The sequence below is a fragment of the Oceanicaulis sp. genome (assembly GCA_040112665.1).
In the GTDB taxonomy this organism is placed as follows: Bacteria; Pseudomonadota; Alphaproteobacteria; order Caulobacterales; family Maricaulaceae; genus Oceanicaulis.
In genome coordinates, this window is record CP157796.1 from 1,077,923 (window position 1) to 1,188,936 (window position 111,014).

General features: G+C 68.3%; 105 protein-coding genes, 1 tRNA gene and 1 pseudogene (2 of these 107 running past the window's edge). 52 read left to right on the forward strand and 55 right to left on the reverse strand.

The features are described from left to right. Window positions 1-367, reverse strand: the 5' portion of a protein-coding gene (locus tag ABL308_05085) for a PAS domain-containing protein (GenBank protein XBQ17253.1). The gene continues 2,576 nt to the left of window position 1, outside the view; the window shows 367 of its 2,943 coding nt (coding positions 1-367); it begins with the start codon at window positions 365-367; the stop codon falls past the left edge of the window. A 174-nt stretch (window positions 368-541) separates the two neighbouring features. Between ABL308_05085 and ABL308_05090 the strand changes: the two genes are divergently transcribed. From ABL308_05090 to argE, 5 genes are all read left to right on the forward strand, one after another. After that, window positions 542-2,398 carry an ABC transporter ATP-binding protein gene (locus ABL308_05090; GenBank protein XBQ17254.1) on the forward strand — a complete coding sequence of 619 codons (1,857 nt, stop codon included), beginning with the start codon at window positions 542-544 and terminating at the stop codon, window positions 2,396-2,398. 104 nt (window positions 2,399-2,502) lie between these two features. Continuing rightward, window positions 2,503-5,430: an insulinase family protein gene (locus ABL308_05095; protein XBQ17255.1), complete on the forward strand. Its 2,928-nt coding sequence runs from the start codon at window positions 2,503-2,505 to the stop codon at window positions 5,428-5,430. A 63-nt stretch (window positions 5,431-5,493) separates the two neighbouring features. After that, the gene (locus ABL308_05100) at window positions 5,494-7,416 is read left to right on the forward strand and encodes a S9 family peptidase (GenBank protein XBQ17256.1); all 1,923 of its coding nucleotides are present in this window, start codon (window positions 5,494-5,496) and stop codon (window positions 7,414-7,416) included. A gap of 162 nt (window positions 7,417-7,578) precedes the next feature. Continuing rightward, window positions 7,579-8,463, forward strand: coding sequence for an FKBP-type peptidyl-prolyl cis-trans isomerase (locus tag ABL308_05105; GenBank protein ID XBQ17257.1), 885 nt, complete (start codon window positions 7,579-7,581; stop codon window positions 8,461-8,463). Next, window positions 8,453-9,607 carry an acetylornithine deacetylase gene (argE, locus tag ABL308_05110; protein XBQ17258.1) on the forward strand — a complete coding sequence of 385 codons (1,155 nt, stop codon included), beginning with the start codon at window positions 8,453-8,455 and terminating at the stop codon, window positions 9,605-9,607. Before ABL308_05105 ends, argE begins: the two co-directional genes overlap by 11 nt. A 76-nt stretch (window positions 9,608-9,683) precedes the next feature. Here the strand turns inward: argE and ABL308_05115 are convergent, their stop codons facing one another. The 7 genes from ABL308_05115 to ABL308_05145 all read right to left on the reverse strand — a co-directional run bounded on the left by ABL308_05115 (window position 9,684) and on the right by ABL308_05145 (window position 18,629). Next, window positions 9,684-11,723, reverse strand: a complete 2,040-nt coding sequence (locus tag ABL308_05115) for a S9 family peptidase (protein ID XBQ17259.1) — start codon at window positions 11,721-11,723, stop codon at window positions 9,684-9,686. A 2-nt stretch (window positions 11,724-11,725) separates the two neighbouring features. Continuing rightward, window positions 11,726-13,789, reverse strand: a complete 2,064-nt coding sequence (locus tag ABL308_05120; protein ID XBQ17260.1) for a S9 family peptidase — start codon at window positions 13,787-13,789, stop codon at window positions 11,726-11,728. An 83-nt stretch (window positions 13,790-13,872) separates the two neighbouring features. Continuing rightward, window positions 13,873-14,643 carry a 16S rRNA (cytidine(1402)-2'-O)-methyltransferase gene (rsmI, locus tag ABL308_05125; protein XBQ17261.1) on the reverse strand — a complete coding sequence of 257 codons (771 nt, stop codon included), beginning with the start codon at window positions 14,641-14,643 and terminating at the stop codon, window positions 13,873-13,875. A 7-nt stretch (window positions 14,644-14,650) separates the two neighbouring features. Beyond that, the gene (locus tag ABL308_05130) at window positions 14,651-15,577 is read right to left on the reverse strand and encodes a transglutaminase family protein (protein XBQ17262.1); all 927 of its coding nucleotides are present in this window, start codon (window positions 15,575-15,577) and stop codon (window positions 14,651-14,653) included. A gap of 72 nt (window positions 15,578-15,649) precedes the next feature. Beyond that, window positions 15,650-16,645, reverse strand: coding sequence for an alpha-E domain-containing protein (locus ABL308_05135; protein ID XBQ17715.1), 996 nt, complete (start codon window positions 16,643-16,645; stop codon window positions 15,650-15,652). Then, window positions 16,599-18,041 carry a circularly permuted type 2 ATP-grasp protein gene (locus ABL308_05140; GenBank protein XBQ17263.1) on the reverse strand — a complete coding sequence of 481 codons (1,443 nt, stop codon included), beginning with the start codon at window positions 18,039-18,041 and terminating at the stop codon, window positions 16,599-16,601. Before ABL308_05140 ends, ABL308_05135 begins: the two co-directional genes overlap by 47 nt. A gap of 78 nt (window positions 18,042-18,119) precedes the next feature. Then, window positions 18,120-18,629, reverse strand: coding sequence for an invasion associated locus B family protein (locus tag ABL308_05145; protein ID XBQ17264.1), 510 nt, complete (start codon window positions 18,627-18,629; stop codon window positions 18,120-18,122). A gap of 189 nt (window positions 18,630-18,818) precedes the next feature. On the opposite strand from ABL308_05145, the gene ABL308_05150 reads away from it, so the two are divergent. The 7 genes from ABL308_05150 (at window position 18,819) to ABL308_05180 (ending at window position 27,249) form a co-directional block, all read left to right on the forward strand. After that, window positions 18,819-19,400: a sigma-70 family RNA polymerase sigma factor gene (locus ABL308_05150; GenBank protein XBQ17265.1), complete on the forward strand. Its 582-nt coding sequence runs from the start codon at window positions 18,819-18,821 to the stop codon at window positions 19,398-19,400. Between the two features lie 132 nt (window positions 19,401-19,532). After that, window positions 19,533-20,216, forward strand: coding sequence for a ChrR family anti-sigma-E factor (locus tag ABL308_05155; GenBank protein XBQ17266.1), 684 nt, complete (start codon window positions 19,533-19,535; stop codon window positions 20,214-20,216). 67 nt (window positions 20,217-20,283) lie between these two features. Then, on the forward strand, window positions 20,284-21,543 hold the full coding sequence (locus tag ABL308_05160) for an FAD-dependent monooxygenase (protein ID XBQ17267.1): 1,260 nt from the start codon (window positions 20,284-20,286) through the stop codon (window positions 21,541-21,543). 68 nt (window positions 21,544-21,611) lie between these two features. Further along, the gene (locus ABL308_05165; protein XBQ17268.1) at window positions 21,612-23,381 is read left to right on the forward strand and encodes a carboxylesterase family protein; all 1,770 of its coding nucleotides are present in this window, start codon (window positions 21,612-21,614) and stop codon (window positions 23,379-23,381) included. A 63-nt stretch (window positions 23,382-23,444) separates the two neighbouring features. After that, window positions 23,445-24,977: an NAD(P)/FAD-dependent oxidoreductase gene (locus ABL308_05170; protein XBQ17269.1), complete on the forward strand. Its 1,533-nt coding sequence runs from the start codon at window positions 23,445-23,447 to the stop codon at window positions 24,975-24,977. Between the two features lie 581 nt (window positions 24,978-25,558). Next, the gene (gene ppk2, locus ABL308_05175; GenBank protein XBQ17270.1) at window positions 25,559-26,305 is read left to right on the forward strand and encodes a polyphosphate kinase 2; all 747 of its coding nucleotides are present in this window, start codon (window positions 25,559-25,561) and stop codon (window positions 26,303-26,305) included. A gap of 191 nt (window positions 26,306-26,496) precedes the next feature. Further along, the gene (locus ABL308_05180) at window positions 26,497-27,249 is read left to right on the forward strand and encodes a hypothetical protein (GenBank protein ID XBQ17271.1); all 753 of its coding nucleotides are present in this window, start codon (window positions 26,497-26,499) and stop codon (window positions 27,247-27,249) included. Between the two features lie 106 nt (window positions 27,250-27,355). Here ABL308_05180 and ABL308_05185 read toward each other — a convergent pair whose 3' ends face one another. From ABL308_05185 to gap, 3 genes are all read right to left on the reverse strand, one after another. Beyond that, window positions 27,356-28,384, reverse strand: coding sequence for a class I fructose-bisphosphate aldolase (locus ABL308_05185; protein XBQ17272.1), 1,029 nt, complete (start codon window positions 28,382-28,384; stop codon window positions 27,356-27,358). Between the two features lie 87 nt (window positions 28,385-28,471). Further along, complete coding sequence (locus ABL308_05190) at window positions 28,472-29,659, reverse strand: phosphoglycerate kinase (protein XBQ17273.1); 1,188 nt, start codon at window positions 29,657-29,659, stop codon at window positions 28,472-28,474. Between the two features lie 218 nt (window positions 29,660-29,877). After that, window positions 29,878-30,888 (reverse strand): type I glyceraldehyde-3-phosphate dehydrogenase, encoded by a 1,011-nt coding sequence (gap, locus tag ABL308_05195; GenBank protein ID XBQ17274.1) that lies wholly within the window; start codon window positions 30,886-30,888, stop codon window positions 29,878-29,880. Window positions 30,889-31,090: 202 nt separating this feature from the next. Between gap and ABL308_05200 the strand changes: the two genes are divergently transcribed. The 3 genes from ABL308_05200 (at window position 31,091) to ABL308_05210 (ending at window position 34,961) form a co-directional block, all read left to right on the forward strand. Further along, window positions 31,091-32,281 carry an NAD-dependent epimerase/dehydratase family protein gene (locus ABL308_05200; GenBank protein ID XBQ17275.1) on the forward strand — a complete coding sequence of 397 codons (1,191 nt, stop codon included), beginning with the start codon at window positions 31,091-31,093 and terminating at the stop codon, window positions 32,279-32,281. Between the two features lie 122 nt (window positions 32,282-32,403). Then, window positions 32,404-33,765: a DUF1800 domain-containing protein gene (locus ABL308_05205; protein XBQ17276.1), complete on the forward strand. Its 1,362-nt coding sequence runs from the start codon at window positions 32,404-32,406 to the stop codon at window positions 33,763-33,765. An 11-nt stretch (window positions 33,766-33,776) separates the two neighbouring features. Continuing rightward, window positions 33,777-34,961 (forward strand): DUF1501 domain-containing protein, encoded by a 1,185-nt coding sequence (locus ABL308_05210; GenBank protein ID XBQ17277.1) that lies wholly within the window; start codon window positions 33,777-33,779, stop codon window positions 34,959-34,961. Between the two features lie 3 nt (window positions 34,962-34,964). Here the strand turns inward: ABL308_05210 and ABL308_05215 are convergent, their stop codons facing one another. The 3 genes from ABL308_05215 to purE all read right to left on the reverse strand — a co-directional run bounded on the left by ABL308_05215 (window position 34,965) and on the right by purE (window position 37,713). Continuing rightward, a complete protein-coding gene (locus ABL308_05215; GenBank protein XBQ17278.1) occupies window positions 34,965-36,059 on the reverse strand; it encodes a PQQ-dependent sugar dehydrogenase in 1,095 nt (364 codons plus the stop codon). A 77-nt stretch (window positions 36,060-36,136) separates the two neighbouring features. Then, window positions 36,137-37,201, reverse strand: coding sequence for a 5-(carboxyamino)imidazole ribonucleotide synthase (locus ABL308_05220; GenBank protein ID XBQ17279.1), 1,065 nt, complete (start codon window positions 37,199-37,201; stop codon window positions 36,137-36,139). A gap of 2 nt (window positions 37,202-37,203) precedes the next feature. Beyond that, window positions 37,204-37,713 (reverse strand): 5-(carboxyamino)imidazole ribonucleotide mutase, encoded by a 510-nt coding sequence (gene purE / locus ABL308_05225; GenBank protein ID XBQ17280.1) that lies wholly within the window; start codon window positions 37,711-37,713, stop codon window positions 37,204-37,206. A 149-nt stretch (window positions 37,714-37,862) separates the two neighbouring features. Between purE and ABL308_05230 the strand changes: the two genes are divergently transcribed. From ABL308_05230 to ABL308_05240, 3 genes are all read left to right on the forward strand, one after another. Continuing rightward, window positions 37,863-39,770, forward strand: a complete 1,908-nt coding sequence (locus tag ABL308_05230) for a PhoX family phosphatase (protein XBQ17281.1) — start codon at window positions 37,863-37,865, stop codon at window positions 39,768-39,770. Between the two features lie 83 nt (window positions 39,771-39,853). Then, window positions 39,854-40,585, forward strand: a complete 732-nt coding sequence (locus ABL308_05235) for a GGDEF domain-containing protein (GenBank protein ID XBQ17282.1) — start codon at window positions 39,854-39,856, stop codon at window positions 40,583-40,585. Between the two features lie 6 nt (window positions 40,586-40,591). After that, complete coding sequence (locus ABL308_05240) at window positions 40,592-41,176, forward strand: hypothetical protein (GenBank protein ID XBQ17283.1); 585 nt, start codon at window positions 40,592-40,594, stop codon at window positions 41,174-41,176. Here the strand turns inward: ABL308_05240 and ABL308_05245 are convergent. The 3 genes from ABL308_05245 to ABL308_05255 all read right to left on the reverse strand — a co-directional run bounded on the left by ABL308_05245 (window position 41,166) and on the right by ABL308_05255 (window position 42,610). After that, entirely contained in the window at window positions 41,166-41,375 is a 210-nt protein-coding gene (locus ABL308_05245; protein XBQ17284.1) for a DUF465 domain-containing protein, read from the reverse strand. The genes ABL308_05240 and ABL308_05245 overlap by 11 nt on opposite strands. A gap of 117 nt (window positions 41,376-41,492) precedes the next feature. Further along, on the reverse strand, window positions 41,493-41,981 hold the full coding sequence (locus ABL308_05250; protein XBQ17285.1) for a TIGR02444 family protein: 489 nt from the start codon (window positions 41,979-41,981) through the stop codon (window positions 41,493-41,495). Beyond that, window positions 41,978-42,610, reverse strand: a complete 633-nt coding sequence (locus ABL308_05255) for a UbiX family flavin prenyltransferase (GenBank protein ID XBQ17286.1) — start codon at window positions 42,608-42,610, stop codon at window positions 41,978-41,980. The genes ABL308_05250 and ABL308_05255 overlap by 4 nt, the downstream gene beginning before the upstream one ends. A gap of 110 nt (window positions 42,611-42,720) precedes the next feature. On the opposite strand from ABL308_05255, the gene ABL308_05260 reads away from it, so the two are divergent. The 3 genes from ABL308_05260 to ABL308_05270 all read left to right on the forward strand — a co-directional run bounded on the left by ABL308_05260 (window position 42,721) and on the right by ABL308_05270 (window position 44,787). Beyond that, window positions 42,721-42,891: a DUF465 domain-containing protein gene (locus tag ABL308_05260; GenBank protein ID XBQ17287.1), complete on the forward strand. Its 171-nt coding sequence runs from the start codon at window positions 42,721-42,723 to the stop codon at window positions 42,889-42,891. 140 nt (window positions 42,892-43,031) lie between these two features. Next, window positions 43,032-43,889, forward strand: coding sequence for a tetratricopeptide repeat protein (locus ABL308_05265; GenBank protein XBQ17288.1), 858 nt, complete (start codon window positions 43,032-43,034; stop codon window positions 43,887-43,889). A gap of 79 nt (window positions 43,890-43,968) precedes the next feature. Continuing rightward, a complete protein-coding gene (locus ABL308_05270; GenBank protein ID XBQ17289.1) occupies window positions 43,969-44,787 on the forward strand; it encodes an SDR family oxidoreductase in 819 nt (272 codons plus the stop codon). A gap of 59 nt (window positions 44,788-44,846) precedes the next feature. Here the strand turns inward: ABL308_05270 and ABL308_05275 are convergent, their stop codons facing one another. Together ABL308_05275 and ABL308_05280 are read right to left on the reverse strand one after the other, a co-directional pair. Then, complete coding sequence (locus tag ABL308_05275) at window positions 44,847-45,497, reverse strand: cell cycle transcriptional regulator TrcR (GenBank protein ID XBQ17290.1); 651 nt, start codon at window positions 45,495-45,497, stop codon at window positions 44,847-44,849. Between the two features lie 153 nt (window positions 45,498-45,650). Beyond that, window positions 45,651-46,628 carry an NAD(P)H-quinone oxidoreductase gene (locus tag ABL308_05280; protein ID XBQ17291.1) on the reverse strand — a complete coding sequence of 326 codons (978 nt, stop codon included), beginning with the start codon at window positions 46,626-46,628 and terminating at the stop codon, window positions 45,651-45,653. Window positions 46,629-46,697: 69 nt separating this feature from the next. Between ABL308_05280 and ABL308_05285 the strand changes: the two genes are divergently transcribed. Then, window positions 46,698-46,886 (forward strand): DUF1192 domain-containing protein, encoded by a 189-nt coding sequence (locus ABL308_05285; protein XBQ17292.1) that lies wholly within the window; start codon window positions 46,698-46,700, stop codon window positions 46,884-46,886. A gap of 94 nt (window positions 46,887-46,980) precedes the next feature. Next, a complete protein-coding gene (locus ABL308_05290) occupies window positions 46,981-47,502 on the forward strand; it encodes a DUF1465 family protein (protein ID XBQ17293.1) in 522 nt (173 codons plus the stop codon). Between the two features lie 60 nt (window positions 47,503-47,562). Here the strand turns inward: ABL308_05290 and ABL308_05295 are convergent, their stop codons facing one another. Together ABL308_05295 and rpmE are read right to left on the reverse strand one after the other, a co-directional pair. Next, window positions 47,563-48,186 carry a hypothetical protein gene (locus tag ABL308_05295; GenBank protein XBQ17294.1) on the reverse strand — a complete coding sequence of 208 codons (624 nt, stop codon included), beginning with the start codon at window positions 48,184-48,186 and terminating at the stop codon, window positions 47,563-47,565. A gap of 238 nt (window positions 48,187-48,424) precedes the next feature. Continuing rightward, window positions 48,425-48,646, reverse strand: coding sequence for a 50S ribosomal protein L31 (gene rpmE, locus ABL308_05300; protein ID XBQ17295.1), 222 nt, complete (start codon window positions 48,644-48,646; stop codon window positions 48,425-48,427). Window positions 48,647-48,891: 245 nt separating this feature from the next. On the opposite strand from rpmE, the gene trxA reads away from it, so the two are divergent. The 4 genes from trxA (at window position 48,892) to ABL308_05320 (ending at window position 51,144) form a co-directional block, all read left to right on the forward strand. After that, the gene (gene trxA / locus ABL308_05305) at window positions 48,892-49,830 is read left to right on the forward strand and encodes a thioredoxin (protein XBQ17296.1); all 939 of its coding nucleotides are present in this window, start codon (window positions 48,892-48,894) and stop codon (window positions 49,828-49,830) included. A 78-nt stretch (window positions 49,831-49,908) separates the two neighbouring features. Beyond that, the gene (locus tag ABL308_05310; GenBank protein XBQ17297.1) at window positions 49,909-50,544 is read left to right on the forward strand and encodes an LON peptidase substrate-binding domain-containing protein; all 636 of its coding nucleotides are present in this window, start codon (window positions 49,909-49,911) and stop codon (window positions 50,542-50,544) included. Window positions 50,545-50,592: 48 nt separating this feature from the next. Further along, a complete protein-coding gene (locus ABL308_05315) occupies window positions 50,593-50,790 on the forward strand; it encodes a Trm112 family protein (protein ID XBQ17298.1) in 198 nt (65 codons plus the stop codon). A gap of 3 nt (window positions 50,791-50,793) precedes the next feature. After that, the gene (locus ABL308_05320; protein XBQ17299.1) at window positions 50,794-51,144 is read left to right on the forward strand and encodes a gamma-butyrobetaine hydroxylase-like domain-containing protein; all 351 of its coding nucleotides are present in this window, start codon (window positions 50,794-50,796) and stop codon (window positions 51,142-51,144) included. Here ABL308_05320 and ABL308_05325 read toward each other — a convergent pair. Continuing rightward, a complete protein-coding gene (locus ABL308_05325) occupies window positions 51,141-51,959 on the reverse strand; it encodes a LytTR family DNA-binding domain-containing protein (GenBank protein ID XBQ17300.1) in 819 nt (272 codons plus the stop codon). The genes ABL308_05320 and ABL308_05325 overlap by 4 nt on opposite strands. 174 nt (window positions 51,960-52,133) lie before the next feature. Between ABL308_05325 and ABL308_05330 the strand changes: the two genes are divergently transcribed. Continuing rightward, the gene (locus tag ABL308_05330) at window positions 52,134-53,306 is read left to right on the forward strand and encodes an acyltransferase (GenBank protein ID XBQ17301.1); all 1,173 of its coding nucleotides are present in this window, start codon (window positions 52,134-52,136) and stop codon (window positions 53,304-53,306) included. 8 nt (window positions 53,307-53,314) lie between these two features. On the opposite strand, the gene ABL308_05335 is transcribed toward ABL308_05330, so the two are convergent. Then, window positions 53,315-54,112 carry a thioesterase family protein gene (locus ABL308_05335; GenBank protein XBQ17302.1) on the reverse strand — a complete coding sequence of 266 codons (798 nt, stop codon included), beginning with the start codon at window positions 54,110-54,112 and terminating at the stop codon, window positions 53,315-53,317. A 268-nt stretch (window positions 54,113-54,380) separates the two neighbouring features. Between ABL308_05335 and ABL308_05340 the strand changes: the two genes are divergently transcribed. Then, window positions 54,381-55,250, forward strand: coding sequence for an outer-membrane lipoprotein carrier protein LolA (locus ABL308_05340; protein ID XBQ17303.1), 870 nt, complete (start codon window positions 54,381-54,383; stop codon window positions 55,248-55,250). Window positions 55,251-55,256: 6 nt separating this feature from the next. On the opposite strand, the gene ABL308_05345 is transcribed toward ABL308_05340, so the two are convergent. After that, window positions 55,257-55,685 carry a nuclease gene (locus ABL308_05345; protein ID XBQ17304.1) on the reverse strand — a complete coding sequence of 143 codons (429 nt, stop codon included), beginning with the start codon at window positions 55,683-55,685 and terminating at the stop codon, window positions 55,257-55,259. Window positions 55,686-55,873: 188 nt separating this feature from the next. On the opposite strand from ABL308_05345, the gene ABL308_05350 reads away from it, so the two are divergent. Continuing rightward, window positions 55,874-56,092 carry a hypothetical protein gene (locus tag ABL308_05350; protein XBQ17305.1) on the forward strand — a complete coding sequence of 73 codons (219 nt, stop codon included), beginning with the start codon at window positions 55,874-55,876 and terminating at the stop codon, window positions 56,090-56,092. Window positions 56,093-56,129: 37 nt separating this feature from the next. Here the strand turns inward: ABL308_05350 and ABL308_05355 are convergent, their stop codons facing one another. From ABL308_05355 to aroA, 10 genes are all read right to left on the reverse strand, one after another. Continuing rightward, complete coding sequence (locus tag ABL308_05355) at window positions 56,130-57,446, reverse strand: folylpolyglutamate synthase/dihydrofolate synthase family protein (protein ID XBQ17306.1); 1,317 nt, start codon at window positions 57,444-57,446, stop codon at window positions 56,130-56,132. Window positions 57,447-57,480: 34 nt separating this feature from the next. Then, the gene (gene accD, locus ABL308_05360; GenBank protein XBQ17307.1) at window positions 57,481-58,380 is read right to left on the reverse strand and encodes an acetyl-CoA carboxylase, carboxyltransferase subunit beta; all 900 of its coding nucleotides are present in this window, start codon (window positions 58,378-58,380) and stop codon (window positions 57,481-57,483) included. A gap of 18 nt (window positions 58,381-58,398) precedes the next feature. Then, the gene (trpA, locus tag ABL308_05365) at window positions 58,399-59,193 is read right to left on the reverse strand and encodes a tryptophan synthase subunit alpha (GenBank protein XBQ17308.1); all 795 of its coding nucleotides are present in this window, start codon (window positions 59,191-59,193) and stop codon (window positions 58,399-58,401) included. Between the two features lie 59 nt (window positions 59,194-59,252). Continuing rightward, the gene (locus ABL308_05370; GenBank protein XBQ17309.1) at window positions 59,253-59,546 is read right to left on the reverse strand and encodes a BrnA antitoxin family protein; all 294 of its coding nucleotides are present in this window, start codon (window positions 59,544-59,546) and stop codon (window positions 59,253-59,255) included. Next, complete coding sequence (locus tag ABL308_05375) at window positions 59,518-59,805, reverse strand: BrnT family toxin (protein ID XBQ17310.1); 288 nt, start codon at window positions 59,803-59,805, stop codon at window positions 59,518-59,520. Before ABL308_05375 ends, ABL308_05370 begins: the two co-directional genes overlap by 29 nt. Before the next feature lie 70 nt (window positions 59,806-59,875). Then, on the reverse strand, window positions 59,876-61,087 hold the full coding sequence (gene trpB / locus ABL308_05380) for a tryptophan synthase subunit beta (GenBank protein ID XBQ17311.1): 1,212 nt from the start codon (window positions 61,085-61,087) through the stop codon (window positions 59,876-59,878). A gap of 177 nt (window positions 61,088-61,264) precedes the next feature. Then, window positions 61,265-61,900, reverse strand: coding sequence for a phosphoribosylanthranilate isomerase (locus tag ABL308_05385; protein XBQ17312.1), 636 nt, complete (start codon window positions 61,898-61,900; stop codon window positions 61,265-61,267). 349 nt (window positions 61,901-62,249) lie between these two features. Continuing rightward, window positions 62,250-62,534: an integration host factor subunit beta gene (locus ABL308_05390; GenBank protein XBQ17313.1), complete on the reverse strand. Its 285-nt coding sequence runs from the start codon at window positions 62,532-62,534 to the stop codon at window positions 62,250-62,252. A 145-nt stretch (window positions 62,535-62,679) separates the two neighbouring features. Then, the gene (gene rpsA / locus ABL308_05395; protein ID XBQ17314.1) at window positions 62,680-64,380 is read right to left on the reverse strand and encodes a 30S ribosomal protein S1; all 1,701 of its coding nucleotides are present in this window, start codon (window positions 64,378-64,380) and stop codon (window positions 62,680-62,682) included. A gap of 339 nt (window positions 64,381-64,719) precedes the next feature. Continuing rightward, the gene (gene aroA, locus ABL308_05400; GenBank protein ID XBQ17315.1) at window positions 64,720-66,066 is read right to left on the reverse strand and encodes a 3-phosphoshikimate 1-carboxyvinyltransferase; all 1,347 of its coding nucleotides are present in this window, start codon (window positions 66,064-66,066) and stop codon (window positions 64,720-64,722) included. A gap of 119 nt (window positions 66,067-66,185) precedes the next feature. Between aroA and ABL308_05405 the strand changes: the two genes are divergently transcribed. After that, a complete protein-coding gene (locus ABL308_05405; protein ID XBQ17316.1) occupies window positions 66,186-66,656 on the forward strand; it encodes a TIGR02300 family protein in 471 nt (156 codons plus the stop codon). 105 nt (window positions 66,657-66,761) lie between these two features. After that, window positions 66,762-66,837 (forward strand) — tRNA-Ala (locus ABL308_05410). 252 nt (window positions 66,838-67,089) lie between these two features. Here ABL308_05410 and ABL308_05415 read toward each other — a convergent pair. Continuing rightward, a complete protein-coding gene (locus tag ABL308_05415) occupies window positions 67,090-68,154 on the reverse strand; it encodes a tetratricopeptide repeat protein (GenBank protein XBQ17317.1) in 1,065 nt (354 codons plus the stop codon). Window positions 68,155-68,317: 163 nt separating this feature from the next. On the opposite strand from ABL308_05415, the gene ABL308_05420 reads away from it, so the two are divergent. Continuing rightward, on the forward strand, window positions 68,318-68,560 hold the full coding sequence (locus ABL308_05420; GenBank protein ID XBQ17318.1) for a DUF1150 family protein: 243 nt from the start codon (window positions 68,318-68,320) through the stop codon (window positions 68,558-68,560). A gap of 287 nt (window positions 68,561-68,847) precedes the next feature. Beyond that, window positions 68,848-69,369: an RNA methyltransferase gene (locus ABL308_05425; GenBank protein XBQ17319.1), complete on the forward strand. Its 522-nt coding sequence runs from the start codon at window positions 68,848-68,850 to the stop codon at window positions 69,367-69,369. 135 nt (window positions 69,370-69,504) lie between these two features. On the opposite strand, the gene acnA is transcribed toward ABL308_05425, so the two are convergent. Next, a complete protein-coding gene (acnA, locus tag ABL308_05430) occupies window positions 69,505-72,183 on the reverse strand; it encodes an aconitate hydratase AcnA (GenBank protein XBQ17320.1) in 2,679 nt (892 codons plus the stop codon). A 228-nt stretch (window positions 72,184-72,411) separates the two neighbouring features. Here acnA and ccmA point away from each other — a divergent pair, with 228 nt between their 5' ends. From ccmA to ABL308_05455, 5 genes are all read left to right on the forward strand, one after another. Continuing rightward, on the forward strand, window positions 72,412-73,017 hold the full coding sequence (ccmA, locus tag ABL308_05435; GenBank protein ID XBQ17321.1) for a heme ABC exporter ATP-binding protein CcmA: 606 nt from the start codon (window positions 72,412-72,414) through the stop codon (window positions 73,015-73,017). Continuing rightward, window positions 73,014-73,682, forward strand: a complete 669-nt coding sequence (locus tag ABL308_05440) for a heme exporter protein CcmB (protein XBQ17322.1) — start codon at window positions 73,014-73,016, stop codon at window positions 73,680-73,682. The genes ccmA and ABL308_05440 overlap by 4 nt, the downstream gene beginning before the upstream one ends. Window positions 73,683-73,745: 63 nt before the next feature. Next, window positions 73,746-74,489, forward strand: a complete 744-nt coding sequence (gene ccmC, locus ABL308_05445; protein XBQ17323.1) for a heme ABC transporter permease CcmC — start codon at window positions 73,746-73,748, stop codon at window positions 74,487-74,489. Then, on the forward strand, window positions 74,486-74,656 hold the full coding sequence (ccmD, locus tag ABL308_05450; GenBank protein XBQ17324.1) for a heme exporter protein CcmD: 171 nt from the start codon (window positions 74,486-74,488) through the stop codon (window positions 74,654-74,656). Before ccmC ends, ccmD begins: the two co-directional genes overlap by 4 nt. Then, window positions 74,653-75,213, forward strand: coding sequence for a DsbE family thiol:disulfide interchange protein (locus tag ABL308_05455; protein ID XBQ17325.1), 561 nt, complete (start codon window positions 74,653-74,655; stop codon window positions 75,211-75,213). The genes ccmD and ABL308_05455 overlap by 4 nt, the downstream gene beginning before the upstream one ends. A gap of 3 nt (window positions 75,214-75,216) precedes the next feature. Here ABL308_05455 and ABL308_05460 read toward each other — a convergent pair whose 3' ends face one another. Further along, window positions 75,217-75,783 (reverse strand): MarR family transcriptional regulator, encoded by a 567-nt coding sequence (locus ABL308_05460; protein ID XBQ17326.1) that lies wholly within the window; start codon window positions 75,781-75,783, stop codon window positions 75,217-75,219. Window positions 75,784-75,903: 120 nt separating this feature from the next. Here ABL308_05460 and ABL308_05465 point away from each other — a divergent pair, with 120 nt between their 5' ends. Further along, entirely contained in the window at window positions 75,904-76,446 is a 543-nt protein-coding gene (locus ABL308_05465) for an NUDIX hydrolase (GenBank protein XBQ17327.1), read from the forward strand. Window positions 76,447-76,450: 4 nt separating this feature from the next. On the opposite strand, the gene ABL308_05470 is transcribed toward ABL308_05465, so the two are convergent. After that, window positions 76,451-76,660, reverse strand: coding sequence for a hypothetical protein (locus tag ABL308_05470; protein XBQ17328.1), 210 nt, complete (start codon window positions 76,658-76,660; stop codon window positions 76,451-76,453). 154 nt (window positions 76,661-76,814) lie between these two features. Between ABL308_05470 and ABL308_05475 the strand changes: the two genes are divergently transcribed. The 3 genes from ABL308_05475 to polA all read left to right on the forward strand — a co-directional run bounded on the left by ABL308_05475 (window position 76,815) and on the right by polA (window position 83,273). Beyond that, a complete protein-coding gene (locus tag ABL308_05475) occupies window positions 76,815-78,812 on the forward strand; it encodes a PBP1A family penicillin-binding protein (protein XBQ17329.1) in 1,998 nt (665 codons plus the stop codon). A 91-nt stretch (window positions 78,813-78,903) separates the two neighbouring features. Then, a complete protein-coding gene (locus ABL308_05480) occupies window positions 78,904-80,418 on the forward strand; it encodes a hypothetical protein (protein XBQ17330.1) in 1,515 nt (504 codons plus the stop codon). Between the two features lie 80 nt (window positions 80,419-80,498). Beyond that, the gene (gene polA, locus ABL308_05485) at window positions 80,499-83,273 is read left to right on the forward strand and encodes a DNA polymerase I (GenBank protein ID XBQ17331.1); all 2,775 of its coding nucleotides are present in this window, start codon (window positions 80,499-80,501) and stop codon (window positions 83,271-83,273) included. Between the two features lie 122 nt (window positions 83,274-83,395). Here the strand turns inward: polA and ABL308_05490 are convergent, their stop codons facing one another. Genes ABL308_05490 through ABL308_05545 form a run of 12 tightly spaced genes read right to left on the reverse strand, consistent with a single transcriptional unit; the run spans window position 83,396 to window position 95,314 of the window. Next, a complete protein-coding gene (locus tag ABL308_05490) occupies window positions 83,396-83,692 on the reverse strand; it encodes a cytochrome C oxidase subunit IV family protein (GenBank protein XBQ17332.1) in 297 nt (98 codons plus the stop codon). Between the two features lie 3 nt (window positions 83,693-83,695). Continuing rightward, window positions 83,696-84,346, reverse strand: coding sequence for a cytochrome c oxidase subunit 3 (locus tag ABL308_05495; GenBank protein ID XBQ17333.1), 651 nt, complete (start codon window positions 84,344-84,346; stop codon window positions 83,696-83,698). Next, complete coding sequence (locus tag ABL308_05500) at window positions 84,343-86,037, reverse strand: cbb3-type cytochrome c oxidase subunit I (protein XBQ17334.1); 1,695 nt, start codon at window positions 86,035-86,037, stop codon at window positions 84,343-84,345. Before ABL308_05500 ends, ABL308_05495 begins: the two co-directional genes overlap by 4 nt. After that, window positions 86,034-87,041: a cytochrome c oxidase subunit II gene (gene coxB / locus ABL308_05505; protein XBQ17335.1), complete on the reverse strand. Its 1,008-nt coding sequence runs from the start codon at window positions 87,039-87,041 to the stop codon at window positions 86,034-86,036. Before coxB ends, ABL308_05500 begins: the two co-directional genes overlap by 4 nt. Beyond that, the gene (locus ABL308_05510) at window positions 87,038-87,763 is read right to left on the reverse strand and encodes an SCO family protein (protein XBQ17336.1); all 726 of its coding nucleotides are present in this window, start codon (window positions 87,761-87,763) and stop codon (window positions 87,038-87,040) included. The genes coxB and ABL308_05510 overlap by 4 nt, the downstream gene beginning before the upstream one ends. Continuing rightward, window positions 87,760-88,209 carry a hypothetical protein gene (locus ABL308_05515; GenBank protein XBQ17337.1) on the reverse strand — a complete coding sequence of 150 codons (450 nt, stop codon included), beginning with the start codon at window positions 88,207-88,209 and terminating at the stop codon, window positions 87,760-87,762. Before ABL308_05515 ends, ABL308_05510 begins: the two co-directional genes overlap by 4 nt. Continuing rightward, window positions 88,202-89,230 (reverse strand): hypothetical protein, encoded by a 1,029-nt coding sequence (locus ABL308_05520; protein XBQ17338.1) that lies wholly within the window; start codon window positions 89,228-89,230, stop codon window positions 88,202-88,204. The genes ABL308_05515 and ABL308_05520 overlap by 8 nt, the downstream gene beginning before the upstream one ends. Then, entirely contained in the window at window positions 89,227-89,976 is a 750-nt protein-coding gene (locus ABL308_05525) for a cytochrome c (protein XBQ17339.1), read from the reverse strand. Before ABL308_05525 ends, ABL308_05520 begins: the two co-directional genes overlap by 4 nt. Further along, window positions 89,973-90,497 (reverse strand): DUF3341 domain-containing protein, encoded by a 525-nt coding sequence (locus ABL308_05530; GenBank protein ID XBQ17340.1) that lies wholly within the window; start codon window positions 90,495-90,497, stop codon window positions 89,973-89,975. Before ABL308_05530 ends, ABL308_05525 begins: the two co-directional genes overlap by 4 nt. Next, window positions 90,494-91,909 carry an NrfD/PsrC family molybdoenzyme membrane anchor subunit gene (gene nrfD, locus ABL308_05535; protein ID XBQ17341.1) on the reverse strand — a complete coding sequence of 472 codons (1,416 nt, stop codon included), beginning with the start codon at window positions 91,907-91,909 and terminating at the stop codon, window positions 90,494-90,496. The genes ABL308_05530 and nrfD overlap by 4 nt, the downstream gene beginning before the upstream one ends. Continuing rightward, window positions 91,906-94,659 carry a 4Fe-4S dicluster domain-containing protein gene (locus ABL308_05540; GenBank protein ID XBQ17342.1) on the reverse strand — a complete coding sequence of 918 codons (2,754 nt, stop codon included), beginning with the start codon at window positions 94,657-94,659 and terminating at the stop codon, window positions 91,906-91,908. Before ABL308_05540 ends, nrfD begins: the two co-directional genes overlap by 4 nt. Then, window positions 94,643-95,314: a cytochrome c3 family protein gene (locus tag ABL308_05545; protein ID XBQ17343.1), complete on the reverse strand. Its 672-nt coding sequence runs from the start codon at window positions 95,312-95,314 to the stop codon at window positions 94,643-94,645. Before ABL308_05545 ends, ABL308_05540 begins: the two co-directional genes overlap by 17 nt. Window positions 95,315-95,456: 142 nt before the next feature. Between ABL308_05545 and ABL308_05550 the strand changes: the two genes are divergently transcribed. Further along, window positions 95,457-97,766: a penicillin acylase family protein gene (locus ABL308_05550; GenBank protein ID XBQ17344.1), complete on the forward strand. Its 2,310-nt coding sequence runs from the start codon at window positions 95,457-95,459 to the stop codon at window positions 97,764-97,766. Window positions 97,767-98,127: 361 nt separating this feature from the next. Here the strand turns inward: ABL308_05550 and ABL308_05555 are convergent, their stop codons facing one another. Beyond that, on the reverse strand, window positions 98,128-99,078 hold the full coding sequence (locus ABL308_05555; GenBank protein XBQ17345.1) for an IS481 family transposase: 951 nt from the start codon (window positions 99,076-99,078) through the stop codon (window positions 98,128-98,130). Between the two features lie 187 nt (window positions 99,079-99,265). Here ABL308_05555 and ABL308_05560 point away from each other — a divergent pair, with 187 nt between their 5' ends. After that, complete coding sequence (locus tag ABL308_05560; protein ID XBQ17346.1) at window positions 99,266-99,649, forward strand: DUF559 domain-containing protein; 384 nt, start codon at window positions 99,266-99,268, stop codon at window positions 99,647-99,649. A gap of 297 nt (window positions 99,650-99,946) precedes the next feature. Here ABL308_05560 and ABL308_05565 read toward each other — a convergent pair whose 3' ends face one another. From ABL308_05565 to ABL308_05575, 3 genes are all read right to left on the reverse strand, one after another. After that, entirely contained in the window at window positions 99,947-101,560 is a 1,614-nt protein-coding gene (locus ABL308_05565) for a hypothetical protein (GenBank protein XBQ17347.1), read from the reverse strand. A 92-nt stretch (window positions 101,561-101,652) separates the two neighbouring features. Next, complete coding sequence (locus ABL308_05570) at window positions 101,653-102,897, reverse strand: Coenzyme F420 hydrogenase/dehydrogenase, beta subunit C-terminal domain (GenBank protein XBQ17348.1); 1,245 nt, start codon at window positions 102,895-102,897, stop codon at window positions 101,653-101,655. Next, window positions 102,894-103,835, reverse strand: coding sequence for an alpha/beta fold hydrolase (locus ABL308_05575; protein ID XBQ17349.1), 942 nt, complete (start codon window positions 103,833-103,835; stop codon window positions 102,894-102,896). Before ABL308_05575 ends, ABL308_05570 begins: the two co-directional genes overlap by 4 nt. A 118-nt stretch (window positions 103,836-103,953) precedes the next feature. On the opposite strand from ABL308_05575, the gene ABL308_05580 reads away from it, so the two are divergent. The 4 genes from ABL308_05580 to ABL308_05595 all read left to right on the forward strand — a co-directional run bounded on the left by ABL308_05580 (window position 103,954) and on the right by ABL308_05595 (window position 107,201). Beyond that, window positions 103,954-104,952 carry a protochlorophyllide reductase gene (locus tag ABL308_05580; protein ID XBQ17350.1) on the forward strand — a complete coding sequence of 333 codons (999 nt, stop codon included), beginning with the start codon at window positions 103,954-103,956 and terminating at the stop codon, window positions 104,950-104,952. Between the two features lie 509 nt (window positions 104,953-105,461). Further along, complete coding sequence (locus ABL308_05585; protein XBQ17351.1) at window positions 105,462-105,695, forward strand: hypothetical protein; 234 nt, start codon at window positions 105,462-105,464, stop codon at window positions 105,693-105,695. Window positions 105,696-105,802: 107 nt separating this feature from the next. Next, window positions 105,803-106,741, forward strand: a complete 939-nt coding sequence (locus tag ABL308_05590) for a hypothetical protein (GenBank protein ID XBQ17352.1) — start codon at window positions 105,803-105,805, stop codon at window positions 106,739-106,741. Window positions 106,742-106,874: 133 nt separating this feature from the next. Continuing rightward, window positions 106,875-107,201, forward strand: a complete 327-nt coding sequence (locus tag ABL308_05595; GenBank protein ID XBQ17353.1) for a hypothetical protein — start codon at window positions 106,875-106,877, stop codon at window positions 107,199-107,201. A gap of 62 nt (window positions 107,202-107,263) precedes the next feature. On the opposite strand, the pseudogene ABL308_05600 reads toward ABL308_05595, so the two are convergent. Further along, window positions 107,264-107,463 (reverse strand): annotated as a pseudogene (locus tag ABL308_05600) (IS6 family transposase). A 984-nt stretch (window positions 107,464-108,447) separates the two neighbouring features. Here ABL308_05600 and ABL308_05605 point away from each other — a divergent pair. The 3 genes in view from ABL308_05605 to ABL308_05615 are tightly spaced (at most 35 nt apart) and all read left to right on the forward strand, a layout consistent with a single transcriptional unit that may run on beyond the window. Further along, window positions 108,448-108,768 (forward strand): hypothetical protein, encoded by a 321-nt coding sequence (locus ABL308_05605; protein ID XBQ17354.1) that lies wholly within the window; start codon window positions 108,448-108,450, stop codon window positions 108,766-108,768. A 35-nt stretch (window positions 108,769-108,803) separates the two neighbouring features. Beyond that, window positions 108,804-110,075: an efflux RND transporter periplasmic adaptor subunit gene (locus tag ABL308_05610; GenBank protein XBQ17355.1), complete on the forward strand. Its 1,272-nt coding sequence runs from the start codon at window positions 108,804-108,806 to the stop codon at window positions 110,073-110,075. Further along, window positions 110,059-111,014: the 5' end (the start) of a CusA/CzcA family heavy metal efflux RND transporter gene (locus ABL308_05615; protein XBQ17356.1), read on the forward strand. 2,140 nt of this gene lie beyond the right edge of the window; 956 of the gene's 3,096 nt are visible here — the first part of the coding sequence; it begins with the start codon at window positions 110,059-110,061; its stop codon lies beyond the right edge, outside the window. Before ABL308_05610 ends, ABL308_05615 begins: the two co-directional genes overlap by 17 nt.

Here is a 111,014-nt window from a genome sequence, read left to right on the forward strand (position 1 = left end):
CTTCCGCGCGGCGACGCGGGATTTCCGCGATCAGCCTGAAGGTCACCAGTCGCGCGCCGCCCGGCAGCGCGCGCACCCGGCATTCTGCGCCGGCCCGGCCGCCGTCTGCGAGCTTGAGGCCGACCGGCCAGGCCGGACCGGGCGCCCGGTCGCGCCGCCAGGGCGGTTCTGCGGCTTCTGCGGGTTCGCTCAGCACCGCCTCGATCGCCCGCCCTGTCGCCGGCTCGTCGCCGAGAAGGTCGCGAAAGCGCGCGTTCGCCGCCACCAGCCGGTGCTCGGCGTCAAGCACCGCGGCGGCGTCCTCGAGACCGTCGAAAACGGCTTCGAACAGGGCCGCCGTGGCGGAGGCGCGCGCGGTGCGGGTCACCGGAAGCGCGCAGACGTGCGACGGTGGTCGGGGGGCGAATCAGCACTCATGGCCGCAGGATAGCCGCTCAGGGCGCCCTGCGCTCTGGTCAAGTCCGCCGAGCGAGCTATGCTGCGCGACCGATCCGGGCCGGTCGCCCCGCGCCCGGCCTGATGGAAACGCGAGGGGCGCTTCTTGACGCAGTCTGCACAGCCGATCTTCGAAGTCGAAAATCTCGACGTCCGTTTCGACACGCCCGACGGCGAGGTCCACGCCGTGCGCGGCATCGACCTGCATATCCGGCCGGGCGAATGCCTCGCCGTGGTGGGCGAGTCCGGCTCGGGCAAAAGCCAGACCTTTCTCGCCGCGATGGGGCTTCTGGCCTCCAACGGCAAGGCGACCGGCTCGATCAAGTACGCCGGCAAGGAAATCCTCGGGCTGCCGCCGCGCAAGCTGAACAAGGTGCGCGGCAAGTCGATGACGATGATCTTCCAGGATCCGCTGACCTCGCTCACCCCGCACATGAAGGTCGGCGACCAGCTCAAGGAAGTGCTCGACGTCCACCTCAAGCTTCGCGGCGAAGCGGCCGAGAAGCGCTGCGTAGACTGGCTGGAACGCGTGCGCATCCCCGAAGCCAAGCGCCGTCTGGATCAGTTTCCGCACGAGCTTTCCGGCGGCATGCGTCAGCGCGTGATGATCGCGATGAGCATGCTGTGCGAGCCCGACCTGCTGATCGCGGACGAGCCGACCACGGCGCTGGACGTGACGGTGCAGGCCCAGGTGCTCGACATCATGGACGAGCTCAAGGCCGAGACCGGGGCGGCGATCGCCCTGATCACGCACGACATGGGCGTGGTCGCGCGCATGGCCGACCGGGTGCAGGTGATGCGCTACGGCGAGTATGTCGAGACCGGCGACGTCTACGAGATATTCGACAATCCCAAGCACGAATACACCCGCATGCTGCTCGACGCGATGCCGCGGATCGACCAGCCCGACAAGCTCGCCGGCGTCGCGCCGCGCGAGGTGGACGGTGCGGACGAGCCGCTGCTGGTCGCCGACGACGTGAAGGTTCATTTCCCGGTGAAGGTCAGCGGCGGGCTGTTTCCCAAGACCAAGCCGCTGAAGGCCGTCGACGGGGTGAGCTTCGACCTCAAGCGCGGCGAAACCTTCGGGATCGTGGGTGAATCGGGCTGCGGCAAGTCCACGCTGGCCCGCGCCGTCCTGCGCCTGGTGCCCTCCACCGGCGGCGCGGTCAGCTGGATCGGCAAGGACCTTCTGTCGCTGGGCTCGCGCCAGATGCGGCGCGAGCGCGAGGACCTGCAGATCGTCTTCCAGGACCCGCTCGCCTCGCTCAATCCGCGCATGACGATCGGCGCGTCGATCTCCGAGCCGATGCTCACCTACCGCAAGCAGATGAGCTCGAAAGAGCGCGAGGCGGAGGTGAAGGCGATGATGGAACGGGTCGGCCTCGACCCGAACATGATCAACCGCTACCCGCACGAGCTCTCGGGCGGGCAGAACCAGCGCGTGGGCATCGCCAGAGCGATGATCCTCAAGCCCAAGCTCGTCATCTGCGACGAGGCGGTGAGCGCGCTGGACGTGTCGATCCAGGCCCAGATCATCGACCTGCTGATCGGCCTGCAGAAGGATTTCGGCCTGTCCATGCTGTTCATCTCCCACGACCTTTCGGTCGTCCGGGAGATCAGCCACCGCGTGATGGTGCTGTATCTCGGCCGGGTGGTCGAACTCGCCGATCGCGACGCCATCTACGAGGATGCGCGCCACCCCTACACCAAGGCGCTGATCAGCGCGGTGCCGATCCCCGATCCGAAGATCGAGAAGACCCGCGAGCGTCTCAAGCTCGCCGGCGATCTTCCCAGCCCGCTCGACAGCCGGGCGCAGCTACGGTTCATGAAGTCCAAGCTGATCGACGATCCCGAAGCCGAGCAGTACCGGCCGAAACTGATCGAGGTCGCGCCCGGCCACTGGGTCGCCGAACACGATCCGGTCGAGACCGTGCTCGAACAGGATGCGCCCGAACCGGCCTGATGGTCCGGGCGTGACCGTTCTTTCATTTGAACCGTTCAGCGAGGCCGTTATCTTTCCTGGCGAAATTGTGGCGTGAACCGCCACGGCAAACGTCAGGGACCGCGATGACGCCGACACTGAACCGCCTGCTCCTGCTCGCCGCCGCCGGATCGCTCGCGCTCGCCGCCTGCGGGCCGCGCGAGGACGCGACGGGCGAGGCCGGCGCGGACGCCGAGCGCGCCGCGTTCGAAGCCGCCGACTTTCCGCAGGAGGCCAGCGACATCCCGGCTGACGAGTCGGTGCGCTACGGCGTTCTGGAAAACGGCTTCCGCTACGCCATCGTGGAGAACGACACACCGACCGGCACGGTGGCGCTGCGCCTGGTGCTCAATGTCGGCTCGCTCGCCGAGGAAGACGACCAGCGCGGCCTCGCGCACTTCATCGAGCACATGGCGTTCAACGGCACCACGAATGTGCCCGAAGGCGAAATGGTCCCGCTGCTGGAGCGCTACGGGCTGGCGTTCGGCGCGGATTCCAACGCTTTCACCGGCCGCGAAGTGGTCGGCTACACGCTCGACCTGCCCTCCGCCGAGGAAGACACCGTCGATGTCGGCTTGTTCCTGCTACGCGAGACCGTGTCGGAGATGCTGTTCGAGACCGAGGCGATCGACCGCGAGCGCGGCGTGATCGCCGGCGAGGAGCGCTTCCGCAACACCCCGATCAGCCGGTTCTTCGACGCGTATTACGACTTCCTGTACCCCGACACAATGATCACCGAGCGCAACCCGATCGGGACCAGCGAGGTGATCGCCAACGCGCCGCGCGAAGCCTTCACCGCGTATTACGAGAAGTTCTACACGCCCGAGCGCACGCTGCTGGTCGTCGCCGGCGATATCGACGCCGACGAGATCGAAGCGCGCATCCGCGACGGGTACACCACCGACGCGCCGGGCCTGCCGGTGAGCGAGGTGGAAGGCTTCTCAACCTGGGCCCAGCCCGACCCGGCCGCGCCCGATCCCGATATCGGCTCGGTTTCGGCCTTCGACGAGCCCGGCTTCGGTTTTCATTACGATCCGGACGTCTTCACTTTGATCACCGTGGACGTGGTCGAGCCCGGCCGCGAAGCGGTCGACACGCGCGCCACCCGGCTCGAAAGCCTGAAGCGACGGCTCGCCAACGCCATCGTGCAGCGGCGCATCCAGAGCGAGATCAACCGGGGCGCTTCCCCGCTGGTGCAGGCCAATCTCACCTATACGAACGATTTCGACCTTGCGAACCGGGCCGGCATGTTCGCCGTGTCTTCGCCCGAGCGCTGGCGCGACGGAGTGGCCGTGCTTGAGAACGAGCTGCGCCGGGCCATCGATTTCGGCTTCACCCAGGCCGAGCTCGACGAGCAGCTCGCCAACACTCGCACCGCGCTTCGCAACGCCGCCGACCAGGCCGACACCCGCCAGTCCGACAGCCTCGCCGACGCGGTCTGGCAGGCGTGGATAAACGGCGACGTCTTCGCCCATCCCGACTACGCGCTGAGCTGGTTCGAAGAGGTTTCGGACAAGATCACCGTCGAGGCCGTCGAGGCGGCGTTCGACGAGATCTGGTCGGCCGCTCCGCCCCAGGTGTTCGTCGCGCTCAATCAGGAGCTTGAAGACGGGCCTGCCGCTGTCCGCGAGGCCTGGCGTGCAGCCAGCGCCGAGCCTGTCGAGGCCCCCGAAGACTCCGGCGCGGCCGAGTTCGCCTACACCGAGTTCGGCGAGCCCGGCGAAGTCGTCAGCCAGGACACGCTCGAGGAGTTCGGCCTGACCCGCGTGGTCTTCGACAACGGCGTGCGCCTGAACGTCAAACCCACCGATTTCGAGGACAACGTGATCCGCGTGCGCGTCGATTTCGGCGCGGGCAATCTCACTCCGCAGCCGGTCTCGGCCGCCGGCTCGATCCTGGGCGCGGCCTTCGGCGGCGGCGGTCTGGAGGCCCATGACAGCGACGAGCTGCAGCGCCTGCTCGCCGGCCGCTCGGTGGGTTACGGTGTGGGCGTGGCCGACGACGTGTTCTATTTCGCCAACGCCACCACCCCGACCGATTTCGAGCTGCAGATGCAGGTGCTCGCCGCGTTCATGACCGCGCCGGGCTGGCGTGAGGACGGGCTGAATCGCTTCCGCGCCATCGCCGAGGAAGTCCGCCGCGGCCAGAACGCGCAGGCCGTGCAGGTGGCGGTGAACCGCGTCTCCCGCATGCTGCGCTCGGGCGATCCGCGCTGGGGCTTCCCGACCCAGGAGGAGATCGAAGCCTTCACCATGGAAGACGCCCGCGCCCTGCTCGAACCGGCGCTGGAAAGCGCGCCGGTCGAGATCACGATCGTGGGCGACGTGACGCCGGAGACCGCGATCGAGGTCGCGGCGAACACCTTCGCGGCCCTGCCTGAACGGGACGAGGACTGGCCGGACTATTCGGCGAACGCCCGGGCCGACTTCCCCGCGCCGGCCGAAGAGCCGGTCGTGGTGCGCTTCAACGGTCAGCCCAACCAGGGCATGGCGAACGTGTACTACCCCGCCGGCGACGGCGTGGAGCCGCGCCGCCGCCGCGCGCTGAACCTTCTGACCCGGGTCTACGACCTCAAGGCCACCGACCGGTTCCGCGAACAGGAAGGCGCGACGTATTCTGCGATCGTCTCGGGGCAGTTCTCCCAGACGTTCGAGGATTACGGCTTTCTCTGGGTCGGTCTCGACGTCGACGTGAACGACGTGCCGCGCATGTACGACGTGGCCGACGAGATCGCGGCGGCCATGGCTGGCGGCGACATCACCGAGGACGAGCTTGAACGGGCGCGCCGCCCGCTGCTCGAACAGCTCGAAGAGCAGCGCGAGCGCAACGCCTACTGGCTGAACGCCCTGTCGGGCTCCCAGCTCGAACCTGAAAAGCTCGAGGAGATCCGCACCGTCGAGGACGACTATCGTGCGGTGACCGTAGAGGAGCTGGTCGCCCTGGCCGGCGAGGTGCTCAGGCCCGAACAGGCCTATCGGGTCTCGATCCTGCCCGCCGGGGCCGCTGGAGACTAAAACTGGAAGTCCGGGGCCCCGCGCATCTGCGGGGCCCCGCTCACATGACCAAGGGGAGTTTTCATGCGCAGCCTGTGTCTCGCCGCCGCTTCCGCCGCCCTGTTCGCCAGTCCGGGCCTCGCCCAGGACGCGCCCGAACGCGTCACCGAGGGCAATCTGGTGATGGAGAACATCCCCGAGATCCCAGCCGCAGTCCGTGACCGGCTGCAGCAGTACTCCAACATCCGCTCGGCCGGGTTTTCAGACTTCGCGCCGGACGGCGGGATCTACATCACCACCCGCTTCGGTGAGACCACCCAGATCCACCATGTCGCCGAGCCCATGGGCATGCGCCGGCAGGTGACCTTCTATGACGAGCGCACCGGGGGCGCGAACGTGCGCCCCGGCGCGGCGCAGTTCGTGTTCTCCAAGGATATCGGCGGGGACGAGTTCTATCAGGGCTATCTCTACGATCCCGAAACCGCCACGGCCGTGCGCTTCACCGAAGCGGGCACCCGCAACGGAAGCTTCGGCTGGACCGACGACGGCGCGATGCTCGCCTGGTACCGTCAGACCGACGGCGATCCGAACGCCGACATCCTCGTCGCCGACCCGTCCGATCCGTCCAGCGTCCGCGTGGCGCTGGAAGGCGAGGGCGCGATCTTCCCCGGCGATTGGTCGCCGAACGGCCGCGATCTTCTCTTCGTGCGCTACTACTCGATCACCAACGCCGATCTGTTCGTTCTGAACACCGAAACCGGCGATACCACCGAAATCCTGCCCGGCCTCGAGATCGCGATCGGCGGGGCGGAGTTCGCGCCCGACGGCGAGAGCGTCTACCTCGTCACCGACTGGGAGAGCGAGTTCCGGCGCGTGATCGAAATCGATCTCGACACCGGGGACAGCCGCGCCGTCACGCCTGAACACGGCTGGGACGTCGAGGGCGCGGACCTCGCCCCGGACGGCTCGAAGCTCGTCTACACGATCAATAACGGCGGCAATTCCGAGCTGCATATGATCGACCCTCAGACCGGCGCATCCCTGCCGGTCCCCGATCTGCCGCTGGGCCTGATCGGATCGCTGCAGTTCGACCGCGACGGCGAGCGGCTGGGCTTCACCCATGTTTCGGCGAAATCGCCGGGCGACGCCTGGACCTACGACCTCGCCAGCGGCGATCTCACCCGCTGGACGATGAGCGAAGTGGGCGGTCTGGACACCGAAAGCTTCGTCGAGCCCGAGCTGATCACCTATGAGAGCTTCGACGGGCTGGAGATCCCGGCCTTCTACTACCGCGCCGCAGGCGAGGGCCCGCGCCCGGTCATCGTGGACATTCACGGCGGGCCGGAGAGCCAGGAGCGCCCCGGCTTCAACACCTCGATCCAGTACTGGGTGAACGAGCTGGGCGTGTCGGTGATCACGCCGAACGTGCGCGGCTCGTCGGGCTACGGCAAGGAGTACGTGGCGCTCGATAACGGCTTCAACCGCGAGGACAGCGTCAGGGATATCGGCGCGCTTCTGGACTGGATCGCCGATCAGCCCGAGCTCGATTCAGACCGCGTGGCCGTCTATGGCGGCTCGTACGGCGGCTACATGGTGCTCGCCAGCCTCACCCACTACTCCGACCGGCTCGCGGGCGGGGTGAACATCGTGGGCATCTCCAACTTCGTGACCTTCCTCGAGAACACGAACGGCTATCGCCGCGATCTGCGCCGGGCGGAGTACGGCGACGAGCGCGATCCGGAGATGTACGCGTTCCTGCAGCGCATCTCTCCGGCCAATCAGGCCGAGAAGATCACCGCGCCGCTCTTCATCATCCAGGGCGCGAACGATCCGCGCGTGCCGGCCTCCGAAGCCGAGCAGATCCTGGCCGCTGTCCGCGAGGTGGGCGGCGATCCGTGGTATCTCTTGGCGCTCGACGAGGGCCATGGCTTTGCGAAGAAGTCCAACCGCGACTTCCAGCGCCAGGCCGAGACCCTGTTCTTCCAGGACGTGCTCGATCTGGACTAGCAGCGCCCGTCCGCTGCGCTTCACGTCACGCCCCGGCGCAACCCCGCGCCGGGGCGTTGCGTTAGGGGGGACAGCGCGAGGGCCTCGACGCGGGCTCCGCCGCTGCTAGCATGAGATCAAGCGCGCCGGAGCGGCGCGCCCGCTTCATTTGAGGACTCCGCCATGTTTCGCTTGCGCCTGACCGCTTCCGCCGCCGTTCTGGCTCTCGGACTCGCCGCCTGCGGAGACGACGCAGACGACGAGATGGAGACCGGCGCGGTCGATTCCGAAATGGGGATGGACGCCGCCGGCGAGGATCCCGCCATGGACGGCGGCATGGCCGAGCAGGGCGGCGCAGACGGCGAGACGGCGAACCGCGACCGGTCCGCCTCCCAGGACATGGGCGGGGCGGGCCGCGGCGAGCCGATGCGCGCCGGCGCCGAGCCCAGTGAAGAAGTCATGCAGATCGTCAGCCAGGCGCGGGACTGCCAGACCGAGCAGTCCGAGATGGACTTCTCCGCCGAAGAGCAGGGCGAAGGCCAGGACGAGGCCAGCTACAACGCCCAGGTCAGCGACAGCTATCTTCAGCAGAACCGCGACCGGGAATGCGTGTTCGAGCTGCCCAGCGGGCTTCAGTTCACGATCACAAACGCCGTCGAGGACGGTCTTTCTCCGAACGCCGGCGAGCTGGTGCGCGTCAATTACGAGGGCAAGCTCGTCTCCGGGGAGACCTTCGACAGCTCCTATGAACGCGGCGAACCGGCGGTGTTCCCGTCCGACCGGCTGATCTCGGGCTGGGTCGAGGCGCTGCCGCTGATGCGGGTCGGCGAGGAGTGGAGCCTGTTCATTCCGCCCGAGCTCGGCTACGGCCAGCGCGGTACGCCGGGCGGCCCGATCGGCCCGAACCAGGCGCTGATCTTCCGCATCGAGCTTCTGGGCCTGCCGGGCCGCGATCAGGCCGGCCAGAGCGGCATGTCAGGCCAGGACGGCTCGGACGGCATGAGCGAAGACGGGTCGGGCTCGGACGCCGGCCAGGGCGAGGGCGATACGGAGACTGATGGCGGCTAGAACCTCCCGCGACTGGCTTGAAGAGCTGGTCGCCATTCCCACGGTCTCGAAGACCTCGAACCTGGCTCTGATCGACGCTGTCGAGGCGTACCTGACAGAGCTGGGCGCGGTCTGCGAGCGCACGGTCAGCGAGGACGACTCGCGCGCCAATCTTCACGCCGTCCTCGGACCCGACGCCGAGGGCGGCGTCGTGCTGTCCGGCCACACCGACGTCGTGCCGGTCGAAGGCCAGGACTGGTCCACCCACCCGTTCACCCTCACAGAGCGCGACGGCCGGCTTTACGGCCGCGGCTCTTGCGACATGAAGGGCTTCATCGCCTGCGCGCTCGCCGCCGCGCCCGGCTTCGCCAAGGCGACGCTCAAGCGACCGGTCCATTTCGCGCTGTCCTATGACGAGGAGGTCGGCTGCCTGGGCGCGCCGAAAATGATCGCGCGGATCGCCGAGAAGACCCCGCGCCCCTCCGCCGTCATTGTCGGCGAGCCCACGATGATGAAGGTCGTCACCGGCCATAAGGGGCTCTACTCGGTGCGGGTCGACGTCTGGGGCAAGGAAGCCCATTCAAGCCTGGTGGAGAACGGCGCCTGCGCGACCACGGCCGCGGTGCGCCTGATGCACCGGCTGGTCGAAGCCTCGGACGCGCTGAAAACCGCCGCGCCCGCCGACAGCCCGTTCGACCCGCCTTACGGCACGCTGACCGTGGGCCGCATGGGCGGCGGCACGGCGGTGAACATTCTGGCCCGTCACGCCTGGTTCGAGGCGCTGATGCGGCCCGCGCCCTGGGATGACGGGCCGGGGCTGGGCGCCAAGCTGAAGGCGGCCGCCGAAGCGCTTGAAGCCGAGATGCGCCGCACCGCGCCCGACGCCCGGGTCGAGGTGACGGTGATGAGCGACGTGCCGCCGCTGCGCCCTGAGAAAGACGGCGAGGCCGAGCGCCTGGCCCGCCAGCTCACCGGGGACAATTCTCCCCGTGTCGTGGCCTACGGCACCGAGGGCGGGCAGTTCCAGGACGCCGGATTCTCCACCGTGATCTGCGGGCCGGGCTCGATCGAGCAGGCCCACCAGCCGGATGAATTCGTCGCGATCGAACAGCTGGACGCCTGCGACGCCTTTCTTGAAAAGCTCAGGGACCGCCTCTGCAATTGAGGGGCGCGCCTTCAGGAATGCAAAACGGCGCGGAGATCGCTCTCCGCGCCGTTTTTTTGAGGCCCGCTCGGCCGCTTCAGTTCTCGCTCTCGCCGAGCAGGTCTTCGAGCGGCAGGTCGGCTGCGGGCGGCTCGCCGCCGGGCCCCTGCAGATAGTGCGTCATCCAGCGCAGCACCCGGTGGGCGTAGTCGAACTGGGCGGCCGCATTGCGGTTGCCGTGCCCTTCGCCGGGATAGGTGACCAGGCGCACCGGCGCCTCGCTGGTCATCTTCAGCATCCGATAGAGGATGTAGGACTGGCTGGGATCGACGCGGGTGTCCTCCTCGCCGTGCAGGATCAGCGTCGGGGTGGTCGAGCCCGGCGCGTTGAAGGTCGGGGACTTCTCCAGATACATCGTCCAGTCGTCCCACGGATTGGTCATGAAGTGCACGTCGACCATCTCGATCGGGATCTCGGTGGTGCCGTAAAAGCTGATGAGATCGGTCAGCGCCACGAAGGGCGCGGAGGCTACAAAGTGCTCGCTGGCCACCGTCGCGCCCCAGGCCGAGGCGAAACCGCCGTACGAGCCGCCGGTGATCCCGACCTTGTCGGGGTTCACGATCCCCGCTTCGGAAAGCGCGCCGATCGCGTCGACCAGATCGTTGAACTCGTCGCCGGGGGCGTCGAGATGATCAAGCTTGGCGAAGCGTTCGCCGCGCCCGGTCGAGCCCCGATAGTTCGGGTAGAACACCGCCATCCCGTCGCCCGCCGCGATGTGGCCCAGGCGCGAATACCCGGTGACCCAGCCGTTGGCGTCGCGCGCTTCAGGGCCGCCGTGTACGGTCATGATCAGCGGCCAGCCGCCCTCGGGCGCTTCGCCCTGCGGGGTGACGAGCACGCCCTCGATGCGCTCGCCGTCGCGGGCGGTGAACTCGAAGCCGCGCTGGTCTCCGAAAGCGATCTGGTCGAGCTGCGGGTTCAGCGAGGTCCACCGCTCCAGCCGCGAGGGCGACCGGCCGGCGTAAAGCTCACGCGGATGACGCGCGGCGTCGGCGATCGCCGCGATGCGGCCATTGTCCGACCGGTCGAACGAGCCCAGGACGAAGCCGTCATACGCCTCGCGCGATTCCTCACGACCGTTGGTGTTGTAGGTGACGAGCGCGCTGTCGAGCCCGGTCTCGGCGAGGACCATGATCGAGTTGCGGTCGACCCAGGCCAGATCGCTGACATGCTGCTCGGCCTCGCGCGCGATGGCGCGGAAGGCTCCGCTGGCGACGTTTGCGACGTGCAGCGTGCCGGCGGTCGGGTCGGCGCGGTCCGCGCCGGCGATGAACGCGAGCTCGCTTCCGTCGGGCGAAAAGGCCGCCGGGCCGATCTTGCCTTCGGTGTCGATGACCGAAACCGTCTCGCCGCTGGCCGCGTCCACGATGGTCCAGCGCCGCTCCATCAGGGAATCGTCGACCAGCGTGGTCGGCGCGATCGCGACGGCGAGCCGCCTCCCGTCCTCGCTGAGCACCAGATCCGACGCGTTGCCTTCGAGGCCGAGCGAGACCGGATCGGCGTCGCTGTCGAGGCTGGCGCGCCAGACTTCGGCGAACACCCCGCCTTCTTCATAGACGTTCGCGCGGAAGCCGCGATTGCGGAAGGCCTGCCGCGCGCTGTCGGCTTTCGGAAGGGCGATGAAATAGACCGTCTCGCCGTCCGGCGCGATCACATAGGACTGGATCGAGCTGTCGTGGCTGAGCACCTTCTCCGCCTCGCCGCCGCCGAAGGCGATGCGGTAGAGCGAGGTCGCGCTGTCGCCGTCCCGGCGCGCCAGGAAGGTCAGCGCCTGCCCGTCCGGGGTCCAGTCGACCGCGCCCACCCGGCCTTCGCCGGTGATGAAGGCGCGCGACTGGTTCGGCCCGAAGGCGACGTGAAGCTCGACATCGCCCGAGCCGTCCTCATCGCCGGCGACGATGTTGCGCGGCTCGAAAACCGTATAGGCGACATGGCGGCCGTCCGGAGACAGCGCCGCGGAGCTCGCCTGGCGGATCTCGAACAGGTCGGCGATCTCCATCGGCTGCTGCGCGCTCGCAGCGCCGGCGACCAGCGTGGCTGCGGCCAGGGCGGCCGCGGATCTGAAGTGAAGGGTCATGCTTAGTCCTCCGTTTCGCCGTCGCCGCCGATCAGGGCGTCGAGGCCGATATCGACCGGGGGCGGGTTTCCGCCCTCGCCGAGCAGGTACTGGTCGAACCAGCGCATCATCCGGTGCGCGTAGTCGTACTGGGCGGCGGCCATGCGGTTGCCGTGGCCTTCGCCGGGGTAATAGATCAGCCGCACCGGCGCGGCCGAGCGCAGCTTCAAAGACCGGTAAAGCTCGAGCGACTGGCTGGGGTGCACGCGGGTGTCCTCCTCGCCGTGCAGGATCAGCGTCGGGGTCTCGCTCTGGCCGGCGTAGTAGACCGGGCTGCGTTCGAGCAGGTCGGTCCAGTCCTCCCACGGCCATTTCAGCGAGTGCACCAGATAGGCCTCGTTGGGGATGTCGGTGGTGTTGAATTTCGAGATCTGGTTGGACACGCCCACGAACGCGACCGAGGCGGCGAAGTACTCCGACTGCGCCGTCGCGCCCCACATCGCCGCATAGCCGCCATAGGAGCCGCCGGTGATGCCGACCCTGTCGGCGTCGACGATCCCCTCGCCGCTGAGCGCGCCGATCGCGTCGACGAGGTCGTCGAATTCGCGGCCCGCATAGTCGTTCTGGTGCTGCTTGGCGTAGGCCTCGCCGCGCCCGGTCGAGCCGCGATAGTTCGGGTAGTACACCGCGAACCCTTCGCCCGCGCCGATATGGCCCGGATCGGAATAGCTGGTCAGCCAGCCGTCCGCGTCATGGGCTTCAGGCCCGCCGTGCACCGTCATGATCAGCGGCCAGCCGCCTTCAGGCGCTTCGCCCTGCGGGGTGATCAGCACGCCGTCCACGCGCACGCCGTCTGAGGCGGTGAAGGAATAGGTGCGCTGTTCGCCCAGCGCCCGGTCGGCGAGCCAGGGATTGTGGTCGGTCAGCCGATCGAGAGCGCGGGTCCAGCGGCTGGCGGAGAACACTTCGCGGGGATGATCCGCGCTGTCGGCGACGGCGACCAGCCGCCGGCTCGGCGGGTGGTATTCGAGCCCGCGCAGCACGATCTCGTCCTGGGTGCGGCGGCGCTCCTCGGTCCCATCGGTGCGATAGGCGACGAGCGCGGTCTCGGTGGACACCGCAGCCAGCGCCAGAACCGTGTCGCCGTCGAGCCAGACCGCGTCCTCGACATGCTGCTCGGCGTCGCGCGCGATCAGCGTGTAGTCTCCGGTGGCCGCGTCGGCGATCGCCAGCGTGCCGGCTGTGGGATCGTTCTGATCCGCGCCGACGATCAGGGCGAGCTGCGTCCCGTCAGGGCTGAACGCCGCGCCTCCGGTTTTGCCGGGGGTTTCGACGGTGGAGATCGTCGCGCCCGTGTCCGCGTCGATGACGCTCCAGCGGCGCTTCATGTAGAAATCGTCCACCAGCGGCGTCGGCGCGAGCGCGACGGCCAGGCGCGCGCCGTCCCCGCTGATCTCGATCGCCGAGGCGTCGCCGTCGAGCTCGATCATCGCCGCCTCGCCGGCCTCGCCGCCCCTCGGCAGCGCGACCCGCCAGAGCCGGGTGAAGTCGAGGTCCTCTTCATAGGCGTAGGCGGTGAACCCCTTGTCGCGCCAGTCGTCTTCCGGCTCGTGTTCGCGGCCCAGGAAGAACACCGTCTCCCCGTCCGGCGCCCAGACATAAGAGCCGACGCTTTCGGAATGCGCGAACAGGCGCTGCGCCTCGCCGCCGGCCGGATCGATCTCGTAGAGAACAGTGTTCTCATCGCCCTCGCGCCGGGCGCGGAAGGTGATCGTGCCCGCCTCGGGCCGCCAGGCGACCGAGGACACCGAGACGTCTCCGGTGATGAAGGGGCGCGCCGTTCCGCCGTCCGCCGGGACGACCCAGAGATGGCTGTCCGCCCCGCCGTTCTCCTCGCCTTCGGTGATGTCGCGCGGATCGCGCACAGTATAGGCGATCCAGTCGCCGTCCGGGCTGATCGACGCGGAGGTCACCGTCTGCATCTGGAAGAGATCGTCGATGGTCAGCGGCTGCTGGGCCAGCGCCGGCGCGGCGAACAGGCACACAGCGCCCGCAGCGGCCGCAGCGCGCGTGAACGAATAGGTCATGGGGGCTCCCCTCGAGGGCTTTAGGACGCCGCGGAGCCTAACGAAGGCGCGCCCCGCATGGAAGCGGAGCGGGGCGGCGGGCTCTAATCGCGCGCCGGCGCCCTCGAGAATTCGGCGTATTTGTTGGTCCGCTCGCGGGTCTCTTCCGCGCCCTCGATCAGCAGCACGGCTTCGCCGCGGGGCGGGTCGGAGAGGCGGGCCTTAAGGGCCGAAAGCGGCTCTCTGAAGACGCGCTCGAAGGTCTTGGTCAGCTCCATGGCGAGCGCCGCGTTGCGGTCGCCGAGCACGGCGATCAGGTCCTCCACGGTCTCCGAAAGCCGCTGGGGGCTTTCATAGACGATGAGCGTGGCGGGCAGGGCCGCATAGGCCTCGAAGAGCTTCTTGCGTTTGCCGGACTTGCGCGGCGGAAAGCCCAGAAAGGCGAAGCGGTCGGTGGGAAGTCCCGAGATCTGAAGCGCGGCCATCGCCGCGACCGGGCCGGGCACGGCGGTGACGTCCAGACCGGCGTCCAGGCAGGCGCGCACCACCCGGTAGCCCGGATCGGAGATCGCAGGCGCGCCTGCATCGCTGACCAGCGCCACCTTCGCGCCCTCCTCGATCAGCTTGACGAGACCGGCCGCGCTGGCGGTCTCGTTATGGTCGTGGCAGGCGATCAGGCGTTTGTTTTCAATGCCGTACGAGGCGAGCAACTGCCTCGTGACGCGCGTGTCCTCGCAGGCGATCGCGTCGGCGGCTCTGAGCGTGTCGAGTGCGCGGGCGGAGATGTCGCCCGGATCGCCGATCGGCGTGGCGACCAGAACAAGGCGCGGGCGGTCTGCGCGCGCCTCGGCGTCTGTGAGATCGGCCCCGCTCACCTGTCCCTCACGAGACCGCGCTGGGCGCGAGCGAGGTGATGTCCACGCTCACATCGAGGCCGATCGCGTCCTCGGGGCGGCCGTCGTAGTACCCGCTGAGCGGGGCGACCTGTTCAGGCGCCCGGCCGACCCCGGTCTGGATCAGCTTGCCCGAGGCGATCTCGGCGTTCGTGGGGTCGAAATCGATCCAGCCTGCGCCGGGCAGGAAGACCTGCACCCAGGCGTGGGTCGCGCCTGCGCCCTGCACTGAGGACGCGTCGCCCGCCACGCCTGAATCAAGCGCCGGATCATAGAGATAGCCTGTGACGAAGCGCGCCGCGAAACCGAGGCGCCGGACCAGCTCGCACATGAGTTCGGCGTAGTCCCGGCACGAGCCAGCGCCGATCTGCAGGGTATAGGCAGGGCTCTGAACGCCGGGCTCCTCGCGGCGGGTATAGCCGAGATCGGTCCTGATCTTGCGGTTCATCCCTTCCAGCAGCGCCCAGGTGTCCCCGCCCGAGGCGTCGCGGCACTGGGTGGCGAGCGCAGCCAGCGCTCCGTCGGGATCATCATGGCGCGGGCTTCTCAGAGGTCCGAGATCGACCTTTTCATGGTCTTCGTACTCGAACGGGAAGCTTTTGGCGTGATCGGCGAGCGGAAACTCCGCATCGCGGAAGCTGGTGCGCACGATGTCGAACGTGCAGCCGATCTCCAGAACGTCGGACGGGTCGTTGAAATCGAACAGGGTGACGGTGTTGGAGAACACGTCATGGATCCAGCGCACCGAGGACTCGGGCCGGGTGTCCACAGTCATCGTGAGCAGTCTCAGCTCGGGGGTCTCCACCGGCCGGAACATCGCCCTGTGCCGTCCGAAGCGCACGGGGCGGGCGTAGGTGTACCGGGTGGTGTGCCGGACCCGGAAGAGATCGGTCTTTACTTGCGGCTGTTCGCCCATGCCCGGTCCCTCACGGCCGACCCGGGGTCGACTGTGGCGTGATTCTTCAAAAGCGCGCGCGTCAGGGTTCAGTCAATCGGGACCGAAATACCGCCCGGCCAGAGCGCTCGCAAATCCGATGACGCCCAGCTGCACCTCGTCGAGGAATGCGTGAAGCCCCTTGCCGGGTTTCACCCCGCCGGGCTTTTCGAGCAGTGCGAGCAGGTGTTCGCAGGCTTTCGACAGCGGATCGCCAGGCGCGGCGTCGTAATCGTGTTCGAGCTCGCGCAGGCGGTCGGCGGCGGCCAGGGCGGAGAGCTTCACCGAGCGGGGGCAGTCGGCGTCGAACAGCAGGAAGTTCGCCGCTTCAGTGGGGCCCGCCGTCAGCGCATGGCGCCGGCGGAAGGCGTGATAGCTCGACGCCGAGCGCAGAAGCGAGTTCCACCACACGATGTCGGGCGGGGCGAAGCCGTCGTCTTCGGACGCGCCGGCGGATTTCAGCTGGTAGTATTTCACGTCCAGCAGGCGCGTGGTCTGGTCGGCGCGTTCGAGCTCGGAGCCGAGCCGGTGAAACAGCCAGGCCTCGTCGCGGTACCAGGCGCCGTCGACCATGCCCTGATGGGTCAGACAGCCCAGCCGCACGGTCTCGCAGAGCTGGCTGAGCTTGGGCAGGGTCACCTGCCGCGCGCTCAGCGCGTCGACCGCGCCGTAGAGCATGTTGATCTGCTTCCACGCCTCGATCGGGGTGATGTGCCTCAGCGCGCGCGCGTTCTCGCGGGCGGCGTGAAGCGCGCTGATCACCGAGTTCGGATTGCTGCGGTCGACGAAATACCAGCGTGCGACGTTCAGGCCCGACAGCTTCGGACGCGCTTCGGCGAAGGCGTCGCGGTCATGGAAGGTGTCGAGCACCCCGCGCCAGGCCGCGTCGTCGTCGTCGCCGGCCGCGAAGCCTTCGGTGACCGCCAGAAGCCGGACGAGATTCTCCGCCCGCTCGACGTATCGGCCGAGCCAGAACGCGTGCTCCGCATAGCGCGAGAGCAGTCTATGAGAGGACCCAGGTATCCTTCGACCCTCCGCCTTGGCTTGAATTGACGATGATGGAGCCCTTCTTCATGGCCACGCGGGTCAGCCCGCCGGGCAGCACCCAGGTGCTCTCGCCGGTCACCGCGAAGGGCCTGAGATCGACATGGCGCGGCGCGACGCCCTCGCCGGTCAGGGTGGGGCAGGCCGACAGGGTGATCATGGGCTGGGCGATGTAATTGGACGGATCGCGGCGGATCGCCTTTCCGACTTCCTCGCGCTCGGCGCGGGTGGATTTGGGCCCTACCACGATGCCGTAACCGCCGCTTTCGCCGACCGGCTTGACCACGAGCTCGTCGAGATGGTCGAGCACGTATTTGCGGTCCTCCTCGCGCCGGCAGACATAGGTGTCGACGTTTCTGAGGATCGGCTCTTCATCGAGGTAATAGCGCACGATTTCAGGCATGTAGGCGTAAACCGCCTTGTCGTCGGCCACCCCGGTCCCCGGCGCGTTGGCGATCGCGACCTTGCCTGAGCGCAGCGCGCGCATCAGGCCCGGCGTGCCCAGCATGGAGTCCTTGCGGAAGGCTTCGGGGTCCAGGAACGCGTCGTCGATCCGCCGGTAGATCACGTGCACCGGCTCGGGCCCGGACACGGTCTTCATGAACACCTGATCGGTTTCATCGACATAGAGGTCGCGCCCCTCGACCAGGGGCACGCCCATCTCCCGGGCCAGGAAGACGTGCTCGAAATAGGCGGAATTGAACATGCCCGGCGTGAGCAGGACGACCTTGGGATCGTCCACGCCCTGGGGCGCGCAATCGCTGAGCTTCTCGCGCAGCTTCACCCCGTAGTCGGACACCGGGCGGATGCGCGCATTCTCCATCAGATCAGGAAAGGAGCGCTGCATCAGATGGCGGTTCTCGATGACGTAGCTGACGCCTGAAGGCGCGCGGCAATTGTCCTCGAGCACCAGGAAGGAGCCGTCGGTGTCGCGGATCATGTCGGTGCCGCACACATGCACGTAGTTGCGGTGCGGCAGATCCAGGCCTTCCATCTCCTTGAGGAAATACTTGTTTCCGGTGACGAGATCGGCCGGGACTACCCCGTCCTTCAGGATCTTCTGATCGTGATAGATGTCGTGCAGGAAGGCGTTCAGCGCCGCGATGCGCTGCTTGACCCCGGCCTCCATCGCGTCCCAGTCCGATCCCGTGATCGGGCGGGGGATGACGTCGAAGGGCAGCACACGGTCCACCGTGTCTTCGCCGAAATAGACCGTGAAGGTGATGCCGAGATTGAACAGCTCCTCCTCGGCGCGCTTCTTCCGGCGCGCCAGGGCGGCGCGGGTCTTCTTGCCCAGGCGCTTGTAGAACAGGCGCTGGATTTCCGGGTCGTCGGCCCGGCCGGACACTTCGCAGAATGCCGGTGAGGCGTCGTATTTGTCGAAAAGACCGGGGCCGGACATGGCGCTCCTTCGCAAAACCTCACGAAGGCTAACACGGGGACCGGCCCGCGGTTCAACCGTTTAAGCGAAATACCCGCCCTAGCGGCAAAGATCCTCGACCTTGTCGAGCGCCGCGGTGACGCCTGACAGCGAGAACTGGTAGGCTGTCGCGGTGCCGCGCTGGCTCACCGCCTCCACCCGCATCACCGCGCCGCGGCGCATGGCGTCCACCAGCCGGCTTTCGTCGCGGGGTTCTTCCAGGAAGCCTTCGCGCTCGCTGACGAACATGGTGAACCGGTCCGATCCGACCCGGGCGCGCGGCGGGCTCTGGTTTCTCAGCGGATAGCCGGCCAGGAAGCTCGGCTGTTCGTCCGCCGCGCCGTTCGCCCAGCTCGACACCAGAAAGAACACCTCGCCGTGATCGACGCTGGCGGGCAGGGACTCGGTGGGGCGCGACAGGGCGTAGCAGACCTTGGCGTCGCCCTCGCCGCGGGTGAAGACGCGCCAGTCCTGGTGGGCGCCCTGGAAGACCGGCTCTGCGCCTTGCTGGGCTGCGGCGGGCGCGGTCAGGGCCGCCAGGGCGGCGAGAGCGGCGAGCGGGCTGCGCATGAAGGGTCTCCGTGGGGCGTGGCTCGAAAGGGCTCAGCTCAAGGTGGGCGTCGCGGGATGCGGCGCCAAGTCTCTGGCGCATCCCTGTCTGCGCGGTTAAAGCAGGCGCGTTTGGCGGATTGATGGCGCTGCGGGTTGATTGAGCGTGTTCAACCTGTGACGATGGCCCTCACGATCGGAAGGTGACCTGTGCCCGACGCCGTATCCGGCACCCAGCCCGGCCTAGACCGGGACGCGCTCGACGCGCTGGTGGAAGCCACGGCTGCGCGCGACCGCACGGCCTTCGCATCCCTGTTCGAGTTCTATGCGCCGCGGGTCAAAGCCTATCTTCTGCGCCTGAACGCGCCCGAGCCGCTGGCCGAGGAGCTGGCTCAGGAGGTGATGCTGACGGTCTGGCGCAAGGCGCACATGTTCGACCGCAGCCAGGCCTCGGCCTCGACCTGGATTTTCAGGATCGCCCGCAATCGGCGGATCGACGCCGCGCGCCGGGCCGCCCGCCCCGATCTCGACGGCGAGGATCCGCTGCTGCAGCCGCCCGAGATCACAGCGCCCGACGACAGCGCCCACGCCGAGGGCCGCGACCGCCGGGTGCGCGAGGCGCTCACCGATCTGCCCGACGAGCAACTGGCGCTGTTGCGCATGGCCTTTTTCGACGGGCTTTCGCATCGCGACATCGCAGACCGGATGGGCGTGCCGCTGGGCACCGTGAAGTCGCGCCTGCGGCTCGCTTTCGACAAGCTCAGGCGGGTGCTCGACCGTGACAGTCTTTAGGGCGCCGAAAGATCATGGCGGTTATGACTGGAATACATGGGCTTGGGGTTGAAGCGGGCGCGGTTCGGATCATATCCGTCCGCCGGGGCGAGGCGCGCAGGTCGCGCTGACGAGGACGGGACGAAGACGGCCATGACCAATCATCCGCTTGGAGACGAGCTGTTCGCCGCCTATGCGGCCGGCGCGCTGTCCGGCCCGATGCGGCTTCTGATCGAGGCGCAGGCCGCGGTCGACCCGGCCGTGGCGCGCGAACGCGACGAGGCCGAAGCGGTCGCCGGGCTGATGCTCGACACCATGCCGCCGGCTGAAATGCGCGCCGGCGCGCTCGAGGAGCTCTTCGCCGTGATCGACGCCGAAGAGGCGGGCCTGGGCGAAGCGGGGCGCGCTCCGCAGGCCGACGCGGCCTCGGTCAAGGCCGCGCGCGCCGCCGGTCAGGCGCTCGATGAAATCCTCTCCCTGCCCGATCCGGTGCGCGATCTCGCCCTGGGCGGCGGCTGGAGCTTCGCCGGTCCGGGCGTGCGCTCGATGGAGCTGATGCGCGAAGGTTCGGCCAAGGCCGAGCTGATCCGGCTGGAGCCGGGCCGCGGCGTGCCGCGCCACGGCCATGACGGGCGCGAATTCACGCTGGTGCTGACCGGCGCGTTCAATGACGGCCGCGGCCGCTACGCCCGCGGTGAGCTGTGCGCCGCCGATCCCAGCACCGAGCACAAGCCCGTCGCCGAGCCCGGCGAGGTCTGCATCGCCCTGGCGGTCACCGACGGCCCGCTCGCCTTCACCGGCCCGCTGGGCTGGGTGCAGCGGGCGCTGGGCGGATAGGCGCGCGGCTAAACCGCCGCAGCCGCCTGCGCTTTCTTTCGGGCTTTCGCGCGTTATCATCGCCGCCATGACACGCACCTACGACGTCGCGATCGCCGGCGGCGGGCTCGCCGGCCTCACCCTCGCCCTGGCCCTGCACGAGGCCGGCCTCGACACGGTCGTGGTCGACGCCCTGCCGCTGGAGACCCGCGTCGCAGAGAGCTTCGACGGGCGGGCGTCGGCGCTGGCCTACACCAGCTGGCGCATGCTCGAAGCGGTCGGCGCGGCCGATCATCTGCACGAGCACGCCCAGCGGATCGAGGACATTCTGGTCGTCGACGGCCGGCCCTATGACGGGCTGAAGCCCGGCGGTCCGGGACGCGATCAGCTTCATTTCGACCGCCGCGAGATCAGCCCCGAGGCCGACGGCGAACCGCTCGGCTTCATGGCGGAGAACCGCTGGACCCGCGTGGCGCTGGCCAGGGCCGCCGAGGCGTCGGGGCTCGACGTGATCGCACCGGCGCGCATCGACCGCATGGACGAAGACGGGCCGGGCCGGGCCGCCCTGGTGCTCGAGGACGGACGGCGGATCTCCGCGAGCCTGATCGTCGCCTGCGACGGCAAGTTCTCGCGCCTGCGCGAACAGGCCGGCATCCGCACCACCGGGCGCGAATACGGCCAGAAGGGCCTGGTGCTTTCGGTCGCCCACGAAAAGCCGCACGAGGGCGTGGCCTACGAATACTTCATGCCGGCCGGCCCGTTCGCGATCCTGCCGCTTCCGGGCAACCGGTCGAGCCTTGTCTGGACGGAGAAGTCCGCCGCCGCGGACGCGCTCAAGGCGATGGACGAGGACGGCTTTCAGGAAGCGCTGGAGGCCCGGTTCGGCGACTTTCTCGGCGCGGTGCGCCCTGACAGTCCGCGCTGGACCTATCCGCTGGGCCTGAAGGTCGCCGAGACCTTCATCTCAGACCGGCTGGCGCTGGTGGGCGACGCGGCCCGCGCCATCCATCCCATCGCCGGGCAGGGCTTCAATCTGGGCGTTCGCGACGCGGCGGCGCTGGCTGAAGTGCTGGTCGAGGCGCGCCGGGCGGGGCTCGACCTGGGCGCCCGCGCGACGCTTCAGCCCTATGAGCGCTGGCGCAAGACCGACACCGCCGCGCTGTCGCTGGGCACGGACGTCTTCAACGCGCTGTTTTCCAACGATCACGCCCTCATCCGGCTCGGCCGGGGGCTGGGTCTGGGGCTCGTCGACCAGATCCCCGTCGCGCGGCGTTTCTTCATGCGCACAGCGGGCGGGGAGACCGGCGATCTGCCCGCCCTCCTGCGCGGCGAACCGCTCCGGGTCTGACCTCGCCGCCCTTTGCGCGTTGTTCGCTTCACGCTAGCGTCCTTGCGTGACCGATCGGAGGGGCTGTCATGATCAAACGGGTTCTTTTCGCTACAGCGCTGTTCGCGCTCGCCGCCTGCGGCGCGCCTGAAGACCCCGCGCCCATGGCCGATCCGGCGATGACGCGGACGGTCACCGGCGGCGAGATCGTCGGCTATCGCGATGCGGACACCGGCGCGCAGGTCTGGCTGGGCGTGCCCTTCGCCGCGCCGCCGCACGGGCCGAACCGCTGGCGTGCGCCGCAGCCGGTCGAGCCCTGGCTGGAGACCCGCGAGACCATTACGCACGCCTCGCCCTGCCCGCAGATCACCAACGCGCTGAACGCCGAGGCGACGGGCGTGGAGCCCGGCACGCTGATCGGGTCTGAAGACTGCCTCTATCTCGACGTCTACCTGCCCTCGGGGGCCGGCCCGGACGACAGCGCGCCCGAAGCTTCCGACCTCGCGGGCGGTGACGGGGTTTTTGATTACGGCCGGCCGGTCATGGTCTGGGTCCATGGCGGCGCCAATCTCTGGGGCTCGGCGAGCCAGTACGACGCCGCGCGCCTGGCGCAGGAGCGCGACGTGATGGTGGTGGTGGTCCAGTACAGGCTGGGCCCGCTGGGCTTTTTCGCCCATCCCGCGCTCAGTGAAGACGCGCCCGAAATCATGGCCGGCGACAGCGCGCCCAACCGGACGGGCGCAGCGAATTTCGCCCTGCTCGACCTCGTCGCAGCGCTTGAATGGGTTCGCGAGAACGCGCCCTCCTTCGGCGGCGACCCCGAGCGCGTGACCATTTTCGGAGAAAGCGCGGGCGGCCATAACGTCGCCGCCCTGATGGCGAGCCCGCCCGCCGAAGGACTGTTTCACCGCGCGATCATCCAGTCGGGCAGCTTTGAGAGCGTGCCGCTGGACGAGGCGCGCTCGGGCGCGGACTACGCCGCGGTCGAGGCCGCCCGGCGCTTCGCCGGCGCTGATCCCGACGCCGCCGCCCTGCGCGCCGCGCCGCTCTCTGCGGTCTACGACGCCTACGCCGCCGACGGCGTGATGAGCGGCCTGCCGCGCATCATCGCTGACGGCGTGACCCTGCCCGAAGCGGGGCTGGAAGCAGCGTTCGAGGCGGGCGACTTCCACCGCGTGCCGGTGATCACGGGCGCGAACCGGGACGAGATGAAGCTCTTCAACGTGTTCGATCCAGAGCTCACGAACCGGCTGTTCGGCGTGATCATTCGCACACCCGATCCCGAGCTCTTTGAGGCGGCGAGCGAATATCAGTCCCGGCTGTGGCGCGCGCTGGCCGTCGATGCGGCCGCCGGGGCGATGACTGAAGCCGGTCATGAGGCGGTCTGGGCCTACCGGTTCGACTGGGACGAGGGCGGCACGATGCTGTTCATGGACATGAGCCGGCTTCTGGGCGCGGCGCACGCCATGGAGATCCCCTTCGTCTTCGATCATTTCGAGTTCTTCGGCCGGCTCGATCCCGCCCTGTTCAACGGCGGAAACGAAGACGGGCGCACCGCGCTCGCCGATTCCATGGGCGCATACTGGGCGGAGTTCGCGCGCAACGGCGATCCAAACGGCGCGGGCGGTCCGGACTGGCCGGTCTGGACGGAGACCGGTGTTCTGATGCGCTTCGACAGCCCCGGAGACGGCGGGCCGGAGCTGATCACCGGGGTGGAGACCGTCGAGCAGATCGCCGCCGACCTCGCCGCCGACGACCGGCTGACCGCCGATCAGAAATGCCTCGTGCTCGAACGCCTGACGAGCTGGCGCGACACGGTCCGCACGCTCGCCGCGCCTCTGATCGACTGCGAGGCCTGACCGAGCGCCCCTTGCATCGATTAGTGAACGGTGTTCACATAATTGGGCGAGGAGGCGCGACCCATGACCGTGCAGACCCTGACCCGTCCCGACGCAGAGCCGGTGGAGATCGACGTTCTGATCGTCGGGGCCGGGATTTCCGGGATCGGCGCGGCGCGCCATCTGCAGATGAAATCGCCGCAGGAGCGCTTCGTGATCCTCGAAGCGCGCGACGATCTGGGCGGCACGTGGGACCTGTTCCGCTATCCGGGCATCCGCTCCGACAGCGACATGTACACGTTCGGCTACAGCTTCCGGCCCTGGACGGACGGCAAGGTCTTCGCCGACGGCCCCTCGATCCGCAATTATGTCCGCCAGACCGCCGAGGAGAGCGGGATCATCGACCATGTCCGCTTCGGCACGCGGGTGAAGACCGCGAGCTGGTCGACCGAAGAGGCGCGCTGGACGATCACCGCCGAGCGCGGCGGGCAGACCGAGGTCTACAAGGCCCGCTTCGTGATGATGTGCTCGGGGTATTATCGCTACGACCGCGGATACATGCCCGACTTTCCAGGGCTCGACAGCTTCAGGGGCGACGTGATCCACCCCCAGCTCTGGGACGAGAGCTACGACTACGCCGGAAAGCGCGTGGTGGTCATCGGCTCTGGCGCGACCGCGATCACGCTGGTGCCGGCCATGGCCGAGGCAGCGGCGAGCGTGGCCATGCTGCAGCGCTCACCCAGCTATATCGCCGCCCGGCCCAGCCGCGACGCGATCGCCGATGCGCTGAGAAAAGTCCTGCCGGGCAAGGCGGCTTACCTCCTCACCCGGGTCAAGAATATCGGCCTGGCCATCTTCTTCTTCAATCTCGCCCGGCGCTATCCGGGGTTCGTGAAGAAGGGCGTGCTCAAGGAAATCCGCAAGACTCTGGGCGAGGACTTCCCCGTCGAGACCCATTTCTCGCCGGCCTATAACCCGTGGGATCAGCGCTTCTGCCTCGCGCCTGAGGGCGATTTCTTCGATGCGCTGAAAAGCGGGAAGGCGAGCATCCACACCGACCATATCGAGCGCTTCGACGAGACCGGGATCGTGCTGAAATCGGGCGAGCGGCTCGACGCCGATCTGGTCATCCCCGCGACGGGGCTGGAGATGCAGGTGGGCGGCGCGATCGCGATCGACGTGGACGGCGCGTCCTTCGAGCCGCCCGAGCACGTCACCTATCGCGGCATGATGCTGTCGGACGTGCCGAACATGGCGCTGGCCTTCGGCTACACCAACGCCAGCTGGACGCTGAAGATCGACCTGACCTGCGAGCGGGTCTGCCGGATGCTCAACCATATGAGAAAGACCGGCGCGGACTACGCCGTCGCCGAACCGCCGGCGGATCTTGAAACCCTGCCGCTGCTCGATTTCTCCTCGGGCTATGTCCAGCGCGCATTGCCCGGCCTGCCGAAACAGGGCGCGGTCCCGCCTTGGCGGACCTATCAGAACTACGTCAAGGACATGATCACCATCCGCTACGGCAAGCTCGACGACGGCCATATCCGCTTCGGAAACGCCGGCGACCGCTCGCGCCTGGGCAAGGTCGAGGCGCCGGCCGTGGAAGCTGCGGAGTAGGCCTGCTTTCCTCAGGTGAGGGCGTTGCGTTGGAGCTTTTCGCTCGGACGTCTCTGATGGTGCGGCGTCTAACTCCCTCCCCCTCTGTGGGGAGGGTGGATCGGCGCGCAGCGCCGAGACGGGTGGGGGGAGCGCCGAGGTCTGCAGGTCTCGGCGCTCTACGATCTTCCGGGGCCTGCCGGCCCGTTCGCCGCCTTCAATCGGTCCACCGGATCGATTGATGCGCTTCGCGCACCAGCGCTCACCCCCACCCGCCCGCTTCGCGGGCACCCTCCCCATCAAGGGGAGGGAAGGAGGTTCGGCGGTCTCAGAAAAGTGTGAGCGCGTCGCCGTCGGAAATTCCCTCCCCCTCTGCGGGGAGGGTGGGCCGAGGCGAAGCCTCGGGCCGGGTGGGGGAACGCCGAGGTTTGCAGGTCTCAGCGCTCTACGATCTTCACCCCACCCCCGCCCTTTGGGGCGGACCCTCCCCATCAAGGGGAGGGAGTTGCGGTTCAGCTTTACGCTCTGACGTTTCCTCGGCGCGGGGAGTGGCGCGAAAACCGCCCTTGCCCGGTCCGCCCGCCGCGCGCCAAGCTGGCGGGATGGAGAAGGACAGCTACAAGGCCGAGCTCAGGCGGCTTCAGATCGGGCTCGCGGCGATGCAGCGGCGTCTGATCGCGGAGAAGCGGCGGCTTCTGGTGATCTTCGAGGGCCGCGACGCCTCGGGCAAGGACGGCGTGATCAAGCGCATCGCCGCCCACCAGTCCCCGCGCGAGACCCGCGCCGTGGCGCTGGGCGTGCCCACCGAGCGCGACCGGGAGAGCTGGTACTTCCAGCGCTGGATCCCCTGGCTGCCGGCCGGCGGCGAGATCGTCCTGTTCAACCGCTCCTGGTACAACCGCGCCGGGGTCGAGACGGTCATGGGCTATTGCATGCCGGATCAGCACGCCGCCTTCATGGATCAGGTCGAGGCGTTCGAGCGGCTGCTCGTGGAGGGCGGGCTGAAGCTCCTGAAATACTATCTCGACATCAGCCGGGACGAGCAGGCCGCACGGCTCGAGGACCGGCGGATCAACCCGCTCAAGCACTGGAAGATCTCGCCGGTCGACGACGCGGCGCTGGAAAAGTTCGACGACTACACCCGGGCGCGCGACGCGATGCTGGCCCGGACCGGCGGCGCGGTGCCCTGGAAGGTGGTGCGCGCCGACGACAAGCGCGCCGCCCGCCTCGCCGTGATCGCCGACATGCTCGAAGAAGCCGACCCCGACACCGCCTGCGGCCCGCCAGACCCGGCCGTGCTCAGGCGCTATGCGCCCGAGCTGTCGCAGAACGGGTTTCTGGCGCGGTGAGGAAGCATCGACGAGACCGTTCCTGAAAGCGCGCTTTTTACAATAAGCAAAGCGTTTGTGACTCGACTCAAGCGCGAGCGAGTCTCTATATGTTCGTGAAGTGTTCCGATTCGGCGCTCCGCGCTGGCAATAGGGTATGCGGCATAGTCGTCCTTGTTCGCTGTGCGCGCCTGCCCTGAGGAGATGAGAACGTGTTTGAAAGCGCAAAACAGAAAGTTGAACGAGCCTACCAGCACCTTGCTCAGCTTGAGGGTGCTGCGATCCAGTTCTTCCGCACCCGCCCTTACTCGATCACCGCGGATTTCGACGAAGCCGTTCAGCTTTACGGCCTTCGGGTTGCCATGACGAAACCCCTCCCCCCCGTGATTCCTCTAATAGTTGGAGACTTTATCCATAATGTCCGATCCGCGTTGGAGCACGTCGCCAGCGATCTATTCGCCGCTGCCGCGGGTAACGAAGAAGCTCGCACTCGCAGCAAATTCCCAATGCACGAAGAAGAGAAAAATTTGCAGAGAGAAGTTGAGCGTAGTGCAATCAATGCGGCATTTCCTGACGTCGCGAAATTGATTGTCGACCAAATTAAACCTTATAAAGCGGGAAACCGGCATTTGTGGCTGACCGGAAAACTTTGGAATATCGACAAACACAGATTGCCGATTGTTTCATATGGCATTACAGAAATTAGTGGAATATCCGGATTTACGGAACGGGGTCGTAATACATTTAGTAACATGACCGCTGTAGTTGAGCAGGGTAGAGCGGTGGGGCTTATTGCGACCGACGAACCTATGACAATCACAAATTATGGAAGCGCAACGTTTTATGTGAATTTCGACGAACCCGGGCTCATGGAAGGAGATCCAGTGCTTCAGACTCTGCTTCTCATGGCGCAGTCCGTCGACGACGCAATACGTGCCATTGAAGCAAAGATGCCAGCAAGGTAGTCATCAAAGCCAAACGGTCCACGCCCCCTTTATTGAGTCAACAATCAAACAAGAAACCCCGGCTCGGCGAGCCGGGGTTTCTTGGTTCTGAAAGCGAAAGCGCGCCTCAGCCCTCTTTTTCCAGCTTCTCGTTCCACTCGCCCAGCGAGGCGAGGCCGTTCATGCGGGCGCGGTGGTTGAAGGCTTTCTGGCCGGCCTCGACGTCCTTGCCGTTCCAGGCCTTCAGCGGCGCGGCCTGAAGCGCGCGGCCGTAGGAGAAGGTCAGCGGCCAAGGCAGGTCGAAGCCCTCGTTCATGATGTTCAGATGCGCGGTGGCGTCCTCGTCGGACTGGCCGCCGGACAGGAACGCGATGCCGGGCACGGCGGCGGGGACCGCGTTCATCAGGCACTGCACCGTCATCTCGGCGACTTCCTCGCGGCTCGCCTGGTCTTCGCATTTCGAGCCCGCGATCACCATGTTGGGCTTGAGGACCGTGCCTTCGAGTACCACCCCCTGGGCGAACAGCTCTTCATAAAGCTTGCGCAGGGTGTACTCGGTGATCTCGAAGCAGCGCTCGATGTCGTGATCGCCGTCCATGATCACCTCAGGCTCGACGATCGGGACGATGTCGTTTTCCTGGCACAGCGCGGCGTAGCGGCCGAGCGCGTGCATGTTGGCGTTGATGCAGTACTGGCTGGGGATGGACTCGTCGCCCCCGGCGCCGACCTCGATCACCGCGCGCCATTTCGCAAAGCGCGCGCCGAGCTCGTAATACTCCTTCAGCCGCTCGCGCAGCCCGTCCAGACCCTCGGTGATCTTCTCGCCCGGCGAACCGGCGAGGTCCTTGGCGCCGGCGTCGACCTTGATGCCGGGGATGGAGCCCGACTTCTCGATCAGCTCGACCAGGCGCTTGCCGTCTGCGGCCTTCTGGCGGATGGTCTCGTCGTAGAGGATGACCCCGGAGATGTGCTCGCTCATCGCCGGCTCGGTGCGGAACAGCATCTCGCGCCAATCGCGGCGGCTGTCCTCGGTGCTTTTCAGCCCGATGGAGTCGAAGCGCTTCTTGATCGTGCGCGTGCTCTCGTCGGCGGCGAGAATGCCCTTGCCCGGCGCGACCATGCGCAGGGCGATTTCGTTGAGCTGGTCGAGATTCATCTAAGGGTCCCCTGTGCGATGCGCTCCGCCCGCCCGCGTGCCCGGGCGGCTCTTACTCGCCGCGCGCGCCGCGCGCGTCAAGCCGGGCTAGTCCTGTAACGCGGCGACGCCGGGCAGGGTCTTGCCCTCGAGCCATTCCAGGAACGCGCCCCCGGCGGTCGACACGAAGGTGAAATCTTCGCTCACCCCCGCCTTGTTCAGCGCGGCGACGGTGTCCCCGCCGCCGGCCACGGCGGTCAGGCCCGCGTCAAGGCAGCGCCGGGCGGCGTAGCGCGCCGCTTCCATCGTGCCGGTGTCGAAGGGCTCGGTCTCGAACGCGCCCAGCGGGCCGTTCCAGACCAGGGTGCGCGCGGTGTCGATCGCATCGGCCAGCCGGTCGACGGTGTCGGGCCCGACATCGAGCATCATCTCGCTCGCGCCGATATCCTCGACGCTCGCCACGCGGCGGTCGGCGTGCGGCTTGAATTCGGTCGTCACCACCCCGTCCACGGGCAGCAGGATCTGGCAGTTCGCCGCGCCGGCGGCCGCCTCGATCTCGCGCGCGGTGTCCAGAAGATCGGCTTCGAGCAGGCTCGCGCCCATCTCGTGGCCGCGCGCAGCCAGGAAGGTGTTGGCCATCGCCCCGCCCACGAACAGCCGGTCGACCTTGGTCACGAGGTTCTTCAGAAGATCGATCTTGGTGGAGACCTTCGCCCCGCCCACCACCGCCAGAAGCGGCCGGTTGGGGTTTTCCAGCCCTGCGGTGAGATGGTCGATCTCGCGCTGAAGGCTCAGCCCGGCATAGGCCGGCAGGCGCTCGGCGACGCCCACCGTGGAGGCATGCGCCCGGTGCGCGGCGGAAAACGCATCGTTGACGTAGAGGTCGGCGAGTTTCGCGAGGGCGTCGGCGAATTCGGGATCGTTCGCTTCCTCGCCGGCGTGAAACCGCGTGTTCTCGAGCAGCAGGACCTGGCCGGGCTTGAGGCTGGCGGCGGCCTGCTCGGCGTCGGTCCCGATACAGTCGGAGACGAATTTCACGTCCGAGCCGATCAGCGCTTCGAGCGGGGCGGCGACGGGCGCAAGGCTCATCTCCGGCACGCGCTTGCCCTTGGGGCGGTCGAAATGCGCGGCGAGGACGATCTTCGCGCCGTGCTCGCGCAGATGCGCGATCGTCGGCAGCGCAGCGCGCAGGCGGGTGTCGTCGCTCACCTGACCGCCGGACATCGGCACGTTGAAGTCCACGCGCACCAGCACGCGCTTGCCTGAAACGTCGGCGTCTTGAAGGCGTCGGATCATGCTGAAGCTCTCCACAGATCGTCTAGGTCTGATGCGGCCGGTCGAACCGCCGCCGGTGATGCGCCCCTCCCTCCCCCTCGGGGGAGGGCCGGGGTGGGGCGCGCAATCGATCGATCGCCGCGCTCTGTGATCTCCACCCCACCCTAGCCCTCCCCTCAAGGGGAGGGTGGGGGGCTTTCCAGCCGCCGCTCCCGCACAGCGGGTAAGGAGCTTCGGCGCTAGATGAACCGCCCCATCGCGGCGGCCGTGTCCAGCATGCGGCAGGCGAAGCCCCATTCGTTGTCGTACCAGGTCATCACGCGGACCAGCCGCTCGTCGATGACGTTGGTCTTGTCCAGCGCCACGATCGAGGAGCGCGGGTCGTGGTTGTAGTCCACGCTGACCAGCGGCGCAGTGTCATAGCCGAGCACGCCGGCCATCGGCCCGTCCGCGGCGGCGCGGATCGCGGCGTTGATCTCGTCCGCGCTGGTCGCCTTGCCCGGCGTGAACACCAGATCGATGACCGAGACGTTCGGGGTCGGCACGCGGATCGCGCCGCCGTCGAGCCTGCCTTTCAGCTCGGGCAGAACCTCGCCGACCGCCTTGGCCGCGCCGGTCGTGGTCGGCACCATGGACAGCGCCGCGGCGCGGGCGCGGTGCAGGTCCTTGTGGTTCCGGTCCAGCGTGGGCTGGTCGCCGGTATAGGAGTGGATCGTGGTCATATGGCCGCGCTCGATGCCGACCGCGTCGTTGAGGACTTTAGCCACCGGGGCGAGACCGTTCGTGGTGCAGCTGGCGTTGGAGACGATCAGGTCCTCGGCGGTCAGCTGGTCGTGATTGACCCCGTAGACGATCGTCTTGTCGGCGTTCTTCGCCGGCGCCGAGCACAGCACCCGTTTTGCGCCCGCCTCGAGATGGGCGCTCGCCTTGGCCTTGTCGTTGAACGCGCCGGTGCATTCCATCACCAGATCGACGCCCATGTCGGCCCAGGGCAGCTTCGCCGGATCGCGCTCGTTGACCTTCACGATCTTGCCGAAGCCCAGATCGATGAAATCCTCGCCGGTGGTCAGCGCGCCGCGATAGCGGCCGTGCACGCTGTCATAGGCGAACAGGTGGGCGATCGCTTCGGGCGTGCCGGAATTGTTGATGGCGACGATCTCGAACTCGCCGGTACGCTCATGTTCGAGGACGGCGCGCAGCGCCAGACGGCCGATCCGGCCGAACCCGTTGATGGCGACGCGAAGGGCCATGGTGAACTCCTGACGACATGTTGGACGGCGGCCTCGGCGCGGAAAATCCCGGCGGGCGCGTGACGCGCGCGGTTTAGACCCTCGCGCCGTCCCCGTCCACATCCCAGCGGCCGAGCGGCCCCCCGCTCTTGCATCGCCGCGCCGGGCCTGCCAGAACCTCGTGGAATTTCCACAAGGGCGCACCTCACCCGGAGTTATCCCGATGAAAGTGATCGTACTCGGCGGAGACGGTTTTTGCGGCTGGCCGTCGGCGCTGCACCTGTCTGCGCGCGGCCATGACGTTGTGATCGTGGACAATCTGTCCCGCCGCAAGATCGATATCGAGCTCGAGGTCGACAGCCTCACCCCGATCCGTCCGATGGGCGAGCGCCTTGCGGTGTGGAAAGAGGTGTCCGGCAAGGAGATCCGCTTCGTCGACATGACGATCGGCAAGGACTACCAGCAGCTGGTCGACCTGATCGTCGCCGAGAAGCCCGACGCCATCGTGCACTTCGCCGAACAGCGCGCCGCGCCCTATTCGATGAAGTCCGCGCGCCACAAGCGCTACACGGTCGACAATAACCTGAACGCCACCAACGACGTGCTCGCCGCGATCGTGGAGACGGGGCTGGACATCCACCTCGTCCACCTGGGCACGATGGGCGTGTACGGCTACGGCACGGCGGGGATGAAGATCCCCGAAGGCTATCTGAAGGTGAAGGTGGAGACGAGCGAGGGCCTGAAGGATCAGGAAATCCTCTACCCGGCCAATCCGGGCTCGATCTACCACATGACGAAGACGCAGGATCAGCTGTTCTTCCACTTCTACAATAAGAACGACAAGGTGAAGATCACCGACCTTCATCAGGGCATCGTCTGGGGCACCCAGACCGAAGAGACCAAGAAGGACGAGCGCCTGATCAACCGGTTCGACTATGACGGGGATTACGGCACCGTCCTGAACCGCTTCCTGATGCAGGCCGCGATCGACTTCCCGCTGACCGTGCACGGCACGGGCGGTCAGACCCGCGCCTTCATCCACATCCAGGACACGGCGCGCTGCATCCAGCTGGCGGTCGAGAACCCGCCGCAGACCGGCGAGCGCGTGCGGATCATGAACCAGATGACCGAGACCCACCGGGTCCGCGAACTGGCCAAGATGATCTCCGATCTGACCGGGGTGGAGGTCGCCAACCTGCCCAACCCGCGCAACGAGGCGGACGAGAACGATCTGCACGTTGAGAACGACACCTTCCTGTCGATGGGCCTGAAACCCATCACCCTCGCCGAAGGCCTGATGGAGGAAGTCACCGAGATCGCGAAGAAATACGCCGACCGCTGCGACCGCTCGAAGGTCAAGTCGGTCAGCTACTGGAACAAGGACCGCGCCGCCGCCGACAAGGCGACCGCGTAGGCTTTCCAGACTGTCGTGAAACGAAGCCGGGCCCTAGCGGGTCCGGCTTTTTTCGTTCCGGCTTCGACGGAACCGCGCCGCCCCCGCCGTAAGGTCTGACGTGGCCGGATCTGGAGGCGCGCATGAGCGCGATGGACGCCAGCGTTGCAGTAACCCGCTTCGGGCTCGGAGCCAGGCCCGGCGAGATCGATCTGGTGCGCCGCGCGCCGCGCGACTGGCTCGCCGCGCAGATCGGACGGGCCGAGCCGCTCACCGGCCTGCCGCGATCCGACGCGATCCTGCGCGACTTCCAGCAAAACTACCGCCCGCTCACCGCCCGGCTTCGGCAGGGCGGCGGGGACGCGGAGGACGTTCAGCGCGAGATCCGCGCCATGATCCGCGAGCCCCGCGCCGCCCATGTCGCCGCCCGAACGACGCTCGCGGTCCAGACCGGCGCCGGGTTTTCAGAGCGCTGGGTGCGGTTCTGGTCGAACCATTTCACTGTCGCGTCTAATTCACTCCAGTCCGCCCTCGTCGCGCCGACGCTGGAAGCCGAAGCGGTGCGTCCCCTGGCGTTTGCAAGTTTTGCGGAGCTGCTGCTCGCCTGCGAGCTGCACCCCGCCATGCTGATCTATCTCGACCAGGCGGTGAGCGTGGGTCCCAATTCGCCCGCCGGACGCCGGCGCGATCTCGGGCTCAACGAGAACCTCGCCCGCGAAATCCTGGAACTGCACACCCTGGGCTCTGACGGCGGCTACAGCCAGGTCGACGTCGAGGCCCTCGCCCGCATCCTGACCGGCTGGACGGTCGGCTCGCGGCGGCTGAGGGTTTCCGATGATCAGATCGGCCGGACGGTCTTTTCAGACCTCCTGCAGGAGCCCGGCGCCCACACCCTGCTCGGCCGGCGCTTCGCCGGCGACGGTCCGGAGCGTGCGCGCGACGCGCTGCTGCATGTCGCGGGCATGGAGCAGACCGCGCGCTTCGTCTGCCTGAAGATCGCCCGGCATTTTATTTCCGACGTCCCCGACCGGCGCGACGTCGACCATCTGGTCACCGCCTGGCGCAGAAGCGGCGGCGATCTCGCAGCCGTCGCCGGCGCACTGATCACCGCGCCCTCCGCCTTCGATCCGGGGTTTGGGAAGTTCAAGACGCCCGAAGACTTCCTGATCTCCTCGCTGCGCGCGCTCGACGCGGCGGATCTCGCGCCGCGCCAGCTTTATTCGGCCTACAGCTCGCTCGGCCAGGCGCCGTTCTCCGCCCCGTCCCCGGCCGGCTGGCCGGACACCGAGGCGGACTGGGCGGGACCGGACGCCGTGCTCAAACGGCTGGATTTCGCCTCGAGCCTCGCCGAACGCGCCGGTCCCCGCTCCGCGCCCCGCGAGCGAGCCGAGGCGGTGCTGGGCGCCCGGCTCGGCGAGGAGACTAGGCAGGCTATCGCCCGCGCCCAGACCGCAGAGCAGGGGCTGACCCTTCTGTTCATGAGCCCCGAATTCCAGCGCCGCTGAGGGAGACCGCCATGTCCCGCACCGATCCGTCCCGCCGCGCCCTGATCGCAGCCGGCGCCGCGCTGTCCCTCCTGCCCGGCGCGGCCTTCGCACAAGCGCCCCGCGCTCAGGGGCGCAAGCTGGTGCTGATCATCCTGCGCGGCGCGCTCGACGGTCTCGCAGCGCTCGCGCCTCTGGGCGAACGCCGCTACCGCTCGCTGCGCGGCGGGCTCGCGCTGACAGGCGGGGCGGAGGCGTCGGACGGCTTCGTCTTTCACCCCGCGCTGGACCACGCTTCGGGCCTTTACCGGCGCGGCGAGCTTCTGGCGCTGCACGCCGCGGCGACCGACTATCGCGACCGCTCCCATTTCGACGGGCAGGACCGGCTGGAGGCGGGCCTCGCCGTACCGCGCGACGGCTGGCTCAATCGCGCCCTGACGCTGATGGGCGGCGCAGCGCCCGGCGCAGTCGCGGTGGGCCGCGATCTGCCGCTGGTGCTGAGAGGCGCGGCGCCTGCGGCGAGCTGGGCGCCGGCGGTTCTGCCGGGCGCGGACGACGACACCATCGCGCGGCTCATGGACCTTTATCGCGACGACCCCTCGCTGGGCCCGGCGCTGGCGCGCGCGCTGGAAACCGACGCCGCAGCCCGCGCCATGACCGAAGACGACGCTGCGATGGGCGGCGGTATGCGCGCGGGGGCCCGCGGACTGGAAGCGGCGCGCCTTCTGGGCGCCGCGGCGGGCAATCTGCTCATTGCGCCGGGCGGCCCGGATCTCGCCGTGCTCAGTCTCGACGGCTGGGACACCCATGTGCGCCAGGGCGCGGAGACCGGCCAGCTCGCCCAGAGACTCGCCGGGCTCGACGCGGTTCTCTCAGAGCTCGAACGGCGGCTGGGCCCGGCCTGGGCGCAGACAGCGGTGATCGTGACGACCGAATTCGGCCGGACCGTGCGCGAGAACGGGGCGGGCGGCACCGATCACGGCACGGGCGGGCTGGCCCTGCTCGCCGGCGGCGCGGTGCGCGGCGGCCGGATCATCGGCGACTGGCCGGGTCTCGACCGGCTTTACGAGGATCGCGATCTTTATCCGGCGAACGATCTGCGCGCCCTGTTCGCCGCGGTTTTGTCGGACCATTGGGGCCACGACCGCGCAGATCTCGCCCGGGCGGTGTTTCCCGGCGCGGACGGGCTCGGCCGGTTCAGCGGACTGATCGCCTGAGCCTCAGTCGCGCGCATACACCCGCCAGACTTTCCCGTCATCCTGGTCGGTTGTGACCCAGACCGATCCGTCGGGGCCTTGCGTCACCTCGCGGATACGGGCGCCCATGGGGATGCGGGCGATTTCTTCGCCGGCTTCGGGATCGACGATCACCACGCCGTTCGCGGTCAGCCCGCCGATCAGGGCGTGGCCGGCCCAGTCCCCGAACATGTCGCCGTCATAGACGATCATGCCCGAGGGGCTGATCACCGGCGTCCAGGTCAGCTCGGCCCGGGTGTAGCGGTCGGTGGTGGACGGATCGGGGATGGGCGCGCCGTCATAGTCCGAGCCCGCGCTGACCTCCGGCCAGCCGTAATTGGCGCCGGGCTCTATCCGGTTGAGTTCGTCGCCGCCCAGCGGGCCCATCTCGGCCACCCACAGCCGGTCGCCGTCATGGGCTGCAGCTTCGATATTGCGGTGGCCGTAGGACCAGATCGCGTCCGCGCCGTCTTCACCCACGAAGGGATTATCCTCCGGGATCGAGCCGTCGCGATGAAGCCGGAGGGTCGTTCCAAGCGTGTTCGAAAGATCCTGCGCGGGATCGAACTGGTAGCGCTCGCCGGTGGTCAGGAAGACATGGCCGTCATCGTCGAACTCGATCCGGCCGCCGAAATGCTTGCCGTTGTCGACCGCCCTGTCCTGGCTGAAGATCACTTCGAAATCCTCAAGCCCCGAACCGGTCATCCGCCCGCGCCCCAGCGCGGTCACGGCCCCGCCCTCCACGGGCCGGGCGTAGGAGAGATAGACCCAGCGATTGCTGGGAAAGTCGGGATCCACCGCGACGTCGAGAAGCCCGCCCTGTTCGACATTGTGAACCTCGGGCACGCCGGAGACGGGCTCCGACAGCGCGCCGTCCTTCGACAGGATGCGTAGCCGGCCCGGCCGCTCGGTGATCATCGCCCGGCCGTCGGGCAGGAAGGCGAGCCCCCAGGGATGAACCAGGCCGGACGCCTTTTCCTCCCAGACCACGGTCATGTCGCCGAGATCGACGCTCTGAACCTGGGCGAGAGCGGGCGAAGCGGCGCCGGCGAGCAGGGCGGCGGCGAGAACGGTTTTCATGGGGAACTCCAGCGCTGGCGTCCGCAGGCGAACGCCGGGCCGGGCGACCGGTTCCGGGATTTGCCGCGCGCCGGGCGTCAGCCCCGCTCGACGAGGTTCACATGGCCCATCTTGCGGCCCTCGCGCGCCTGCCGCTTGCCGTAGAGATGCAGCACCGCGCCGGGCTCGGCGAGCCAGCGCCGCCAGTCGTCCGCGTCAGACCCGATCAGGTTGATCATGCGCGCCGGCGCGAACGGGGCGGGATCGCCCAGCGGCCAGCCGGCGACTGCGCGCATATGCTGTTCGAACTGATCGCAAAGGCACGCGTCCATCGTCCAGTGGCCGGTGTTGTGCACCCGCGGCGCGATCTCGTTGACCAGAAGCGATCCGTCTTCGAGCTCGAACAGCTCGACGGCGAGCACGCCCACATATTCGAGCGCGTCGAGCAGGGCCGTGACGATGCGCAGGGCCTCGCTCCGGACCGCGTCGCTCGCTTCGGCCGGCGCGATCGTCTCGCGCAGGATGCCGCCTTCATGGCGGTTTTCCGCCAGCGGAAAGGCGCTGACCGTCCCGTCGAGATCGCGGGCGGCCACGATGGACAGTTCGCGCACGAACGGGGCGAAGGCTTCCAGAATCGCCGGCCGCGCGCCGATCGCTGTGAAGGCGTCCGCGGCCTCGCTGACCTCGCGGATCACCTGCTGGCCCTTGCCGTCATAACCGAAGCGGCGAGTTTTCAGGATCGACGGTACGCCCAGCTTCCCGGCCGCCGCGCGCGCGCCTTCGGCGTCGTCGACCTGCATGAAGGCGACGGTGGGTGCGCCGTTGCCGTTGAGGAACGTCTTTTCGACCAGCCGATCCTGCGCGGCTTCCAGCGCGTTCGCGCCGGGGCGCAGCGGGGCGTGCTCGCCGGCGGTTTTGGCGGTCTGCACCGGCACGTTCTCAAATTCGTAGGTGACCGCAGAGACGCTTTTCGCAAAGCGCGCGACCGCGTCGAGATCCTCGTAGGGCGCGGTGATCGTCTCGGCCGCCACGCGGCTCGCGGGACAGTCGGGCTCGGGATCGAAGATCACGACGTCCAGGCCCATCCGCGCGCCCGCCAGCGCCAGCATGCGGCCCAGCTGGCCGCCGCCGAGCACGCCGACGCGGTCACACGGCGCGGTCATCGCTAGTCCTCGACGGTTTCGGGCACGGAGTCCGACAGCGCGTCGCGCCAGGCCTTCAGCCGGTCCATCAGCGCGGGATCGGAGAGCCCCACGATCGAGGCGGCCAGGATCGCGGCGTTCTTCGCGCCCGCCTCGCCGACCGCCAGCGTGCCCACCGGCACCCCGCCGGGCATCTGCACGATGGACAGAAGGGAATCGAGCCCCGACAGCGCCTTGGAGCGCACCGGCACGCCGAGCACGGGCAGATGGGTCATCGACGCGATCATGCCGGGCAGGTGCGCCGCGCCGCCCGCGCCCGCGACGATCACCTTCACGCCGCGGTCCGCTGCGGTCTTCGAGAAGTCATAGAGCCGGTCCGGCGTGCGGTGGGCGGAGACGACCTTCGCCTCATAGCCCGCGCCCAGCTCGTCGAGCAGGTCCGCAGCGTGCTTGAGCGTGGGCCAGTCCGAGCGCGAGCCCATGACGATCGCGATGGGCGCGGCTGCGACGGCGGGATTGAGGCTTTCACCCATGGGGGCCGCCCTTCCGGCGTTTGAGAAAGCGCGGCACATTACGCGCGCGCGATGTTTCGTCAAGCGCGCTCTCGCCCGGCCGTCATGCTGCCGTCGCAATGGGGCGCTATCGCGGAACGAGACCGCTTAACGGGGTGAACGAGGCTGACATGACCATCGACCGCAGCGAAGACCTGTCCGTCAATCCGCGCGCGAACGCCGGCGCGCCGACCTTCGGCGACGTGCTCGCCGAGCGCCTGTCGCGGCGCAGATTTCTCGCCGGCGCCGGGGCTGGCGCAGGACTGCTGGCGACGGGCTGCGCCAGCACGGCCGAGGCGGGCGCGGAAAACGCAGCGCGTTTCGACTTCCCTGAGATCGAACGCGCGACCGGCCCGGGGATCGCCGCACCCGAAGGCTATCGCGCCGACGTGCTGATCCGCTGGGGCGACGGCTTGTTCGCCGACAGCCCGGCCTTCGATCCGATGGCCCAGAGCGCTGACGCGCAGTCGCGCCAGTTCGGATACAACAACGATTACATCGGCTTCATCGAGACCGAGCGGTCCGGCGGCCGTACGGTGCGCGGGGTGCTCTGCGTCAATCACGAGTACACGAACACGGTGCTGATGCTGCCCGGCGTGGCGGAGGGTTATCCCGCTTCGATGACGGCTGCGCTTTGCGCCACCGAGCAGGCCGCCCACGGCGGTTCGATCCTGGAGATCGCGCTGGGCGAAGACGGACGCTGGGCGCCGGTGGCCGGCAGCCCCGTGACTCGCCGGATCCATGCCCGTACGCCGATGGTCGCGACCGGGCCGGCCGCCGGCCATCCCCGGCTTCAGACCAGCGCGGACCCGACCGGGCGTGCGATCTCGGGCACGATCAACAACTGCGCGGGCGGGATCACCCCCTGGGGCACCTATCTGATGGCCGAGGAGAACTTCAACGGCTACTTCCTGGGCGCGCTGCCCGACGGCCATCCCGAGACCGCCAATCACGCGCGCTACGGCGTGCCGGGCGGCTGGTATCAGTGGGGACGGTTCGAGGACCGGTTCGACATCTCCCGCGAACCCAACGAGCCCAACCGGTTCGGCTGGGTGGTCGAGGTCGACCCGCTCGCGCCCGGCGCTGCGCCGAAAAAGCGCACCGCGCTCGGCCGGTTCAAGCATGAAGGCGCGGAAAGCGTCGTGGCGCCGGACGGGCGCGTCGTGCTCTACATGGGCGACGATCAGCGCTTCGATTACGTGTACAAATTCGTCACCGCGCGCGCCTACGACGCTGAAAATCGCGCCGCGAACCGCGACCTGCTGGACGAAGGCACGCTCTACGTCGCCCGCTTCGACGCTGACGGGACGGTCGTGTGGCTGCCGCTTGTTTTCGGCGAGGGCCCGCTGACGCCCGCGAACGGGTTCGCCAGCCAGGCCGAGGTTCTGATCGAGACCCGCCGTGCGGCCGATCTTCTGGGCGCCACCCCCATGGACCGGCCCGAGGACGTCGAGCCCGATCCGCGCTCGGGCAAGGTCTATGTCATGCTGACCAACAATTCCCGCCGCGGCGAGGACCAGACCGACGCCGCCAATCCGCGCGCAAACAACCGGAACGGCCACATCATCGAAATCACAGAGCCGGCCGGGGACTTCACCGCCATGCGCTCGCGCTGGGACATCGTGGTGCTGTGCGGGGACGACGCCTCGGGAGCGACCTGGAATCCGATGACCAGCGAAAACGGCTGGTTCGGCTCGCCGGACAATTGCGCAGTGGACGGCCAGGGCCGGCTCTGGGTCGCCACCGACGGCAATCAGGACACCGGCGCGAACGACGGCGTCTGGGCGCTCGCCACCGAGGGCGCGGCGCGGGGCACGGGCCGGGCGTTCTTCCGTGCGCCGGACGGCGCCGAGGTGTGCGGCCCGCGCTTCACCCCGGACGGGCGCACGCTGTTCGTCGCTGTCCAGCATCCCGGCGACACCGACGGGGCGAGCTTCGAGGCGCCGGGCACGCGCTGGCCTGATTTCGACGACGGCACGCCGCCCCGGCCCTCGGTCGTGGCGATCCGGCGCGAGGACGGCGGGCCGGTCGGCGGCTGAGCCGCGCCCCGAACCGGTGAACCCTTCCTTAACCGCGGCGCTGTCATGGTGAAGGAAGCGTTCACCATGAAGGGAGACGCGGCATGCGGATCCGCCCCGGAGACCCCTTGGGCGCGACGGCCCGGCGCGAGCCGGCCGGCGCGGCGTCGCGGTCCTACGAGACCGCCCAGACCCGGCCCGCTGGCGCGGCCTCCGCGCCGCGCGACAGCGCCTCGATCATGGGCGTGCCGGAGAACGAGCTGACCCCGAACGTGCAGCGGGCGCTGCTCACCCTGATGGGCGAGGTCGATCAGCTGCGCAAGGAGACCGAGGCGCTGCGCGCGAAGGTGCGCGATCTCGAGAACCTCGCCGACCGCGACGTCTTCCTGCCGGTGCTCAATCGCCGGGCCTTCATCCGCGAGGTCTCGAAGGCCTTGGCGCTGGCCGAGCGTCATGACGCGCCGAGCGCGCTGGTCTATTTCGATCTCAACGGCTTCAAGCAGATCAACGACACTCACGGCCACGCCGCCGGCGACGCGGCGTTGAAGGCCGTCGCCGATCTTCTGGCCGCCCATGTGCGCGAGACTGACGCGGTGGGCCGTCTGGGCGGGGACGAATTCGGCGTGGTGCTGACCCTCACCCCCGGCCCGGCCGCCGAACGCAAGGCCGCCGAGCTGGCCGAAGCGATCGCGAACACGCCCATCGCCTGGGAGGCGGAGACCCTGTCGCTCGGCGCGGCCTGGGGCGTGCGGGCGCTGGAACGCGGGCTCGACGTCGAAACCGCCATGGCCGAAGCCGACCAGGCGATGTACGCGCGCAAGACCCGCGCCGCGTAAGCCGGCGTGCGCACCGCGCTTCTGACCGGATTCGGCCCGTTTCCCGGCGCGCCGGTCAATCCCACAGGCTCCGTCATCGAGGCGGTGAAGGCGCAGCCGCCGGAAGGCTGGCGTATCGAGACGCTGATCTTCGAGACGACCTTCGCTTCAGTCCCCTCGGACCTCGACAACGCGGCGCGGACCCTGTCGCCCGACCTCGTCGTGCTGACCGGGCTCGCGGCCGAGGCGCAGCGCATCCGGCTCGAGGTTCGGGCGCGGAACGCTGTTCTGCCCGGTCGGCCCGACGCGGCGGGCCGGTGCTGGACGCCCGGACCGATCGAGCCTGGCGGCCCTGAAGAGCGGCGTACGCGGCTCGATCTCGACGCGCTGGCTGAGGCGGTCAAAGCGGCGGGCGCAGACGTCGAGGTCAGCGAAGACGCGGGGCGCTATGTCTGCGAGTTCACGTATTATCTGGCGCTGGGCCGCTTCAGCGCGCCGGCGGTTTTCGTCCACCTGCCGATGACCGGAACGCCCGGCGCGGCGCTCACCGCGGCCGAAGCCGCCGACGCGCTGCGCGCCGTGATTGCGGCGGCGGCGCGCTTTACGCGATGATGTCGGGGTGCAGGAGATCCTCGATGCGGAAGATCTCGTCCTTGAGCTGAAGCTTGCGGCGCTTCAGGCGCATGACCTTGAGCTGATCGACCACGCCGCACATGGTCAGCGCGCTCACCTCGGCGTCCAGCGCGCGGTGTTCACGTTCGAGGTCTGCAAGGCGCCGCCTGAGGGCGGTTTCGTCGAATTCGCCGTCCATGCCGGTCCCGGATCGCTGAGATCGCGCCGCGCGAGCCGCGCGCGCCGATGTCTAGATTAAGCCAGCCGCGCCGGCCGCCGGTCGCATCGTGCGGCCTCCTGCGCGAGGCTGTGGATATTACACATTTTTCGCCGCCGAGAAAATGGTCTTAACAAATCCGGTCCGGACTGGACGCCCGATGGCGGCGCCGTAGGCGATAAGCGCCGCGTCCGCGGTTTCCTGCGCGTCGCCGCCATGAGCGGGGCAAGCGGCGGCGAGCGGTTCGAGCGCGGCCTGCTGCAGGCGCTCGGCTTCGAGCTCGTCGGCGAGGATGGATTTGCGCAGGGCCGCCGCGGCCTCGGCGTCGACGAAGTCCGGCGCGGGTTTCAGCGCGTCGCGCGCTGCGCGCAGCGGCTTGACCACGCGGCCTGACCAGATCGCGCTCGTCTCGATCGCTTCGTCCAGCGCCGGGGCGGGATCGCGGCCGGTGAACGCCGCCCAGCAGATGAACAGGGCGAGATTGACGTCGAAGCCGGCGGACTGGAGATCGAGGCACGCCTCTTTCACCCCCGGCCGGCCATAGACCGCGAGCGAGAAATCCCAGAAGCCGAGCGCCTCTTCGCTCATTCAGCCGCCTTGCCCGCACGCCGGGCCGCGCCGGGCCGGCGGCCCTGGGTCAAGTCCTCGCCCCAGCGCCGGGTGGATTTCCAGTCCAGCCCGAACAGATCGAGCGCCCGGCCGACCGACTGGTCGACCATCGCTTCAAGGCTTTCAGGCCGCGCATAGAAGGCGGGAAGGGGCGGCATGATGATCGCGCCCATTTCCGTGAGCTGCGTCATGGTCCTGAGATGGCCCAGGTGAAACGGCGTCTCACGCACCATCAGCACCAGCCTGCGCCGCTCCTTCAGCACCACGTCGGCGGCGCGAGTGAGAAGCGAGCTGGTCACGCCGGTGGCGATCTCGCTCATCGTCCTGACAGAGCACGGCGCGATCAGCATGCCCAGCGTGCGAAACGAGCCAGACGCGATCGGCGCGCCGATATCGGGCATGGCGTAGACATGATCGGCGCGTGCGGCCAAAGCGGCGGGCTTCAGACCGGTCTCGTAGCCCAGCGTCATTTCCGCCGCGCGGGAGGCGACCAGATGGCGCTCCACGCCCAGCTCGCCCAGCGCGTCGAGCGCCCGCACGCCGTAGATCACGCCCGAGGCGCCGGACACGCCGAGGATTAGCCTTTGCCGCTCAGAGGGATCGCTCACGCCTTGTTCACTCCGTCCTGATTTTGTCCGTGACCCGGACGTTTTTGTGAATTGCCAGACCCGCGCAAGGGGTGTTTCAATCCTAGTCCCACTCAGCAAGGGAGGCATATATGGCCGCTGAAGCCCGTATTCGTGAGCTCGACGCCCGCCACGCGAAACTGGAGGGCCAGATCACCGAAGCCATGAAATCGCCCGCCTCGGACTCGCTTCAAGTCGCCGCCCTCAAAAAACAGAAACTCAGGCTCAAGGAAGAGATCGAGCAGCTCCGACGACGACATTGACGGCGCGCTCTCTCACACCGGAGAAGGCGGGCGCTGCGGCGCCCGCCTTTTTCATATCCGGAACCGGTCGCCGCGCCTGCGGATTGCCCCACCGGCCCGCAGGGCCCATCTTTAACCGGACCGCAGCGTTCAGGACCACCATGACGCCCTTCCGCCTTCTCATGATCGCCGCCGCGCTCGCCGCCATGGCCGCCGCGCCTGCGAACGCCCAGCGCGCTGATCTCTGCCCCCAAGGCTATACCGCGCTTGAAGACTCCGACGCCGAGACCGCGATCGGCGCGTTCGAGGCCTGCCTCGCCGAGCGGCTCTACGACTGGCCGGTCGAGGCCGAGCTCCGCGCCCGGCTCGGCGCGGCCCAGCTCGCCGCCGGCGCCCACGAAGACGCGCTTCTGACCTATAATCAGGTCTTCGCCCTGGTCGGCGGCAATGGCGGCGATGTCGACACGCCGCTGATCCGCAGGAACCGGGCGATGGCCTATCTCGCCCTGAACCGCCCCGCCGAAGCGCTCGAAGATCTCGACCGCGCCCTGGCCCTGCGCCCTGACGACGCCTTCGCCCAGCTTCTGGCGGGCTCGGCCTATCTCGACCTCAAGCAGCCCGAACTCGCCGTCGCCGCCTTCGACGCCGCCTTGAGGCGCGACCCGGACTATCTCAGCGCCCGCATCGGCCGCTCGGCCGCCTTCGTCGAGATGGGCTTCGCGGAGGAAGGCGTCGCTGACGGCCGTGAGGCGGTCGCGATCGCGCCAGACGACGCCGGCGCGCTCAACGCGCTGTGCTGGGCGCTGGTCAAGGCCGGCCGCGCGGCGGACGGGCTCGATATCTGCGACGCCGCGGTCGAAGCCGATCCCGAAAGCGGCCAGATCGTCCATTCGCGCGCCGCAGCCCTCGAACAGCTCGGCCGCCACGACGAAGCCGCCGAGCTTTACGCCCGCGCCCACGCACTCGCGCCGGACGATCCGGAAGTCGCCGCCGATCATCACCGGGTGAACGGGGACTGAACCGCCCCCGCCGCAACGGTTTACAATCGGGCGCGGCGCGTCTTTGATCGCGCGCCAGTTCGCTCGAGGAGCCCGCCCCATGCCGACATCCGATCGCGTCGCCATCGTCACCGGAGGCGCCAACGGAATCGGCGCGGCCTGCGCCCGCCGCTTCGTCGACGAAGGGCTCAGCGTGGTCATCGCCGATGTCGACGAGGACGCCGGCGAAGCGCTCGCCAGCGATCTCGACGGCGGCAAGGAACGCGCGCTCTTCGTGCCCTGCGACGTCTCCGACAAGCTTTCGGTCGCCAATCTCATGGCCGAGACGCGCGCCGCGTTCGATCGGGTGGACGTGCTGGTGAACAACGCCGCCGTGGTGGCGGGCGGCGACGTGCTCGAGCTATCGCTCGACGATTTCGACAAGGTGATGGGCGTGAACGTGCGCGGCGCCTTCCTGGTCGCGCGCGCCTGCGCCAAACAGATGATCGAGCAGATCGAGGCTGAAGGCACGCGCACCGAGGACTGCCGCAAGCGCTACGCCATCGTGAACATGAGCTCGGTCAACGCCCAGGTCGCCATCCCCGATCAGCTCGCTTACGTCGCCAGCAAGGGCGCGCTCAACCAGATGACCAAGGCGATGGCGCTCTCGCTCGCCCCGTGGGGCGTGCGCGTGAACGCGGTAGGGCCGGGCTCGATCAACACCGAGATCCTGAAAAAAGTCGCCGACGATAAGGCGGCGATGAACCGGATCCTCTCGCGAACCCCGCTGGCGCGCCTGGGCGACCCCGACGAGATCGCCGGCGTGACCTGGTTCCTCGCCTCGAAGGACGCCAGCTACGTCACCGGCGAATGCGTCTACGCCGACGGCGGCCGCCTGGCGCTGAACTACACGATTAAGCCGGAAGATTACGAGGATTGACACGAAAAGCCCGGCCGCGCGGGGCCGGGCTTTGACGTTCGGGGCGGCGCCGGGACGCCCTAGTCGTTCTTGGGCTTGCCGAACAGCTCGTCGAGCGTGGTCGGGGCGTTGGCCATGTCGTTCTCCTCGGCGGGACGCAGCGTGTCCTCTTCCTTCTCGATCTGGCCTTCGTCTTCCATCTGCTTTCTGCGGTCGGACGCCTTGGCGACCATGGCGTCCAGATCGATCTGGCTGCACAGGCCCAGCGAGACCGGGTCGGTCGGCTTGATGTTCGGCGCGTTCCAGTGGCTGCGCTCGCGCACGGCCTGGATCGTGGTCTTGGTCGTGCCGATCAGCTTGGAGATCTGCGCGTCGGTCAGCTCTGGATGGTTCCTGACCAGCCAGGCGATGGCGTCGGGCCGGTTCTGGCGGCGCGAGAGCGGGGTGTAGCGCGGGCCCTTGCGCTTGCCTTCCTGCAGCTCGGCGTATTTCGGCTTGGACGCCGTCATCCGGTAGTCGGGGTTCTTCTCGGCCTTGGCGAGCTCTTCGCGCTCGAGCTGGCCGGCCGCGATCGGGTCCGAGCCGCGCACGCCGGCGGCCACGTCGCCGTCGGCGATGCCCTTGACTTCCAGATGGTGCAGCCCGGTGAAATCGGCGATCTGCTCGAAGGTCAGGGCGGTGTTGTCCACCAGCCAGACCGCGGTCGCCTTGGGCATCAGAATTTCGGCCATGTCCTGTCCTCGTCGCGTCAAAAAGAAAGCCCGGCGCGGTCGCCGGGCTTGTCCGTGAACCGACCCCGCGAAGCGTCCATGAGGACCGTGCTTCGTGAGGATTTCGCCTCTCCTATATCGCGCCGCGGCGCGCGTGGGAACACCCCTTTGACGTCAGGGCGTGAGCAAGATCTTGCCCGCATGGGCCATCTGATCCATGCGCGCATGCGCCTCGCCCGCGTCTTCGAGGGAAAACACCGAGTCGATCACCGGCCGCACCGCGCCTGATCTCACCCAGGGCCAGACCTTGCCCTTCACCGCGTCGGCGATCGCGGCTTTTTCTGCTGCGGGGCGTGACCGCAGGGTGGAGCCTGTCAGCGTCTGGCGCTTGAGCATCAGCCGCATCAGGTCGACCTCCACCCGCGAGCCCTTGAGAAACGCGATCATCGAGACCCGGCCGCCGAAATTGAGCGCCGACAGGTTTTTGTCGACATAGTCCCCGCCGACCATGTCCAGGATCACGTCCACCCCGCCCGCGTCCTTTATGGACGCCGCCCAGTCCTCCTCGCGATAGTTGAAGGCCCGGTCCGCGCCGAGCTTTTCGCACAGCGCGGTCTTCCCGGCCGAGCCGGCGGTAGCGAACACGCGCGCGCCATGGGCCTTGGCCATCTGGATCGCCGTCGTGCCGATCCCGCTCGCGCCGCCATGCACCAGGAAGGTTTCCCCGGGCGACAGCCCGCACGTGTCGAACACGTTCGACCAGACGGTGAAGACCGTCTCGGGCAGGCCCGCGGCGTCGATCAGATCGATCCCTTCCGGCGCGGCGATCACCGAGCCTGCGTCGGCGCGGGCGATGTCCGCATAGCCGCCGCCGGCGACGAGCGCGACGACCGGCTGGCCGGGCCTGAACGGCGCGCCTTCGCCCGCATCGCGCACCGTGCCGGACACTTCCAGGCCCAGCCCCTCGGGCGCGCCGGGCGGGGGCGGGTAGAAGCCCATCCGCTCGAACACGTCGGGCCGGTTGATCCCGGCGGCGGCGACGTCGATCAGCACTTCGCCCCGGCCTGCGGGCGCGAGCTCGCGCTCTTCGATCCTTAGCGCGTCGGGGCCGCCGGGCTGGGGCGCGGTGACGATGCGGGTGCGATGGGTCATGGGGCGGGACTCTTTCTGGCCGGTGGTTTATTCTCGTCCCGACATGACACGACCAGCGGGTGGAAGGCCATGTTCGAAGACGAGCCGGGAAAGCAAAAAGAAACCATAACGCCAGGCGAGGACCTGTCGATCTTCGGTCTCGAGCAGCTTTCCGAGCGCAAGCGCGTTCTTGAAGCCGAGATCGCCCGGACCGAGGCGATGATCGCCAGCAAGACGAAGGGCCGCGCCTCGGCCGAAGCCCTGTTCAAAAAGGGCTGACTGGTCCGGGGCTTGCACCTGCGCCCTGAAAGCCGTCCGCTTCCGGCACATCCCGGGACGGGCAGAGGGAAACGAGCTTGAGACGGGAAACGCCATGACCCCGGTGGACGCCAAGAGCAGCGCCGACGTGAAGGCGCGGGTCGCCGACTTCGCGGCCTCAGAAATGTTCCGCCGCCTGTTTCGCGAGGGCATGGACCTCGTCGAGGAGACGGCGAGCTATCTCGACGGTCCGGGCCGGGAGGACGCCAAGCGGCTGGGCCGCACCGGCGCGCTGTCCTACGCGGCGGACTCCATGGCGCTGACCACCCAGCTGATGCAGTGCGCGAGCTGGCTCCTGACCCAGCGCGCCGTGGCCGAAGGCGATATGAGCCCGGCCGAAGCCGCCGAGCAGCGCTACCGCCTCACGCCGTCCAAGCTCAAGGACGCGTCCTGGCCGGCCGGGGACGATCCCTGCCCGCCGCGCCTGGGCGATCTCGCTCTGCGCGCCCGCACCCTGCACGAGCGGCTGTCCCGGCTCGACCGCTCGCTGTTCGAGGCGGCCGAGCTCCAAGCCGACACCGCCCCCAACCCCGTCGCCAGCCAGCTCGACCGGCTGAACCAGGCGTTCGGGCGGTAGGCCCTCATCAGCTGTTGCAGGCGGCCACCGCGCCGTGTGCGGCCTGAAGACGCCGAGGGATCATTCTTCGGCCTCCAGCGCGGCGAGCACGGCGCGCGCGTCGCGCTCCATCCGGTCGATTTCGAGATCCAGGGACCAGGATCCGCGCACGACGGCCTTGAGCGCGGTGACTGCTGATGCGTCATCTCGCAGGCGCGTGAGCGCGGCGTCGGCGACGGCGGCGGGCGGAGCCCCGTCGCCTGCAGGCTCGAGAGGGTCTCTCAACTGCTCATAGACCCAGCGCTGCGTCTCCAGCGGCAACGCGGCCACCGCATGCGGCAGGTAATCGTCAAATACGCGGCGGCGCTGGAGATCGAACCCGGATTCCTGCGTGTCGGCGGCGCGATAATAGGCCACGCCGGGATCGCCGTAGGGCCCGGTCTCGATCGCATCCAGCACGGCCAGGCCCGCCTCCCGGCGCAACGCTGACATCCGCCGCACAGACTGGTACATGGACAGATCTGCGGTGATGTCGGCCCGGACGTCGGCGACGTATCGCTCGGCCAGCGCCCGGTCGGCGCGCGCCTCGTTCCAGGCGTTGATCTGAAACCCGATCACCACGCCAGCGATGACGATCACGAACTCGGTCGCCACGGTGAGCCAGTTCTGGGTGCGGAAGGCGCGGGTGAGATTGTCGAGGATCATGGACGGCCCCAGCCATGAGGGCGCCCAGCATCGCGGTGTTTACGCGCGGTGGCAATTGTCCGGAATTGTCGGCCGCGCCGCCTGCGCGTCGCCCGTATTTCCCGCGCAGCGCTAAAACAGGAAGAGCCCGTCCTGGAACGAAAAACGCCCGCAGCCGAGGGGAGACTGCGGGCGTTCCTCTAAAGGTCTCGGCGGAGCTGGGCTCTCGCCCGTCCGATCGAGGGGGGATGGACGGATTTTAAACGCCGAAACCTTTGAACTTGTCCTTGAACTTCGACACGCGGCCGGCGCGGTCGACCAGGGTCTGCGCGCCGCCGGTCCAGGCCGGATGGGTGCGCGGATCGATGTCGAGATTGATCACGTCGCCTTCCTTGCCGAAGGTCGAGCGCGTCTTGAAGCGGCTGCCGTCCGTCATGACCACTTCGATGAAGTGATAGTCGGGGTGAATGTCCTGTTTCATCGCGCTCGCGACCCTCGTAACGTCGAGCGGGCGGCCGCGTTTCCGACCGCCCGCTGAATATCCTGCCGAATTCGAGGCGCGGTGTATACACGCGCGAGGCCCCGGTTTCAAGCGCCCGGACTCAGCGCGAAATTCTTCAAGAGCTTAGACGCAGCGGCGCCCTGCAAATCCTGTGGATATCCGTTGCGCACTTGCAAGCGGCGCGTCCGCAGGCCATCTCGGAACCCGAGTACAGGGAGAGCGACATGACCGACATTCTCGGCGCGAACGGACAGCCTCATCAGTCTGGCGCGGCCCCGGCGGGCGCAGGCGGCGGCGATCTCGTCAAGGACGGGACCGATCGGAGCTTCATGACCGACGTGATCGAGCCCTCTCAGGAGGTCCCGGTGCTGGTCGATTTCTGGGCGCCGTGGTGCGGCCCCTGCCGCCAGCTCGGCCCGGTGATCGAGAAGACGGTGCTGGCCGCCAAGGGCGCGGTGAAGCTCGTCAAGGTCAATATCGACGAAAACCCCGGCGTTGCCGGCCAGCTGCGCATCCAGTCCATTCCGGCCGTGATCGCGTTCAAGGACGGCCAGCCGATCGACGGCTTCATGGGCGCGCTGCCTGAAAGCCAGATCAAGGAGTTCATCGCCCGGGTGTCGGGTCAGGTCTCCGGCGAGGATGTCGAGGCGCTGATCGAGCGCGCGAACGCCGCGCTGGCCCAGGGCGACGCGGGCGGTGCGGCGCAGGATTTCGCCGCCGCCCTGCAGATGGATCGCGAGCATCCCGAGGCGCTCGCCGGCATGGCGCGCATCCATCTCTCCCAGGGCGACCGGGAGCAGGCCGAGGCGTTCCTTAACGCCGTGCCCGAGCCGAAGAAGACCCATCCGGCGGTCGCCTCGGTGCGCGCCTCGATGGAGCTCGCCGCCGAGGCTGGCGAAGCCAAGAATCTCGACGAAGCTGAAGACCTCGCAAAGCGCTACGCCAAGAGCCCCGAAGCGCATTTCGAGCTCGGCCGGTCGCGGCTGGCGGCGGGCGACGCCGGCGGCGCGATCGACGCGCTTCTGGACTCCATCGGGCTCGACCGCGACTGGAACGAGGCCGCCGCCCGCAAGTTGCTCCTTCGGGTGTTCGACGCCGCCGGTCCCGACGATCCCATGGTCAAGGCGGGCCGCCGGCGGTTGTCCTCGCTCCTGTTCTCGTAAGCTCCGCTTGGCGGCGCGCGCCGCCGTGCTAGCTTCCGGGTTCGGAACGCGCCGCATTCGCAGCCTTGGACCCGCGCCATGACCGACGCCCTCGAACCGCCCGGCGAGCTGCCGCTCTTCCCGATCCGGGGCTGCATCCTGCCGCCCGGCGAGCATCTGCCGTTGAACGTGTTCGAGCCGCGCTATCTGAACATGGTCGACGACGCCATGGCGGGCGACCGGTATCTGGGCGTCGTCCAGCCCGCCGCGGGCGGGCCGAAGGAACGGCCTAACCTGCAATCGGTCGGCACGGCGGGGCGGATCGTCAGCCATTCGGAAACCGAGGACGGCCGCTATCTCATCGTGCTCGCCGGCGTGATGCGCTTCACCCTCGCTGAAGAGCTCGACCGGATGACGCCCTACCGGATGGCGCGGGCGGACTACCGCGATTTCACCGAGGATCTCACCCCCAAGCCGCTGACCGGCGCTGACGAACAGGCCGCCTTCCTGACCCGTCTGCGGCGCTTTTTTGCGCTCACGGGCCTCGAAGCGGACTGGGAGTCCATCGAGCGCGCCCCGCTTCACGCCGTGGTCGACAAGGTCGCCATGGCCGCGCCGTTCGATCCCGAAGCCAAGCAGATGCTGCTGGTCGCGCCGACCCCGGCCGAGCGCGCCGAGCGGCTGAGCGCCTTTATGGACGCGGCGCTGGATTCCGCCGGTCCGGACCGGGCCTGAGAGGCCGCATCTGGACGCCGCCGCCCCCGCCGCGTAAGAGCTTTCCTCATGAGCGACACTCAAGACACCGCCCACAGCGTCGATCCGAAGCTGCTGGAGATCCTCGTCTGCCCGGTCACCCGCGGCCCGCTGGACTATGACCGGACGGCGAACGAGCTGGTCTCGAAATCGGCCGGTCTCGCCTATCCGATCCGCGAGGGCGTGCCGATCATGCTGCCCGAGGAAGCCCGCAAGCTGGACGGCTGAGCCATGGCGTCCGCCGATCGTCCCTGGCCGGAAAAACTCGTCTTCAGACGCGGCGCGAAAGCGCTCGACATCGCCTTCGAGAGCGGCGAGCGCTTCGAGATTCCGTTCGAGCTGTTGCGCGTGGAAAGCCCCTCGGCCGAGGTTCAGGGCCACGCCCCGCACCAGAAACAGCTGGTCAGGGACAAGCAAGACGTGCTCGTCGAGGAGGCCGAGCCGGTCGGCCGCTACGCGGTGCGCCTGAAATTCTCCGACGGCCACGCCTCGGGCATCTATTCCTGGGATTATCTGTACGCGCTCGGCGAGAACGCGGATGCGCTGATGGCGGAGTACCGCCAGGCGCTCGCGGGGCGCTAGAGTCCGGAACGATAGCGCCGGCTGACCGGCAGCACCGATCCGTCCGACAGGCGCGCCTCGGCCTCCCCGCCGCCGGTGGGGACGATTTCGCGCAGATGGCCGCGCGCGGCGAGATGGGAGCGGTGCAGCCGCACCGGATCCGCGCCCGCCTCGGCCATCAGGGTTTCAAGGCCTGAAAGCGTGATCCGCGCCAGATGCGCGCCGGAGGCGGTGCGCACCTCGGCGTAATTGCCCTGCGCGCTCGCCGCGACGATCTCGCCGGCGGGCAGGCGGATCTCCCGCCCGCCGCTTTTGAGCACCACCATCCGGTCGGCCCGCGCCGCGCGGCCGGCGGCGGCGGCCGCCGCCAGCGCCTCCTCGCGTTCGCGCGACAGAGCGAGCGTCACCAGCATGATCGCATAGCTCAGAAGATCCTTGCGGTATTCGTAGAGCGCATCGGTCAGCGGGGCGTCGAACGCCTCGTAGGGCTTGGAGAACAGGACCGGCCAGAGCAGCGCGCGCAATCCCATCATCAGCCCGACATGGGCGAGGCTGAACGCGACCGAGCCGATGAGGTGCGCGGGCAGCGCCGCCGTCCAGGCGTCCAGCCGGGGCGGAACCCGGCGCTCCAGCCAGGCCACCGCGGGAAACAGCAACACGATGAACAGCGTGCTGACGCCCTCGAGCACGAAGGCCTCGACCAGCGAGCCCGGATAGCCGGTGCGCGTCCAGTCGGTATGGGCGCTGAAACTGTTGACGATCCAGAACGCCCCGGCGAGCGCGGCGTAAAGCGCCCAGGCCTTGCGGGCGGCGCGGTGTTCGATCGGCGGGGTCATAAGCAAAGAGTGCCGTGCGCCGGTGCTTCGCGCCAGCGCCGCTCGTCACGCGCAGACCGCCGTTCGTCACAGGGCTTCATCCGCCGGTCCCGCGGGCGCGGCGGGCGTCACCGGGCGGGAGCGAAAAAGGCGAGCGCGCGGCAGGGTGGGCGCGATCTTTCAAGGAACGCGCCCATGACCTCCGCCAATCCTTCCGCTTCGCTCAGCCCCGGCCGACGCCATGATCTCGACTGGCTCAGGATCGGCGCCTTCACCCTGCTGATCGCCTATCATTGCGGGATGTATTTCAACACCGAGGGCTGGCACGCCAAGAGCGTGCACGCCAGCGCGGCGATCGAGCCCGTGATGTGGCTGTCGAGCCCGTGGCGGCTGTCGCTTCTGTTCTTCATCTCCGGCGTGGCGATGCGCTATCTGCTCGACAAGCGCGGCGCGGGCGCGTTCGCCGTCGACCGGGTCTGGCGGCTGGCCCCGGTGATCGTGTTCGGCATGGCGGTGATCGTCCCGCCCCAGACCTGGGCGGAGTTGCGCGCCGCCGGCGTGATCGGGGCGCAGTGGCGGGACTTCCTGCCTTACTGGACGGTGTTCGGCGGGCCGTGGGAGGTCGCCACGCCGACCTGGAACCATCTGTGGTACGTCGTCTATCTGCTCGTCTACGCGCTCATCCTCGCCGTGCTGCATCCGCTGCTGAAGCGCGCAGGCGAGGGCGCCGAACCGGTCCTGTTTCACCGGGCCGCCGTGCTGATCGCACCGGCCGCCGTGTTCCTGGCCGTGCGCTTCGGCCTCGCCGCGCGATACCCGACCACCCACGCGCTTTGGGGCGACTGGGCGAACCACGCCCAGAGCCTGTTCATCGTGCTCTACGGCTATGCGGCGGCGAAGTCCGAGCGCTTCTGGCGGGCGGTGGACGCGCTCTTCCCGCTTGTTGCAGGATTCGCGCTGGTCCTCGGCACCGGTCTGTTCCTCGCCTATCTCGACTGGGACGCGACGGCGGAGAACGCCCTCGCCGCCTGGACCGCAAGGATCGCGCGGCCGGTCTTCGCCTGGATGGTGATCCTGGCTCTGCTGGGTGCGGCGCGGCGCTGGTTCACCAACGACAACGCGGCCCGGCGCTATCTCAGCGAGGCGGTGTTTCCGTATTACATCCTGCACCAGACGATCACGGTCACGGCCGGCTACGCGCTCACATTCGCCGGGCTGTCTGTTTGGGGCGAAGCGGTGATCCTCATCGGCGCGACGGTGCTGGGCTGCGCGATCGGCTACGAGATCGTCCGGCGGACCGGCCCGTTGCGGATCGTGTTCGGCCTGAAGCCGGCCCTGATCGCTCAGACGAAGGTGGCGCCCGTCTGAGCGTTAGCTCAGACAAATATCGCCACCGTCTGACGGCCTTTCGCCACGCAGCGGCCGACGGCGTTCCAGATCGTCATGTCCTGGCTGGAATGGCCGCGCTCGGTCTGGTCGGCGCGCGCTTCGAGCAGCCACCAGCCCTCCTCGGTTTCCGGCGGCTCGCCGAGAAAATCGATCATCCAGGTCATCGAGGACAGCGGCGCGAAGGTCTGAAGCATCGTGCACGCCGCCGGCGGCAGGGCGTCCGCAAGGCAGAGAAGCGCCAGCGGGTGCGTCCGGCTTTCAGGATCGGCGTGACGCACCCAGGCGCGCTCGACCGGCTCGGACGCGCCCGAGAAGGGGGCCGTGTCGCTCGCCCAGACGAATTCGAAGCGGCGCGTGAATTCAGGCGCGCCGTCGGGAAAGACCAGCGGCGCCGCGTCCGGTCCTGGCGGCGCGGCGCCGGCCGGCAGGGCGGGCCCCTCGTAGTCCAGCACGGAATCCCGTCCGCCGGAGAAGGTGAAGACCGCTTCGACGCCGATCCCGGCCTCGGAGCTGAGCCGTGTGCGCACCGCGCTGGCGGTGCGCCCCTCGCGCAGCAGCTCGCTTGTCACCTCCAGCCGGCCGGCGCTGGGGCCGACGAAACTGATCATCGCGCTGCGCAGGGGCCGGCCCGGCGCAGCCTTGCGCTCGGCGGCGGCCAGGCACAGCGCGGCGGTCAGCCCGCCATAGGCGGTGCGTCCTTGCGTCCAGCCCGGCCCCGGCTCGACCAACAGGCCGTCGCCGGTGATCTCTGCGGTCTTAATCAGGTCGGCGAGGCTGAGGCTCATGGGGAGGGGTCCTTTCTCGGGCGGTGAACGCTGTTCACTCTTGAGCGCACTCAACACGAGCCGGCCCGGCGTCGCAAGGCGGGTCGATGAAAGATTGAGGCGACGAACCCTGTGGGTTCGCAAGGGCGACCGCCCGCCCGGACCCCGGCCGCAGGCCGGGGGAGGATCGACCGAGCGGAGGCGAGGGAGACCGGTGAAAACTGCACGCTGCATGAACGCGCGGGCCTTCAAAGCGCCCCGATCACCGCGTACACACGGCGTCATGAACATGATCGCCCTCTTCCTTCCGGCCGCCCTGTCTTTCTTCGCCGGAGACGGGACCGCCCCTTCGCAGGCCCTCGCCCCGTTCGCCGACGCCTATGCGCGCGCGGCCGAGACGAGCGCCGCCCAGCAACCCGCCGCACCCGCGGCAGAGACCGCGATCGCCAGCGTGCTGGCGGTCCAGCCCGCGCCTGAAACGCGGGAGGCCGAGGCGGAAGCCGAGCCTCAATCCGAATCTCAGGGCGAACCGGCCGAGGCCGAGCCGCTTCCCGCGCCCGAAACGGTCGCCGCCCAGACCGGTCCGCAGATGAGCGAGACCGAAGCGGCGCGCGCGCGGGCCTGGTTCGAGGGCGTGCAGACGCTGCGCGGCCGGTTCACGCAGATCTCGCCCGACGGCAGCCAGACCGCAGGCGATCTGGCGCTTCAGCGTCCGGGCCGCGTGCGGTTCGACTATGACGATCCGAGCCCGGTCCTGCTGGTGGCCGACGGCGCGACCGTGGCGATCGCCGATTTCGATCTCGAGACCGTGGACCGCGCGCCGATCTCGGCCACCCCGCTGCGCTTTCTGCTCGGCGACAGCGAAGCGATCGAAGCCGCGGTCACCGAAGCCGGGCGCGCGCAAGGCAAGCTCTACATCACCCTCACCGATCCTGACGGCGAGGTGGACGGGCGGCTGACCCTGGTCTTCGCCGATCCGGACGCGTCCGCGCCGGCCGAGGCCATGGTGCTCGAAGGCTGGTATGCGGTGGACGCGATGGGCGGGCTCACCGAAGTCTCGCTCACAGGTCTAGAGCGCGGCGTCCGGCTCGACCCCCGCCTCTTCGTCCTGGACGACGAGGACGTGCAGGCCGACGACCGGCGGCGCGGGCGGCGGTAAGACCGCTCAGCGCGAGGGCGGGCTGGGCGCGACCGCGCACCAGTCCCGCTCCTGCCCGTAGGGGCTGGCGAGATCGGCTGCGATCAGCGCGTCGGACAGATCCGCGCCGTCCGCGCGCCCGATCCGGGCGATCACCCGGCCGGCGAAACTGCCCAGATCGATCTCGGTCAGCGAAATGCGGACATAGCCCGCCTCGCCGGTCAGCCAGGCGTCGGTGAAGGCCTTCGCGTCCTCGCCGCGCGCCCGCTCGGCCTCGCAGCCGGGCCGGAACGTCTCCGGCGTGTCCGCCCCGCCCAGCCTGACGCGGGTCTCCACATAATGGCCCGGCCAGATATTGGCGCGCACGGCGATCGTGTCCCCGTCGATCACGCGGACGATCTCGGCGGGTACAGGCCCAGGTAGCGGCTCTGCGACCGCAGCGGGCGTCAGGAGCAAAATACACCCGTATAAGGCGCACAGTCTCATCATGCGCCCGAGTATAGGAAAATTGTCCGATTCGGAAAAGCCGGAAACCGCTCAGCCGAGTGCGGATTGCAATCCTGCCTATTCCGGCAGGCCCGGCCGCTCGCAACCGGTCCCGAGCCGCGCTAGCGTTACGGCCAGGCTGTGAAAGGGTCGGACTAATGGCGAAGCACTCGGATACTCCCGACGCCGACTGGGAAATCGGGCAACTGGCGGCGACACGCGTCGTGTTCGCGCTGTTGATCAGAAGCGGGGCCGTACCGAAGGAGACGGCGCAGGCTGTGATCGAAGCCGACATCGAGACCCTCCGCAGGTCGGGCATGAGCAGCCATGGCCTCGAGCCGTTGAAAGCGCTCCTGACGACGCTGAAAAAATTCTGACGGAAGTCCGGCTTCAGCAGCCTGCTCCCCAAACCGCTCACCCCGGCGTGGACTGCACCGCTTCGCCCGTGCCGAGCGCCAGCGCTTCGCCGGCGAGGTAGAGCGAACCGCAGATGACGATGCGGGGTTGGTCGTAGTCTTCCAGCGCGTCGTGGATCGCGGCGATCAGGCCCGAAGCGGTCTGGGCGGGGATGTCGGCGCCGCGCGCGGCGTCGGCGACGTCCTGGGCGGGTTTGGAGCCTTCCCGGCCGCCCGAGAAGCCGATCGCGATCACGCGTGCGGCGAGCCCGGTGAAATAGGCGAAATAGCCCGCCGGATCCTTGTTGGCGGAAAACGCGCTGACGAGCACGAGCGGCCGGTCGCCGTCCATCTGGCCCAGGGCGGCGGCGAGGACCTCGGCGGCGGCGGGATTGTGCCCGCCGTCGAGCCAGAGCTCCGCACCGCGCGCCAAGGCGATCCCGGCCAGCGGCCCGCCGGTCAGCCGCTGCAGCCGCGCCGGCCAGCGCGCGTTCGCGAGACCCTCCCGCGCCGCGTTTTGGCCGTAGCCGCACACCCGCGCCGCAGCGCAGGCGACCGCGGCGTTGACGATCTGGTGCGGCCCGGCCAGCGCGGGGCGCGGCAGATCCCAGAGCAGGTCGTCTTCCTGGTAGACCATGCGCCCGTGCTCGGGATGGGCGCTGAACGCCTCGCCCCAGGCGCGGACCGGCGCGCCGAGCCTCAGCGCGGCGTCGTAAATGACCCGGCGCGCGGCGTCGGGCTGCGGACCGATCACCAGGGGAACGCCGGGCTTGATGATGCCCGCCTTCTCCGCGGCTATGAGCGCCACCGTGTCGCCGAGGAAGGCCTGATGATCGAGGCCCACCGGCGTGATCACCGTGCATTCGGGCCGGTCGAGCATGTTGGTGGCGTCGAGCCGTCCGCCGAGCCCGGTCTCCAGGAACAGCCGGTCGGCCGGGGTTTCGGAAAACAATAGGAACGCCGCCGCCGTGGTCGCTTCGAAAAACGTGATCGGCGCCTCGCCATTGGCCGCCTCCACGCGGTCGAAGGCGGCCTTCAGCCGCGCGTCGTCGACGATCTCGCCAGAAAGCACGATCCGCTCGTTGAAGCGCACCAGATGGGGCGAGGTGTAGACATGCACCCGCTCGCCGCTGGCTTCGGCGACAGCCTTGAGAAAGGCTGCGACCGAGCCCTTGCCGTTGGTCCCTGCGATATGGATCGCAGGCGGCAGGCGGCGCTGGGGGTTTCCCAGCGCGTCGAGCAGGCGGGTCATCCGGTCCAGCGACAGGTCGATGGATTTGGGGTGCCGGCGCGCCAGCCGCTCCAGCGCGGCGTCGATGGTCTCAGCTGTGCTCACGGGGGCTGGTTCCGGCGGGAGTGAGTGGGGCGTCTTAGTCCGACCCGGTCTTCGCCTCGGCCGTCGCCGGAACGCCGCTCTGGGTCACCGCCGGACGTTTCATCAGGACGCGCAGAATGTTGCCCAGCGTTTTCGGCAGGTCCTTGCGGTGGACGACCTTGTCCACCATGCCCTTCTCCTGAAGGTATTCCGAGCGCTGAAAGCCCTCGGGCAGCTTTTCGCGGATGGTCTGCTCGATCACGCGCGGGCCGGCGAAGCCGATCAGCGCGCCGGGCTCGGCCAGATGCACGTCGCCCAGCATGGCGTAGCTCGCCGTCACCCCGCCCGTGGTGGGATCGCACAGCACCACCACGTAAGGCAGGCCGGCATCGCGCAGCATTTCCACGCCCAGCGTGGTGCGCGGCATCTGCATCAGGCTCAGCGCGCCTTCCTGCATGCGCGCGCCGCCCGCCGCGGTGAAGCAGACCAGAGGCGTGCGCTTCTGCACTGCGACTTCGCAGGCCTTGATGAAGGCCTCGCCCGCGCCCATGCCCAGCGACCCGCCCATGAAGGAGAAGTCCTGAACGATGATCGTGGTCTCCAGCCCCTGCACGCGGCCCGTCGCGATCGCCATCGCGTCCTCGCGGCCGGTCTTCTTGCGCGCGGCGGCCAGGCGGTTGGTGTAGGGCTTGTCGTCGCGGAATTTCAGCGGGTCCTTGGCGACCTCGGGAATGGGGGTCTCGGTCCACTCCCCGTCGAAAGTGTACTTGAAACGCTGGGCCGGGCCGATGCGCATGTGATGGCCGGCGGGCGTGACGTAGAGCCCGGCTTCAAGGTCCTTGGTGAAGACCATCTCGCCGGACAGCGGGCATTTCACCCAGAGATTTTCGGGCGTGTCGCGCTTTTCGAACATGCGCTGCACGCCGGGCGGGGTGATGCGTTGAAGCCAGCTCATGACACGCCTTTCCTCTCTTCAGCCGCGCGCGCGGTGCGCCGCGTCGGCCAGTCGCCGGGCCAGATGCAAGGCCTGGTCCACGCCGCCGGTGTCCAGCGCGTCCACGATCGCCGAACCCACGACGACCGCGTCGGCGACCTTGCCGATCTCCGCGGCGCGCTCGGGCGTCTTCACGCCGAACCCGACCGCGACGGGCAGGCCGGACGCGGTGCGCACCCGCTCGACCGCCGCGGCGATGTCCGCGGTCTGGCCAGAGCCGGCGCCGGTGACGCCTGTCGTCGAGACGTAATAGACGAAACCGGACGCGTGCGTCACCACCTGCGGCAGGCGCTCGTCCGAGGTGGTCGGCGCGGCCAGGCGCACGAAGGCGAGGCCGTGGCCGTGCAGCGCCTCGCGCAGCTCGGCGTCCTCCTCGGGCGGGATGTCCACGCAGATCAGCCCGTCCGCGCCCGCCTCGGCCATCGCCGCAGCCGCCTCTACGTAGCCGCGCGAGAAGAACGGGTTGGCGTAGCCCATCAGCACGACAGGGGTGTCTGAGTTCGTCTCCCGGAACCGCTTTACGATCTCGAGCACGCCTGAAAGCGTCATGCCGCCCTCCAGCGCCCGGATCGCGGCGCGCTGGATGGTCGGACCGTCCGCCATCGGATCGGTGAACGGCACGCCCAGCTCGATGACGTCCGCACCGGCCTCGGCCAAGCCGGTCATCATCTCAAGCGTGGTGTCGGCGTCGGGATCGCCGGCCATGACGTAAGCCACGAAACCGGCGGTGTTTTCCTGCGCAAGGCGCGCAAAGGTCGGGGAAAGGCGGGTCATGTCCGCCTGTTTAGCGAAGCGGCAATGCCCGCGCCAGCCTGCAGGTGAGCCGCTCGGGCTCAGCCTGCGTCGCGCTTGATCGCGTTCATATAGGCGCGCAGGACCGCGTTCATGCGGGTCTGGTATCCGCGCCCGCCCTGCTTGAAGAATTCGATCACGTCGGCGTCGAATCGCACGGTCAGCTGCTTCTTGCCGAAGCCCGGCTTCCAGACGCCGCGCGCGAAATCTTCCTCGGTCAGCTCGGGGATGTCGGAGAAGTCGATGTCTTCGTCGCGGATCGCCTCGATCTCGCGCAGGCGCTCTTCGGACACCGGCGGCAGGTCTTCAAGTCTCACGCGAACCGTGCGTCCCATAATAGCGGCTCCTCTCCTCGCGGCTGGCGGGACGGGCGGAGATGATGCGCGTCTTGCCGTGTCGATCGGTATGAACGACGACGATCACAGGCCTGTTGCGAAGCGGGCCGATCGCCTTCCACCGCACTTCGCCGTCCGGCCCCTCGCGCGCCGGTATCACGACGTGATTACCGGCGAACAGCTCCACCGCCTCGCTGAACCCGATCCCGTGCTTGGCGCGGTGGGCGGCGTCCTTCGCCTCGTCCCATTCAAACAGCATTGTAGTTACGCGCGTCGTTACAGACAAGCGGCGCAATTCGCCTCAGGCGCGTAACATTTCCCGTTTTGCGCTAAAGCGCCACCCCAAGCGCGTCGGCGACGCTGAACACGTCCTTGTCGCCGCGGCCGCACATGTTCATCAGGATGATCCCTTCAGGGCCCAGCTCCTTGGCCAGGTCGCGCACACGCGCCAGCGCATGGGCGGGTTCGAGCGCGGGGATGATGCCTTCGAGCCTGGCGCACATCTGGAACATCTCCAGCGCCTCGTCGTCGGTGGCGGCCTGATATTCCGCGCGGCCGGCGTCGTGCAGGAAGGCGTGCTCGGGGCCGATGCCGGGATAGTCGAGCCCGGCGGAGATCGAGTGGCCTTCGGTGATCTGACCGTCCGCATCCTGAAGAAGATAGGTCTTGTTGCCGTGAAGGATGCCCGGCCGGCCGCCGTTCAGGCTCGCGGCGTGATCGGGACCGTCCAGCCCCTTGCCGGCGGCCTCCACCCCGATCAGGCGCACGCTCTCGTCCTCGAGGAAGGGGTGAAACAGCCCCATCGCGTTCGAGCCGCCGCCGATGCAGGCCACGGCCGCGTCAGGCAGCCGCCCCAGCCGCTCCATCATCTGGGCTCGGGCCTCGCGTCCGATCACGGACTGAAAATCGCGCACCATCATCGGATAGGGGTGCGGGCCGGCGACCGTCCCGATCACGTAGAAGGTCTCGTCTGGATAGGTCACCCAGTCGCGCAGCGCCTCGTTCATCGCGTCCTTCAGCGTGCCGCGCCCTGACGTGACCGCATGCACCTTCGCGCCCAGAAGCTTCATACGGAACACGTTGGGTTTCTGGCGCTCGACATCGGTCGCGCCCATGAACACCTCGCACGGCAGGCCGAAGCGCGCCGCGACGGTGGCGGTCGCCACGCCGTGCTGGCCTGCGCCAGTCTCCGCGATGATCCGGGTCTTGCCCATGCGCTTGGCCAGCAGCACCTGGCCCAGGCAGTTGTTGATCTTGTGCGCGCCGGTGTGGTTGAGCTCGTCGCGCTTGAACCAGATCTGCGCCCCGCCGAAGGCCCCGGTCAGCCGTTCGGCGAAGTAGAGCGGGCTCGGACGGCCGACGAAGTCGCGGCTGAACAGGTCGAACTCGGCCACGAAGTCCGGATCGTCCTTATACCGATCATAGGCCTTTTCGAGCGCCAGTATGTTCGGCATCAGCGTTTCGGCGACATAGCGCCCGCCGAACTCTCCGAACCGGCCCTCGGCGTCGGGAAACTGGGAAAAGGCGTTGGGGTTGGTCATGTCGATCTACCGTTCGGGCGCCCCCACCCCGGCCCTCCCCCGAGGGGGGAGGGTGGGCTGGGGCGGCGTCCCGCGTTCATCTGGTTCGGGCGGCGAAGCGTTTCGCCTCCCTCCCCTTCAGGGGAGGGCCGGGGTGGGGTGTACACAAGCGCGAACCCCTGCGAGACGCAAGCGGGCTCATGACCGGGCCGCAGCGGCGAAGGGCGCGAACCGGGACAGGTCCTTCACGCCGGGCGCGGACTCCACGCCGCTGACGACGTCCACGCCCGCCGCGCCGGAGGCGGCGACGGCGCCTGCGACGGTGTCCACGGCGAGCCCGCCGGCCAGAAGCCAGGGCGCGCCCGGATCGAAGCCCTTCAGAAGGCCGTAATCCCAGGCCTGCCCCAGCCCGCCGGGCCGGCTCGATCCTTTCGGCGGGCGCGCGTCGAACACGAAGCCGTCCACATGGCCGCGATAGCGCCCGGCCCTGGACAGATCGCCAGCCTCGGCCACGCCCAGCGCCTTCCACACGCCGGCCTCGGCGTACTGGCGCACGTCATGGCAGCGCAGCGGGCTTTCCTCGCCGTGCAGCTGGATGAAATCGGGTCGCATCTTCACCAGCACCTCGGCCAGCAGCGCGTCGTCGGGATCGACCAGCACGGCGACCGACTTCGCCGCGCCCTTGCGGCGGCTGAGCGCGCCTGCGGTCTCCGGGCTCACATGGCGCGGGCTTCTTGGGAAGATCACGAAGCCCAGATAGTCCGCGCCCGCGTCCACCGCAGCGTCGACGGCGGCGTCGTCGTTCAGCCCGCAGAATTTCACCTGGATCGTCATGGCGCTGATGTAGCGCGGCGCGGTGGCGGGGGCCAGCGGGCGGCGGCATGCGCGAGCGCGGTAGAAGCCAGCGCCGCCCCCACCCGACCCGGACCTGCCGGTCCGGCCCACCCTCCCCACAGAGGGGAGGGAGTTTCCCCCAATCTCTCACCATCGTCATTCCCGCGAAAGCGGGAACCCAGAGCCTCAGGCGCCGGCGTTCGGCGATCGCTGGGTCCCCGCTTTCGCGGGGATGACGAAATCTGAGCGGTCGCGATTTTCCCGGCGAGGCGCGTCGCCGCTCAATCACCCCGAACGAAAAAGGCCGCACCCTTCGGCGCGGCCTTTTCAATTCCAGCGTCCGCCAGGCTCACGCCTTGCCGTCGACCCGCTCGCGCAATTCCTTGCCGGTCTTGAAGAAGGGGACGTGCTTTTCCTTCACCGGCACGGGGTCGCCGGTGCGCGGGTTGCGGCCCTGGCGCGGGGGGCGGTTTCTAACCGAGAAGGCGCCGAAGCCGCGCAGCTCGACCCGTTCGCCGCGCTCGAGCGCTTCGGCGATCTCTTCGAGCACGCAGTTCACCACCCGCTCCAGATCCTTCTGGTAGAGGTGCGGGTGGGCTTCGGCGAGCCGTTCGATGAGTTCGGATTTGATCATTGGCCGTCCCCTAACCCTTTTGAAAACAGCTTAGAAACACGGGTTAACGTTCGTCAATCGCAGATTGGCCCATAACGCATAATAAAATTCCCCGGAGCGGGGGCTCCGGGGAATTTCATAAAACCGGTTCAGACCCTGTCCGGGCTTATTCGGACTTGTCCTGATCCTTCAGGGCGGCGCCCAGGATGTCGCCCAGCGAGGCGCCGGAGTCGGTGGAGCCGTACTGCTCGACCGCTTCCTTCTCCTCGGCGACTTCCAGCGCCTTGATCGACACCGAGATGCGGCGCGACGCCTTGTCGATATTGGTCACGCGGGCGTCGACCTTGTCGCCGACGGCGAAGCGCTCGGGGCGCTGCTCGGCGCGGTCACGGGAAAGGTCGGACTTGCGGATGAAGGACTTCATCAGCCCGTCCGAACCCACGGCGACCTCGATGCCGCCCGAGGTGATCTCGGTCACGGTGCAGGTCACGGTCTGGCCGCGCTTGAAGCCGCCGTCGTCCATCGGATCGCCGGCCAGCTGCTTCACGCCCAGGCTGACGCGTTCCTTCTCGACGTCGACGTCCAGGACCTTGGCGCGAACCATGTCGCCCTTCTTGTAGTCCTGGATGGCGTCTTCGCCCGAACGATCCCAGTCGAGATCGGACAGGTGCACCATGCCGTCGATTTCGTCGTCGACGCCGATGAACAGGCCGAACTCGGTGATGTTCTTGACCTCGCCCTCGACCTCGGTGCCGGCGGGGTGGGTTTCGGCGAACACTTCCCACGGATTGCGCTGGGTCTGCTTGATGCCCAGCGAGACGCGGCGCTTGTCGGGATCGACGTCGAGCACCATCACGTCCACTTCCTGGGAGGTGGAGACGATCTTGCCCGGGTGGATGTTCTTCTTGGTCCAGCTCATTTCGGAGACGTGGACCAGGCCTTCCACGCCCGGCTCGAGCTCCACGAAGGCGCCGTACTCGGCGATGTTGGTGACCCGGCCGGTGAAGACCGCGCCCACCGGATACTTGACCGAGACGCCTTCCCAGGGATCGGACTGAAGCTGCTTCATGCCCAGCGAGATGCGCTGGGTTTCCTTATTGATCTTGATGATCTGGACGTTGACCGTCTGGCCGACTTCCACGACTTCGCTCGGGTGGCCGACGCGGCTCCAGCTCATGTCGGTGACGTGCAACAGGCCGTCGATGCCGCCCAGATCCACGAACGCACCGTAATCGGTGATGTTCTTGACCACGCCTTCGCGGACTTCGCCCTCGGCCAGCTGGCCGACGAGTTCGGCGCGCTGTTCGGCGCGGGACTCTTCAAGCACGGCGCGGCGGGAGACCACGATATTGCCCCGCGGACGGTCCATTTTCAGGATCGCGAAGGGCTGTTCCTTGTTCATCAGCGGGGTGACGTCGCGCACCGGGCGGATGTCGACCTGCGAGCCGGGCAGGAAGGCGCTGGCGCCGCCCAGATCCACGGTGAAGCCGCCCTTGACCCGGCCGACGATGGCGCCGGTGACCGGCTCCTTGTCCTCGAACTGCTTTTCGAGGCGATCCCAGGCCTCTTCGCGGCGGGCCTTGTCGCGGCTCAGGACCGCTTCGCCCATCGCGTTCTCGATGCGCTCGAGATAGACTTCGACGTCATCGCCGGTCTTGGGAAGGGTCGCGCCGGGGCCGGAGAATTCACGAAGCGCCACGCGGCCTTCGGTCTTCAGGCCGACGTCGATGACCACGACGTCGTTCTCAACGGCGGTGACGCGGCCCTTGACGACCGAGCCTTCCATCAGGTCGCGGCCGGCGAGGCTCGCTTCCAGCATCTGCGCGAAATCGTCCTGGGTCGGAGACGAGGTTTGGGTGTCGGACATGGGTTGGGGTTGCTCCAGAGACAGTCTTGTTGGTTTCCGGCCGGCCGGTTGTGTCCGGCGGTCTTGCCGCGCGCGGCGGCGAAATTCCTTCGTCGAAAGCCGCGAGCGGCCGGAACGTTCAAGCACACGAATGGGCGGCGTGAGGGCTCGGCTTCGGCGCGCAAACGATCGAGGATGATCTTTGAAACGCGCCGGCGCGCGGCCCCTGACCGCCCGGCGACTGCGGACCCGCAGCCGGCGCCCCTGAAGGCCGCCCGGCGCGAAACCGCGCGCGTACCTACTCCATAAGCCCGGTGCGGGCAAGCGCCCGGCGGCGATTAGGGGAGTCTGCGCGCGGGTTTAGCCGATATCCGCCCCCAGCGCGGCCATGTCGTCGAAAAAGCCCGGATAGCTCGTGGCGATCATCGCGGTTTCGTCGACCTTGACCGGCTGCTGCGCGCCCAGGCCCAGAACAAGGCCGCTCATCGCCAGGCGGTGGTCGTGATCGGTGGCCACCAGCCCGCCGCCGGGAACCCCGCCCGGCCCCTTGCCGTCCACCGCCAGGCTGTCGGGGCCCAGCTCGACCGCAACGCCGTTGGCCACCAGAAGGGCGGCCGAGGCTGCGAGCCGGTCGCTCTCCTTGGCGCGCAGCTCGGCCAGCCCGTTCATCTGCGTGCGGCCTTCGGCGAAGGCGGCGAGGACGGACAGGATCGGGTATTCGTCGATCATCGAGGGCGCGCGTTCGGCGGGCACGTTCACGCCTTCAAGAACGCTCGTCCGCGCGGTGACGTCCACCAGCGCCTCGCCGCAGCGCTCGCCGGCGGGGACGATGTCAAGATCGGCGCCCATCTCCTTCAGCGTCTCGTAAAGGCCGAACCGGGCCTCGTTGAGCATCACCCCGCGCACGGTGATCTCGCTGTCCGGGCAGATCAGCGCGGCCGCGATCAGGAACGCCGCCGAGCTGGGATCGCCGGGGATCGCCACGTCGCAGGCGGTGAGCTGTCTGCCGCCGCGCACCCGCGCGACCAAGCCTTCGCCCTCGCGCGCCCAGTCCAGATCAGCCCCCCAGAGCGGGGCCATGACTTCGGTTTGCGCCCGCGTCGCCCGCGGCTCGCTGACCGTGGTCTCGCCGTCCGCGCCCAGCCCCGCCAGCAGGATCGCGCTTTTGACCTGCGCCGAGGCGACAGGCGGGGAGTACACGATGGGTTTGAGGCGGGCCGAGCCGTTGAGCGTCGCCGGCAGGCGGCCGCCCTCGCGCGCCTGGCTTTTCGCGCCCATCGTGGCGAGCGGGTCGAGCACCCGGGCCATAGGCCGGCGCGACAGGCTTTCATCGCCGCTGAACACGGCGGTGAGGTCGAACCGCGCCGCCGCGCCCATCAGAAGCCGCACCCCGGTGCCGGAATTTCCCAGATCGAGCGGTTCGGCCGGGCTGGTCCAGTCAGCCCCTGAAATCCGCCACGCCCCGTCCTCGCTCCGCTTCACCGACGCGCCAAGCCTGGCGACCGCGTTCGCCGTGGCCAGCACGTCGCCGCTTTCCAGAAGATCTTCGATGCGGCTTTCCCCCTTCGCCAGCGCAGAAAAGATCACCGCCCTGTGGGAGGCCGACTTGTCCGGCGCGGCCTGCAGCGATCCGGCCAAGCCCTTGCTCGAACGGGCGGTTCCCGGTCCGGAGCGCGGCGCGTGCGCGGCTTTGGGGAGGTCGGTCATGGCGGGCTTTCCGGCGCGAGTGCGAAACGGGTGGAAATCGGGTTTTGACAGGGGGCGGAGAACGTGGCAACTGGCGCGCCGTTTTCCATCCTGTTCGGCTTCTGGCGAGGATCCCTGCCGTGCCCAAACCCGATCTCGGCGCCAAGCGCACCTGTCCTGAAACCGGCAAGAAGTTTTACGATCTGAACAAGGATCCGATCGTTTCCCCCTTCACCGGTAAGGAATACCCGCTCTCCTACTTCGAGGAAGTGGTCGCGAAGACCCCCAAGCCCTCCAAGCGCGACGTCAAGGACGACGAGGAGGAGGACAAGGAGGTCGAGGACGACAAGGAGACCGACGAGGACGAGGACGACGACGGTCCCGAGCTCGACGAGGAGCCCATCGACCTGGGCGACGACGAGGAAGAGGACGACACGCCGAAACCCAAGCGCGCCGCCGCCGCCTCGCCGGACGAGGAGCTCGAAGGCTTCTCCGACGACGACGGCGATGACGACGACGCCGATCTCGGTGACGACGACGTGCTTCTCGACGACGAAGACGACGATCTCGGCGACGATATCGGGGTCGGCGACGACGAAGACGACGACTGACTGCAACGCGCCGCACGGCGCGCTTGATCGGGGGCGCGGCCACGACTATGGTCCGCGCTCTCGAAAACGGCGGGGGCCCCAATCCCCGCCTGAGACAAAGGTTTCGGGGCCATAGCTCAGTTGGGAGAGCGCTTGAATGGCATTCAAGAGGTCGGCGGTTCGATTCCGCCTGGCTCCACCACTTTTCCGATCCTCCCTCGCTCCGCTCGGTCGGGCGCGCCGCCGGCCCGCTCGCCAGGCCGGACCGCATCCAACCGGCGCTGGATCGTCGGCCTTGGAGCGGCCTTCGATTCGGACGCGGGTCTTACAGCTTCGACGCTAGTCCCTGATTCTCAAGCCCGTCCGGGCTTTCGGGCGCGCCGCGGTCCCGCTGACCGGGCCGGACTGAATCCGACCGGCTCTGGCTCAGCGTCGCTGCGGGGCCTGGCCGCTCCTACTCGAAATCGCCTACGTCGATGCCTGCCTCGGTGAGCCAGGCGCGGCCGGCGGCTTCGATGTCCGCGACGTCGGGAAGCGGATGGCCGTCTTCAGGCAGGCGTTCGAGCAGGCGCGCCGCGCCCTCGTCGCCGGCGCGGGCTGCGATGTCGAGCAGGGCGTAGCCGGTCGCAGGGTCGGGCGCGCCGCCCTCTCCGGTCACCAGCATGGCGCCCAGGCCGCGTGCAGCGTGGGCGCTGCCCTGCCTTGCCGCGCGAGCGTACCAGTCGCGTGCAGACGCGGCGTCCTGCGTCACGCCTTCGCCGGTCGCCAGCATCACAGCGCGTGAGATCATGGCGGTCTCGAAGCCTTGTTCGGCGGCTCCGCTGACATAGGCGTAGGCCTCCTGCGCCGACCCGCCGGTCTCGAGCAGCAGCATCGCATAGCGCCAGGCCGCAGACGGCGAGCCGAGCCGGGCGGCGTGCTTGTAAAGGCGCATCGCGTCGTCAGCGCTGCGCCGCGCGCCGTCCTCTCCGGCATCGTTCCAGTAATCGCCCGCGGTCTCGACGAGCACGATGTTGTCGAAGCCCTGCGCGATCGCGCCGTTGATCATCGCCTGGCCGAGCTCGGGATCGGCCGGCCCGCCGATCCCCAGAAGCAGGTCATAGCCGAGATAGGCGTCCCGCTCGGCCGCGAGGTCGCCGGTCGCTTCCAGGCCTTCCAGCAGGGCGCGGCCCTGGGCCGGGTCGCCCTCGATGAACAGATAGCCCAGGGCGAGAAAGATCGTCGCCGCGCCGGCGGTGTCGCCGTCCGCCTCGGCGCGCGCCCGCTCGTACCAGGCGCGGGCCTCTTCCTCGCCGCCTTCGATGAGACCTTCCCGGGCGATCGAGCCCAAAAGCACCATCGCTTCGCCGTCGCCGGCTTCGGCCGCCCCGCGAAGATCGGCCATCGCGGCGTCGAAGCCTGCGCCTTCGAGCTCGCCGGCGTTGAGCAAGGCCATGGCGGTCTCGACCGGCTCGGAGGAGGTCTGCGCCTCGGCCGGCTGCAGCGCCAGCGCGGCGGCGACGAGGAAGGTGCTGAACATGGACTGAAGTCCCCCGCTTTGAGGTTGTGAGCCTGGAGGCTAGGGGCGGGCGGCGCGGCGGTCAAACGGCCGCGCGCCGCTCCGCCGGCCCCACGCCCTTGATCGGCCCGCGCCGCGCCCCCACATCTCGTACAACAGCAGTCAAAGAAGGGGCGAAGACGAGATGTCCCAGACCGAGCAGACCTTTAGCGAAGCGCAGGAGACCAGCCCGCTGGTCTATGTGCGCACCATCGCCGCCGCCGAAATCGCCGACCAGATCAGCGAAAGCGAGATCGAGCTTCCTGAGGACGCGACGCTTTACGCGATCCACCTCGAGGACGGCACCCGCATGGCGGTGTTCTCCGACCGGCACGCCGCCTTCGCCGCTGCGCGCCAGCACGGCGCCCGGCCGGTGAGCGTGCACTGACCCGATAAGAGCCGCCACCGTTCCTCCCCCCGGACGGATGGCTCTTGCAGCGGCCCGCGGCGACCTCGCCGCGGGCCGTTTTGCGTTCCGGCCCGCGCCTCTCCGCGATTGCCAGATCCGCCCGGACCCCGCTAAAGCCGGTCCGTATGGTGGAGGTCCAGGCTCCACGCTTCCCTCTCCGGCGCGGGCTTCGAGCGGCCGCGGCCTGGTGAGAGGGACCACGGCGCGCCGTACCGAAGCCGCGGCCTTAAGCCGGGGAGGCGGACGCGCGGGAGGATCGGCGAGCGATGAGAGGCTATTTCGCGATCGGCGTGGAGGGCGTCTCCAAGGCGCGCAATCTCGGCGCCGTCATGCGCACCGGTCACGCCTTCGGCGCCAGCTTCGTGTTCACTGTGAACGCGGCGAACAAGGCGCGGGAGATGTTCCAGGCCGACACCGCCAAGACCGCGCTGAACGTGCCGTATTACGACTGGAAGAGCCTTGAGGAGATGGCGCTGCCGCGCGACTGCGCGCTGGTCGGCGTCGAGCTCACCGACGACGCGGTCGAGCTCCCCAGCTTCCGCCATCCGCGTGCGGCCGCCTACGTGCTGGGCCGCGAGCGCGGCGATCTCAGCCCCGAAATGCTCGAACGCTGCGAACACGTGGTGAAGATCCCCACGAAGTTCTGCCTCAACCTTTCGGTCGCCGCCGCGATCACGCTCTACGACCGTCAGATCACGCTGGGCGGCTTTCCCGCCCGCCCGCCCCGCCCCGGCGGACCGGTCGAGCAAAAGCGCCATGTCTGGGGCGAGCCGCGGAAGCGGACGTGAGGGTGAATCGGCCCCGTAATGTATAATTTTCCGGCCTAGACTATACAAAAGGCCCGTAGTGACTCCCTCGCGAGTCATAAAAAACCCCGGCGGATCGCTCCGCCGGGGTTTTTCGTGTCCGCTCGGCTCTTGCGTTTACGCCGCAGCGCGCTGGCGCAGGACGTAGTGCAGGATGCCGCCGTTCTTGACGTAGTCGAGCTCGTTGTCGGTGTCGATGCGGGCCAGGAGCTTGGTCTCTTTCGTGGACCCGTCCTCGAAGGTCACCGTCAGGGTGACTTCGCCGCGCGGGGTGACGCCTTCGACGCCTTTGAGCGCGACGGTCTCCTTGCCGGTGATGCCGAGGCTCTCCCAGCTCTCGCCGTTCTGGAACTGCAGCGGAAGCACGCCCATGCCGATGAGGTTGGAGCGGTGGATGCGCTCGAAGCTCTCGCAGATCACGGCTTTCACGCCCAGAAGACGGGTGCCCTTGGCCGCCCAGTCGCGCGAGGAGCCGGTGCCGTACTCCTTGCCGCCGAACACCACCAGCGGCGTGCTGGTCTCGGCGTATTTCATCGCCGCGTCGTAGATCGGCATTTCCTCGCCCGAGGGCTGGAACTTGGTCACGCCGCCTTCGACGCCGGGCACCATCTGGTTCTTGATGCGGATATTGGCGAAGGTGCCGCGCATCATCACGTCGTGATTGCCCCGGCGCGCGCCGTAGGAGTTGAACTCCCGCGGGGTGACGCCGTGCTTCTGCAGGTAATGACCCGCCGGGCTGTCGGCCTTGATCGAGCCGGCCGGGGAGATGTGGTCGGTGGTGATGGAGTCCGCGAACAGACCCAGGATCCGCGCGCCCTCGATGTCGCTGGGCGGGGTCACGTCGGTGGACATGCCTTCGAAGAAGGGCGGGTTGGCCACATAGGTGCTCTCCGGCCAGTCATAGGTCAGGCCGCCGGAGGTCTCGATGCCCTGCCACATCTCGTCGCCCTTGAAGACGTCGGCGTAGCGCTTGGCGAACATCTCGGGCGTCACCGCTTCGCGGACGACCTCGGCGATTTCCTGCGAGGAGGGCCAGATGTCTTTCAGGTAGACCGGCTCGTTCTCGTCGTCATAGCCGATCGGATCCTCGGCGACATTGATGTTCATCGTGCCGGCGATGGCGTAGGCGACCACGAGCGGCGGGGAGGCGAGATAGTTCGCCCGCACGTCCGGGCTGACGCGGCCTTCGAAATTGCGGTTGCCCGACAGCACCGAGGCGGCGACCAGATCGCCTTCCTTGATCGCCTTGGAGATCTTCTCCGGAAGCGGACCGGAATTGCCGATGCAGGTGGTGCAGCCATAGCCCACCAGGTTGAACCCGAGCGCGTCGAGATCGTCCTGAAGCCCGGCTTTGGCCAGATAGTCGGTGACCACCTGGGAGCCCGGCGCCAGCGAGGTCTTCACCCAGGGCTGGACCTTCAGGCCCTTCTTGAGCGCGTTGCGCGCCACCAGGCCCGCGCCCAGCATGACCGAGGGGTTGGAGGTGTTGGTGCACGAGGTGATCGCCGCGATGACCACGTCGCCATGGCCGATCGAGTAGGTCTCGCCCTCGACGTTCACGCGCTTGCCGGCGTCTTCCATCTTCTTGAACTCGCGGTCGAGTTCACGGGCGAACGCGTCTGCGGCGTCGCTCAGCGCGACGCGGTCCTGCGGGCGCTTGGGCCCGGCCAGGGACGGCTCGACGGTGCCGAGGTCGAGATGCAGCGTGTCGGTGTAGACCGGCTCGCCCTTGCGCTCGGGGCGGAACATGCCCTGGGCCTTGGCGTATTTCTCGACCAGCTCGACGCGGCCTTCCTCGCGGCCGGTGGCGCGCAGATAGTCCAGCGTTTCGTTGTCGACGGGGAAGAAGCCGCAGGTCGCGCCGTATTCGGGCGCCATGTTGGCGATGGTCGCCGCATCTTCGAGCGAGAGGTTATCGAGACCCTCGCCGTAGAATTCGACGAACTTGCCGACCACGCCCTTCTTGCGGAGCATCTCGACCACGGTGAGCACCAGGTCGGTCGCGGTCGCGCCTTCGGCCATTTTCCCGGTCAGCTTGAAGCCGATGACTTCGGGGATGAGCATGGAGACCGGCTGGCCCAGCATGGCCGCTTCGGCCTCGATGCCGCCCACGCCCCAGCCCAGCACGGCCAGGCCGTTGATCATGGTGGTGTGGCTGTCGGTGCCCACCAGCGTGTCGGGGAAGGCGTAGGTGACCCCGTCCTCGTCCTTGGTCCAGACCGTCTGGGCGAGGTGCTCGAGATTGACCTGGTGGCAGATGCCGGTGCCCGGCGGGACGACGCGGAAATTATCGAACGCGCTCGCGCCCCATTTCAGGAACTTGTAGCGCTCGCCGTTACGCTCGTATTCGCGCTCGACGTTCTTCTTGAAGCTGTCCGGGCCGCCGAAATAATCGACCATGACCGAGTGATCGATCACCAGATCGACCGGAACCAGCGGGTTCACCGACTTCGGGTCCCCGCCGAGATTTTTCGTCGCGTCGCGCATGGCGGCGAGGTCCACCACGGCCGGAACGCCGGTGAAGTCCTGCATCAGCACCCGGGCGGGGCGGTAGGCGATCTCGTGATCGGACTTGCCCGAGTTCGTCCAGGCCGCGATCGCCTCGATGTCGGCCTTGGTCACCGTGCGCCCGTCTTCAAAGCGCAGCAGGTTTTCAAGAAGGACCATCAGCGTGTAGGGCAGCTTCGAGACGCCCTGAAGGCCGTTCTTCTCGGCCTCCTTGAGGTCGAAATAGACATAGGTCTGTCCGCCGGCGGTGATTTCGCGGCGGCAATTGAAGCTGTCCAGTGAAGCCATGAGCGTCCTCGCAGGGTCTGCGCGCCCGGAAAACCGGGGCTTGAGGGAGGGGATCGCGCGCCGTCACGCGGCGCGGCGGGGTGTTTCGCCGCGCGTTTTAGACCTCTCGCGCCCGGCCCGCAATGCGGCGAAGGGAGGAGGGATTTACTTGCGAGCGCTTCGCAAAACGGTCCATGCGACACGCCGGCTTTGGACAGGCGCGCCGGCGCGCACTATTGCTCACCTCAAATGAGCCTTTCCACCTTCCCGCCCGCCTCGATCGCCTGCACCAGCCTCGCCCTGTCACGCGGCGGGCGCACGCTGCTGAGCGGGTTTTCGCTCAAGGCGGCGCCGGGCGAGGCGGTGGTGCTGCTGGGGCCCAACGGTTCGGGCAAGACGACACTTCTAAGGGCGCTCGCGGGCGTGTTCGCGCCGTCTGACGGCGAGGTGGCCGTCGAGCCGGGCCCCGAAGCGGTCGCCCTCCTCGCCCACGCCGACGGGCTCAAGACCGCCGAGACGGTGGAGGACGCGCTGAAATTCTGGACGTCCTTCGCCGGCGGTGCGGCCGGCCGGATCGATCAGGTGGTGCGCGATCTCGCGGTGGCGCATCTGGCGCGGCGGCCCTGCGGCACGCTGTCGGCGGGGCAGAAGCGCCGCGCCGCGCTGGCCCGGGTGGTGCTGTCCCAGCGTCCAATCTGGCTGCTGGACGAACCCGCCGCGCCGCTCGACACCAAAAGCCGTCAGCGCCTCGCCGCGCTCGCCGCCGATCACCGCGCGCGGGGCGGGATCGTGATCGCGGCCACCCATGTCGATCTCGGCTGGGAGGGGGCGCGCGTGCTGGAGCTCGGCTCATGACCGCGGCCCTGGCTCTTTTTGCACGCGAAGCCCGGCTCGCCTGGGCGGGCGGGGGCGGTCCGGCCGGGCCGGCCGCGTTCAATCTCGCCGCCCTGGCGCTGGCGCCGCTCGCGATCGGGCCGGATGCGGCGACCCTTGTGAAGGCTGGGCCCGGGATCGTCGCCTTCGCCGCGCTGCTCGCCACATTGCAATCCGCCGAGCGCCTGTTCGGCGAGGACGCCTCGGACGGCACGCTCGAGCTTTACGCCCTGTCGGGCCGGGGGCTCGCTCTGACGTGCCTCATCAAGGCGCTGGCCTTCACGGCCGCGGTGTTCTGGCCGGTCCCGGTTCTCGCCTTTCTCGGCGGGCTCGCCTACGGGCTCGACGCCGGATCTGCGGCGGTGCTGGGGTTCGCCCTGCTGCTGGCCGCGCCGGGGCTCAGCCTGATCGCCGCGTTCGCGGGCGCGCTCGCCGCAGGCCTGAAGCGCGCAGGCCTTCTCATCGCGCTGATCGCCGCGCCGCTTCAGGTGCCGCTCCTGATCTTCGCCTCGGCCGCGGGCCGCGCGGCGGTGGAGGGGACGGGTCTCGCCGGTGCGAACCTGATGATGACCGCCGCCGGATCGCTCGCCGCCCTCGCCCTCGCGCCGGCCGGCGCAGCGGCGGCGCTCAGGGCGCGGCTGGAGTAGTCCCGCGGCCCTGCGCCGCAGAGCGCTTGCACCCTGGCCCTCGGAAAGCTACCTCACCCGACGATGTGGAGCTATTTCGCCAATCCTGAGCGCTTCGACCGGCTCGCCCGTGCGGTGATCCCGTGGGCGTGGGGAATCGCTGCGCTCCTGTTCGCGATCGGGCTGCCCTGGGCGCTGGTGTTCTCCCCGCCGGACTATCAGCAGTCCGAGACGGTGCGGATCATGTATGTCCACGTGCCCAGCGCCTGGCTGGCCATGGCGGCCTATGCCGGGCTGGCGGTGTCGAGCTTCGTGTATTTCGTCTGGCGGCATAATCTCGCCGATCTCGCCGCGCGCGCCCTGGCGCCGGCGGGCGCGGTCTTCGCCTTTCTGTGTCTCGCCACCGGCGCGCTCTGGGGCCGGCCGATGTGGGGCGCGTGGTGGGTGTGGGACGCGCGGCTGACCTCGATGCTGGTGCTGTTCCTTCTCTATCTGGGCTACATGGCGCTGCGCGCGGCCATGGAGGATGAAAAGCTCGCCGCGCGCTCGGCCTCGATCCTGGCTATGGCGGGCATCCTCAACCTGCCGATCATCAAATTCTCCGTGGACTGGTGGAACACGCTGCACCAGCCCGCCAGCGTCATCCGGTTCGACGGACCGACCATCCACGCCTCCAAGCTCTGGCCGCTTTCGGTGATGGCGCTGGCCTTCACCGTGCTTCTGACCGCGCTGGTCCTGACCTCGATGCGGGCGATGATCCTTGAGCGGAAGGCCGACCAGCTGCAGCGCCGCCGCGAACGGCGGCTCGAAGCGGAGGCCGCGCTGTGAGCGCCTTTTTCGCCATGGACGGCTACGCCGCCTTCGTCTGGTCGTCTTACGGCCTGACCTTGCTGGGGATCGGCGGGCTGGTCGCGCTGACGATCGCGGCCCGCCGCCGGGCGCGCGCGCGGCTGGACCGTCTCGAACGCCTCGAAGCCGAGGAGACGGGGCGGTGAACAAGATCCTCGTCTGGATTCCGCTCGGCGTGATCGCCGCGCTCATGGTCGTCTTCGCGGTCGCCCTGTTCGACGATGAGGAGGGCGGCGCCGATCCCATGGCCGGCCGTCCGCTGCCCGATCTGCCGCTTACGGAGTTTCGCGGCGGCGCGGGCGGGTTCGAGCCCGAAACCATCGAGGGGCCGTACCTGCTCAATCTCTGGGCCAGCTGGTGCGCGCCGTGCATCGTCGAGCATCCGGTGCTGACCGAACTCGCCGATCAGGGCGTGCCGATCTACGGCATCGTGTACAAGGACGAACCGGCGGACGCGCGCGCCTTCCTGACGCGGCTGGGCGATCCGTTCGCCGGGCTCGCCGCCGATCCCGAAGGCCGCGCCGCGCTGGAGCTGGGCGTGACCGGCGCGCCGGAAACCCTGCTCATCGATGCAGAGGGTGTCATTCGCGCGCGCTGGCGCGGCGCGATCGACGCGCAGATCTGGGAACGGACGTTTGAAGATGAATGGCGCGAAGCGGGCGGCGCGCCGGTGAACGCGGGCGCGCTGGAAGCGGCGGGCTGAGCCCTACTTCTTCTTTTTCTTCTTTTTCTTGGCCTTTTCGGCGGCTTTCTCGGCCGCCTTCTCCTCGGCCTTCTGCTGGGCTTTCATCGCCTGCTTGGCCTTCTTCGCCTCGATCTTGGCGGCCTCCGCGCCGAGCTCGCTCGCCCGGCTGATGCGGGTGAGGGATTCAACGAAGTTCGCGCGCTTGTTCTTCGGCAGCGCCGACAGGATCGCCTCGTCGGCGGCTTTCGCGCCGGCGATCGCCTTGTTGAACAGGGCCCGGCCGTCTTCGGTGAAGCGCACGGCGTTGGCGCGCGCATCGCCCGGCGCCTTTTCGCGCAGCAAAAGGCCCTTGGACGCCATGCGGCTGACCAGCTCGGCCAGGGTGGAGCGGTCGATGCCGGTCGCCTGGACGAGCTGGGTCTGGGTCAGGCCTTCCTTGGCGTGGACCGCGCAGAGCACGGCGAACTGGCGCTGGGTGATCTCCAGCCCGCCGGACGCCTCGGAGAAGCGGTCGGCGGCGAATTGCTGCGCGCGGTGAAGCAGATGGCCCGGCGAAAGCGCCAGGTCGAAAACCGTTTCGTCAGCCATATTGTCCACCCCCTCGGGCGATCGAACGTCAGCATACCCTAGCCGTTTTCGGCGACGATTGCATTACATCAACGTCCTGATACGGAAAAATGTCGCAACAGCCGATGGCGAGGCCTCCCCATGGCGCCGAAAACACCTGACTTTTCCTTCCGCGTGCCCGAAGGCGACGATCGCGAGCGAAGGGTTTGCGACACCTGCGGCTTCGTCGATTACATCAACCCCAAGATCGTCGCGGGCTCGGTCGTCACCGACGGCGAGGGCCGCATCCTGATGTGCCGGCGCGCCATCGAGCCCAGGCGCGGCTTCTGGACGCTGCCTGCGGGCTATCTCGAACAGGGCGAGAGCGTCGAGGCCGGCGCGGCGCGCGAAGCCTGGGAGGAAGCGCGCGCGAAGATCGAGACGCTGGATCTTCTGGCGGTCTATTCGATCCCCCGGATCAGCCAGGTGCAGATTTTCTTCCGCGCCCGGCTGACCGAGCCCGAGATCGCTGCGGGACCCGAAAGCGAGGAAGTCGCCTTCTACGCCTGGGATGAGATTCCGTGGTCCGAACTGGCGTTTCCGTCGGTGAAATGGGCGCTCGACGACTGGCGCGCACGCCGGGAGGCTCCCGTTCCGTGCGCGCCGTCCATGCGCACCCAGGCCGATGGCGTGAAACCGTACTAGCGCCTCAGTACGGAACGCCGCGGCCGGTGGGATCGATCGGGTCGTCGCCAGGCGTGTGACCGCCGGGCTCGGCCGGTGCGCAATACGGCCAGCCGGGATTGTTCGGGCCCGGATCGGTGCAGATCGCATCCTCGCCCGGTGCGATGGCGCAGGCGCCCAGAAGGGCGAAGAGGGCGAAAGGCGCGCTAAGGCGGGCCAGGCGCTTGACGGTCATGATGGTTCCCCTCGTGCCGGTTCGGTCGGCGTGCGGCATGATCGCGCGCCGGACGCCTGCGGGCAACCCGCCGGCGGGCGGCCCGGTTCACGCGGGGTTAACCGCGTCGAGATGAAGTGTGTTCCTCGCTTTTCAACGCTTCGAAAGCCGGCCCATGGCCTCCCGCCGCGTCTCCGTCCGCATTCCCGTCCGCAAGGCCCGGCCGCGCCTGACCTTCTTTCTGAGGGCGATGGCGCTGGCTGTCGTGATCGGGGCGCTGGGTCTCGGCGTCCTCGCCGTTCACCTGGCGCGCAGCCTGCCTGATCTCGACGGTCTGGCGCCGGTCCCGCGCGCGGGCGAGGTGGTGATCCTCGACCGGCACGGCCGGACGATCGCCCGGCGCGGCGCGCCCAGCGGCGACGCGATCAGCGCCGAGGCTCTGCCGCAGAACCTCGTGGACGCCGTGCTCGCGGTCGAGGACCGGCGTTTTTATTCCCATTTCGGCATAGACGTGCGAGGCACGGCGCGCGCGATGATCGCGAACCTGCGCGCTGGCCGGGTGGTGCAGGGCGGTTCGACCATCACCCAGCAGCTCGCCAAGAACCTGTTTCTGAGCTCTGAGCGCACCTACGAGCGCAAGGCGCAGGAGATGATGCTCGCCCTGTGGCTGGAGCGCCGCTATTCCAAGGACGAGATCCTCGCCCTCTATCTCAACCGGGTCTATTTCGGCGCCGGCGCCTGGGGCGCGGAAGCCGCCTCCCGGCGCTATTTCGGCAAGCCCGCCGACGATCTCTCCATCGGCGAGGCGGCCCTGCTGGCGGGCCTTCTCAAGGCGCCGTCTCTTTATGCGCCGACCTCCGACGTGCGCCGGGCCAGCGTGCGGGCGACCGTGGTGCTCGACCTGATGCTGGCCTCGGGCCGGATCACCGAAGACGAGCGGCTGGACGCGGCCAGCGTGCCGATCCGGGTGAGCCGGGGCAGCTCCAGCCCCGGCGCGGGCTGGTTCGCCGACTGGCTGGCGCCGCAGGTGCGCGAGCTTTCGGGCGGTCATGAAGGCGATCTCATCGTCCGCACGACCCTCGACGTTAACGCCCAGCGCGCCGCCGAGGCCGCGCTGACGCTGGGTCTGGCCACCGAGGACTGGGCGCGCGGCGCGAGCGAAGGCGCGATCGTCGCGCTGGACGCCTCGGGTGGAGTGGTCGCCATGGCGGGCGGCCGCGATTACGTGCGCTCGCCCTTCAACCGGGCGGTCAGCGCCCGGCGCCAGCCCGGTTCGGCCTTCAAGCCCTTCGTCTACGCCGCCGCCTTCGAAGGCGGGATGAGCCCGGACGAGGTCTTCATCGACGCGCCGGTCTCCTACGGCGACTGGGCGCCGGAGAACTATGAAGGCCGCTATGAAGGCGAGATGAGCCTCGAGCGCGCCTTCGCCCGGTCCTCGAACGCGGTGGCGGTGCAGGTCGCCGAAGGCACGGGGCGGCACTGGGTGCTGCGCACCGCCCGGCGGCTGGGGATCGAAAGCCCGCTTCAGAACACCCACGCCCTGGCGCTGGGCGCATACGAAGTCACGCCGATCGAGCTCGCCGGCGCCTATCTGCCCTTCATGAACGGCGGCAGACGCGCCGAGCCCTATGCGATCTTCACGATCGAGACGGCCGGCGGCGAGATGCTCTTCGAACATGACGCAGCGCCGGGAGAGACCGTGCTGGCGGGCCGGATCGTCTCGCAGATGGACCGGCTCTTCGCCGCCTCGGTCGGCTACGGCACCTCGCGGGCCGCCGCGCTGCCCGGCCGCGCCGTACGCGGAAAGACCGGCACCACGAACGATAATCGCGACGCCTGGTTCGCCGGCTGGGAGGGCGGGCTCGCGGCCGTGGTCTGGATGGGCAACGACGATTTCACCGCCACCGACGGCGCCGTCGGCGGGGCGGGTCCGGCCCGGGTGTTCGCGCGGTTCGTCGACGCCGCCCCGGTCTTCCCGGCGGGCCTCGACGCGGTGCTCGCGCGCAGCCAGGACCGGCCCGACCCGATCGCGGCGGTGCTGTCGGGCGTCGAGCCCACCGCGCAGGCGCCGGACGCTCCTGCACCGGAAGACGAAGCGCCGTCAGAGGACGATCCGATCGCCGCCTTTCTGGGCCGCATCGCGGGCGAGGACGGCGAAACCGGCCACGATTAGTCAAATCCGAACCCTGAAGCCCCCGCCGGTCTGGTTGCCGGCCGTCGCCTCGGCTAGGCTTGAACCGCATTCAAGCTGAACGAGGCTCCCCATGACAGTCCGCACCGCCATCGCCGCTCCCATTCTCGCCGCGTCTGCGGCCGTCCTGCTCGCCGCCTGCGGCTCGGATGACGACGCGGGCGGCGGCGCAGCCTCGCGGCAGGCGGCGACCGGCGGGCTCGAAGCGTTCGGCCTCACCGAGGGCGGCGCGGCGAGCTGGGCGGATATGAGCGTGGACGGGGAAGTCTACACCTTCACCGACTTCACCCTGGCCGAAGAGGGCGCCCGGCTGCAGGCCGCGCGCCTTGTGCTGACCGGCCCTGGCGAGACCGACGCCGGCCCGGCGCTGGACGCGCTCGTGATGGAAGACGGCGTCATCACCTTCACCGACGGCGAGGCCGCGTTCGACCGGCTCAGCGTGGACGAGCCCGGCCCCGATCTCGCCGCGGCGATCGCCGCCTCCCTGTCGGGCGAGGAGATGGCGGAAAGCGACGATCTTCTGGCCCAGTCCTTCGCCCGCATGGCGATCGAGGGCCTGCGTTTCGAAGGCCAGGAGGTCGAGGGGGAAACCATCAACTTCACCCTCGCCTCGGCCGAGGCGGAAGATTTCGACGGCGAGATGCTGGGCCGGGCGGCGATCTCGAATTTCGCGCTCGACGCCAGCTCGGCGGAAGGCGAGCCGGTGTCGCTGCTGCTCGATTCGATGTCGGTGAGCGGGCTCGACATGGCCGCGGCGCGCGCGATGACCTCCGACGACCCGGCTGCGCCGTTCAGCTTCGCCGCCTCGCCGGCGAACCAGTACGACCAGTTCGAGATGAGCGGGCTTTCGGTGGCCGCAGGCGGCCTGCTCGCCGCCATGCCCTCGCTTGAAGCCGAAATCGAGGAGCGCGGCGGTCGGTTCGTCTCCACCGCAGCGATGCCGCGCATGACGCTGAGCGCCAACCCGGACTCGGCGCAGGGCACGGAGTTCGCCGGCGCGCTCGATCAGCTGGGCTATGAGGAGATGGTGTTCTCGTTCGCCAGCGAAACCGTCTACGACCCCGAAGCCGACCGGGTGACGACCCAGGGCGAGAACCGGCTGACGCTGGAAGACGGGTTCGAGATGCGCTTCGAGCAGGATCTCTCCGGCGTCACCGCCTACGCCCAGGCCTATGCGGACTGGTTCGCCACCCAGGATCCCGAGGCGATGAGCCCCGAGGGGCCGCCCGCCTCGGTGTTCGAGCCGCTGAAGATCCATTCCATGCTTATTTCTCTGGAAGATCAGAGCCTGATCGACCGCTCGCTCGCCATGGCCGCCGAAATGCAGGGCGTCACCCCGGCCGAGCTGCGCGCGCAGGCCTCGATGATGACCGCGATGATGGCGCCCATGGTGCTCGGCGGTCTGCCCCGGACCGTCCAGGCCGAAATGGTCACCGCCCTGTCGGGCTTCATCGGCGAGGGCGGCACGCTGATCGTCGGGCTCGAACCCGAAACACCCATCAGCGCCTCGGTCTTCATGGCCGAAGACCCCTCACAGATCGATGTGGAGGCGCTGGGCCTCGCGGTGCGGCGCGAACCCGCCGAGTAGCCGCACCCGGCCCGATTGCTCCCGCCGCCGGGCGGGCCTAGGTTTCGGTCCACCGATCCTCGCCCGCCCGGAGCTTTTTCATGGCCGTCAAACGACCCGTCGACGCAACCAGTCACGTCTATCTGGTGGACGGGTCGGCCTATATCTTCCGCGCCTATCACGCTCTGCCGCCGCTGACCCGGTCAGACGGCACGCCGGTGGGCGCGGTGCAGGGCTTCTGCAACATGCTGTGGAAGCTGCTCGAAGACCTCAAGGGCGAGGAAGAACCCACCCATTTGGCGGTGATCTTCGACCACTCGGCGAAGACCTTCCGCAACGAGATCTACGATCAGTACAAGGCGCACCGGCCCGAGCCGCCCGAAGATCTCGTCCCGCAATTCGCCCTGATCCGCGAGGCGACCGCCGCGTTCGACCTGCCCTGCATCGAGCAGGAGGGCGTGGAGGCCGACGACCTCATCGCCACCTACGCCCGCATCGCGGCGGAGAAAGGCGCGGACGTCACCATCGCGTCCTCGGACAAGGACCTGATGCAGCTGGTCAACGACCGCGTGACCATGCTCGACCCGATGAAGACCAAGCGCATCGGGCATGACGAGGTGGTCGAGAAATTCGGCGTCGGGCCCGATCGCGTGGTCGACGTGCAGGCGCTCGCCGGCGACAGCGTGGACAACGTGCCTGGCGTGCCCGGCATCGGCATCAAGACCGCCGCCCAGCTGATCACCGAGTACGGCGATCTCGAAACGCTGCTCGAACGCGCCGGCGAGATCAAGCAGCCCAAGCGCCGCGAAAAGCTGATCGAGCACGCCGAGGACGCGCGCGTCTCCAAGGTGCTCGTGACGCTGAAGGACGATTGCGAGGACATCGAGCCGATCGAGGATTTCGGCACGGCCGAGCCCGATCCGGAAAAGCTTCTGGGCTTTTTGAAATCGATGGAGTTCCGCACCCTCACCCGCCGGGTCGAGGAGGGGCTGGGCGCAGGATCGTCCGAGGGCGGCGTAAACGCCGCCGCGCCCATCGACCGATCGAAATACGAGACCGTCACCAGCCTCGCCCAGCTCGACGCCTGGCTGGGCGAAGCGCGCGCCAGCCGGGTGATCGCGGTCGATGTGGAGACCAACGCCCTGTCGGCCTGCTCGGCGCGGCTGTGCGGGGTGTCTCTGGCGACCGCGCCGGGGCGGGCGTGTTATATCCCGCTCAATCATGTCGGCGGCGATCTGGCCTCGGGCACCGCGCGGCCCGACCAGCTCGACGAGGCCGAGGCGCTGGGGCGGCTGAAGCAGATCCTCGAAGACCCCGCGATCCTCAAGATCGGCCAGAACTTCAAGTACGACCTCGCCGTCTTCCGCCGCTACGGCATCGATCCGCACCCGTATGACGACACGATGCTCCTCAGCTACGTGCAGGGCGCGGGGCTGCATAATCACGGCATGGACGCGCTGGCCGAGCGTCTGCTCGATCATAAATGCATCGCCTTCAAGGAGGTGTGCGGGACCGGCCAGAAGCAGATCAGCTTCGAGGAGGTCGATCTTCCGCGTGCGACCGAATACGCCGCTGAGGACGCCGACGTCACCTTCAGGCTCTGGGAGCTTCTCAAACCCACGCTCGGCCCTGCAGGCCTGTCCACCGTCTACGAGACGCTGGAGCGGCCCATGCCCGGCGTGCTGGCGCAGATGGAGCTGGCCGGGATCAAGGTCGACGTCGCCCAGCTCTCCCGGCTCAGCTCGGACTTCGCGCAGAAAATGGCCGAGGCCGAGGAGGCCGCGTTCGAAGCCGCCGGCCGCAAGTTCAATCTCGGCAGCCCCAAGCAGATCGGCGAGATCCTGTTCGGCGAATTGGGCCTGCCCGGCGGCAAGAAAACCAAGGGCGGCGCCTGGTCCACGGACGCGGCCGTGCTGGATCAGCTCGCCGCCGAGGGCCACGCCCTGCCCACGGCGCTTCTGACCTGGCGGCAGTTCTCAAAGCTCAAGAGCACCTATTCCGACGCGCTGAAAGAGGCGATCAATCGCGACACCGGCCGGGTGCATACGAGCTTCTCCCTGGCCGCGACGACGACCGGGCGGCTGTCGAGCTCAGAACCCAATCTTCAGAACATCCCCATACGGACCGAAGAGGGACGGAAGATCCGCGAAGCCTTCATCGCCGAGCCCGGCCATGTGCTGGTCGCGGCGGACTATTCGCAGATCGAGCTGAGACTGCTCGCGCACATCGCCGACGTGGAGGCGCTGAAAGACGCTTTCCGGCAGGGTCACGACATTCACGCCATGACGGCGTCTGAAATGTTCGGTGTGCCGCTCGAAGACATGGATCCGATGACGCGCCGGAACGCCAAGGCGATCAATTTCGGCATCATCTACGGCATTTCCGCCTTCGGCCTTGCGAACAATCTCGGCATCGGGCGGGACGAGGCGAAGGCCTATATCGACGCCTATTTCAAAAAATTCCCCGGCATCGCGGCCTATATGGACGCGATGAAGGCCGAGGCGAAGGAGACCGGCTTCGTCGAGACGATCTTCGGCCGGCGCATCCATCTTCCGGGCATCCGGGACAAGAACCCCGCCATGCGCCAGTTCGCCGAGCGTCAGGCGATCAACGCCCCGATCCAGGGCGCGGCCGCCGACATCATCCGCCGCGCGATGATCCGCATGCAGAGCGCGCTCGATTCAGCGGGCCTGAAAGCGCGCATGCTGCTGCAGGTCCATGACGAGCTGGTCTTCGAGACGCCCGAAGACGAAGCCGATCGCCTTATCGAAATCGTGCAGGAAACGATGAGCGGCGCTGCGCTTCCCGCCGCGGACCTGTCGGTCCCGCTGGTGGTCGAGGCGAAAGCGGCGAAGACCTGGGGGCAGGCGCATTAGGGGTAAGGCGGTTTCACATCGCCATCCCCGCGAAAGCGGGGACCCAGTCCGGCGGCGGCGCCGCTCGACGATCGTTGGGTTCCCGCTTTCGCGGGAATGACGAACTGCAGAGCTCGCCGCCTTCATATCCCCGTCCGCTGGAAATAGTCCGCTGCGGTGAAGACGAACATGATCGCGATCCAGGCGATGACGCCGAGCGCGAACAGGCGGATCGCGCTGCGCACTTCGCTCAATTCCATGAACACCCAGACCACGATCGCGGCCTTGAGACCCGCGATGCCCAGATTGGCGGCGATGTTCAGCCAGCCGACATCGAGATAGCTGATGCCCACCGTGGCGAGCAGCAGCACCAGGAGCGCGAGGCCGGACACCGCGATCTTCACGGTTCCGCCGGGCAGGGCTTTGGTTCGCTCCGTCATCGCTCAGCCCACCAGGTAGAGAACGGGAAACAGGAAGATCCAGACCACGTCCACCAGATGCCAGTAGAGCCCGGTGAACTCGACCTCCGGCGCGTTGTCCGGAAGCTTCAGCCAGCGCCGCCATACCCCGACCGCCGCACCTGCGAGCGCGATCACGCCGATCAGAACGTGAATTGCGTGAAGCCCGGTGGCGGCGAAATAGGCGTTGAAGAAGAGCTGCGCGCCGTCTGCTTGAAGCGGGAAGGCGGGGCCGAGCCCGGGGATCAGCCCTTCGTGCAGCTCTGCGCGGTACTCGACCCCGATCTTGATCGCCAGAAACGCCGCGCCGAGCGCCGCTGCGCCCAGGAAGCACGCAGCGACGAGCGCGCGCCGGCGCGCGCCCTCCTTGGCGGCGACCGAGCCCAGCGCGACGAGGGTGGAGGAGACAAGCAAAAGCGCGGTGTTGCCCGTCCCCACCCAGGTCTTCAGATGGCCCGAGGCTTCCGTCGCGCCTTCGGGGTGCAGGGTGCGGATCACGAAGATGGCGAGGAACAGCCCCGCGAAGATCATCGCCTCGGTGGCCAGGAACAGCCACATGCCCATGCGCTGGGCGGTCAGGCGCACCTCGGCGTCTTCATACGGATCGAGGCCGGAGGGATCGGGGGCGGTCTTCATCGCCGGTCCTCCGCAGCCTGGCCTTCCTCGCGGTCGTCCTCGGCCTCGCGCCAGGCGTCGCGCGGCAGCGGTCCTTTGTAGGCGTCTTCCTTGGGGTAGTCGTAGGCTTCGCGGGTGACTTTCACGGGCCCGTGGAAATTATGCTCGGGCGGGGGCGAGCTGACGGTCCATTCCAGCCCCTGCGCGCGCCACGGATTGGGGCCCGCCGGACGGCCGTTATAGAGCGACCAGCCCAGATAGAAGACCGGCAGGAGATAGCCCATCGCCAGGATCGGCGTTCCGGCCGAGCTCAACAGGTGCCAGACCTGAAACTCCGGATCATAGGCGTGGTAGCGCCGCGGCATCCCCAGATAGCCCATGATGAACTGGGGAAAGAAGGTGAGGTTGAACCCGATCCATAAAAGGATCGCCGAGGCCCGCCCCAGATGCTCGTTGTAGAGCCTGCCCGTGACTTTCGGCCACCAGAAATGGACCGCGCCCATGAAGGCGGTCACCGCCGCGCCGACCATGATGTAGTGGAAATGGGCCACCACGAAATAGCTGTCATGCACGTGCAGATCGACCGCCAGCGCCGCCAGGATCACCCCGGTCAGCCCGCCGAACACGAACAATGCGATAAAGCCCAGCGCATAAAGGAAGGGCGTATTCAGCGTGATCCGGCCCTTATAGAGCGTCGCCGCCCAGTTATACGCCTTCACCGCGCTCGGCACCGCGACGAGGAAACTGAGGAAGCTGAACACGATCCCGGCGTACATCGACTGGCCGGTCGTGAACATGTGATGGCCCCAGACCATGAAGCCCAGAATGGCGATGGCGAGGCTTGAGAACGCGATGAACTTGTAGCCGAAGACCCGGTTCCTCGCGCCCGCGGTGACGAGTTCCGAAATCACCCCGAAGGCGGGCAGGATCATGATGTAGACCGCCGGGTGGGAGTAGAACCAGAACAGGTGCTGGAAGAGCAGCGGATCACCGCCCAGCGTCGGGTCGAACACCCCGATCCCGAAAGCGCGCTCGGCCAGGATCAAAAGAAGCGTGATCGCCAGCACGGGCGTGGCCAGCACCATGACCAGGCTCGTGGCGTAGAGCGACCACACGAAGAGCGGCATGCGGAACCAGGTCATGCCCGGCGCGCGCAGCGTGTGGGTGGTGACGATGAAATTGATGCCGGTGAAGATCGAGCTGAAGCCCGAGATGAACACCCCCAGGATGGCCAGCGTCACCCAGCCGTCCGCATAGACCGCGCTGAGCGGTGTGTAGAACGTCCAGCCGGTCTCCAGCCCGCCCAGCCAGATCGCGGCGAGCGTGAAGACGCCGGAGATCATGAACACGTACCAGCTGGCGAGATTGAGCCTTGGGAAGGCGAGGTCCTTCGCGCCCAGCATCAGCGGCAGCAGAAAATTTCCGAACGTGGTCGGGATCAGCGGCACCAGGAAGAACCACACCATGATGACGCCGTGCAGGGTGAAGGCGCGGTTATAGCCTTCGGCCGAAACTACATCGCCTTGCGGGGTCAGCATCTCGATCCGGATCACCGCCGCGCCGGCCGCGCCGATGAAGAAAAAGACGAACAGCGCGGCGGCGTACAAGAGCGCGATCCGCTTGTGGTCGATGGTCAGGAACCAGGACCTGATCGTTTCCTTCGCGGTCAGGAAATTCTCCGACCGGGGCGGGGCGAGCGGGGCGTCGGTCATTCCGCGTCCTCCTCCTCGGCGGGGTCTGACGGGGCGTCTGCACCCATCGCATTTCCGTCCATGCCGTCTTCGGCGGCCATGGACTTGATGAAGGCGACGAGGGCCACAAGCTCGCTCTCCTCGATCACGCCTTCAAAGCTCGGCATGACCGGCTCGTAGCCGGCGACCACGTCGCGCTCGGGCATGAGGATGGAGTCGGTGATGTACTGCTCGTCGGCGATCACGGTCTCGCCGCGCTCAAGCGGCACCGGCCGGCGGTAGAGATGGGCGAGATCGGGGGCGCGCACCGCCGCATTCGGGCCGTGACAGCCCGAGCATCCCAGATCGCGATAGAGCCGTTCGCCGGCCTCGGCCAGGGTCGGGCCGGCGTCGAAGGCGGCGAGCCAGGCTTCGAATTCGGCAGGCTCCAGAACCACGAGCTCGCCCGTCATGCGGCTGTGGCTCACCCCGCAGAACTCCGTACACCGAAGATCATAGACGCCGGGCTCCTCGGCCTCGAACCAGAGCGAGGTGGTCAGTCCCGGCACGACGTCCTGCCGGATCCTGAGCGGCGGCAGGAACAGCGAGTGAATGACGTCCTGGCTTGTCAGCACCACGCGCACCGGCTCGCCGGCGGGCACGGTCAGCCGGTTGATCTCGCGCTGACCGCCGGGATGCTCGAACTTCCACATCCATTGCAGCCCCACGCCGTAGACCTCGCGCGCGTCGGGGGGCGGGTGGTGCTGGTCGCGATAAAGCCCGGCCGACCAGACGAAGAAGGCCAGCGTCAGAAGGAAGGGCAGGATCATCCAGCCCCATTCCAGCCAGGCGGAGCCGTGATGGGGTTGCTGGCGGTCCGGCCCGTCATTGGAGCGCCGGTAGCGCCAGGCGAAGGCGACCAGCGCCACCCCGATCGGCACGGCCAGCGCCCAGATCAGCGCGAAGAAGCTGATCGCCAGCGCGTCGACGTTTTCCGCGTGCGCGCTGATCGCTTCAGGCCAGAATTTGATCCCCGCCCAGCTCATGAGCGCCTCCTGAGCTGGCCGAGCACGTAGCCGCCGAGCAAAAGCACGGTCAGCGCGCCGGCGATCTGCAGGATGAGGAGGATGCGCGGGGTGTAGACCCCGGTCTCCGGATCGAACCGCCAGCACAGAAGCAGGGCGCGTTCGAGCACGCCGCCGATCGACCCGTTCGAGGCTTCGGTCAGCGCCCGGCGCAGCTGATCGGCGGAGAGCCCCTGCGGGCCGAGCCAGCGCGACACCTCGCCGTCGGGGGTCAGCACCGCGAGCGCGGCCGGGTGGGCGAATTCCTCCGAAGCCGGATCGAAGCGGCGGCCATAGCCGAGCGCGTCCAGCACGGCTTCGGCGTCTCCGCCCCAGGCCATGACCGCGCCTTCGGCCGCCCCGTCGGGCGCGGCGGACTGAACGCGCTGATAGGCGGCGTCGGCGGTCGCTTCGTCGTCGCGCGGATCGAAGCTCAGGAAGACGAGCGCGGCGTCCTCGCCGGGCGTGAGGCCGGCTTCGAGGAAGGATCGCGCCAGGCGCTGCTCTGTCAGTCCGCATACGGTCGGACAGGTGAAATAGACCGGCGCGAGCGCCACCGGACGCCCCCTCAGGCTCAGTAGATCGAGCGGTCCATCCAGCGTCTGCACCCGGCCGGACGGCAGGCGGTCGCCGGGCAGGGGCGACGTGTCGATCTCCGGGTTCGCGGCGCTCAGCGCAGCGAGGGCGAGAAGGGTCGCGATCATGGCTCGTCCTCCCCGCCCGCGTCAGCCTCGCGCGGTTCGGCGGGCGTCGGCCTGAGATCGGCTTCGCGGGGCAGGCCGTCCGCCGGCGCCGGCGCGTCTTCCTCGGCGCGGATCTCGTAGGCCCGGCTGGGGGTCAGCGTTCCCTCGCGCCAGCCCGCCTGCACGGTCGACCGCATCGCCGCGTCGATGCCGGGCCCGCGCGCGAGCCAGGCCGCGTCGCGCACCTCGATCGCCTCGCGCACCTCTTCGGGCCGGCGCTTCAGGCGCGGGCCTTCGTCGGAGCGGGCGGCCCACAGCGCTTCTGCGCTGGGCGTGTCGGTGTCGCTGACGAAGTATGCGAACAGCAGAACCAGCACGGCCGCGATCGCGATCGCCGGAACGACCGTGAACAGAAGGATGTTGCGGACCGGGACGTCGTCGGCTTCGTGTGCGGGACGATCAGGCATGGGCCGCCTCCCGTCTGCGCCGGCTGGAATAGACGAGCGCGCCGAGCCCCGCGAAGAGCGCCAGCCAGCCGGTGAGCGCCGCCCACCAGCCCGGCGTGGGATCGAGATCGGGCGCGGTCCGCCAGATCGTCTCCAGCCCCACGCCCACCGCCACCCCTCCGGCGGTCGTGACCAGCCCGCGCGAGCGCTTGCGGACCGGGCGGATCAGAAGCAGGAAGGCGCGCGCGAAGAGCATCGCGTAGACGAAGATAACGATCAGCCAGACGCCCTGATTGCGCGCCAGGAACCACTCGGCGTAGCGCGGCAGATCGCCCGACCAGATGATCAGATACTGGAAGAAGGCGTGATAGCCCCATAGCGCGCAGGCGCCGAACAGAAGCCAGACCGGCCGTCCGGCCACGGACTCCGCCTCGTCGGTCGTCAGCACGCGCGCTGTGATCGCCACGCCCAGCGCGGCCGCCGCCTGGCCTGCGATGACGTAGAGCCCGAAGATCGTGGAGTTGAACGCCGCATCGAGGCTCATCGAGATGTCGAGCGCGAAGAAGCTCGCCGCCAGCGTGACCGGGATGGCGACGAGCCCGGCGACCGGCTGCGAGCCGAGCCGGCCCGTGGCCAGCGCGAGCGCCGCGCCCGACAGGATCGCCAGCCAGACGATTTGGCGCAGCGCGAACCAGAGCGGCTCCTGCCACGCGCCGCGCGGCTCGACCCAGTGCGCGGCGTCTTCGCCGGGGCTGATCCAGGGGTAGAGCTCGCCCAGCCCGAACAGGACCGGGATCACCCCCAGCGACAACACCGGCAGGGAGAGCAGCAGAAGCCGGATCGGCTGGGCGATCTTCTCCGTCCACGGACCGGGCGCGAGCGCCATGGTCAGCCCGGCGAACACCGCCCCGATCGGCGCGGCGATCAGGACGAGCCAGGCGGTCAGCCAGGCGCGCAGCAGCGCGGCGGGCTCGACCAGGGCGGCGAAGACCAGCCCGATCGCGCCCAGCACGAAGATCAGAGCGGCGACGATCCGGGTCATGGGGCGCCTCCTTCCATCGCGGATGGACGCTCGGCGGTCCCTGCTCGCCCACCCGTCGGCACGACGCCGGAGACGTCGCGCGCCCCCCACCCCGACCCTCCCCCGAGGGGGAGGGAGGGGCGAAGCGGGACCGTCGTGTTGTCACTTGACGCGCTTTCGGGACCGTCGCTGGCGGGTCCGGGCGTGTCCGGATCGACCGCCCCTCCCTCCCCTTGAGGGGAGGGCCGGGGTGGGGTGAAGGCGGCCGGCTCGGCGCCGGCCGCATCCAGCGGCTCGATCCGCGCTCCCAGGCGCTGCAGCGCCTGCACGTAGGCGGCCACCGCCCAGCGGTCCTCGGGGGCGACGCGGTTGGCGTAGGGGTACATCACCCCGTAGCCGTTGGTGATCACGGCGACGACATATTCCGGCGCGGCCTGCCTCAGGCGCTCGGAGTGGTAGCTCGGCGGGGCGGGATAGCCGCGCGCGACGATGATCCCGTCGCCGCGCCCGGTCCGCCCGTGACACAGCGCGCAGACCCGGTCGTAGACGACCTGGCCGCGCTCGATCAGCGCCGGGGTGAGCTCGGGCCGGGTTTCAAGGATGCGCAGGCGTTCCAGCGTGCCGCGCGCCACCGCGCCGTCGGGCGGATGCCGGCCCAGGGCGGCGGTTTCCGCCTCCCAGGTCTCGAGCTTTTCCTGCTCGATCATGCGCTGCTCGCAGGCGGCGAGCGTCAGCGCGGCGGCGAGGATGAGCGCGATCCGGCTCATGAGCCCGCCTCGTGCATGGCGGCGGGGCCAGTGCGTTCGAGTGCGGCTTTCGCCTCCGAGAATTGCGGATCGCGGGCGAACACGGCCAGGAAGAAGCGGTCCTCGCTGGCGCGGGAGAACCCCTCCACGCCGAACAGCGGATGGTGCAGCCGGGGCAGCTCGGTGGTCCTGAACAGGCCGATCACCGCGCCTAAGCAGCCGAACAGCACGCCGAGCTCGAAGCTCGGCACCATGAAGGCCGGCCAGGAAAACAGAGGCCGACCGCCGACATTGAGCGGATACTGAAACACGTTCTGGCCCACCGTGATCGCCATGCCCAGCGTCAGCCCGAACAGCGTGCCGCCCAGCGCCCACAGGTCGACACGGCGGTTCTTCAGCGGCTGCAGCGGCTCCAGCCCCTCGATCGGCATGGGGGCGTAGGCTTCCATCGCCTCGAAGCCCTCGCGTTTCATCGCGGCGACCGCCTCGGTCAGCGCTTCGGGCTTTTCGAACTCGGCGAGAACGGCGAAGGGCTGGCTCATCGCGGCCCCTCCGGTTCGCCGCGCTCGACTGGATCGTCGGGATGGTGGACGACCTCCTTGATCTCGAAGATGGAGATCATCGGCAGGAAGCGGATGAACAGGAAGAACAGCCAGCCGAACAGGCCGATCGAGCCTAGAAACAGTGTCCATTCCCAGAAGCTCGGCCAGTAATCGCCGAAGCTCGAGGGCAGGTAGTCGCGCGCCAGCGCGGAGACTACGAGCATGTAGCGCTCGCACCACATGCCCGCGCTCACCGCCAGCCCCACGAGGAAGAGGACGAGCGGGCTGCGCCGGAAGCGGGGAAACCAGAACAGCTGGATCGAGGCGAAGTTCAGGACGATCGCGCCCCAGTACGCCCACGCCCAGGGACCGAACAGCCGGTCTACCGCGGTGTTGCGCTCGAAGCTGTCGGAGGAATACCACGCGCCCCACAGCTCCAGCACGTAGCCGTAGCTGGTCATCAGGCCCGAGACGAGCAGCATCACCGCGATCATCGACAGGTGCCGGTCGTTGATCAGGTGCTGCAGCCGGAAGCCCGAGCGCAGCAGCACCGCCAGGATCGCCACCACCGCGAAGCCCGAAAACACCGCGCCGAGCACGAAATAGGGCGGGAAGATCGTGGTGTGCCAGCCGGGTATCGGACCGCCGGCGAGCAGCATGGACACGCCTGAATGCACGCTGACCACCAGCGGCAGGGCGAAGCCGGCGAGGATCAGATAGCTGCGCCGCCAGCGCGTCCAGCTGGTCGTCGAGCCTTTCCAGCCCATCGCCAGCACGCCGTAGAGCACCTGGCCGAACCGGTCGCGCGCCCGATCGCGCAATAAAGCGAGGTCGGGCAGCATGCCGACATACCAGAACATCAGCGAGACCAGCGCGTAGCTGGTGATCGCGAAGATGTCCCACTCCAGCGGGCTTCGGTATTGCGGGCCCAGCCCCAGCTGGTTGGGGTGGGGGATCAGCCAGAACAGAAGATGCGGCCGGCCCAGATGCAGGACCGGATAGGTCGCCGCGCAGATCACCGCGAACAGCGTCATCGCCTCTGCGAAGCGGTTCAGCGAGGTGCGCCAGGCCGCCCCGGTCATCAGGAGCAGGGTGGAGATCAGCGTGCCCGCGTGGCCGATGCCGATCCACCAGACCACGTTGGTGATCGCGAGCCCCCAGCCGACGGGAATGTTGATCCCCCACACCCCTACGCCGCGGCTCAGCAGCACCACGATCGAGACCAGCCACAGCACCACGAGCCCTGAGCAGATCCCGAACCCGATCGCCCATCTCAGCCGGGTGGGATGGTTGAGCGTGATGCCGGCGATCTCCCGGCCCACCTCCGAGATGGTGAAGCGGCTGGAGACCGGCTGGCCGGGGCTGACCGCGGCTTCGGGGCCCTGATTGGCGGGAGTGTCGGCCGGGCTCATCCATGACCCTCCCCGCCGTCTTCAGCCCGCGGCGAGACGCGCGCGAGATAGCTCGTGCGCGGGCGCACGCCGAGCTCGGCCAGAAGATCGTAGGCGCGCGCATCGGCCTTGTTCTTCGCCACCTCGGTTTCGGGCGCGGACTGGTCGCCGAAGACGATCGCGCTGGTGGGGCAGGCGGCCTGGCAAGCGGTCTCGATCTCGCCGGGCTCGATCGCCCGGTCCTCGCGGCGCGCGGCGATGTCGGCGGCCTGGATGCGCTGGACGCAATAGGTGCACTTCTCCATCACCCCGCGGGCGCGCACGGTGACTTCGGGGTTGCGCCTGGGCTCGGGATCGGAGGGCTCGCGGTCGGGCCAGTCGTGGAAATTGAACCGGCGGACCTTGTAGGGGCAGTAGGCCTGGCAGGTCCGCGTGCCGATGCAGCGATTATAGACCTGAAGATTGAGCCCGTCGGGCGAGTGCACGGTGGCGTTCACCGGGCAGCCCATCTCGCACGGCGCCTGCTCGCAATGCATGCAGGGCACGGGCTGGAAGACGATGTCGGGATTTTCGTCGGCGCCTTCATAGTACCGGTCGACCCTGATCCAGTGCATCTCCCGGCCCTTGGCGACCTCGTCCTCGCCGACGACGGACACGTTGTTCTCGCTCTGGCAGGCGGTCATGCAGGCATTGCAGCCGATGCACAGATCGAGATCGATCGTCATCGCCCATTCCTGATCGCCGTCGGTCCACCTGGGATACAGGGAGGATCCGTGGTCGAGACCGTGGTCGACCTTCCCGCCCGGCGGGACCGTTCGTACGAAATGATGGCCGTCCATGGCGTGGTGATGCTGGGTGGTGACGATCCGCGCTTGCCCGCCGCCGGGCCGCACCGATCCCGAAAGCCGGAAGGGGCGGCCGCGCTCGGTGAGCCGCCAGGCGTCATAACCCCGCCCCTCGCCATGCCCGGCGCCGTGCTTGCGGCCGTAGCCCACCGTCAGACCGATCACGCCCGCGGCCAGGCCCGGCTGGATCGAGACGGGTGCGGACAATGTCCCGGCGCCGGCCGTGATCTCGACCATGTCGCCGTCCTGAAGCTCCAGCCTTGCGGCGTCCGCCGGGCTGATGCGCGCAGCGTTGCGCCAGACGGTCTTGGTCAGCGGCTTGGGCAGTTCCTGAAGCCAGATGTTTGCCGAAAACCGCCCGTCCCAGACAGACGGGTCGGGCGTGACGACGATCTCGAACTCGCCGTCCTCTTCGCGGGTCTCCGCAGCGATGTTCCGTATACGGAGCGCAGGGGCGGGCGGGGCGCTCACCGGCACGGCGCCGTCATGCACCGCTTTCAGCCAGCCCGCCTGCCCGCCCAGCGGCGCGTCCCAGGTCTCCCGCACGATGGCGAGATCGTCGGCGGGGCCTTGCGCGGCGAGCCGGGCGAGCAGGCCGTGCAGGGTGAACAGATCCGCGCCCGGCCGCGCCAGAGGCTGGCAGATCACCGGCGTGCCGTCGGCGGCCTGACCGTCGCTCCAGCTCTCGTAAGGGTGGGCGAGCGGAGCGAACCAGTCTGCGAACAGGCTCGTCTCGTCGCGCTCGAAGCCCGCCGCGATCACCGTGCCGGCGCGCCCGATCAGCGCGGCCATGTCCAGATCGCCCGGCGCGGCGTAGACCGGGTTCGCCCCGGCGATCAGCAGCGTGTCGACTTCGCCGGCCTCGAGCTCGGCCAGAAGCGTCTCGACGGGAAGGGTCTCGCCATAGTCGAGCACGGGGGCGGGCGGGGCGACATCGCCCAGCGCCTCCACCCGGTCGCGCAGCGCCGGGCTGAGCGCGTCTCCGGCCAGCACCTGCGCATCGCCGGCTGCGAGCGCCGCCCGCGCCGCATCGACGAACGATCGTTCGATTGATGAAAGCTCGCCGCCCTCGCCGATCAGCGCCGCCGCGACTGCATCGAGCCTTCCGGCCTTCACCGGCAGCCTCAGATCGCTGCGCGCGCCGGTCAGCGTGGGTTCGGGTTCGGCGACGAGGAGGCGGGTGACCGCGCCGGCTTCGCGCGCCGCGATCCGCGCCTGCGCCCAGCGCCGGGCCTCACAGGTCTGCAGCGGTCCGGGCCCAAGCGGGTCCGCGCCCAGGCTGATCACGCTGCGCGCGCCGGCCAGCGCAGGGGCCTGGGGCGGACCTTCGGGAAAGGCGGGCTCCCATTCCGTCCGCGCGGCGTCCGGATAGGCGGCCTGAAGCTGCTCGATCTGCCGGTGCAGCGTCGGCGAGGTCGACGCGCCTGTGAGGATCCTAAGCTTCGCCCCGGCCTTCCAGCGCGCCCGCGCGCCATAGAGCATGCGCTCGAAATCGGCGGGGCTGGCGATGCGGTTCTCCCGGCGCAGCGCGGTCGCCCGGCCCGGATCGTAGAGCGAGAGGATCGAAGCGATGGTGAAGGGATCGGCTGCCCCGCCGCTGGCGGGATGGTCGGGATTGCCTTCCAGCGTCACCGGCCGGCCTTCGCGCACGGTGGCGAGCACGGGCTGGACGACGCCGGAAATCATGAACCCTGTCGCATACCGCCGCGCCTGGCTGGGCGTCACGCCGGCGGGTTCGCGTACGTAAGGCACGGCCGATTGCGGCGGGTCTCCGCAAGCCGAAAGCGCGGCCATGGCCCCCAGGCTTCCCAGCGCCAGCGCCTCTCGCCGGCTCGCGCCCGTAGCGGAGGGTTCGGGCGCAGGCGCGTCCGGGGTCTCGCCGGGGGTGCGGCGCTGGATCGGGAGCGGCTTACCGGTGGCAGACATTGCAGCTGTCCAGCTCGCCGGGCGACTGCACCCGCGCTGCGGCCATGAAGGAGACGAGCCGTCCGGTCTCGCCGCCATGAGGATCGGCGTGAGGGTCTGGATCGTACACGCGATCGAGCGGCACGAGTTCGCCTTCGGGATCGCGGTGGCAATCGAGACACCAGCGCATGGTCATCGGCTCGACCTGCTGGATCAGCGCCATGTCTGTCACGTCGCCGTGGCAGGTCGCGCACGGCACGCCCGCGCCGACATGAACCGAGTGGTTGAAGTACACGAAGTCCGGCAGGTCGTGGACGCGGTTCCAGGCGATGGGCGTATCGGTCAGAAGGCTCTCGCGCACCGGCGCCAGCGGCTCGGCGGCGGTCCAGATCTGCGAGTGGCAAGCCATGCAGGTCTGGGTCGGCGGCAGACCGGCGCTGGCGGCGGTCTCCGCGCTGACATGACAGTTCACGCACGCGATCCCCAGCTCGCCGGCGTGGTGGCGGTGGCTGAACGGGACCGGCTGCTGCTCGGCGATCCGGAGGTCTGCGCTGAAATCGGTCGGCTGCACGGCTGTAAATGCGAGCACGGCGAGCGCGGCGGGTATGAGCCCCGCCAGCGCCGTCAGCCCCAGCCTCAGCCAGGAATCGGCGCTGCGGGTGAAAATCTGCGGCATGCGCGGCGCGCGGCGTGCGTCCCCTGAGGCTTGGTGTCCTGATCGAACGCCGCCGCCTTCGCTTGGTTCCGCCTCGCCGCGAGGCGGTCTAAGCTCGTCGCAAAGCGCCGCAGGACGATAAAGACATCGGGGAGGCCCCTTCATGACCATCCGCATCACGGCCGCTGCGGCGGCGGCGCTGTTCGCGTCAGGCTGCATCCATCTTCAGGGGCGCGACGGCGCAGACGGCGCGGACGGTCCCGATCACGCGGCCGCGCCGCAATACAGCGCCGAGATCCTGCGCGACGCCTACGGCGTGCCGCGCGTGGTCGCGCCGGACTGGGCGGGGCTGGGCTACGGCTCGGGCTATGCGGCGGCGCAGGACAATCTCTGCCTCATCGCGGAGCGCGCCATCACCGTGCGCGGCGAACGCGCGGCGTTCCTCGGCGCGGGCGAGAACGACGCGAACATCGCCAGCGACCTCTTCCATCGCGCGCGGGCCGATGAGGCGACCATCACCGCGATCCTGAACGGGCCGGCGGGGTCGATCGACACGCCCAGCGAGACGGCGCGCGATTACATCGCCGGCTTCGCGGCCGGGGTGAACCGTGTGATCGCCGAGGGCGGCACGAACGATCCGGCGTGTGCGGGGGCGGACTGGGTCCGGCCGGTCAGCGAAACCGACATCTGGTTGGGCGCGCTGACCCTGCCTTTCGGAAACCCGATCGAGGCGATCGCGGCGGCCCGTCCGCCGGAAGGCGGCATGGCCAGCCTCAGCGAAGCGCGCGTCGAGGACATGCTGGCCGAGCGCGACGGCATGGGCTCGAACGCCTACGCCATCGGCAGGGACGCCACGCGCGGGCAGGCCCGGGCGGTGTTGCTGGGCAATCCGCACTATCCCTGGAACGGCGCGCTGCGCTTTTACCGGATCGGCCTGACCATTCCCGGCGAGGTGGACGTGGTCGGCGCCGGGCTGATCACCACGCCTTTCGTCGGCATCGGCCACACCGAGACCATCGCCTGGACGCACACCGTCTCCACCGCGCGCCGCTTCGGGTATTTCGAGCTGACCCTCGATCCCGAAGACCCGACCCGCTACCGCGTGGGCGACGAGTGGCGGGACATGACCGAGCGGCGGTTCGAGATCGAGGTCGCCGGCGGAGAGCCCGTGACCCGCTCGGTCTACGCCACCGAGTTCGGCCCGGTGATCGCCACCGAACGCCTGCCCTGGACGGCCGAGCGCGCCTACGCCTTCGCCGCGCCGTCTTCAGGCTTGCGGATCATCGATCAGTACATCGCGATCTACGCGGCGCAGGACGTTCCCGAGCTGCACGGCGCGCTGGCGCGCTACCAGGCGACCGCGTTCAACACCATGGCGGTCGATTCCGGCGGTCTGGCGTTTTACGGCGATATGGGCCTTGTCCCGAACGTCTCGGCCGAACTCGCCGAAGCGTGCTCGGCCAGCGAGACCGCGATGGGATTCTGGGCCGCTGCGCGCATTCCGGTGCTCGACGCGTCGAACCCCGATTGCCGCTGGGCGGACGCTGACGACGCGGTTCAGCCCGGCGTGTTCGGCCCGTCCGGCGCGCCCCATCTCATCCGCACCGACTATATCGCCCAGTCCAACGACTCCCCCTGGCTGACCAATCCGGAAAGCCCGATCACCGGTCTCAGCCCGATCTGGGGCGATGAAGCCACCCCGCGCAGCCTGCGCACGCGCCTGGCGCTCGATCAGATCCGCGACCGGCTGAGCGGCGCGGACGGGCTCGGCGAACCCGGTTTCGACATCGGGACGGTGCAGGCGATCATGTACGCGAACCGCCATTACGGCGGGGAGCTTCTGCGCGACGACGCGGTGACCGCATGCCGCGCGGCCGGCGCTCCCGAGCTCGAACCGCTGTGCGCGGCCTTCGAGGGCTGGGACCTCAAAGCGAACCGCGACAGCACCGGGGCGCACGCCTTCTCGCTCTTCCTCCTGAACGGCGGAGCGGGGGCGCTGACCGGCGATTTCGACCCGGCCCGCGCGATCGACACGCCGACCGCGCTCGATGCGTCCAGCCCGGCGGTGCTCGACGCCCTGCGGACCACCGCAGGCCAGCTCGCCGCGCTCCAGATCGCGCCGGACGCGGCGCTGGGAACCGTCTTCGGCGAGACCCGCGGCGAACGTGTGATCCCGCTTCACGGCGGACCGGCGGGGACGGGCGTCTTCAACATGATGATCCCCAAGGACCCGGTCCCCGGTGCGGGCTGGACGGCCATGCAGCACGGCTCGAGCTGGATCATGACGGTGCAGTTCGGTTCAGGCGGCGTGCGCAGCGAAGGCGTGCTCACCTACTCGCAATCCACCGATCCGAATTCGGCCCATTACGGAGATCAGACCGAGCTGTTCTCGGAAAAAGGCTGGGCGCCGATCCATCATGATCTCGACGCGGCGCGCGCGGCGGCGGTGTCGGTGATCGAAGTGGGGGAGTAGGGAGTCCGGTTTTCGGCCACCGGCGCTCGACGATCCCTTCCAGGGCCTGCCGGCCCGTTCGCCGCCTTCAATCGATCCCCGGATCGATTGATGCGCTACGCGCAACGGCGCTCACCCCCGCCCCCGGCCTTCGGCCGGACCCTCCCCGTCAAGGGGAGGGAAGGAGGTCCGGCGCACTAGGGAGCGGAAGCCGATCGCCGAGAGAAAATTCCCTCCCCCTTTGCGGGGAGGGTGGGCCGGCGCGTAGCGCCGGGCCGGGTGGGGGAGCGCCGAGCTTTCAGGAGACAGCGCTCTACGATCCGTTCCAGGGCCTGCCGGCCCGTTCGCCGCCTTCAATCGATCCACCGGATCGATTGATGCGCTAGGTGTGATGTCTCACGACGTTGTTCAGGTCTGAGAGCGCCTGGAGCGGCGTGCGTCGATTGAGAGCGTAGTGCCTTCGGCAGGTGTTGTAACGCCGGATCCAGTTCGGCAGGTCTTCGCGCCTTGCCTCGGCTGAGGGGAAGGGTGCGGCGTAGGCCCATTCTCTCAGCATGGACTGGATGAAGCGCTCGGCCTTGCCGTTGGTCTTCGGCGTGTAAGGCCGGGTGCGGATATGGCGCAGGCCCAGCCGGCGCACGGTGCGGGCGAAGAGCTTTGAGACATAGGCCGAGCCGTTGTCGCTCATCACCCGCTCCACGCCGACGCCCTGATCGCGATACCATCGCACTGCGCGCACCAGGAAGCCTGCTGCGCTGGCCCGGCGCTCGTCAGGCAGCACCTCGGCATAGGCCAGACGCGTGGCGTCGTCGATCGCGACATGGACGAAGTCCCAGCCCGCGCCTGTGTTGCGGTTGCCGGCGCGCACCTTGGTGATGCGGTGGCCGGGCCGGGCGAACCGGCCCAGCTTCTTGATGTCGATATGGATCAGCTCGCCAGGCCGGTCGCGCTGATAGCGCCGCACCGGCTCGGTCGGCCCCAGCCGGGCGAGCCGCGACAGGCCCGCCTCGGCCAGCCAGCGCGCCACGCTGGAGCGGGCCAGGCGCAGCGCTTCGGCGATCTGCTCGCCGGTCATCTTGAAGGTCCGCCGCATCAGCAGCGCCGCCTCGCGATAGCGCGGCGCGACCGCGCGCGGCGAGCGAAGCGGGCGGCTCGACCGGTTCGCCAGCCCCGCCTCGCCCTCCGCCCTGAAGCGAGAGAGCCACTTGAAAACCGTGCGCGGCGAAACGCCGAACGCCGCCGCGATCTCACGCACCGGCACGCCCGCTTCGCGCCGAGCCACCATCGAGGCTCGCGCATACCGCGTCGTTCTGGCATTGATATGACTGTTCATCCGGGCTCCCCCTGTCAGCTAGCTGTCTCGCAACAACCAGCTTCAGGCGGTCAGTCCGGATGAACAACCTTATGAGAGATCACAGCTAGGCGCACCGGCGCTCACCCCCACCCCCGCCCTTCGGGCAGACCCTCCCCATCAAGGGGAGGGAGTGGCGCGGGCGAGTATATCGCTATAAATTCCCCTCATGGGCGTATCGCGTGCACGATCTTTGCGGAAGCGGCTCACCCAGCCCGAGGCGTTCGTCTGGTCGAGACTGAAGCACCTGCGCGCCGAAGGAATCCGCGTCCGGCGGCAGGCGCAGATCGGACCGTATGTCGTGGACTTCGCCTGTCACACGGCCCGAGTGGTGATCGAACTCGACGGCGGCGGTCACAACGAGCCCGCCCAGCAGCAGCGAGACCGGCGGCGTGACGCCTGGCTGGCCGCGAACGGCTACGAGGTCCTGCGGATCTGGAACCGCGATCTCTACATCGATCACGACGGCGCGTTCGATCAGATGTTCGATCTGCTTCGTGAGCGTCACCGCATGGTCTCGTATCTCGATCGCGGCGAACCGGGTGAAGGCTGAAAGCCGTCGGCGCCCTACGATCCTCACCCCACCCGTCCGCTACGCGGACACCCTCCCCATCAAGGGGAGGGAGTTGGGTTGGAGCTTTGTGTTCTGACATTTCCAAAATCACGGCGTCTTACTCCCTCCCCCTCTGTGGGGAGGGTGGATCGGCGCGAAGCGCCGAGACGGGTGGGGGAGCGCCGAGGATCCAGAACAATGGGCTCGACGGTCCCCACCCCACCCGCCCGCTTCGCGGGCACCCTCCCCATCAAGGGGAGGGAGTGGGGCAGGCGATCCTTTGTCGTCGGTAACCCTCTAAGGCGCGCCCCTCAGCACTTCGAGCATGCGGTCGCGGTTCATCGCGAAGCCGCGGAACCAGTCCGGTTCGAGGCCGGAGCAGTGGGCGGCGGCGTCTTCGGGGCCGAGGCGGAAGCTGACCGTGCCGTCCGCCGCGCAGGCCCGGTCCATGGCCAGAAGCGCGCGTCCGGCCTCGACGGGCAGCTTGGCGCCTTCGATTGATGTGAGTTCGCTGGTGCCTTCGGGGCCCCGGCAGGCAGGCCCCAGTTCGATCACCACGCCTTCGTCGATCCACCAGCGGCCTGCGCCTTCAGGGCAGAGGGCGGAGACCACCCGGTCGGCCGCGACGCCGGCGAGATAGACCGGGTCGGCGTCCGGCGCGGCGCTTTCCTCGCCCAGCCCCGCGGCGGAAAACAGCGCGAGCGTGCGGTTGCGTTTGCCCAGATCGGGACCTTCCAGCACGTTCGTGCGCAGCGCCCGCATGGCGTCGGGACCGATGTGGGCGGCGAGGATGCGCAGGAAATCGACCGGCGTGGCCTGCCCTGCGCGGAAGGCGCGGTCGGCGACCATGTCTGCGGCGATCGCCTCGAAGCTCGAGCCGGCGGCCTGGGCGGCCGCGTCGGCGTAAAGCGCGATCAGCACGCCGCAATTATAGGCGAACGGGCCGGCCTCGTCAGAGCCTGACAGCCGCAGACGTCTGCGATCGAGCGCGGCCAGGCACGCGCCGGTGTGGCGCGCCGCGGCGTCGAGCACGACATCGGCGCCGGCGAGCTCGGTGCGCAGAAGCTGTTTCAGCGACAGGTATTCCGCCGCGCCCTCGATGATCCAGGGCTCGTGAAAATCGGGATGAAAGCGCGCCCGGCGGCCCAGCCAGATATGGGCGGCTTCGTGGCTGACCAGGCCTGCGAGCGTGGTGCGGTCGGCGTCCGCGCCGGGTTCGGCGAGCACGATCAGAAGATCCTCGCTGACCGCCGCGCCGCGTAGGCCGTTCCGCCCCGGCGCGCCGAACCGGCCCTCGGCGAGGATCAGATCGGGCGGCGCTTCCAGACGGCCGAATATCCGGCCGTAATCCTGCGCCGAGCGCCGCAGCATGGCCGAGAGCCGGTCCTCGGCGATGAGGTCGGTGGCCGCGCAGACCGGCCCGCGCTCAGGCGCGCGCATGGCGATGTAATCGGGCGCGGTCCCCGCCGGGGCGAGCGTCTGTCCGTTCGCGGTGACTGCGAGGGTCAGGTTCGCCCCGGTGACCGGATCGATGGGCTGGACGGCGGAGAGGTCGACCCAGAGCCCGCATTCGCCCGCCTCGATCACCATGGGAAAGACCGCGCGCGGCCCTGATCCGGGCGACAGCCGCGCTCCGGCGGTCTGAAACCGGCAGTCCGGCCCGCAGCCGGCCGCGCCGCGCACGATCCGGGCGGCCGCACCGTCCAGCGTCACCGCGTGGCGCATGGGCGACAGCGGCGCAGCCAGGCGCAGCGTCCGTTGCGGCTGGGGAAAGCGCCAGACCACGCGCGCGCCGTCCTCTTCGGCGTGAAGCGTCATCGTGACGGGAGCGGTCGGCGCTGGCGCGCTCGCCGGCGCAGTCTGTGCGCCTGAAAGGCCCAGGGCGGCGGCGAGGAAGAGTCCGGTGATCAATGCGGGTCCCAGCGGAGCGGCTCAAAGGCGAATGCGGCGAGGAAGCGCCTTGTTCCAGAACCGCTTGGCGAGAATGAGACGGGGTGTGCGGTTCAGCCCTCGTGGTTGCGGTCCTCCCGCTCTCCCGGCTCCGGTTTCAGCCCGTAGGGTTCGACCAGCTTCCAGACATGATCGGGGATCATGTTCTTCATGCGCGCAGGCTCCTGACGGCGCAGGTGCAGCACGGTCTCGGACGCTTTCATCTCCACTCGGGCGCGGGCGAATTCCAGCCCTCTGGGGCCGATCCTCGGCATCAGCCAGGCCACGAGCGGCCGCACCCAGTCGGGCATGCCGCGCAGGGGCAGGCCGCCGGCGGCGCGCTCGGTGTTGGCGATGAAGCCGGCGACGGAGGCTTTCCGCTTCCCCTTGTCGCCGGGCTCGGACAAAGCGAGCTCGTCGCCCAGCATCGAGACGAGCGCCTCGCCGGTCTCGTTGCGGACCAGCAGCCATTGCTCGCCCTCGCCGCCCATATACCCCACCGTGATGTCGGCCAGCACGTTGGTGTAATCGACACAGGTCCGGCAGGTGAGCGGGAAGAAGTCGGGCGGCAGTTTCGAGATCGGCAGCTTCAGAAAGGGGATCTCGCGCTTCGAGCCGTCCTCGAACCTCAGCTCGACCTGATAATCGGCGCGAAACTCGAGATAGGTGATTGTATCGGGCTGGTCGGACAACAGCGCCAGGAACTCGTGGAAGCGTTCCGTCGTGGTGTTGTCAGAACACGGCGTGCCGATGACGTAGAGCTTTTCAAGGCCGAGTTCGGCCTCCATGGCGCGCAGGGCGTAGACCTGACAGGGGATGCCGATCACAGCGACCCTTGAATAGCCGCGCTCGCGCACCGTTTCGGTCAGCGCGACCAGCGGCGCATAGCCCATGCGCATGCCGCGCACATGGGCCATGCCCTCCGCCTTCGTGACCAGCACGGGCACAGGTTTCCAGCGATCCTCGGGGTCGGGCGCCACGGTGAGCACCACGTCCACCGCGCCGCGTTCGAGCAGGGTTTCGGCGAGCCGGGTGGCGACGCCGGTCCATTGCGCGCCCTCGATCGGGGTCTTCAGGCGCGCGCGCACCATGCGGCGGAACGGGCCGAAATGAAGCTCGTCGGGCCGGTTCGGATCGCGGGTGCGGCCGTGGACCTGCTCTTCGAGGCGCGCATAATCGGGCTTGATGAACTGACACGCCGATCCGCACGCCTTGGGGTCTTCCATGCGCGAGACGCCGCAATCGGTGCAGAGCTTTCGCGGCTCGGGCTCGCGCAAGGGCGGGGCTTCGATCCCGGCATGGGCGCGGATGAGGTTCATGGTTGCGCCTCCAGGCTTTGCAGGAAGGCTTCAAGCGGGACCAGCGACACCTCCGGCGCTTCTTCCTGGGGCAGATGACCGATCCCGGACAGCGCCTCGAGCCGGGCGTTCGGCAGGTGATCGAGATAGTCCTGCGCGTTCGAGATCGGGATCAGCCGGTCTTCTTCGCCCCAGAGCAGCAGGGTGGGAGCGGTGATCGTTTCAAGCCGCGGGCGGGGGTCTTCCAGCACGGTCTGTTCCATGCGCCGGATCAAAGCGAGCCGCGCGCCGGGCGCACGCAGAAGGTCGTGATAGCGCTTCACGGTCTCGGGGCTGAGCCGGGACGGATCGCCATAGCTCTGATCAAGGTTCATCTTCACCAGAAAGCGCGGCGTGACCGCCCGCATCGCATGGGTGACCGGGCCCACCTCAGGGGCCTTGCCGTACTCGAACCCCGCGCTCGCGAACCCGTCCGGCGCGATCAGCACCAGACCGGCCGTGCGCTCTGGATGGGCGGCGGCGAAGGACCAGGCGATCCGCCCGCCCACGGAGTTTCCGCCGATCACCGCCGCCTCGACGCCCAGCCGGTCCATCAACCCGGTCAGGATCTGGTGCAGCCGTTCGTCGTCATACCGCCCTGTGGGATCGGGCGGAGACAGCCCCGCGCCGGGCAGGTCGAAGCGGATCACGCGGTAGCGGTCAGACAGAGCCTGCGCCCACGCCTCGAAGGTGTGAAGGCTCGACCCGAAGCCGTGCATCAGGATCACCGCCGGCGCCGTCTCGGGACCGTCGACGCGGACATGAAGCCGGGCGCCCTCGACCTCGATCATGTCGGCGGAAGACCGCAGATAGGCCGCCTCCAGCCGGTCGCGCGGCAGGTCCGGCGTCCACAGCCAGACCAAAGCGCCCGCGATGATGACGGCGAGCGCGACGGCGATGACGAGAAGCACCTTCATCATGACGAACCCGACGAGCCTCTCCCCCGCGTCTATCCGCCTCGCGCGCGGCCGGACTTGAGCCTCGCGTAAAGCCGGGTTTACATCAAGTGTGAACCCGGCCTGACGGAAGGACGCCGCCATGACCACCCCCTCGTTCAGCGCAGACGCGCCCACCGCGGTCATCACCGGCGCGTCCTCCGGCGTCGGGCTTTACGCCATGAAATCCCTGACCGAACGCGGCTGGCGCGTGGTCGCGGCCTGCCGTGATCTTGAAAAGACCGCGCGCGCGATCGCCGCGGCCGGGATCGATCCTGGCCGGGTCGCGCCGATGCATCTGGATCTGGGTGCGCTCGCAAACGTCCGCGCCTTCGTTTCGGCGTTTGAAAACAGCGGCCTGCCGCTCGACGCGCTGGTGATCAACGCGGCCGTCTACCGCCCGCTTCTGAAAGAGCCCGCCCGCTCGCCGGAGGGCTATGAGCTCAGCGTGGCGACCAATCATCTGGGCCATTTCCTGCTGGCCAACGCCCTCCTGCCGAAGCTCGAAGCGTCGGCTCGCGGCGCGCGCCTGATCACGCTGGGCACGGTGACGGCCAATTCAGAGGAGTTCGGCGGGCGCATCCCCATCCCCGCCCCGGCCGATCTGGGCGAGCTTCAGGGTCTGGAGGCGGGCTTCACCGCGCCGGTCGCGATGATCGACGGCGGCCCGTTCAAGGCGGGCAAGGCCTACAAGGACTCCAAGCTCTGCAACATGATCGTCAGCCGGGAGCTGCACCGCCGCTATCATGAGAAGACGGGGATCGTGTTCTCCAGCCTCTATCCGGGCTGCGTGGCGGACACCGAGCTGTTCCGCGCCACCCCGCCGGTCTTCCAGAAGGTTTTCCCCTGGTTTCAGAAACACGTGACCGGGGGATATGTCAGCCAGGCCCTGGCCGGAGACCGCGTCGCCCAGGTCGTCGCCGATCCCGAATTCGCCGAGTCCGGCGTGCACTGGAGCTGGGGCAACCGGCAGAAGAACGGCCGCGCCGCCTTCCGCCAGAAACTCTCCGCGCAGGCCGAAAACCAGCCCCGCGCCGAACGGCTCTGGACGCTGTCCGAGCGGCTGTGCGGGATGGCGGAACCGGTTGTAGAGCCCGCTTGAGGCGGCACAATTCAGGACGGCAGCGCGACAGAAAATCGCAGAACGCGCGATTTATGGGTTGCGCCGCGGGATCGCGTTGAGCGGCTCTTGCCAGCGGATTCTTTCGGAACGTTCTGGGGGGTATCGCAGCCGGAAAAGTATACAAGTCCGTTTATCGCGTCGGATCGTTTTCTTGGAGCCATTGGTGCCGAGCCCGCTAGCGGGCGCTGGGGGTGCGGCGCGGGCGACAGGTTAAATCACGTAAGGCGTTGGACCGCCTAAAGTTACTCCCGCTGACTTGTGCCTAGAGCAATTCGTCATCTGGGAAGGCGTCGTACGTATCGCCTATGAAGCGCGGCTTGCGGTGGAAGCTTGGCGCCAACAGACGGATGAGCGCCACACGCCAGCGGGGCATGAGAGCTAGTCCGACCTTGCGCTCGCTGTATTCCTGATACAGGCGTGTCTTACATGCTTCGCAGAGTACGTCACGGTATTGATCTGCCATCTACGCCTCCAATAGGGGTTTCCCCATGTGGTTCAACTTCACACTCATAGAAAGCACTCTTCTCGTTATCGCAGGCGTGGCGGTAAATCACCTCCTTGTCGCTCAGGTTCAGGGGCAACGGGAGCGCTTCCACTGGTTCGACGCTGCATTGAAGCTCGGGATGTTCGGCTTTGCCTTGGCGATGCAGATTGCGGGCGCAGGAGGGCTTCTGAGGCTCTTTGTTTCCTGGTCAGCTGGGCTGGCGCAGGCGCCCATCTAAAGGCCAGGCTGGCAATATCTATGCTCGCTGACTTGTGGGGCGCTCTTTCCCAGCTGTTTAATCATCCTGGCGCGAGCGTGATGCCACGGCATAGGAGCGGGGTAGGAATGCGGCTTGGAACAGAAGAGCTTCTTGAATTTGTCCGCCGGTTCGACCGGTTGCGTTCTGCCAGTGAGGGCCGACCGGCCAGGCTTCTGGACAAGTTTGCCGCACTGGATGCCGATACCGTAGCGGCGGCGGACGCTCTGCTCGATTGGTTCGAAGAGACCGGCTTTTCCTCCCATTCCACTGTCGCGGTGGACCGCATCATTGAGCGCGCGCCGTCAGGTTTCCGCCTCGCGCTTTCGAATTACACGGAGGAGTGGGAGGCACCCCTCAGGACTTTTGCAGAGTCGACGAGAAGGCAAATCGATATTGGGTTTGTCGCCAATGTGACGCGCTGCCTGCCGCGAGAGGGCGGCGAGGTCGCGCCTTCGATCGACGCCCGTCAGGATAGTCAGTTTCAACCTGGCGTACACACTTTGGCCGATTGCGTGACCGTTCTGGAGATGGCGGGCCCGCGAGGCGAGGACGCGGAAGAGGACCAGAACCTTTACTCCGTGGCCGTGGGGGGTGTTGAGCACCTTTTTCGGCGAATGGACTCCACGCCGATGGAGTGGGACGCGCGAAGTCTGCAATTGGATCTAATCGTGGTCGAAGGGGCCTCGCTAAGGGCGGCTGGGCGTCTGAAAGCGCTGCTGTTAGACGCGATGCGGGCCTATCTCTTCGGAGCATTTCTTTCGTGCAGCGTCGCCTGTCGAGCCTGTGCCGAAATCATCTTGAAAGAGCGCCTTAACGGCATCGTTCAATTGTCGGAGCGGCCAGGGTTCGGGGAGCTGGTTTCTAAGGCGTCTCAAAGTATGCTGCGCGGCGTGAAAAAGACCGACCTGCGGAAATTGCAGAAGGTCGGAAATGATGCCGCTCACTCGATAAACGACGGCGCTATTGGTGCGGAGGAAGCCCACGTATGCCTAGAAGTGGTTCAGCGGCTCCTCAAAGCGCGCTGAGCAAGGCTGCGCAGAGGGCTCGGACGCTTTGCTAAGGGTAGGTGGAAAACGGGGGCACACACCCATTTTCCGTCTCAACCAGATCACGTCGATCACCGGGGCGACGGCGCCGACTTACGATGCGCGCGGCAACATGACGAGCGACGGGGTGCGGAGCTTCGGCTTTGATCAGTACAACCGTCTGATCAGTGCGGGGACCGCCAGCTTCGATTACGATCCTCTGGGCCGGCTCTATCAGTCCACGGGCGCGTCGGGGACCGAACGGCGGGTGTATGACGGCGCGGCGATGATCGCGGTGTATTCCAGCACGGGCAGCGTGCTCGAACGCGGAGCTCGCCCCGGACCTGATCCGGGTGCACGGCCCGCTTGCGTCGAACACCTCGATCGAGCCGGGCGTCAGGCGCGGGGGCGAGGATGTCGCGGTGGGGATTCAGACTGGCCGCTGCGGCTGATTGCTTAAGCGACCACTGGCGGTGCTGTCAGACAAAAGCTGACCCGTCTCAGAACTCAGGGCGCGCCGGCTTATGCCGCCAGGAGCTGACGCCACTCCGCGAGCGCTTCATCGAAGAGCGATTTGAAGCGGGCCGGCGTTCGAGAGATCGGTCGTAATTGAAGTGGTTGCGGACGGGAGCGTGGGCGGCGGCGAACATCTGCAGACATCGCATTCGCCTCAACCGGGCCATCGCCCGTTCCCGGCTTCGAAACGGTAAGTGCGAGTTTTCAAGCGCTCCTAAATCGCGCGCCGACGCGACAGCGCGGGACGCCTTTTGAACGCGACGAAACCGCGGATTCTCGGGCCGGCCAGCGTCCACAGAACCTTCAGTTTGGGTTTCGATTTGAGCGAAAACCGGTCGGCTTGTCGCGGTCTCAGAAACGAAAAATGCCGCCAACGAGACGGCTCGCTACGCCTTGCGGATGACCGGTTCACACCCGCTTGGCAGACGGCTTGAGAAGCCAAAATCGGTCGGGCGCGGCGCACAAAATGAGCGAGAAACCCTCGAAAACTACTCCGCCATTTCATCAGGGGGAATTTTGCGCCGCCTAGGAGCGAGGCACTGTTTGGCACGCTGTGTCACAGAGAAGAGGCACGTAAGTGGCAATCAGTGCCCTGGCAGGCCATTGATTTCAAAAGCTGTTTCCAGTCGGTGCCCAAGTAGTGCCGGGAAGTGCCGTAAAATGCGGGGCATCAGTAAAGCAGAAAAATCTATTAATAACAGTAGCTTAACTGACGCAGAAGGCGGTGAGCACCCCGGTGCATATTGTGTGATCAGAAACCCGCTCATGCGCAAGCGGGCAAAGTCACCGATAGAGCCCCGCGTCGGCCTAAATCCGAGCGTTGTCGCGGGGGGGAAGTTCGCGTCGAGCTGCGGGCCTCGGAACCGATAAAAAATGGAGCGAGCTGGGCGTCACCTTTCAGGGTGAAACCGGTCCTGCCGGCGGCCGCACGTCAAACAGCGAACGAAGTCGTTGGGTGCCTCGCGAAAAGATCGCGCAGCCTGAGTTTTTTGCGAGCGCGTTTTCGGCGCCTTTTATCGCCGTCGGTCGAGGCAAACCACCCGCGATGAGATCGCCCATGCCACGCAGGAAACTGCATCGAATTAAACGACGCGGTCGCCGCATTGCTACTCCACTGAACGGTCCGACAACGCGCCCGTTTTCTGGTCGCGAACTTGCCCGGCTATCGAGGAGACGCTAAGCCTCAGGCCATGCGTTTCGCATCCCTCTTCCGGGCGATCTTTATCGCGTTGGCGTTCGCTGCGGCGGGCGCGCAGGCGGCGTGTGCGAGCGTTGATCTCGCTGGCGCCGGGCATGAGCAGGCGGCCCATCCCGACGAGGCCGATCACGGCCATGAAGACGGCGCATCATGCTTCGACGCCTGTGTCACGCACCACCTCGTGGTGACGCCTGCGACCGTGATGCTGTCGGTCTCCACCACGCCCTATCGCTGGAACGCGGCCGCACCGGCGCGCTTCGCCACCAGGCGCAGCGCCCCGCCCTATTCGCCGCCCAAGGATCTGTCGGTCTGAGCCCTTCGCCGACCTTCTGATCCTTAGGACGAAACATGCACGACATAGCGACGCGGACCCTGTCCGCCGGAGCGCTCGCCGCCTTCGGCGCGGCGGCGATCCTCATGCTCACCGGCTGCGACGACGCCGGCCGCGAGACCCATGACCACAGCGCGGGCGAGCCCGAGGCCGACCACGCCGAGCACGACAATGAGCACGGCGATCATTCAGACCACGCCGGCGAGGATGACGACCACGGCGAACACGCCGGCATTCGCCTCACGCGCGCGCAGCAATCCGAGCTCGGCATCGTGCTCGGCGAAGCGGATACAGGTCCTGTGGACGCCTGGATCGAGCTACCCGGCGAAGTCCGCTTCGACGAGAACCGGATCGCGCTCGTCTCCCCGCCGGTGGAGGGGGTCATCCGCGAGGTGCACGCCAGCATCGGCGACGCAGTGAGGGAGGGCGATCTCCTGGCCGTGCTCGACAGCCGCGAGCTCGCCGAAGCGAAAGCCGCCTACCTCTCCGCACTCGCCTCGCTGGAGCTCGTCCGCCCCGAATTCGAGCGCGAGCGCGAACTGTTTGATCGCGGCGTCTCCACCGAAAGCCGGTTCCAGACCGCGCGCCGCGAGCTGGAGGAAGCCCGCATCGCCGTGCGCAGCGCCGAGTATCAGCTCGACGCGCTCGGGATCGACGCGGACATGCGCGAGGGCCTCTCAAACCCCGGCGCCGAGGCGCTCAGCCGCTTCTCCCTCGTCGCGCCGATGGACGGCGTCGTCACCGAGCGTCACGCCGTACGCGGCGAGGTGACCGAGGCCGGCGATGTGGAGCCGACCTTTGTCATCGCCGATGCAAGCCAGGTCTGGATCGACGCCGCGGTCTACGGCCCGGACATGCTGCGCATCGGCGCCGGCTCACCGGCGCGGGTCCGGCTTCATTCAGGCGAGACCCTGGATGCGGCGGTGAGCTTTCTCGCGCCGCAGATCGGCGAGGCGACCCGGACCGGGCTCGCCCGCCTCATCGTCGACAACGCCGAAAGCCGGCTTGTCCCCGGCGCCTTCGTCACAGTTGAGATCGCCGATGCGGCCGCCGCCTCCGTCGTACGCGTCCCCGCCGCCGCCGTGCAGACGCTGGAAGGCGAGACAATCGTGTTCGTGCCTGAGGACGTTGCCTTCGAGGCGCGGGACATCATTCTTGGAAGGCGCGGACCGGACTTCGTGGAGATCGTTGCAGGGATCGAGGCCGGCGAGGCGCTGGTGGTCGAGGGCGCGTTCGCGCTGAAAGCGGAACTGCAAAAGGGGGAGTTCGGCGATGGCCACGCCCACTGATCCGACCCGTTCGCCCCTCTCCGCCGTCGCCCGCCGCCTGGTAAGCGCCCGCGGCGCGGCGCTGCTGGGCTTTCTCGCCGTGCTGATCGCCGGCGCCTGGGCGTGGCGCACGACGCCGGTGGACGCCTTTCCCGACATCACGCCGCCTCTGGTCCAGGTCTTCACCGTCACCGACGGGCTCTCCCCGCAGGAGGTGGAGCGCTACGTCACCTTCCCCGTCGAAAACGCCATGGCGGGCCTGCCGGCCGTGCGCGAGATCCGCTCGAACTCAACCTTCGGCCTCTCGGTCGTGACGGTGTATTTCGAGGACGGGACCGACGTCTATTTCGCCCGCCAGCTCGTCACCGAGCGCCTGGGCGCGGCGCGTGAAGACATTCCCGAAGGCTTCGGCGAGCCGCAGCTGGGTCCCATCACCACCGGGCTGGGGCAAATCCTGTTCTATTATCTCGACAGCGAGGCGGGCGATCTCATCGATCTGCGCACGCTGCAGGACTGGCTCGTAAAGCTGGAGCTGCAGACCGTACGCGGGGTCACCGAAGTGCTCTCCCTTGGCGGGTATGAGCGCCAGTACCAGGTCGACGTGCGCCCGCAGGCGCTGCTACAATACGACCTCACCATGGCCGACGTGATCGAGGCGCTCCGGCGCGCCAATCTCAACGCCGGCGCCCAATACATCGTGGAGAATGACGAGCAATACACCGTGCGCGCCGAAGGCCTGCTCCATGGCGAGGCCGATCTGCGCCAGGTGGTGGTGAAGGCGGTGGACGGCGTGCCCGTGGTGATGAGCGAGATCGCCGAAATCGGCGTCGGCGGCGCCCCGCGCCAAGGGCTCGCCACCATGAACGGCGAGGGCGAGATCGTCGCCGGCCTCGTTCTGAAGCTGGTCGGCGCGAACACCAACGCCGTGATCGACCGGGTTCAGGACCGGCTCGAGACGAT

What these genes read in the sequence shown, in the direction of transcription:
- ABL308_05095 (XBQ17255.1), top strand. Translation starts at nt 2,503, where the DNA reads ATGACGCCGACACTGAACCGCCTGCTCCTGCTCGCCGCCGCCGGATCG.
- ABL308_05100 (XBQ17256.1), top strand. Translation starts at nt 5,494, where the DNA reads ATGCGCAGCCTGTGTCTCGCCGCCGCTTCCGCCGCCCTGTTCGCCAGT.
- ABL308_05105 (XBQ17257.1), top strand. Translation starts at nt 7,579, where the DNA reads ATGTTTCGCTTGCGCCTGACCGCTTCCGCCGCCGTTCTGGCTCTCGGA.
- argE (XBQ17258.1), top strand. Translation starts at nt 8,453, where the DNA reads ATGGCGGCTAGAACCTCCCGCGACTGGCTTGAAGAGCTGGTCGCCATT.
- ABL308_05115 (XBQ17259.1), bottom strand. Translation starts at nt 11,723, where the DNA reads ATGACCCTTCACTTCAGATCCGCGGCCGCCCTGGCCGCAGCCACGCTG.
- ABL308_05120 (XBQ17260.1), bottom strand. Translation starts at nt 13,789, where the DNA reads ATGACCTATTCGTTCACGCGCGCTGCGGCCGCTGCGGGCGCTGTGTGC.
- ABL308_05130 (XBQ17262.1), bottom strand. Translation starts at nt 15,577, where the DNA reads ATGGGCGAACAGCCGCAAGTAAAGACCGATCTCTTCCGGGTCCGGCAC.
- ABL308_05140 (XBQ17263.1), bottom strand. Translation starts at nt 18,041, where the DNA reads ATGTCCGGCCCCGGTCTTTTCGACAAATACGACGCCTCACCGGCATTC.
- ABL308_05145 (XBQ17264.1), bottom strand. Translation starts at nt 18,629, where the DNA reads ATGCGCAGCCCGCTCGCCGCTCTCGCCGCCCTGGCGGCCCTGACCGCG.
- ABL308_05155 (XBQ17266.1), top strand. Translation starts at nt 19,533, where the DNA reads ATGACCAATCATCCGCTTGGAGACGAGCTGTTCGCCGCCTATGCGGCC.
- ABL308_05160 (XBQ17267.1), top strand. Translation starts at nt 20,284, where the DNA reads ATGACACGCACCTACGACGTCGCGATCGCCGGCGGCGGGCTCGCCGGC.
- ABL308_05165 (XBQ17268.1), top strand. Translation starts at nt 21,612, where the DNA reads ATGATCAAACGGGTTCTTTTCGCTACAGCGCTGTTCGCGCTCGCCGCC.
- ABL308_05170 (XBQ17269.1), top strand. Translation starts at nt 23,445, where the DNA reads ATGACCGTGCAGACCCTGACCCGTCCCGACGCAGAGCCGGTGGAGATC.
- ppk2 (XBQ17270.1), top strand. Translation starts at nt 25,559, where the DNA reads ATGGAGAAGGACAGCTACAAGGCCGAGCTCAGGCGGCTTCAGATCGGG.
- ABL308_05185 (XBQ17272.1), bottom strand. Translation starts at nt 28,384, where the DNA reads ATGAATCTCGACCAGCTCAACGAAATCGCCCTGCGCATGGTCGCGCCG.
- ABL308_05190 (XBQ17273.1), bottom strand. Translation starts at nt 29,659, where the DNA reads ATGATCCGACGCCTTCAAGACGCCGACGTTTCAGGCAAGCGCGTGCTG.
- gap (XBQ17274.1), bottom strand. Translation starts at nt 30,888, where the DNA reads ATGGCCCTTCGCGTCGCCATCAACGGGTTCGGCCGGATCGGCCGTCTG.
- ABL308_05200 (XBQ17275.1), top strand. Translation starts at nt 31,091, where the DNA reads ATGAAAGTGATCGTACTCGGCGGAGACGGTTTTTGCGGCTGGCCGTCG.
- ABL308_05205 (XBQ17276.1), top strand. Translation starts at nt 32,404, where the DNA reads ATGAGCGCGATGGACGCCAGCGTTGCAGTAACCCGCTTCGGGCTCGGA.
- ABL308_05210 (XBQ17277.1), top strand. Translation starts at nt 33,777, where the DNA reads ATGTCCCGCACCGATCCGTCCCGCCGCGCCCTGATCGCAGCCGGCGCC.
- ABL308_05215 (XBQ17278.1), bottom strand. Translation starts at nt 36,059, where the DNA reads ATGAAAACCGTTCTCGCCGCCGCCCTGCTCGCCGGCGCCGCTTCGCCC.
- ABL308_05220 (XBQ17279.1), bottom strand. Translation starts at nt 37,201, where the DNA reads ATGACCGCGCCGTGTGACCGCGTCGGCGTGCTCGGCGGCGGCCAGCTG.
- purE (XBQ17280.1), bottom strand. Translation starts at nt 37,713, where the DNA reads ATGGGTGAAAGCCTCAATCCCGCCGTCGCAGCCGCGCCCATCGCGATC.
- ABL308_05230 (XBQ17281.1), top strand. Translation starts at nt 37,863, where the DNA reads ATGACCATCGACCGCAGCGAAGACCTGTCCGTCAATCCGCGCGCGAAC.
- ABL308_05235 (XBQ17282.1), top strand. Translation starts at nt 39,854, where the DNA reads ATGCGGATCCGCCCCGGAGACCCCTTGGGCGCGACGGCCCGGCGCGAG.
- ABL308_05245 (XBQ17284.1), bottom strand. Translation starts at nt 41,375, where the DNA reads ATGGACGGCGAATTCGACGAAACCGCCCTCAGGCGGCGCCTTGCAGAC.
- ABL308_05250 (XBQ17285.1), bottom strand. Translation starts at nt 41,981, where the DNA reads ATGAGCGAAGAGGCGCTCGGCTTCTGGGATTTCTCGCTCGCGGTCTAT.
- ABL308_05260 (XBQ17287.1), top strand. Translation starts at nt 42,721, where the DNA reads ATGGCCGCTGAAGCCCGTATTCGTGAGCTCGACGCCCGCCACGCGAAA.
- ABL308_05265 (XBQ17288.1), top strand. Translation starts at nt 43,032, where the DNA reads ATGACGCCCTTCCGCCTTCTCATGATCGCCGCCGCGCTCGCCGCCATG.
- ABL308_05270 (XBQ17289.1), top strand. Translation starts at nt 43,969, where the DNA reads ATGCCGACATCCGATCGCGTCGCCATCGTCACCGGAGGCGCCAACGGA.
- ABL308_05275 (XBQ17290.1), bottom strand. Translation starts at nt 45,497, where the DNA reads ATGGCCGAAATTCTGATGCCCAAGGCGACCGCGGTCTGGCTGGTGGAC.
- ABL308_05280 (XBQ17291.1), bottom strand. Translation starts at nt 46,628, where the DNA reads ATGACCCATCGCACCCGCATCGTCACCGCGCCCCAGCCCGGCGGCCCC.
- ABL308_05285 (XBQ17292.1), top strand. Translation starts at nt 46,698, where the DNA reads ATGTTCGAAGACGAGCCGGGAAAGCAAAAAGAAACCATAACGCCAGGC.
- ABL308_05290 (XBQ17293.1), top strand. Translation starts at nt 46,981, where the DNA reads ATGACCCCGGTGGACGCCAAGAGCAGCGCCGACGTGAAGGCGCGGGTC.
- ABL308_05295 (XBQ17294.1), bottom strand. Translation starts at nt 48,186, where the DNA reads ATGATCCTCGACAATCTCACCCGCGCCTTCCGCACCCAGAACTGGCTC.
- rpmE (XBQ17295.1), bottom strand. Translation starts at nt 48,646, where the DNA reads ATGAAACAGGACATTCACCCCGACTATCACTTCATCGAAGTGGTCATG.
- trxA (XBQ17296.1), top strand. Translation starts at nt 48,892, where the DNA reads ATGACCGACATTCTCGGCGCGAACGGACAGCCTCATCAGTCTGGCGCG.
- ABL308_05310 (XBQ17297.1), top strand. Translation starts at nt 49,909, where the DNA reads ATGACCGACGCCCTCGAACCGCCCGGCGAGCTGCCGCTCTTCCCGATC.
- ABL308_05315 (XBQ17298.1), top strand. Translation starts at nt 50,593, where the DNA reads ATGAGCGACACTCAAGACACCGCCCACAGCGTCGATCCGAAGCTGCTG.
- ABL308_05320 (XBQ17299.1), top strand. Translation starts at nt 50,794, where the DNA reads ATGGCGTCCGCCGATCGTCCCTGGCCGGAAAAACTCGTCTTCAGACGC.
- ABL308_05325 (XBQ17300.1), bottom strand. Translation starts at nt 51,959, where the DNA reads ATGACCCCGCCGATCGAACACCGCGCCGCCCGCAAGGCCTGGGCGCTT.
- ABL308_05330 (XBQ17301.1), top strand. Translation starts at nt 52,134, where the DNA reads ATGACCTCCGCCAATCCTTCCGCTTCGCTCAGCCCCGGCCGACGCCAT.
- ABL308_05335 (XBQ17302.1), bottom strand. Translation starts at nt 54,112, where the DNA reads ATGAGCCTCAGCCTCGCCGACCTGATTAAGACCGCAGAGATCACCGGC.
- ABL308_05340 (XBQ17303.1), top strand. Translation starts at nt 54,381, where the DNA reads ATGATCGCCCTCTTCCTTCCGGCCGCCCTGTCTTTCTTCGCCGGAGAC.
- ABL308_05350 (XBQ17305.1), top strand. Translation starts at nt 55,874, where the DNA reads ATGGCGAAGCACTCGGATACTCCCGACGCCGACTGGGAAATCGGGCAA.
- accD (XBQ17307.1), bottom strand. Translation starts at nt 58,380, where the DNA reads ATGAGCTGGCTTCAACGCATCACCCCGCCCGGCGTGCAGCGCATGTTC.
- trpA (XBQ17308.1), bottom strand. Translation starts at nt 59,193, where the DNA reads ATGACCCGCCTTTCCCCGACCTTTGCGCGCCTTGCGCAGGAAAACACC.
- ABL308_05370 (XBQ17309.1), bottom strand. Translation starts at nt 59,546, where the DNA reads ATGGGACGCACGGTTCGCGTGAGACTTGAAGACCTGCCGCCGGTGTCC.
- ABL308_05375 (XBQ17310.1), bottom strand. Translation starts at nt 59,805, where the DNA reads ATGCTGTTTGAATGGGACGAGGCGAAGGACGCCGCCCACCGCGCCAAG.
- trpB (XBQ17311.1), bottom strand. Translation starts at nt 61,087, where the DNA reads ATGACCAACCCCAACGCCTTTTCCCAGTTTCCCGACGCCGAGGGCCGG.
- ABL308_05385 (XBQ17312.1), bottom strand. Translation starts at nt 61,900, where the DNA reads ATGACGATCCAGGTGAAATTCTGCGGGCTGAACGACGACGCCGCCGTC.
- ABL308_05390 (XBQ17313.1), bottom strand. Translation starts at nt 62,534, where the DNA reads ATGATCAAATCCGAACTCATCGAACGGCTCGCCGAAGCCCACCCGCAC.
- rpsA (XBQ17314.1), bottom strand. Translation starts at nt 64,380, where the DNA reads ATGTCCGACACCCAAACCTCGTCTCCGACCCAGGACGATTTCGCGCAG.
- aroA (XBQ17315.1), bottom strand. Translation starts at nt 66,066, where the DNA reads ATGACCGACCTCCCCAAAGCCGCGCACGCGCCGCGCTCCGGACCGGGA.
- ABL308_05415 (XBQ17317.1), bottom strand. Translation starts at nt 68,154, where the DNA reads ATGTTCAGCACCTTCCTCGTCGCCGCCGCGCTGGCGCTGCAGCCGGCC.
- ABL308_05420 (XBQ17318.1), top strand. Translation starts at nt 68,318, where the DNA reads ATGTCCCAGACCGAGCAGACCTTTAGCGAAGCGCAGGAGACCAGCCCG.
- ABL308_05425 (XBQ17319.1), top strand. Translation starts at nt 68,848, where the DNA reads ATGAGAGGCTATTTCGCGATCGGCGTGGAGGGCGTCTCCAAGGCGCGC.
- acnA (XBQ17320.1), bottom strand. Translation starts at nt 72,183, where the DNA reads ATGGCTTCACTGGACAGCTTCAATTGCCGCCGCGAAATCACCGCCGGC.
- ccmA (XBQ17321.1), top strand. Translation starts at nt 72,412, where the DNA reads ATGAGCCTTTCCACCTTCCCGCCCGCCTCGATCGCCTGCACCAGCCTC.
- ABL308_05440 (XBQ17322.1), top strand. Translation starts at nt 73,014, where the DNA reads ATGACCGCGGCCCTGGCTCTTTTTGCACGCGAAGCCCGGCTCGCCTGG.
- ccmC (XBQ17323.1), top strand. Translation starts at nt 73,746, where the DNA reads ATGTGGAGCTATTTCGCCAATCCTGAGCGCTTCGACCGGCTCGCCCGT.
- ABL308_05460 (XBQ17326.1), bottom strand. Translation starts at nt 75,783, where the DNA reads ATGGCTGACGAAACGGTTTTCGACCTGGCGCTTTCGCCGGGCCATCTG.
- ABL308_05465 (XBQ17327.1), top strand. Translation starts at nt 75,904, where the DNA reads ATGGCGCCGAAAACACCTGACTTTTCCTTCCGCGTGCCCGAAGGCGAC.
- ABL308_05470 (XBQ17328.1), bottom strand. Translation starts at nt 76,660, where the DNA reads ATGACCGTCAAGCGCCTGGCCCGCCTTAGCGCGCCTTTCGCCCTCTTC.
- ABL308_05475 (XBQ17329.1), top strand. Translation starts at nt 76,815, where the DNA reads ATGGCCTCCCGCCGCGTCTCCGTCCGCATTCCCGTCCGCAAGGCCCGG.
- ABL308_05480 (XBQ17330.1), top strand. Translation starts at nt 78,904, where the DNA reads ATGACAGTCCGCACCGCCATCGCCGCTCCCATTCTCGCCGCGTCTGCG.
- polA (XBQ17331.1), top strand. Translation starts at nt 80,499, where the DNA reads ATGGCCGTCAAACGACCCGTCGACGCAACCAGTCACGTCTATCTGGTG.
- ABL308_05490 (XBQ17332.1), bottom strand. Translation starts at nt 83,692, where the DNA reads ATGACGGAGCGAACCAAAGCCCTGCCCGGCGGAACCGTGAAGATCGCG.
- ABL308_05495 (XBQ17333.1), bottom strand. Translation starts at nt 84,346, where the DNA reads ATGAAGACCGCCCCCGATCCCTCCGGCCTCGATCCGTATGAAGACGCC.
- ABL308_05500 (XBQ17334.1), bottom strand. Translation starts at nt 86,037, where the DNA reads ATGACCGACGCCCCGCTCGCCCCGCCCCGGTCGGAGAATTTCCTGACC.
- coxB (XBQ17335.1), bottom strand. Translation starts at nt 87,041, where the DNA reads ATGAGCTGGGCGGGGATCAAATTCTGGCCTGAAGCGATCAGCGCGCAC.
- ABL308_05510 (XBQ17336.1), bottom strand. Translation starts at nt 87,763, where the DNA reads ATGATCGCGACCCTTCTCGCCCTCGCTGCGCTGAGCGCCGCGAACCCG.
- ABL308_05515 (XBQ17337.1), bottom strand. Translation starts at nt 88,209, where the DNA reads ATGCCTGATCGTCCCGCACACGAAGCCGACGACGTCCCGGTCCGCAAC.
- ABL308_05520 (XBQ17338.1), bottom strand. Translation starts at nt 89,230, where the DNA reads ATGACCCGGATCGTCGCCGCTCTGATCTTCGTGCTGGGCGCGATCGGG.
- ABL308_05525 (XBQ17339.1), bottom strand. Translation starts at nt 89,976, where the DNA reads ATGAGCCGGATCGCGCTCATCCTCGCCGCCGCGCTGACGCTCGCCGCC.
- ABL308_05530 (XBQ17340.1), bottom strand. Translation starts at nt 90,497, where the DNA reads ATGAGCCAGCCCTTCGCCGTTCTCGCCGAGTTCGAAAAGCCCGAAGCG.
- nrfD (XBQ17341.1), bottom strand. Translation starts at nt 91,909, where the DNA reads ATGAGCCCGGCCGACACTCCCGCCAATCAGGGCCCCGAAGCCGCGGTC.
- ABL308_05540 (XBQ17342.1), bottom strand. Translation starts at nt 94,659, where the DNA reads ATGTCTGCCACCGGTAAGCCGCTCCCGATCCAGCGCCGCACCCCCGGC.
- ABL308_05545 (XBQ17343.1), bottom strand. Translation starts at nt 95,314, where the DNA reads ATGCCGCAGATTTTCACCCGCAGCGCCGATTCCTGGCTGAGGCTGGGG.
- ABL308_05550 (XBQ17344.1), top strand. Translation starts at nt 95,457, where the DNA reads ATGACCATCCGCATCACGGCCGCTGCGGCGGCGGCGCTGTTCGCGTCA.
- ABL308_05555 (XBQ17345.1), bottom strand. Translation starts at nt 99,078, where the DNA reads ATGAACAGTCATATCAATGCCAGAACGACGCGGTATGCGCGAGCCTCG.
- ABL308_05560 (XBQ17346.1), top strand. Translation starts at nt 99,266, where the DNA reads ATGGGCGTATCGCGTGCACGATCTTTGCGGAAGCGGCTCACCCAGCCC.
- ABL308_05570 (XBQ17348.1), bottom strand. Translation starts at nt 102,897, where the DNA reads ATGAACCTCATCCGCGCCCATGCCGGGATCGAAGCCCCGCCCTTGCGC.
- ABL308_05575 (XBQ17349.1), bottom strand. Translation starts at nt 103,835, where the DNA reads ATGATGAAGGTGCTTCTCGTCATCGCCGTCGCGCTCGCCGTCATCATC.
- ABL308_05580 (XBQ17350.1), top strand. Translation starts at nt 103,954, where the DNA reads ATGACCACCCCCTCGTTCAGCGCAGACGCGCCCACCGCGGTCATCACC.
- ABL308_05585 (XBQ17351.1), top strand. Translation starts at nt 105,462, where the DNA reads ATGTGGTTCAACTTCACACTCATAGAAAGCACTCTTCTCGTTATCGCA.
- ABL308_05590 (XBQ17352.1), top strand. Translation starts at nt 105,803, where the DNA reads ATGCGGCTTGGAACAGAAGAGCTTCTTGAATTTGTCCGCCGGTTCGAC.
- ABL308_05595 (XBQ17353.1), top strand. Translation starts at nt 106,875, where the DNA reads ATGACGAGCGACGGGGTGCGGAGCTTCGGCTTTGATCAGTACAACCGT.
- ABL308_05605 (XBQ17354.1), top strand. Translation starts at nt 108,448, where the DNA reads ATGCGTTTCGCATCCCTCTTCCGGGCGATCTTTATCGCGTTGGCGTTC.
- ABL308_05610 (XBQ17355.1), top strand. Translation starts at nt 108,804, where the DNA reads ATGCACGACATAGCGACGCGGACCCTGTCCGCCGGAGCGCTCGCCGCC.